Below are 106,227 nucleotides of genomic sequence, written 5' to 3'. Positions count from 1 at the left end.
CTTAAGTTGTCAAAACCAGACCGCTCCCGGCCCCCGGCTTTCAACATCAAACCCCCCCCGGGGGGGGGCGGCCGCGGGGCCCGTCGAACCCAGTTTATTTCTGCAACTCGGTCCAGATCTTGGTGTAAATTTCCTGGGTCTCCGGCGAGCACATCTGCTGCAGCTCGCCGCGTGGCTTGTCCGCGGCCGGAATGATGACTTCGGGCGCGTCCTTCATGTCGGCCGGCATGTACTTGTCCGAGCCGGTGATGGCATTGGCGTAGCGATGGAAGGCCGAGAGACCTGCCGCGTTTTCCGGATCCATGATGAAGTTCTGGAAAAGCTTGGCGTTCTCGACGTTCTTGGCTTCCTTCAGAACGACGACGTTGTCGCTCCACAGGCCGAAGCCTTCTTTCGGATAGTTGTAGTGGATGGCCGGGTTGGCCAGCCGCTGGCGCAGCGCCGAGCCGTTCCAGTCGCTGGTCGCCTTGAAGTCGCCGGCGCCCATCTTCTCGATGGTGTTGTATTCCATCGCGATCCAGTTCGGCTTGGCCGCCACCAGCAGGTCGCGCACCTTCTTCAGCACCGCCTTGTCGTCGGTGCATTGCTGGCCGCCGACATACTTGATCGCGGCGAACATCACATCGCCCATCTCCGGAACGACATTGACCTTCCCCTTGAGCTCGTCAGGCGTGTTGAAGATGATACCCCAGCTATCGGCCGGCCCCTTGTAGGCATCGGTGTTGACGACCACGCCGATCGTGCCCCACGCCCATGGAACACTGTATTTGCGACCCGGATCGAAATCGGGATTGGCCCATTCCGGCGCCACGTTCTTGAAGTTTTCCATCTTGCCAGGATCGGTCTCCTGGATGAGGTCTTCCTTGATCCAGATCGGCACGTAGGTCTGCGACGGCACCGCAATGTCGAAGCCGGTGCCTCCCTGGCGAACCTTGGCCAGCGCGGTGTCGTTGGAATCGTAGTCGGTGATGGTCACTTTGACGTTGTATTTGGCCTCGAACTTCTTGATCACGTCGGGGCTGGTGTAGTTGCCCCAATTGTAGATGTTGAGCACGCCGTCGGCGCGGGCCAGGCCCGTCGAGGCGAGCAACGCCAACCCCATGGCGGTTGCTGTTGTCTTCCAGTTCATGGTTTTAACTCCCATTTTTCGGTTCAGTCTCGTTTCCTGCTGACGAAGAAAAACAACGTGACGATCGCGACCGAAAGCAGCAGGAAGGCGGTCGATATCGCGTTGATCTCGGGTGTGATGCCGCGGCGGATCTGGCCGAGCATGTAGGTGGGCAGCGTGTCCTGGCCGCCTGATTTGACGAACTCGGTGATGACGACGTCGTCGAGCGAGATGACGAAGGCCAGCATCAGCCCGGCCAGGATGCCAGGCCACAGAAGCGGCAGCGTGATGCACCGGAAAGCCTTCCAGGGCGTCGCGTAGAGGTCGGCTGCGGCACGCTCCAGCGTCAGGTCCATATTCTCAAGCCGCGCCCGGATCGGCAAATAGGCAAAGGGAATGCAGAACGCCGTGTGCGCGGCGACCAGATAGCCGAGGCCGGAATAGCCGGTGAAGATCTTGATGCGCGAGAAGAAGATCAGCAGCGCCACGCCGGTGACGATCTCGGGCACCATCAGCGGCTGGTTGATCGCCGCATATTTGAAGGTGAGGCCGGGATAGGGCGCGGTGCGGGTGGTGGCGAGCGCCGCCATAGTGGCAAAGATCGTGGAGAGCACCGCCGCGATGGAGCCAATTTGGAAGGAACGCAGCGTGGCATCGACGACCTGCGTGTTCTGCCATGCCGACTGGAACCATTTCAGCGAAAAGCCGCCCCATTCGGAGGTCGAGCTCGCCGCGTTGAAGGCATAGATGACCAGCACGATGATCGGCAGATACAGCACGATAAAGCAGGTCGCGGCGATCGCGGTGAATCCTGGCTGGTGCTTGATGGAAAAGTTCTTAGCCATGACGTACCCCCGACTTGCCGGCATTGCGCACATAGGCAAGCAGCGCCACCATGACGATGATCATGACGGCGATCGACAGCGCCGAGCCGAGTGGCCAGTTGCGGCCCTGCCCGAACTGCAATTCGATCAGGTTGGACAGCATCATGTTCTTGCCGCCGCCAAGAACGCTCGGTGTCACATAGGCGCCAAGCGCTGGAATGAAGACCAGTATGGAGCCGGCGATGACGCCCGGCTTGACCAGCGGAAAGATGATCCGCCGCAGCACCTGGAAGCGCGACGCGTAAAGGTCGTACCCCGCCTCGACCAACCGGAAATCGAGCTTTTCCATGCTGGCATAGATCGGCAGCACCATCAGTGGCAGGTAGACATAGGCCATGCCGATCAGGATCGCCGTGTCGGTGTAGAGTATCTGGATGGGCGCCGAGATGATGCCGAGCTTGAGCAGGATCGTGTTGACGATGCCTTCGTTGCGGATGATCTGCAGCACCGCGAAGGTGCGGATCAAAAGGTTGGTCCAGAACGGAATGGTAATCAGGAACAGCCAGAGATCGCGGGTCTTTTCGCTGCGCGTCGCCATGAAATAGGCGGTCGGGAAACCAAGCACCAAAGTGGCGATCGTCGTCACCACCGAGAGCTTGATCGAGCGCAGGAAGATGGTGACGTGGGCGGCGGCGATCGAAAACGTGTCGTCGAAGATATCGCGTTCCAGAAACACCGATGTCCAGGCTTCCGGCGAGAACTGCCACTTCACGTCGCCATAGGAGCCTGGCGTCAGGAACGAGTAGACGAGCACGATCAGCAAGGGGCCGGTCGCGGCCAGGAAAATGACCAGCAGCGCTGGCGCTGACAAAAGCCAGCGGTCACGGACATCGCGCCGCTCCGCTGCCTTGGCGACTTCTTCCGCGGTCGCCATCGTCAGTCCTTCAGGACCTGAGCGGCATCGCTGCCGATGAGGATGCCGACTGCGTCGCCCTTCTCGAAACCGCAGCCCGCGCTGCGCGTGTTCTGCTGGCGTACGGTGAAGAGTTCGCCACTGTCGAGATGAACATGGATGTGGGTGTCGGTGCCGAAATAGACGATGTTTTCGACCGTCCCCGACAGTTCGCCCTTGGCCTTGGTCAGCTTGGCGTGTTCGGGCCGAACCACCACCGTGGCGTTGGATTTGGGCTGGAAACCCTGGGCCACGGTCGCCTCGATGGTCGCACCGGATTTGAGCGTGGCGCGCGCCTTGCCGTTGGCCATCTCGCTGATGGCGGCGGTGAGGAAGTTGGTTTCACCGATGAAGTCGGCGACGAAGCGCTCCGCCGGCTTGTCGTAGATATCCCAGGGCGAACCGACCTGCAGGATCTTGCCCGATGACATCACCGCGATGCGGTCTGACATGGTCAGCGCTTCTTCCTGGTCGTGGGTGACGAAGATGAAGGTGATACCGGTCTCGTGCTGCAGCCGTTTCAACTCGATCTGCATCTCCTTGCGCAGCTTGTAGTCAAGCGCCGACAGCGGCTCATCGAGCAAAAGCACCTTCGGCTGCGGCGCCAAAGCGCGGGCCAAAGCCACGCGCTGCTGCTGGCCGCCGGAGATCTGGCTGGTGCGACGACCAGCGAGTGCCTCCATCTTGACCAGCTTCAGCATCTCGGCGACGCGCGCCTTGATCTCCGCCTTCGGCTTGCCCAGCATTTCCAGGCCAAAGCCGATATTGTCGGCGACCGTCATGTGCGGGAACAGCGCATAGGACTGGAAAACGGTGTTAACCGGCCGCTTGAAGGGCGGCAGCGGCGCGATGTCCTGGCCGTAGAGCAGGATTTCACCGGCGGTTGGAAAGTCGAAGCCGGCGATCAGCCTGAGCAACGTCGTCTTGCCGCAGCCGGATGGCCCCAGCAACGTGAAGAATTCGTTCTCCCGGATAGATACCGAGACCGTGTCGAGGGCAGCTACCTGCCCCTCACCTGATCCGAAAATTTTGCTGACGTTTACTACTTCAATCGCATTCCGATCCGGTTTGTCCGGCACGATTACGCCTCACTGTTGACCCCGCTCTTGCTGGCGGAGCTCTTCCCCTGTTCGATGTGACCACATGGCCGGTGGGTTGGCAAGCCCGGCATTGGGTCACAGTTCAATCAGTCATTGAGGCCTGCAAGCCCCATGCCATAGTCAGGCCTGATAGGTGACCTTGCCGCCGCAAATCGTCGTCACCGGCCGCACCTTGTGCAGGTCGGCCGGGGCGGTGTTCTCGATATCCATCGACAAAACCACCAGATCGGCCATGTAGCCTGATTTCAGCGTGCCCTTGCGGTGCTCGGCGAATTCGGCGTAGGCGCCCTCGATCGTGTAACCGGCGATCGCTTCATGCAGTGAGAAACTCTGGTCCGGGTCGCTTTCTGCCCACGGTTTGCGCAACACTGCCGCCTGAATGCCCAGGATCGGATCGATCGGCGACACCGGCCAATCGGATGCGAAGACGACATGCGCGCCGGCATCCTTCAAGGTCCGCCAGGCATAGCTCAGCGGCCAGCGCGCCGGCCCGATGCGAGACACTGTCGGCTCCAACGGAAAATCCATGGCGCCGGGCGGATGCGGCGGTTGCATGGAGGCAATGACGCCGAGTTCGGCGAAACGCGGCACATCAGCCGTGGTGGTGACCTCGATGTGCTCGACACGGTGACGGCTGTCGCGCTTGCCGTTCGCCTTCTGCGCCGCCTCATAACCGTCGAGCACCGCGCGCACCGCGCCGTCGCCGATCGAGTGCACGGCGATCTGCAACCCGCGTCTGTCGACCGCGACGGCCAGATCGATGAATTGTTGCGGCGTGAACAGCGGCTCGCCCACCCAGTCGAGCCGATCGGCGTATGGCTCGACCATGACAGCTGTCCAGGAATCGAGAACGCCGTCGTAGAACACCTTGACCATGCCCGACGACAGCCATTCGCTGTTGTAGCGTTCGGCCATATCGGACGCCTTGTCGAGCATGTCGAGCGTCATGAAATTCTTGTAGTGGAACGGGATCTTGACGCGGCAGGGCAAGCCTTCCTCGGCGTCGATCTCGGCCAGCAGCTCAAGCTGATAGAGATTGCCGTCCATGTTCTGGATCGAGGTGATGCCGTGGCGGGCGCACCAGGCGAGCCCGCGCCGCATGATGTCGCGGTCGGCGTCCCGCTCCGCCGCCGTCGGCATCGGGTCCGGCTCGCCGCCGGTCGACAGCCCCAGCCGAACCCGGCCTTCGCCGGCAAGATCGAGCACCGGACCAAAGGCCTCGCCTTCGCGCAATTCGCCGGCGGCCAGTCCATCGTCGCCCATGACGATCTCATTGCCAGGGCCGAGCGTGCGCCCCTGCAGGATGCCGGCCATTTCCAGCGCCTTGGTGTTGGCCCACATGGTGTGATGGTCGGGCGCCGCCATGCAGAACGGGCGATCGGGCAAAATGGCGTCGAGGTGATGGCGCGTCACGCGCTCGCTGCCGAGCACGGTGTAGTCGACGCCTTGGCCGACCAGCATCTTCGCGTCGGGCCGGGTCGGCGCATAGTCGCGGATCGCCTTCTGCAGCGCCTTGAGGCCATGAATACCGGTGAGTTGAAGGTGGGCAAGTTCAGCCCCGCCCGAAAACAAATGCATATGGGCTTCGATGAACCCCGGGACCACCGAACCGCCCTTGGCGTCGATCACCTTGGTGGTCGGTCCCTTGAACTCTTCGATGGAGGCGCGGCTGCCGATGGCGATGATGGCGCCGTCCTTGACGGCGACGGCTTCGGCGGCGGGATTGTCGTCGTCCATGGTCCGTACACGACCGTTGATGACGATCAGATCCGCATTGTGACCCGCACCTGTGACAGACATCGCGACTCCGCGCTTTTGACGACTGACTGGGACCGACAACCCCTCATGTCCAACGACCTGCCACTCCACCGGAGCGGCGCCATGGGACGAAAAAGAATGCCAGCGCGCTGTCTTGGAAATTCCCCTTGTCATCCCAAGAGGCAGCGTGGATAAAGAATGCGACTGATTATTCGCGTTTGTCAACATACCGAATCTGGAATGTATTGTGGACAGCAAGCTCCCACCATGTTGAGACCAGGCGGGGAACGAGGACATCAAGCCGTGAAGCGCAGTCTCGACCGCAAAACCAGGATAGCGCTCGAACCGCGCAAACAGCCGCGGCAACAACGCTCCAGCAAGGTGGTCGACCGGATTCTCGACGCAGCGCTGGTCTTGACGCGCGAGCAAGGAACCAAGACGCCGACGACGCTCGCCATTGCGCAGCGCGCAGGCTTGTCGGTTGGTTCGATCTACCAATACTTTCCCAACAAGGAAGCCATTCTTCTGGACCTCGCCCGGCGCTGGCTGTCATCCTTTCCCGAGGTGATCGCCAAGCGTATCAAGGTCGCCCCGCCCACCAACCGTGAAGAGTTTCGGCGCGAAGTGCGCAGGCTCTTCACCGACACGTCCAGGCTCTACCTGGAAAACGCCAGCCTGATGCCGGTGATCGAGGCCATTTCAGGCAACGCCGACCTCAGGCCGATCCAGAACGAATATGACGACCAGATCATCGCCCTCTACGCCGCATGGCTGCAGCATGTGAACCCGGCACTTGAAGACAAGATCGCCAGCCGGCTCGGTGTGCTGATGATGGAGGTCGGACACGTTTGCCGGCTTGTGGGGCTGAAAAAGGATCGCAGGACGTTCGACCTCATCGAGGACGATGTGGAAACCATGTGGCTCGCTCTGGTGAGCCCTTATCTCAATCTTGAATCTTGACTGATTTCACACTTCGAGAGGAATTTATGAAGACTGTTTTCTCCCCCCTGCACGCCGGCCATGCCGGCCAAATGGAACTGGTCACATCGGCCATCGTGCCGGGCTTCGAAAAGCCATCGAGGGCCGAATTCATCAAGGCACGGGTCGAAAGCGAGAAACTGGGTCCCATCATCGCGCCGCACGAACATGACCTCGCCGCCGCCAAGCGCATCCACAAATCAGACTATATCGACTTTCTCCCGACGGTCTGGCCGCAATGGCTGGAAGCAGGCCTCACGGGCACGGCGATGCCCTTCACCTGGCCGACGCGCGGGTTGCGCGGCGACGTGCCGCCAAAGCGCGTCGACGCGCTGCTCGGCTATTATTCCTTCGATGCCGGCGCCACCTTCGTCGAAGGTACCTGGACCGCGATCAAGTCTTCGTACGATGTGGCGCTGACCGCCGCCGGCCTGGTCAAGCATGGCGAGGCTTCCGCCTTCGCGCTCTGCCGTCCGCCCGGCCACCATGCCGGGGCTGGCTTCATGGGCGGCTATTGCTACATCAACAACGCCGCCGTCGCCGCGCAATGGTTCCGCGACCGGGGCGCCAAACGCATCTCGATCCTCGATGTCGACTATCACCACGGCAACGGCACGCAGGAAATCTTCTACGACCGTGCTGACGTCCAGGTGCTCAATCTGCATGGCGATCCGATGATCGAGTACCCGTTCTTCCTCGGCCATGCCGACGAACGCGGAGAAGGCGAAGGCGAAGGCTTCAACATCAACTATCCAATGCCCTTCGGCACCGACTGGGATGCGTGGAACGCGTCGCTCGAGGATGCCTGCGCCAGGCTCACCGCTTATGCACCGGATGTCGTCATCGTCTCGCTGGGTGTCGATACGTTCGAGAAGGACCCGATCAGCCAGTTCAAGCTGAAGACATCGGATTATCCCAAGATCGGCCGCCGCATCGCCAGGCTCGGCCTACCGACGCTGTTCGTCATGGAAGGCGGCTATGCCGTCGAGGAGATCGGCATCAACGCGGTCGGCGTGCTGACCGGGTTCGAGGATCGGTAAATGCCTATCGTCCAGGAGCATCTAGCGATTTTGGGACAACGACAGGCATAGCAAAGGACCACCGGGACCGGGCGGCAACATCGCCCGGTTCCCACTATCGGGCCAAGGCACCAGCCTTCGGCACAGCAACCGGCGCGCCCATCTGTTCAATGCTCCCGAGCCTGGCGAAATCGACCAGCCGCCGAGAGGACCGGCGAAGACTTTCGCGTCCCGGTCTTCTGTCCAAGGCGCGAAAACCGACCTCTGAGTCGCACCTGAGTCCATCGGATTCGATTTTGTCAAATCGCGTTTGATGTCAGATTCAACTGCGGGTAGATTAGACCCGAATCAGCCGGTCCTCGGGGGGCGCGGCGACCACCCAAAGTCTCTTGTTCCGGAGCTTTTCCGGCACCAGACGCGGACGGCTTCGCGTTCCCTGAATGGATTCGGGATTTGGTTCGGCGCAGCCCTGCGCCACGCGTGTGTCTTCGTCAAAGTAATGCGTATTCGGGTTCGGCGGCTTCCAGCATCCGGACAGCAGAAACGATTCCGGCCAAAAGCAACAAGAATGAGCAGTCCCGCCGCACTTCTTCAATCCGACACATTGGGCTCGCGCCTGACGTCGCGCGGCGATCTCACCAGTTTTTTCATGCAACTGACCGCCGAGAGCGGCGCCGACAGCTACATGTTGGTCGCCATCGTCCACGACCAGGACCGCAACGATGCGCGCATCGTCTCCTCCAACTGGATTTTCGATGCCATCGAGCTGATCGGCAAGCGGCTGATCGCCGGGCTCGCGCAAGGCGCGCTCACCGTCGCGCCAGGTATCCGTCCACAGCCGCTGGTGGCATCCCGGGCACCAGAAACAGACGGATTGATCACCGGCGAGGAAGCCCGCCTTCTCGACGTGCTCGGCCATGCCGAAATCTATTCGCTGCGCCTCAATGTCGGTCGCCAGCGCCTGTTCGCCCTGTTCTCTGCGGCGACCGCCGGCAGCATCGACCAGCCGGCGCTGATGCGGGCGCAGCTGAAATGCTGCTACGCGCTCTCGCACATCCCGCAACTCATTGCCGCTGCCGCCATGCAGGATCCGTTGTCGGATCGCGAGCGCGAATGCCTGTTCTGGGTTTCCGAAGGCAAGACCACCGACGAGGTCGCCGTCATCCTTGGCGTCTCCTCCAACACCGTCAACAGCTACATCACCCACGCCATCCAGAAATTCGCGGCCAGCAACCGCGCGATGGCCATCGCCACGGCGATCAGGAGCGGCATCATTTGAAACACGCCGATATCAAGGAAACGGCCGAAGCCCTTTTCAACGAGCAGCGCAACCCGTTCGGAGCCTTCACCCTTGGCTCCGAAACCCATCACGCGGTCACCATTCCCGATGCCGTGCGCCGCTGCCGCTGGATCGCCGTTGACATGAATGCCTCGGCTTTCGGCCTCTTCTTCGTAAGCCCCTCGCCCGAGCGGGCGCGGCTAGTCCCATGCTTTGATTCCGACTATCCCGGCATTGCCGTGGCGACCAAGTTCATCTCAGGCGCCAACGGCGAGGAGATCGTGCGCCACACCCGCATCTCGACCGAACCGCGCTGGTGGACGGATGACGGCGTCCCTGCCATGGCGGAGCTGTTTGGCGATCTCACCTGGACCGAGCAGATGGCGGCGCTGGTGCCCGGAACCAGCGGCATCGCTTTTCCCGTTCACGCCGACCGCGGCCAATGCGGCCTTGTCGTGTTCCTCGGCTCGGAGATGACCATGCAGCAGGATGCGCTCTACGAAATACACGCCCGCTGCTTTTCGCTGTTCGCCGCCGTCGCCCGCATCCGTCCGGGCGATACCGGCCGCATGCGCGCAATCTCCAAGCGCGAACTCGAATGCCTGAAGCTGACCGCCAACGGCAACACCAGCGAGGAGATCGCGCGGCTCCTGAAACTGTCGGTGCACACCGCCAACCAGTATCTGACCCAGTCGACCCAGAAGCTCAACGCCGTCAATCGCAACCAGGCCGTTGCCAAGGCGCTGCGGCTGGGCTTGATCGAATAGGGGAATTCGACAGCGCTTCGAAAGGCGACCGACGGTCAGCGATAGGCGAGCGGCTCGACCTTGCGGATACGCGCCTCTTCGATCACCGCCTCGAGCAGCGCCGTATTGTGCTCCGGGTCTTCGCCCGGCTTCTCGAACGACACGTAGTTGACCGCCACCGATGCGCCGAGCTCGCTCAGCGTCAACTGGAAATAGACGGTGACGCCGGGCGGCCTCAGTTCCAGATCGAGCACGATGCGCGGGCTGCCGCTCCAGTCGACATGCGCCTCACCACCATGGCCGAGCCGTAGAGTGCCCGGCATGAAGAACAACTCAACCGCTGAATCGACCAGGTCCGACAGGCACGCGAAATGCTCCAGCCGGATAAAGGCGATGTAGTCGGCGACATCGATCAGCCTGAGTTCCCCCACCACCTGCTCGATGGCGCTGGCGACGATGATCTCGCGGGATTTTGCGTGCGGTTGCCGGTTCATGAAATCTGTCTGCGCTCAGCCTTTTTCGAGTAGACGATCCGCACCAGTTCGGCGACGGCCTGGTAGAATTGTGATGGGATTACACTATCGACCGAAACTTGCTTGTACATGGAGCGGGCGAGCGCCACGTCCTCGAAGACCGGGATGTTGTGTTCCCGCGCGATCTCTCGGATTTTCAGCGCCACCAGATCCTGGCCCTTGGCCAGCACCATGGGTGCCGAGTCCTCGTCGCGCACATATTTCAGCGCGATCGAGAAGTGCGTTGGGTTGGCGATGATCAGCGTCGCGCGCGGCACCGCCGTCATCATCCGCTTGCGCGCCCGGTCGCGCGCCAGCGAGCGCAGCCGCGACTTGACGATCGGGTCGCCCTCGGACTGTTTGAACTCGTCCTTGACCTCCTGCTTGCTCATGCGCAGATCCTGCTTCCAGTGGAAGCGCGACCAGACGATGTCGATTGCCGCGATCAGCCCCATGACGAAGACGATCGCCACCAGGATGTCGACGGCGATGCCGCGGATGACGAGACCGAAGGCGACCGGATTGGTGATCATCCCGGCGAGCAGCTTTCGGTGGTCTTCCGACAGCGTGAAGCTCAGCACGACGATGGCAAACCCGACCTTGCCGAGTGACTTCAGGAACTCGACCCAACCCTGGATGCCGAACAGCCTGTTCCACCCCTTGGCGATCGAAATGCGCGAGAGTTGCGGCCGGACCCGCTCGCCTACGAATTGCGGCATGTTCTGGAACACCGAGGCGCCGACGCCGGCGACGGTCAGCAGCACCATCAGGCTCAGGACGGCGCGGCCAACCTCGAGGAGGACGATTTTGTAGAGCGCGATGACGTCGGTCTCCGTGTCCATCGGCCAGGCTTCCGGCTTCTCCAGGAACATCGACAGGAACATGCCGAGATCAATGATCGCATCCTTGGCGTAGAAGACGGTGAACACCAGTATGGCAACGAACGAGGCAAAGAGCGCTGTCTCCCGCGAATGGGGCAGTTTGCCCTGTTCGATGGTGTCGCGGATCTTCTTTTCCGTCGCCTCTTCGGTTTTCGAATCCTTGTCGACCGCGTCAGCCATGGCGCGGTCTTAGGCGGCGTCTTGGGTCGAGGGTAGTTCGAAGGCACCTTCGCGCGACAGCCGGATCGTCGTCGTAACGATCGTCTTGCGCGCCGCCGTGATGTCGGCGAGAGGGACCCCGTCCGAGCCCTGTCCGAGTTCGGCTTCGATCATGCGCCGCGAGCGGGCGCCGATGGCTGACAGCACCGATTCTGCGAGTGCGGCCGAAGTGCCGCGCAGGGCCAGCGTGACCAACTCCGTCGACAGCCCGTCGAACAGCAGCACCCGCGCTTTCTGGGTGAGCAGCGGCAAATCGTCGAAAGCAAACAGGCGGGCCCTCACACCGTCGAGATCAGGCGTGCCGGCGGCTTCCAGATCCTGCATGACCTCCTCGAGCAGCGGCTTGTCGAGTTCGTTGAGAACGCTGGCGACACGCGCCTGCCCGGCCGAGGTGTCCTTGGTCGAGGTTTCCGCCAGCACGCTGGTACGCAGCCGGTTTTCGACGATCCTGGCGGCAGCGTCGGGAACATTGGCCATCGTCACCATGCGCTTGATGATTTCTCCACGCATCGGCTTGGTCAGTGTCAGCAGCACGTTGGCCGCCACCTGCGGTGCCAGCTTCGACAACACCATGGCCGCCGTCTGCGGATGCTCACCGGCCAGGAAGGCACCAAGCCGCGCCGGCTCGAGCTTTTCGAGCTCGGGCCAGATCGGCGGCGGGCCTTCCGGTGCGACCTCGAATTTCTTGTCGCCCATGATCGCGCTCATCTCTTCGGGCGAGAGCGATTCGTTGAGGATGGTGTCCATCCTGTCGGCGGAATCGAGCAACCCCGCCCCTTCCGTGAACTCGGCTTCGAACTCGGCGACGATGCGCTCAAGATCGCTTTGCGGAATCGTCCGCAGCAGGCGGGCGCCCTCGATCAGGGCCTTCAGTTCTTCCTGCTTGAAGAATTTCAGCAGGCGGCTGGCCGACGGCTTGCCCATCGCCACAAGTATGGCGGCCGCCTTCTGCGCGCGGGTCAAGGTCACCGGCGTCGTCATGCCACTCGCCTCCGCCGCCACCGGCAAGCCCCGCAAACCATGTCTAGGCGCCCTTCGTGCCGGCGATGATTTCGGTCAGCCTGATGCCGAAACGCGACGGATCGCTTTCCAGCACGGTGATCTCGCCGCGCGCGATCTTGCGGCCGTTGACCACGACGTCGACGGGTTCCCCGATGCGGCGATTGAGCGCCACGGTCGACCCTTTTTGCAGCGCCATCAGATCGGAGACCGGCATCTCCGTGCTGCCGAGGATGATCTGGACATCGACGGGGATGTTCATGATCACGCTCGAATTGGCTGATGAGGCCGCCCTGAACGCCGCATCGGGGCGCTGCTCCTCTTCATGCAGGACACCGCGCAACTCTTCGATGGCACGGTCGAGTTGCTCGTCCGGCTGGTCGAGGTCGGCTTCCGCCTTGGTTTTGGCCATGATCGTCTCCAAATTCTCAGGCGCGTCCGGCGGCTGCCGGCATCAGCCCGTCGATAAAGTCCTGTCCGGCGTCGTAAGGATGCCTGATCCGGACGGTGTAGCTCTGTCCCAGTTTGCCGAACTCGCATACGAACAGCGTCTTGCCCCGTGCGCTGAGACGCGCCTGGGACTGGGCCGTTTCCTCGAATTCGATGACGTCGCCGATTTGGAAACCGGCGAGCTCGCCGAGCGTCAGCCGCGTCAGCGGCATCGTGGCCTCGAGCGCCACGGTGGAGCGCATCACCTCTTCCGAAAAGCGGGCGCGCCAGCTGGGGCCGTGATCGTCGTCGCTGACAGAAACGGCTCCGTCGCGGCTGGCCAGCACGACGCGCTGCGGCATCGTCACCGTGACGGTGCCACTATCGGCCGGCGTCGAGATGCCAAGCACGATACGGATTGCCGCGCCATCGCGCAGCACATACCGCTTCGCCTCGGTGCCGGACATTGCTCGCGGCGCGGGCAGGCGCAGGTCGAGCGAGCGCTTTCCCGATCCGTTGAGGGCCTGCGCGACCTGCTGGAACACCATGGTCGAAACATCGATTTCGATCTGCGACAGATCGCGTTCGATCGGCGATGCCGGCAGATCCGGATCGCCGCCGAACAGCGTGCAGACCATGATCGCGATCGCCGGAGCATCGATCACCAAGGTCATCGCATCGGAGGACGCCGACGAGCCGATCACGGTCATGGCAAACGTGTCGCCGGCACGCGAACGCGCCTCGGGAACGCGGCTGACCTCGATCGCTTTGAGTTCGACGACAACCGGAACGCCAAGCTCGCTGGTCAGGCTTTTCTGCAACAGCGGTACGGCGCGTTCGGCCATGGCGCGGCCTGCGTCGATGACCTGCGTGGCCTCGCCGCTGTCGCCGACCAGACGCTCGATGATCAGCGAGCGCGCTTCCGCTGGACTGCCCAGGCTGGTCATGACAGTGCCGGGACCGATCTGTCGCGCATCGTTCAGGCGGCCTTCTTTTCGACGGTGCCGGTATTCATCGTGCTCTGCTCGACGGCGTCGATCGTCGGCCGTTCATAGGACGAGATGGTCTTGCGGCCGAACTCGATCGCCACCTGCGGCAGCGCACCGTTCATGTAGGCCAGCAGCGTCTGCTTGACGATGATATAGAGGCGGTTCTTCTTCTCGCGCACTGTCTTGATCTTGGTGGCGACCGGCCCGACCACCGAATAGGACAGGAAGATGCCGAGGAACGTTCCGACAAGTGCGGCACCAATCAAACCGCCGAGGATTTCAGGCGACTGGTCGAGCGCGCCCATCGCCTTGACCACGCCGAGCACGGCGGCGACGATGCCGAGCGCCGGCAAGCCGTCGCCCACCGCCACCAGCGCGTGATAGGCCTTCATCTTGTCGGACTTAATGGTCTGGATTTCTTCGTCCATCAGCGCCTCGATCTCGTGCGAGCGGGCATTGCCGATGATGATGATACGGCAGTAGTCGCAGATGAAATGCGTCAGGTCGTGGTTATGCAGCACGGTTGGGAACGCCTGGAAAATCGCCGACTCTTCCGGATTGTCGATATGCGCCTCGACTTCGCTGCGGGATTTCGAGCGCAGCTCGCGCATCAGCGAGTGCAGCACGCCGAGCGTCTCGAGATAGTCCTGTTCCTTCGGCACCGCCTGCTTGAAGGCTTCGAGGATGCCCTTGCCGGTGTCCTTGACCGTCTTCATCGGATTGGCGACGAGGAAGGTGCCAAAAGCCGCACCACAGATGATCACGGCTTCCCATGGCTGAATCAGCACATGAAGATGGCCGCCCATGGCCATGAAGCCGCCAAGGACGCAGCCGAGCGTTACCACCAGTCCAATCAGAATGCCCACGATAGGTCCTTCCGCATTTCACATCAGGAGCTAGGGATAGTCCCCGTGCCTTGTGTGAGGCTTGAATCGAGGGCTTGGAAGCGATTCAGTTTCGCGCAAGGAAGTAGGGGTATTGTGCCGGCATAGCTTCGGCCGGAGGCACGTCTTTGCTCAATACCTTTACCAGCTACCAGCTCATCACCAAGGACATTTCAAAATCGATCGACAGGATCGAGCAGCAGCCCGTGGTTGATCGCGACACCAAATATTATCTCGCGAATATCACCAAGGTGAAATCGATCGACGATTTCGTCAAAAACGACCGTTTGTTCAAGTATGCCATGAAGGCCTACGGGCTGGAGGACATGGACTACGCCAAGGCCTTCATGGTCAAGGCACTCAAGGAAGGCGTCTCCGATCCCGACAGCTTCGCCAACAAGCTGACCGACAAGCGCTACGCCGAATTCGTCAGCGCCTTCAACTTCGCCGCCAACGGCGCCGATGCGACCATCTACAACAAGACACAGCAGTTGGTGACCAAGAACTATGCCACCCAGGCGCAGATCGCCGGCCTCGATCCCAATTCGGCCTATGTGAAGGGCGAGACGACATACTATCTTGCCAACATCACCAAGGTGAAGTCGATCGACGATCTGATGTCGAACAACCGGCTCTACACATACGCGCTGGCGTCATTCGGTCTCGATTCGGCGACGGAGGACAAGGATCTCATCAAGCGGGTTCTGCAGGGCGGCGTCCGCGACCCCGACAGTGTCGCCAACAAGATGACGGACAAGACCTATGCCGCGCTTGCCTCCGCCTTCAACTTCGAAGCCTATGGCGAAAACACCACCACCATCAATCCGGCGCAGCAGCCGACCGTCGACAAATACATGCGCCAGACCCTCGAGGAGGATGCCGGTCAGACGAACCAGGGCGTGCGGCTGGCGCTTTACTTCGATCGCAAGGCCCCGACCATCACCAGCTGGTATGACGTGCTGGCCGACACCGCGCTTGCCAGTGTCGTGCGCACCGTGCTCGGCCTGCCCGATTCCTTCGCCACCGCCGACGTCGACAAGCAGGCGCAGCTGTTCGAGCAAAAACTCGACATCTCGGATTTCTCCGACCCCGAAAAACTCGGCAAGTTCCTGACGCGCTTCACCAGCATGTACGAGATCAACCACCCGACTTCATCGGCCGTCGCCTCGGTCAGCGTGCTGTTTGCCCAGCCACTCACCGTCGGCATCTCCACCGACCTGATGATGGCCATGCAGAAACTGAGGTTCTGAGACCATCATGCGGGACAGCCTGTACGTCGCCCTTTCGTCGCAGATCGCGCTCGAGCGGCGCCTCGACACCATCGCCGACAACGTCGCCAACGCCTCGACGATCGGCTTTCGCGCCACCGGCGTGAAGTTCGAGGACGTCGTCTCCGGCACCGGGCAGAAATCGGTATCCTTCGCCTCCCCGGGCAAGACCTACCTTTCCGGCGCCCACGGTGCCTTGAGCGAGACCGGAAATCCCTTCGATTTCGCCATCCAGGGCGATGCCTGGTTCGCCATAGAGACGCCGGTCGGCACCGTCATGACCCGCGACGGCCGCTTTTCAATGAACGAGAACGGCGAGCTGATGTCGATCGAGGGCCACCCGGTGCTCGATGCCGGCGGCTCGCCGATCCAGCTTGACCCCCGCAACGGCCCGCCCAAGGCCGGGGCCGATGGTTCGTTGCGCCAGAACGATCAGCTTGTCGGCTCGATCGGTCTCTACAATTTCGATCCAGGCGCGAACTTCGTCCGCTACGGCAATTCCGGCATCGTTCCGGCACGCACCCCGGAGCCTGTCACCGATCGCTCGGATATCGGCGTTGCCCAGGGCTTTCTCGAAGAGTCCAATGTCAATCCGGTCCTGGAGATCACCAGGCTGATCATGGTCCAGCGCGCCTTCGAGAACACCGCCGCCCTGATGCGGCAGACCGACTCGTCCACCGACGAGGCGATCAAGACGCTCGGCTCGAAATAATCCATGTCGCTCGACCAGCCATCCCTGCGCGCACCCGAAAGACAACTCCAGCCGGCGCCGGAAGACCGGCTTGCCGCGCTGGAAAGGGTCTGGCGGCGTTTCGCCGACGCCGAGGCGCTGCTCAAGCGCGGCGGCCGCGTCATCGAAGTCACGCCCACGCACTACAAGGTGCACGGCCTTTCCGGCTTCGCCAGACTGGGCGACATCGTCGAGCAGCGCGGCCATGCCGGTGCGCGCCGCGGCGAGATCGTCAAGATCGGCCGCGACGAGGCCGTCGTGGCGCCCTTCGAACGCAGCGCCGATTCCGGCATCGGTGATGCCGTGTTCCGCCGCGGTCCGCTCGTGGTGGCGCCGCATGCCTCGTGGCGCGGCCGCACCATCGACGCACTCACCAGGGCGATCGATGGCGGCCCGCCACTCGCCCGGGGAGACGACACGACGCGCGGCGCCCAGACGACGCCGGGGGCCATGGCGCGGCAACGCGTCGGCACTGCCTTCATGACCGGCGTCAAGGTCATCGACATCTTCACGCCGCTCTGCTTCGGCCAGCGCCTCGGCATCTTTGCCGGCTCCGGCGTCGGCAAGTCGACGCTGCTCGCCATGCTCGCCGGCGCCGACGCATTCGATACCGTCGTGGTGGCGCTCATCGGCGAACGCGGCCGCGAAGTCCGTGAATTCCTCGAGGACACGATCGGCGACAGCATGGCCAAGACCGTCGCCGTCGTCGCCACCAGCGACGAAAGCGCCATGATGCGCCGGCGTGCGCCGGACACCGCCATGCGCGTCGCCGAGCATTTTCGCGACCAGGGGCATCGCGTTTTGCTGGTGCTGGATTCGATCACCCGCTTCGCTCACGCCCTGCGTGAGGTGGCGACGGGGACCGGCGAGCCGCCGGTCGCGCGCGGCTACCCGGCCTCGGTGTTCACCGAACTGCCCAAGCTGCTCGAACGCGCCGGGCCGGGCGGGGAAGGCAAAGGATCCATCACCGCCATCATTTCCGTGCTGGTCGACGGTGACGACCACAACGACCCGGTAGCCGATTCCGTGCGCGGCATCCTCGACGGCCATGTCGTGCTCGATCGCACGATCGCCGAACAGGGTCGCTATCCCCCCGTCAACCCGCTGTCGTCCATATCGCGGTTGGCCGGAAAGGCCTGGAGCGTCGAACAGCGCGCGCTGGTGACAAGGCTGAAGTCGATGATCTCGCGCTTCGAGGACACGCGCGATATCCGGTTGCTTGGGGCCTATCAGGGGGGCGTCGATGCCGAACTCGACATCGCCGTGCGCCAGGTGCCGCTGATCTATGAGGCGCTGACGCAAGCGCCGAAGGATCGCCCGTCGGCCGACCCTTTCTCCGATCTCGCCCGCCACCTCAAGAGCAAGCTGAACGCCGATGCCGGAGACTGAACGCGAATATACCGAGCGCATCCTGCGCGACATGATCGCCGAGGCCAATGCCGTGGAGCAAGCCGAGGCTGACGAAGCGAGAACCGCCAAGGCAAAGGCTGCCCGTATCATCGCAGCCAAAGCCGAGGCCGTTCTGGCCAGAGCCGTCAAGCCAATCCTGCCACGGGCTGGCAGAGCCGATCCTGATCTTCTGGCCAGGCCCGTCGAACCCGCTCTGCCCCGGGCTGTCCAGGCGGTGGCTGCCGAGATGACGCAGGCGAGCCGCGACTCGCTGATCAACGGGCTGTTCCCGCGCACCGAATGGCCGCAGCCGCCAAAGGCACCGTTTCCCCGACTGAGGAAGAAGTCCGACCGACGCAGCGATTTCGTCATAGCCGCGCTCGGCATCACGCTCGGCCTGATCTGCGCCCTGTTTCCCTGGTACATCTTCTTTAACCAGGACCAGTTTGGCGTCCAGGCGATGAAGTTCGGCGGCACCGGCTCCAATTCCGGGCGAGCGGGCGGCGGCGTGGTCGCCGAACGCAGCGCGCCGCTGACGGCAAAGGATATTCCCGCGGCCAATCTCGATCTTCTTGCCACCGGAACGGTGCGGGATGATGCCAATCCCGCAGCCGCACCCGACGAGCAACCGTTTCCGGCCGACGCGGCGAAATTCCGCATGGTTCATGTCGCCAACGGCCGTGCCATGATCCAGGACGACGCTGGCCTCTGGATCGTCCAGCGCGGCTCGATACTGCCTGACTCCAGTCAGGTGTCCTCCATCGAGCAGCGCAACGGCAAATGGGTCATGGTCACCAGTGCCGACCGGGTAATCGAACTCTCCAGATAAACGATCTCCGGCTTCCGGCCATCCGCAAGGCCCGCGCAAGACTGGCGGCCTAGTCTCTGGGTACCTGCTCGGAGATTCCCATGGAGCCCGTTTCCCTTTTCGATCTCGCCGCCAAGCAAGCGCAATGGCTGGCCGTGCGCCAGTCGGCAGTCGCCGGCAACATCGCCAATGCCAACACGCCGGGTTATACGGCAAACGACGTCGAGCCATTCGAAAAGGTGCTCGACCGCGCCGCCGTATCGCTGCAGGCCACCCAGGCCGGCCATCTCGGCAATGCAGCGAGCAATGCCGGCTTCACCATCAAGCCGCAGGAGGATGACGGCGTCGTCATGCCGTCCAAGAACTCCGTCGTTCTGGAAGACCAGTTGCTGAAAGCCGGCGAGGTGCGCCGCTCCTTCGAACTCAACACGGCGATCGTCAAGGCGTTTCATACGATGATGATGATGGCGGTGAAGAGCTGACCATGGACGCACTGACCGCAGCCCTCAAAGTCGCAGCATCCGGCCTCGGCGCCCAGTCGGAGCGCCTGCGCGTGGTTTCCGAAAACCTCGCCAACGCCCAGTCGACCGGCACCGCGCCCGGCTCCGATCCTTATCGCCGCAAGACCATCAGCTTCGTCTCCGAGCTTGACCGGGCCTCCGGCAGTTCAACGGTTGCAGTGAACTCGATCGATCGAGATCCCAGTGACTTTCCAGTCGAGTTCCAGCCCGGCAACGAGGCAGCCGACGAGAAGGGCTACGTCAAGATGCCCAACGTCAACGTGCTGATCGAAATGGCCGACATGACCGAGGCCAACCGCTCCTACGAGGCCAACCTTCAGGTCGTCAAGCAGGCCCGTGACCTGATTTCCATGACCATCGACCTGATGAGGAACCAGTAATGATCAGCGGTATCGGAGCCCTTCAGTTCAAGCCGTCGATCGGCGGCGATGACACGGCGACAAGCCTGCTCCAGGGCGGCGCAACACCCTCGGCCGGCGGCAATGTCGGCACCTCCTTTGCCGAGGCGCTGAGCCAGGCAGCCTCCAAGACCGTCGACACGATGCAGAATGCCGAGCAGGTATCGATGCAGGCGCTCAAGGGCGACGCCGACACCCGTCAGGTGGTCGACGCCGTGATGAGCGCGCAGCAGGCGCTTCAGACCGCCGTCGCCATCCGCGACAAGGTGGTTTCCGCGTATCTCGAAGTCAGTCGAATGGGCATCTGAGGAATTCCGCCATGAAAGCACTTGCCATCGCCGCCACCGGCATGAATGCCCAGCAGACAAATCTGGAAGTCATCGCCAACAACATCGCCAACATCAACACCACCGGCTACAAGCGCGCCCGTGCCGAATTCTCCGACCTGCTCTATCAGGTCGACCGCACGCAAGGCGTGCCCAACCGCTCCAACGCCTCGCTGGTGCCGGAGGGCGTCTCGATCGGCCTCGGCGTCAAGACGACGGCCGTGCGCAACGTGCACACACAGGGCGAACTGACCAGCACCGGCAACAGTTTCGACCTGGCGCTGACCGGCAGGGGCTGGTTTCAGATCGAGGGTGCCGACGGCGGCACGCTCTACAGCCGCGCCGGCGCTCTCAACACCAACGCCACCGGCCAGCTGGTGACGGTCGACGGCGCTGCCGTCATTCCGGCAATCAACGTCCCCGTGGATGCCGTCGAGGTCATCGTCAACAAGACCGGCCAGGTCTTCGCCCGCATCGACGGCCAGACCGACCTGCAGAACCTCGGTCAGCTTCAGATCGCCAATTTCGCCAACGAGGCCGGCCTGGCGCCGCTCGGCGACAATCTGTTCCAGGAAACCACGGCTTCGGGGCCAGCCAATGTCGGCGTGCCTGGCGATCCAGGCTTCGCCACCATCCAGCAGGGCTATCTCGAAGCCTCCAACGTCGACCCGGTCAAGGAAATCACCGAGCTGATCTCGGCGCAGCGCGCCTATGAGATGAACTCCAAGGTCATCCAGGCCGCCGACGACATGGCCTCCGTGGTCTCCAAGAACATCAGGTAACGCATGATGTCGACGCCCGGCCTCCTGTCCGCATTCCGCCGCAGCGCGCTCGTCCTTGCGCTGGTGACCGGCACGATGCCGGCTTTTGCCCAGGAATCGGCCAACCAGTCGGCCACCCGGATCGCCAGCAATCAAGCTGTCGGCGAGGTGGTGCTTATTCCGAGCCGGGTTATCTATCCCGGCGAGACCATCAACCTGGCTGCCCTGAAACAGGTCACCCTTATCGTCGGCAAGCACAAGCCAGAGGCGGTCGCCACACGGGTCGAGGAACTGGATGGCAAGGTCGCCAAGCGCACGTTGCTGCCCGGCCGCTACATTCCCTCCACCGCCATCCGCGAGGCCTGGCTGGTCGAACAGGGTGCTTCCGTGCAGATCTTCTTCATCGCCGGCGGGCTGACGATCTCGGCCACCGCCGTGACGCTGCAGCCGGGAGCCGCGGGCGACCTCGTCAAGGTTCGCAACATCGACAGCGGCAAAGTCCTGTCCGGCACGGTGATGGCGGATGGAACCATCCAGGTCAGCGCTTCATGATGCGCGGGCTTACCCTGATACTGGCAGCCGTGCTTGGCCTGCAGCCGGCGCTGGCCGACGGCCTGACGCCGAAGGCCAAGCGCGAGCTCGCCGCCAAGAATGGCGGCGTCTACAACGATCCCGAATATGATCCGGCCACCACCAGCCGCATGTTCCGGGTGTCGACCGGGCCGAGTTCGCTGCCGCCGGGCCAGGTCGCCTCGCGCATCAAGGACATCGCCCAGCTGCAGAGCTCGCGCGACAATCAGCTCGTCGGCTACGGCCTGGTGATCGGCCTTGCCGGATCGGGCGACAGCCTGCGCAACTCGCCATTCACCGAACAGTCTATCCGCGCGATGCTCGAAAACCTCGGCATCGCCACCGAAGGCGGCAGTGCACGCGCCAAGAATGTCGCCGCCGTCATCGTCACCGCCAACATGCCGCCCTACGTGCAGTCGGGCGCCCGCATCGACATCGACGTCTCCTCGATGGGCGACGCGACCTCGCTTTCCGGCGGCACGCTGATCATGACGCCGCTGAAGGCAGCGGACGGCGAGATCTATGCCGTCGGCCAGGGCTCGGTCATCGTGTCCGGCTTTACCGCCCAGGGACAGGCCGAGCAACTGACGCAAGGCGTGCCGACCTCCGGCCGCGTGCCGAACGGCGCCATCGTGGAGCGCGCTGTCCAGGCCGAGTTCGACGATCAGGCGATCCTGACGCTGCAACTGCGCAATCCCGATTTCTCGACCGCTATCCGCATCGCGGACGCCATCAACGATTACACCGGCCAGCGCTTCGGCATGCGGGTGGCGGCGGAGCGCGATTCGCGCACCGTGCAGATCAGAAGGCCGAAAGGTGTCTCGGCGGCGCGCTTCTATGCCGAAATCGAGAATTTGGTGGTCGAATCCGACACGCCGGCCCGTGTCGTCATCGACGAGCGCACCGGCACCATCGTCATCGGCAATGACGTCAAGATCTCGCGGGTCGCCATCAGCCACGGCACGCTCACCGTGCGCATCACCGAAGCGCCGCGCGTGGTCCAGCCCGAGCCCTTCTCCAAGGGCGAGACCGCCATCGAACCGTTCACCGCCATCGACGCCAGCCGGCCCGACGCCCGCGTTGCCGTGCTTGACGGACCCGATCTCCAAACCCTCGTTTCCGGCCTCAACCGCCTCGGGGTCAAGCCGGACGGCATCATCGCCATTTTGCAGGGCATCAAGTCGGCCGGGGCCCTGCAGGCCGACCTGGTTCTGCAATAGGCGATGCCGATGACGCGCTCCTTCCCACGCCATGACGGCAGACACCGCAAAGCCGCGATCCTGCTTGCGACCGCTATTCTCGCGGCGCTGCCCTTTGCCGGCGACACCGCACGCGGCGAGGAGACGGTCCGCCAGGTTCTGCCGGGAGCACCGGTGGCAGCGGCGCCGCAGCAATTGACACGGGAAAAGGCGCCGGACCAAAGCGAGATCGAGCGCTTCTGCTCAAACATCGCCGACGCCGCCCGCGACCGCCGCTATGTCCTGCAGGCGGAGGAGCTGAAGCAGCTCCAGGCCGGCATTGACGAGCGCATGAAAGCTCTCGATGCAAAGAAAGCTGAATACGAGACCTGGCTGAAGCGGCGCGAGGTTTTCCTGGCCCGGGCCGAGGACGGCGTCGTCCAGATCTACGCCGGCATGAAACCCGACGCCGCCGCCGAGCGGCTGGCCATCGTCAACGCCGATCTGGCTGCGGCCATATTGATGAAGCTCGATTCACGCAAGGCGAGCGTCATCCTCAACGAAATGGACCAGAAGGCGGCGGCGACGCTCACCGGCATTATGGCCAGCGCAGCCCGAAGGGTAGATCCGTCATGATCCGGAAAATGCTTGTCCTGTGCGCGGTCACCGTGCTGTCGGGTTGCGGAACCAACCTCAAGGAGGTCGGCAGGGAGCCGGCCCTGTCCCCGGTCGGCTCCGGCATCGATGGCGGCAGCACTGGCTCCCTCTATCGCTATCCGCAAACGCCGCCCGCGCCGGTCAAGAAATTCTCGTTGTGGGACGACCGCCAGAGCCGGCTGTTCACCGACCCGCGGGCGCTGTCCCAGGGCGACATCCTGACGGTCAAGATCAAGATCAACGATCGAGCCAACTTCAAGAACCAGAACGACAGGAGCCGCACCGCCAATCGCAAGCTCGGTTACGACCTCAGCGCGCAGTGGGACAAGTGGAGCACCGCCGGCAAGGGCGCTGGGGCTCTCAGCTCCACCACGGACACGACCGCCGACGGCGAGATCAAGCGCTCGGAGACGCTTGAGCTCAATGTCGCGGCGATCGTCACCGATGTGCTGCCCAACGGCAATCTGATGATCACCGGATCGCAGGAAGTGCGCGTCAACGCCGAGCTCAGGGTGCTGACGCTCGCCGGCATCGTGCGGCCGGCCGATATCGGCGCCGAAAACACCATCCCCTACGAACGCATCGCCGAGGCCCGCATCTCCTACGGCGGACGCGGTCGCATCACCGAGGTCCAGCAGCCTGCCTACGGCCAGCAGATTCTCGACCAGGTTCTTCCGTTCTAGGATCGGAGCAGGGCGCCGTGGCAAATATCGAACAGGTTCAGCCACGCAAGGGTCCCTCCCCTGCCATCCAGGCCGGCCTGCTGCTGCTTGTGACGGCGGCCGCCATTGGCATGGGCTGGATGTCCGGCGGTTATCTCAAAGGCGTTGGCGCACCGGCTTCGGTACCGGTCGCGCCTGAGAACGAAGGCAAGATCATGCAGCCCGCCGCGGCCGAGCAGCCAGGCCTGGGCCCGATGCTTGTCGTGCTGGCGCCGATCACCACCAACATCGCCTCGCCTGCCGGCACCTGGATCAGGATGGAGGTGTCCATCGTCTATGACGCGCCGCAGCCACAGGCAATGTCGGATGACATCCACCAGGACCTTCTGGCCCTGGTGCGCACGTTGAAGATGCATCAGATCGAGGGCGCCAGCGGCTACCAGCACCTGAAGGCCGACCTCGAAGACCGCGCCGCGATCCGCAGCCAGGGTCACGCCAAACAGGTACTCATCAGGACATTGCTGCTCGAATGAGAAAACTCCTTCTCGCCACGGCCATGATCGCCGCCGCCACCTCCATCGCGGCGGCCCAGCAACTCGATCTCGGCGGCATCGGCAAGGCTGACGGCACCACCGTCGGCTACATCATCCAGATGTTCGGCCTGCTGACCGTTCTGTCGGTGGCGCCAGGCCTGCTGATCATGGTGACCAGCTTCACCCGTTTCGTCATCGCCTTCTCGATCCTGCGCGCCGGCATCGGCCTGCAGTCGACACCGGCAAACCTCATCCTGATTTCGCTGTCGCTGTTCATGACCTTCTATGTCATGGCGCCGACCTTCGATCAGGCCTGGAACACCGGCGTCAAGCCGCTGATGGACAACCAGATCACCCAGACCGAAGCCTTCGACAAGATTTCGGACCCGTTCCGCACCTTCATGCTGCACAATGTGCGTGACAAAGATTTCGACCTCTTCGCCGACCTCGCCCGCGAGCGCGGCCAGACCGTTTCGCGTGACACCGTCGACCTGCGCATCCTGGTGCCGGCCTTCATGATCTCGGAGATCCGGCGCGGTTTCGAGATCGGCTTCCTGATCGTGCTGCCATTCCTGGTCATCGACCTGATCGTCGCCACGATCACCATGGCGATGGGCATGATGATGCTGCCGCCGACAGTGGTGTCGCTGCCGTTCAAGATCCTGTTCTTCGTCCTGATCGACGGCTGGAACCTGCTTGTCGGCAGCCTGGTGCGCTCCTTCAACTGATCCTGCCGCGCCGGCTCGAAATCCCAGCAATATATTTTCGATTAACCGTCCGGTTTAGCCCTTTGGTAGGGACTTGCCCGCATATTCGCTCGCAGATGGCGGGTGATCGATTTTGAGAGATCATGGGCATGATGCCGCACCGTCATACCGGTAGAGCCGGTATGTAAAAAATACCTGTAAAATCAAGGTACGAGTACCATGTCCAGCATCATGACGAACAGCGCCGCATTGACGGCCCTGCAGAGCCTCAACGCCACCAGCAAATCCCTCACCGACACCCAGGCCCGCATCTCGACCGGCTACAAGGTCTCGCAGGCTTCGGACAACGCCGCCTACTGGTCGATCGCCACCACGATGCGCTCCGACAACCAGGCAATGTCCACCGTTTCGGACGCTCTCGGCCTCGGCGCCTCCAAGGTCGACACAGCCTATACCGGCATGAGTAGCGCGATCGATACCATCAACCAGATCAAGACCAAGCTGGTCGCGTCCTACGGCCAGACGGACGCCTCCAAGGAAAAGACCCAGGTCGAAATCGCCGCCCTTCAGAACCAGTTGAAGGCCTACGCCGATGGCGCCACCTTCTCCGGCACCAACATGCTTTCGGTGTCCACTGCGACAGGCACCGCGGCCGACGTGAAGATTGTTTCGGCCTTCAACCGCGACGCGACCGGCGCGGCTTCGATCTCGACGATCGATGTCAATGTGGAAAGCATCAAGCTGTACGATGCCGGCGCGGCACCAACCGCCAAGGGTATTCTCGACACGGCTCGCCTCGGCACCACGGGCGCTGCTGTTGCCACGGCCTCGAACCCCACCCTGGGTGCTGCAGCAGCGGCAACCGACACCTATTCGGTTGCCTCGCTCACTATCTTTTCGGGTGGCACGGCTGCCAGCGATAGCCAGATCGCGCAGCAGATGAACGTCGTCGACGCCGCGCTCAAGGCCATGACCAACGCCGCCACCACGCTCGGCGCCGCCAAGAGCAGTATCGACCTGCAGAAGACCTTCACCTCGAACCTGATGGACTCCATCGATCGCGGTGTCGGCCAGCTCGTCGATGCGGACATGAACAAGGAATCGACCCGTCTGCAGGCCCTGCAGGTCCAGCAGCAGCTCGGCATCCAGGCGCTGTCGATCGCCAACGGTTCGTCGCAGTCGATCCTGTCGCTCTTCCGCGGCTAATCGCCTTCGCTCAACCACAGTTCGCACTAAAAATCGGGCCGCCCAAAAAGCGCGGCCCGATTTGCGTTTTGCTCCAGCCCCACGCAACCCTCGATGCTTAACTCTCAAAAGCCAGCTTTTAACAGGCTGTTAACCATGCCGCGCTAGTTATGGTTAACCAATAGCTTACGACAGTTGGCGAATCGGTCCGACCGGCACGATGCCACCCGTTGAACAGGCCCATCCGGCATGTCTGAGCATGTCGGCTTTTGAGAAGGAGCGACTTTCTTGGCGAGCATCATGACCAACGCTTCGGCGTTAACCGCACTTCAAAGCCTCAGCGCCACCAACAAGTCGCTTGAACAGACGCAGGCCCGCATATCGACCGGTTACCGGGTCTCGCAGGCCTCGGACAACGCCGCCTACTGGTCGATCGCCACCACGATGCGCTCCGACAACGCGGCCCTGTCGACCGTGCAGGATGCACTCGGCCTCGGCGCCTCGAAGGTCGACGCCGCTTACACCGGCATGAACAATGTGCTGACAACGATCGGGCAGATCAAGACCAAGGTGCTGTCCATGGTCGGTCAGACGGATGCCGCCAAGGCAAAAACCCAGACCGAGATCAAGGCGCTTCAGACGCAGATGAAGTCGTTTGCCGATGCGGCGACCTTCTCCGGCTCGAATTTCCTGGCGGTGACCTCCAAGCAGACTGCCGCCCCCAATGATGGCGTTCAGCCCGACTCGCAGATCGTGTCCTCATTCAATCGCTCCTCATCCGGCGCAGTGTCGATCGGAACGATCAACATCGATGTCGAGGGCACCAAGCTTTTCGACTACGGCCTCGCCGCCGAGGTCAAGAATTCCGGAACCCTCGATCGCAAAACCTCCATCTATTCCACGGGCGCCGCCCAGACCCTGTACGATAACGCCTATGCTGGCGTGATCGCGGGCGGAGGAACGGATATCGCCGCGAACACCGCCGGCCAGACGGCGGCGGGAGCGGTCGCCAAGGTCGACAATATTTCCGCCTATAACCTCGACATCACGGCCCCAGGGGTAACCGACGACATCATCACGCAGATGGTAACCAGGATGGACAAGGTCATGGCTCAACTGACCGACTCCGCCACCATCCTCGGCTCGGCCAAGAGCAGCATCGACCTGCAGAAGACCTTTACCCAGAGCTTGATGGACTCCATCGACCGCGGCGTCGGCCAGCTCGTCGATGCCGACATGAACAAGGAATCGACCCGCCTCCAGGCCCTGCAGGTGCAGCAGCAGCTCGGCATCCAGGCATTGTCGATCGCCAACGCCGCCTCGCAGTCGATCCTGTCACTGTTCAAGAGCTGATCACGGGCGCCCACCTTCCCATCAGATAATCGGGCCGCGCCGCAAGCGCGGCCCGATTTCATTTTCGCACAAGCTTCGAAGACTAGAGTTCCAGCGGACAATCATGCTGGGAGTCGTTGAACCGTGCCGGAACAGATCCAGAGCATCATCTCGAATCTCCGCGGGTTTGGCGTGAAGCGCCTCGCCATGCTGGCGGGCATCGCCATTCTGGTGATGGGCGTAATCGGCATCGCCTCGGTCTATCTCAACCGCCCCGCCTACGACACGCTCTATGTGGGACTAGACCGTGCCGACGTGAACCAGATCGGCCTGGTGCTGGGCGAAGCCGGTATCGGTTTCGATGTCGGCGCCGATGGGACCTCGGTTCTGGTGCCGGCCGGCACCACCGCTCAAGCCCGCATGCTGCTTGCCGAAAAGGGCCTGCCGACCAGCGCCAATGCCGGCTACGAATTGTTCGACAATGTCGGCTCGCTCGGCCTCACCTCCTTCATGCAGCAGATCACCCGCGTGCGCGCGCTTGAAGGCGAGATCGCCCGCACCATCCAGTCGATATCGGGCATCAAGGCTGCGCGGGTCCACATCGTCATGTCCGAACGCGCCAATTTTCGCCGCGACGAGCAGCAGCCCTCCGCTTCCGTGGTCATCCGCTACGCCGGCATCGACGCCGAGAAGAGCGCCATGTCGATCCGCCATCTCGTCGCCGCCGCCGTTCCCGGCCTGTCGGCCGACAAGGTGACCGTTCTCGATTCCAGCGGCAATCTGCTGGCCGCGGGCGACGACCCTTCCAACACCAGCGCCGCCCGCACGCTCGGCGTCGAGCAGACCGTCGAGGCGCAGATCGGAGACAACATCCGCCGTGCGCTGACGGCCTATCTCGGCCCCGACAATTTCCGCGCCAGCGTCAAGGCCGAGGTCAACACCGACACCCGCCAGACGGAAGAGACCATCTTCGATCCGAATTCCCGCGTCGAACGCTCGGTGCAGTCGGTGCGGGCCAACGAGAACAACAACCAGAAGCAGGCTTCCACTCCGGCCAGCGTCGAGCAGAACCTGCCCGAGACCCAGGCAACCGCCACCGATGGTCCGCAATCCTCCTCGCAGAACGACCGCAGGGAAGAGATCACCAACTACGAGATCAATTCCAAGAAGATCGCCACGGTCTCCAACGGTTACACCGTCACCAAGATGTCGATTGCCGTGGTTGTCAACCAGCAGCGGCTGACGGCCATCCTCGGCAAGGACGCCACGCCGGAGCAGATCGCCAAGCGCGTCGCCGAGATCCAGAAGATGGTCACGTCCGCCACCGGCCTGGACGAAAAGCGCGGCGACATCATCGACGTCTCGGCGGTCGAGTTCATCGACGGCCTGGATGGCGAGGCGATCCCGCAGGCGGGAATGCTCGATTCTATCGGCCAGCATGCCGGCACGATGATCAATGCCGGTGCCTTCATCGTCGTGGTGTTCCTGGTCGCCTTCTTCGGCCTGAGGCCGATGGCCGCGGCGCTGACGGCAAAGGCTACTCCGGCCCTGGCAGGTCCCAGCTTCGACGACGTCCAGCGCTCGCTGCCGACGCCGGAGGCAATGGCGGCCACCGACAGTGCCGCGATCGGGACCTTGCCAGGCACACGCCCAGGCCCCACGCCGCTCGACGATCTTCGCCAGAAGATCCGGCCGGCGCCGCAGGACAGGCTTGCCAGGATGGTCGATCTCAACGAGGAGCGCACCGCGCAGATCCTGCGCAAATGGGCTGCCCAGGAAGTGGCGGTGTAAACCATGCCCTCCGTAGCCCTCTTCGACCTTCTGCCCGATTTCGGGACGCGCGCGCAACGCGCCGGCCAGCCCCGGGCAGCAGTCGATCCCGACCACAAGCCCGAGACGCCGGCGCCACAAGCCGATATCGGCACGCTGATCGCCGAGGCGGTTGCCCAGGCGGAGGCAGCGCTGGAGGTCCGCCTGTCGGCTGCGCATGACGCCGCGCTCGAAGCCGAACGCCAGGCCAGTGCCGAGGAAGCAAGGATATTTCTCGAAAGCCTCGGCGACGATGTCGGCAAGGCTGTCTCGTTGCGCATCGATGCGATGGAGGCGCGCGTGACCGGACTTGTCGCCGCCACGGTCGCCCGCATCATCGGCGGCATCGTCAGCGACGATCTGCAGAAACGTTCGATCGATGCGTTGGCCGGCGCCGTTCGCGAAGCGGTTGGCGATGCCGAAGCGGTGCGCATCGTCGTGCGCGGCCCGCTCTCGATGTTCGAAACACTGAAGGCGTCGCTCGGACCCCGCGCCGCCAATCTCGATTTTGTCGAGGCGCCAGGCTTCGACCTGACCGTCGCCATCGACGAGGCGGTGTTCGAGACGCGCATGGCCGAATGGTCGACGACCCTCTCGGAGGTCCTGGCATGAGCGTCGCCGACGCCGATCACGGCCGCCACGAGATCATCATCGTGCGGCGCAGTCATGACGACCATGACGAAGCCCACCATGGCGGCGTCTGGAAGATCGCCTTCGCCGACTTCATGACGGCCATGATGTGCTTCTTCCTGGTCATGTGGCTGATCAACGCCGCCAACGAGCAGACCAAGGCAGCCGTCGCCAGCTACTTCAACCCGGTCAAGCTGGTCGACCGCAATTCGAGCCGCAAGGGCCTGGAGGATCTCGGCGACGGCCCGCGCGCCATGGGGCTGACGGCCGACGATCCGCAAGAGGCGACCAGCAAAGCCGGACAGAACGGCAATGCCGGCGCGGGCGCGTCGGACCGCAAGCAGGACAAGCAGGAGCCGCAGCAGGCGGAACGCACCGACGATCATCTCTTCGCCGACCCCTACGCGGTGCTTTCGGAAATCGCCGCGGATACCGGCGTCATGCAGAATGTCAGCCAGAAAGGCGACGGCGGCGTGCAGGCTGCCGGACCGGCTACCGGCGCCTCCGGTGGCGCCTCCTACCGCGATCCCTTCGAGCCGGATTTCTGGTCGCAGCAGGTCGCGGCGCCCGGCGCCGAGGCCAGCGCCGAGCGCACCAAGATCGAGGGCGATCCGGCCAAGCCCGGCGACAAGACCGCCGAAACGCAAGTGCTCAAAGTCAAAGCCGTGCCGCCTGTCGCGGCACCGCTCGAGCCGCTGGCTAAGGACGCGACCGGCAAGCAGGCCGCGAACCCTGCCACGGCAATGGCCGGCGAGACCAAACCGGACGGCACCACGGTCGCGGGCGGAGCGAAAGCCGCGACGCAAAACGCCACCAAGCCTGACGTCGGCGAGAAGGCGCCAACCGCGGCTGCCGTCAAGGCAGCGGCCGACGTCAAGCGGCAACTGGCCGATGCCTTCAAGCCCGGCGACAAGCTGCACGACGGCGTCTCGGTCGAAGCCACCGACAAGGGGGTCGTCATCTCGATCACCGACCAGCTCGACTTCGGCATGTTCGAGGTCGGCTCGGCATTGCCGAGACGCGAACTGGTGCTGGCGATGGAGAAGATCGGCCGCATCGTCAACAGCCAGAAGGGCACCATCAGCATCAACGGCCACACCGACGCCCGGCCGTTCCGCGGCGACAGCTACGACAATTGGCGCCTGTCGACGGCGCGCGCGCATTCCGCCTACTACATGCTCGTGCGCGGCGGCGTCGACGAACGCCGCATCACCGAGGTCGCCGGCTTCGCCGACCGCCAGCCGAAAATAGCAGCCGATCCATTGGCGGCCGCGAACCGCCGCATCGAGATCCTGATGGCGACCGGCGGATGAAGCGAGCGGCCGTCACCCGCCGGTTGATTGGCCTGTTGCTGCTGGCCGGCGGACACCCGTCGACCGGTTTCGCCCAGGATACGCTGCAGCCGTATCAGTTGGTGCGCTCGCTGCAACTCATCCAGGACCGCATAGCCGCCGGCGATCATGCCGCCCTGCCGATGCAAGCCAAGCTGCTGGAGATGGCAGATGCGCGCCTGCGGGCGGCGAATGCCGAGGACTACAAGGATCCCAAGAACTTTCGAGCTCTGCTTGTCTATGGCATGAGCGGCGGCAACCCGGTGACCGTCGAAGCGGCCACGTCGCGCGCTACGACGGACCCGCAAAGCCTTGCCATCGCCAAAGGCGTGATTGATTACCTCAACGGCCGGCCCGGCGAGGCTATCGAAGCCTTGAGGCCGATCGATCCCATGGCGCTGCCTCCGGATCTCGGCGCCTTCCTCGCCCTGGTCAAAGGCTCACTGCTTGCCGGCGATCAACCGGCGACCGCACTCCGTCTGCTCGACGAGGCAAGATTGCTCAGCCCCGGCACGCTGGTCGAGGAAGCGGCACTTCGCCGTTCGGTTGGCCTTGCAGTCGCGCAAGGCGACGCGGCACGCTTCGCCCTTGCTTCCACCCAATATGTCGAGCGCTATCTCTATTCGCCCTATGCCAGCCAGTTCGCCGACTCCTTCGTCTCCGGCGTCATCGCGCTGCACATGTCGATCAGCCAGGACAAGCTGGGCGACATCACCTCGATGATGGATCCCGAGCGCGAGAAGGTGATCTATCTGCGCATCGCCCGCCGGGCCGCGATAGACGGCCTGAACGACTTGTCGGCCTTCGCTTCGGCGCGGGCGGAACAGGGCCGCGACGGCAACACCAATCAGGACGATCCACGCGCCCTGCTCTATGCCAGCCTTTCCACCGTCACCTCGGGTACAATCGAGGACGTTCGCGCCAAGCTCGGCAAGATCGACCGCAGCCGGCTGTCGGAGGGCGACCGCGCTTTGCTCGACGCCGCGCAGGCCATTGCCGGCGAGGTCGTCGCGCCGCCCACCGCCCTTCCGGCGGAAAAGCCTGCCCCAGTTCCTGCCGCCGCGGCACAGCCGGTGCCCGAGATCGCCACGGCGCAAGGCGCCGATGACAGTGGCCTGCCACCGGTCGAAGGCGCCATCTCGGAGCAACCCGCCGTCACCGCGGCCTCCGGCGGACCAGCCGCCAATGCCCCGGACATGGCAGCAGCGGCATCCGCCGAGCCTGCGACTGTCATGCCGGCGTCGGCACTGTCGCCCGCAGCCGGTCCAGAGCCCGCCGATCCGACCGACGCCGCCATGACCAGAACACGTCGACAGCTCGACCTGATCGACCAGATGCTTGGAGCCGCCCCAAAATGACCACCAGCCTCGGCTCGGCCTTGCCAGGATTTGCCTCCACGCGCGCGACGTCGGAGCAGCCTGCCGCGAACGGCAGGAACGATGACGCCGGCTTCGGCAAGATGCTGCGCGACGATGCCCGCCCGGAACGGCAGCCGTCGACAGAGGCGGGATCGCGCGACCAGCGCTGGAGCAAGCTCGCTGCCGGCCTTGCCGGGCATGACGCCAAGGCCGAACCGGCAACGGCCGAGCCCGGAAGGACCATCTCGGCCAAAGTGGCAAACGTGAAAACCGGCAAGGACGATTTGGAAGAAAACGCGAAGGCCGACGCTGAAGATACGGCGCCGGATGCCGGGCCGCTTCAGGACGACCTGCCGCTGCTGATCGCGTTTCATGACCTGCGGCATTTCGCGACAACGGCCAAGGCAGCCGGGGGCAATACGGCCACCGGCGAGAATCCGTCGGACCCGGCGCTCGATGGGCAGGCTTCACTGCCAAAGACCTACCGGCCAAAAGCCGCGGGCGGACGCGAAGCACTCGAAACCATGTCGAAGCCGGAGCAGGCGTCGATCGTCGACGGACCTTTGACGGCGCTTGACGGTCAGTCGCCGAGCGCTGCCTCCAGCGCGCCAAAACGCGACGCCGCTGCGGCGGCCCAGAAGCTGTCGGACGCACCGGCCGCCGATGTGCCCGGCGTGCGGTCGAAGCACACCGCGAATGCGATGAAGAGCATCGAGGATGTCCAGTCCTCGATGCGTCCAGAAGCGGGAAAACAGTCCCTGTCCACTGCGCGCATCGACGTGGTGTCGGAACGGAGTTTCCCCGCACCGCCGCAAAGTCCCATCAGCCAGGCAGCCCTCAATGTGATCAACGCCATAGCCGCCGACGCCGGGCCGCAAAAGGCGCTTTCAGCCTCACCCACGACCACCCATCTGGCCAGCTCTGTTGCCGTTCCGACACATGTGTTGAAGATCGAACTCCACCCAGCCGAACTCGGCATGGTGACGGCCAATCTTCGCCTCTCCGGGGAACAACTTTCGATTGAGCTGAAGCCTGAAACGCACGACGCTTATCGTCGGCTGTCCGCCGACAGCGAGGCCATCGTCAAGTCACTGCGGGGGCTCGGCTTTGAGGTTGACAAGGTCACGATACTGCAACCTTCGGTAGCAGCTCCCGCTACAACCCGGACGGATGCAACCGCTCCTATGGCGGCGGCGACAGGCCGCGATCCAGCATCCTTTCAACCGGGGAATTCGGGCAGCGGCAATGGTGGAGCCGGCGGCCAGCAACCGGGCCAGCAATCCTCAGGGAAACGCAACGATGACGCGCAGGACTACGGCCGCGGCACTTCGCCTGCTCGCGAGCGCGCTGGCGGCGATATCTTTATCTAGCGCGGCAAACGCCGCCGCAGCCGCGGCCAACCCCTGCGAGCCGGAGATCCTGCGCGCCGCCGATCGTTATGGCGTGCCCGCCGGCATCCTCTATGCTGTTGGCCTGACGGAGACCGGAAACAAGGGCAGCCTTCAACCCAATGCCTTGAATATAGAAGGAAAAGCAGTCTTTCCGAGGAGCCGGACCGAGGCCCTTGCCGCCTTCGCCAATGCCCGGCGCGAGGGCAAGACCCTGATCGATCTGGGCTGCATGCAGATCAATCACCACTATCACGCATCGCATTTTCGCAGCGTCGAGGACATGCTCGACCCACGCCAGAACGTCGACTATGCGGCGCGCTTCCTGGCCAGCCTTCATGCCCGTCACGAGACCTGGTCGATGGCCGTTGCCCGCTATCATGCCGGTCCCGACAACGACCCGGCGCAGAAGATCTATGTCTGCCGCGTCATTGCCAACATGGTCGCCACCGGCTTTGGAAAATGGACCGCGAACGCCCGCGGCTTCTGCAACCCGTAAGCGCATTTCCCGTTACTAATAGACCAACCGTACAACCCGAATTGTTGGTTTGACTTGATCATACCTTGCCGCCGAAAGCACATCTGGCCGCCCGCTAATGCAACCGATACGATTCCAGACTCCCAAGAAACTAGCTACAAGAAATGACGGTTGTTCAGGATTCCCGCCAGCGGATACGCCTCTCTTCACGGGGCAAATGATTTGATTCGGAAGGCGGGGCCGATGATTGTGATCGTTGACGAGCGCGAGCTCGTAACAGAGGGATACAATTCACTTTTCGATCGTGAGGGCATCGCCTGTGCAGGCTTTGCGTCCGGCGAATTCGGTGAGTGGGTGAACTCGGCCGCGGACACCGATCTGCGCTCGGTCAGGGCCTTCCTCATCGGCGACTGCCGCGAGGGTTCCATCTCTCCGCGCCAGATCCGCGACCGCACCGGCGCCCCGGTGATTGCGCTCAGCGAACAGCATTCGCTGGAGAACACGCTGCGGTTGTTCGAGAGCGGCGTCGACGACGTCATTCGCAAGCCCGTCCATATCCGCGAGATCCTGGCCCGCATCACCGCCATCCGCCGCCGCGCCCAGGAAGACGTCGCCTATACTGAGATCGGCGCCATGCGCATCTTCATGGACGGCCGCGACCCCGAGATCGACGGTCAGCCCCTCCCCCTGCCGCGCCGTGAACGCCGCATCCTCGAATATCTGGCGAGCAATCGCGGGCGCCGCGTCACCAAGACCCAGGTTTTCAACGCCATCTACGGCATCTTCGACGAAGAGGTCGAAGAGAACGTGGTGGAAAGCCACATCAGCAAACTGCGCAAGAAGCTGCGCGAGAAGCTGGGCACCGACCCGATCGATTCCAAGCGTTTCCTCGGCTACCGGCTCGTCTTCTGATGCAGCGCCGCGCCAGCCTCGCGCAAGAAAACATGCGTAGCCTCGTAGCCAGCAGCATGGACACAGCGGAGACGTTTCGATGAGCCTCTACGGAATGATGCGGACCGGCGTTTCCGGCATGAACGCCCAGGCAAACCGCCTATCGACGGTCGCCGACAACATCGCCAATTCCGACACCACCGGCTACAAGCGCTCCTCCGCCGAATTCTCGACGCTGGTCATGCCGTCGACCGGCGGTGCCTACAATTCCGGCGGCGTCACCACGACGATCCGCCAGGCGGTCAGCGATCCGGGTGTGCTTCAATACACGACCTCGGTTTCCGACCTTGCCGTCAGCGGCGATGGCTTCTTTGTCGTTCAGGATCCGAGCGGCACCCCCTACCTGACCCGGGCCGGCGCTTTCGTTCCCGACGGTCAAGGCAGACTGGTCAACTCGGCCGGCTTCCAGCTGATGGCGTACAGCTACGACAACGGCGTACCGGCAGCGACGGTCAATGGCTTCGAGGGGTTGGTCCCGGTTGTCATCTCAGACCAGGGAATGACTGCAACACCGAGCACTGAGGGCAGCTATGCCGGCAACCTGCCGGCCGGCGCGACCCCGATCGCCGCCGGCAATCTGCCCACCACCAATGCTGTCGGCGCGCAGTACACCTCAAAATCCTCCATGGTTGCCTACGACAATCTCGGCAACAAGAAGCTGCTCGACGTCTATTTCACCAACACCGGCGCCGGCACCTGGCAGGTCTCGGTCTTCGATCAGTCTCAGGCCACGGCCGGGACAGCATTCCCCTATACCGGCGGCGCGCTGGGCTCGGCCAACCTGACGTTCGACGCCACCACTGGCAAGCTCACCGGCGCCGTTGACAGCGTCTCCCTCACCGTGCCCAACGGCGCCGCCTTTTCGCTCGATCTGTCTGCGCTGACCCAGCTTGGCGCCGGCTTCACGGTTTCCGACGCCCAGGTCAACGGCAACGCGCCGAGCACCATCGACAAGGTTCAGATCAGCAAGGACGGCACCATCTACGCGCAGTACAAGGACGGCTCCACCAAGCCGCTCTACAAGATCCCGCTGGCTGACGTACAGAGCCCGGATCAGCTCACCGCGCTGCCTGGCAACGTCTATTCGCAGGGCACCGAGTCCGGCGCGGTTCGTGTCGGCTTTGCCAATGAAGGCAAGCTCGGCTCCATCATCTCCGGCGCGCTCGAGAATTCCAACGTCGACATCGCCGAAGAGCTGACCAACATGATCGCGGCGCAGCGCAGCTACACCGCCAATTCGAAAGTCTTCCAGACCGGTTCCGATCTGATGGACGTCCTTGTCAACCTGAAGAGATAAGACGGGCGTCGCCCGCGAAAGACCCGCATGTCACTGTCTACCGCATTGAGTATCGCCCAGTCGGCGCTTATGAACACCGCGCGACAGACCAGCGTTGTCTCGCGCAACGTGGCCGACGCCTCCAACCCGGACTATTCACGGCGTCAGGCCGTCGTCACCAGCACGGCGCCGGGCGCGCGTTCGGTCGATATCCAGCGCGCAGCCAACGAGCTTTTGTTTCGCCAGAATCTCGGCGCGCTGTCGGCCTGGAGCGGGCAGAACGCGCTCTACAGCGGCATGGATCAGCTGGGCGTTGCGGTCAATGGCGTCGACAATGCGTCCTCGCCCTCGACCGCGATCGCCAACCTGCAGCAGGCGCTGCAGCTCTACGCCACCTCGCCGTCGAACCAGAACCTCGGCGCCTCGGTCATCGACGCCGCCAAGCAGGTCGTGCGCTCGCTCAATGAGGGCTCCAAGGCAGTCCAGGATTTCCGCACCCAGACCGACGGCCAGATCGCCACGGCCGTCGATGACCTGAACTCGCTGCTCGGCCAATTCCAGGATGCCAACACGGCCGTCATGTCCGGAACCCGTTCCGGCACCGACGTTTCCGATGCGCTCGACCAGCGCGACGCGCTTTTGAAGAAGATTTCGAACTATGTCCCGGTGTCGACCTTCACGCGAGGCGACAATGACATGGTCATCACCACCGGTGACGGCACGACTTTGTTCGAGACGATACCGCGCACGGTCACCTTCGCGGCGTCGGCAGGCTATACCGCGGGTGCCGCCGGCAATGCCGTTTACATCGACAACGTGCCGATCTCGGCGGGAGCCGGCGGCAACACCAGCGCCAGCGGCACGCTTGCCGGCCTGCTGCAATTGCGCGACGGCGTCGCCTCGACCATGCAGAGCCAGCTCGATGAGACCGCGCGTGGCCTGATCACCGCTTTTGCCGAGACCGCACCCTCGATGGCCAATGCCGCCGGCCTGTTCACCTGGTCGGGAGCGCCGGCCGTGCCGGCCGCCGGCACGCTGGTCACCGGCCTTGCCGCGTCCATCAGCGTCAATGCAGCGATGGACCCGAGCACCGGCGGCAACCCGACGCTGCTGCGCGACGGCGGCGCCAATGGTGCTGCCTATGTCGCCAACACGGGCGGCGGCGCGTCCTATTCCACCCTTCTGGTTGCCTATGGTGACCGGCTCGACCAGCCGATGACTTTCGACCCCGCCGCCGGCGTTTCGGCAACCTCCAGCGTATCCGACTACGCCGCCAGTTCGATCGGTTGGTTCGAGAGCGTGCGCCAGCAGGCTTCGACCGCCTCCGACGCCAAGGAAGCACTGGCATCGCGCAGCGCCGAGGCGCTGTCCAACGCGACCGGGGTCAATGTCGACCAGGAAATGTCGCTGCTGCTCGACCTCGAACACACCTACCAGGCATCAGCCCGGATGATGAAAACCGTCGACGACATGTTGACGGCCTTGCTCAACGCGGTGGGATAATTCCATGACTTCAGTCTCCTCGGCCGCAATCTCCAATGCCATGCGCTCCCAGCAGATGCGCATGCAGGCCGAACTCGTCAAAGCCACCAAAGAATCCTCGACGGGCCGGGTCGCCGACGTCGGCCTGGCTCTCGGTGGGCGCACCACCCAGGCCGTCACCTTCCAGCGCGATCTTGACCGGCTCAACGTCATCATCGATTCCAACGGCCTTGTCGGCGCCCGGCTTTCCTCGACGCAGACCTCGCTTGGACAGCTCTCCACCGCCGCGCAGACCTTTCTGTCCGCCCTGACCACCGCTTCCTCGAGCGACTCGTCCAACAGCCTCACCCGGGACTCCGGCAAGGCGACCATCCAGCAGCTGACCTCGATCCTCAACACCAGCGTCAATGGTGAATATCTGTTTGCCGGCACCAACACAGACGTCAAGCCGATCAACGATTTCACCGCTGCCGGCTCTCCTGCCAAGGCTGCATTCGATACCGCTTTCCTCACCAATTTCGGTTTCACCCAGGACGACCCGGCAGCGGCCAACATCACGGCTGCCCAGATGGACGATTTCATCACCAATGATGTCGCGCCGCAGTTCACGGGTGCGGGTTGGCAAGGCAACTGGTCGAACGCCACCGACCAGCAGATCGTCAGCCGCATCGCACTCAACGAAACCACACCGACTTCGACCAGCGCCAACAGCGATGGCATTCAAAAACTCGCCATGGCGGCAGCCATGGTCAGCAGCCTGATGTCCAGCAACATCAGCCAGGCGGCGAAGAATACGGTTGTCAGCCGCTCCACCACATTGGTTGGCGAAGCGCTGAGCGGCATTGGTCAGCTTCAATCCGAGACCGGCATCGTCCAGAAGCGGGTTTCCGATGCCAACGATCGGATGAAAACGCAGGTCGACCTTTTCGAACGGCACATTCTCGATCTGGAAGCCGTCGATCCGGCGGCAGCCGCGACACGGGTCGCGGACCTGACACAGCACATCGAAACGTCTTTCGCGTTGACCGCACGCCTGCAGCAGCTCAGCCTGTTGAATTACCTGACCTGACAACGCTTAACGGAACGGTAGAGCCCCAACGATGTACCAATTCTCCTACGCCGACATCCAGAGCAACTCCGTTGCCGACGCGAAGGACCGCGAGCGGGAGCTTCTGACCCGCTCGATCGACATGCTGGCGGCGGCAGCAGCGGCCGGCCACGATTCGATGGAGGCGATCGAGGCGCTTCACTTCACCAACCGCGTCTGGACCGCCTTCGTCGAGGATCTTGGCTCCAGCGACAACGCCCTGCCCAAGGAGCTGCGCGCCAATCTCATTTCCATCGGCCTGTGGCTGCTGCGCGAGGCGGAGGACATCCGGCAGGGCCGCACCAACAATTTCGAAGGGTTGATCGAGGTGTCCCAGATCATCAGGGACGGCATTCAATGACCAACACGCTGAAGATATCGCTGAAGCCGAACGAAAAGATCTACATCAACGGCGCCGTCATCCGGGTCGACCGCAAGGTCACCGTCGAATTGATGAACGACGTCCAGTTCCTGCTCGAAAGCCACGTGATTCAGGCTGACGATGCCTCGACGCCGCTCAAGCAGCTCTATTTCATCCTGCAGGTCATGCTGATGAACCCGGCGGGCGCCGCCGCCGCGCGCGACATGTTCCGCCGTTCGCTGCCGCTGCTTCTGGCAAGCTTCGAGGACACCCAGATCTGCAGCGCGCTGAAACAGATCGACCGCATGGTCGGCGAGGATCATATCTACGAGGCGCTGAAGGCGATCCGCGCGCTTTATCCGCTCGAACGCCGCGCGCTGGGTGGTAATGACGATATTTCGGGTGCCGAGCGCCCGCTGGCCGTGGGAGCACGATACTGATGAACGTGGACATGACGACGACGATTCCGACCGGCGCCAATCAGGCCACGGCGTCGACCTCGAAGACAGCGGTCGACTACCAGTCGTTCCTGAAGCTTCTGATCGCCGAGATGAAGAACCAGGATCCAACCAAGCCGATGGATTCGACGCAATATGTCGCCCAGCTCGCCACCTTCTCTCAGGTCGAGCAATCGGTGCAGACCAACACCAAGCTCAATCAGATCATGCAGTCCTCGGCGCTGTCGCAGGCCGACGCACTGATCGGGCGCTCGATAACCTCCGCCGACGGCCTGACGACGGGCACCGTGGCTTCGGTGCGCCTCGCCAGCAACGGTCTCATCGCCGTGCTGCAGAACGGCACCGAAGTCGCGGTCGGTCCGGGAGTTTCGGTCAAGGCAGCAAGCTGACGCTTTCGGCAGAGAGCCAGTCCCATGAATGAGGCCGACGCTCTCGACATCGTCCAGTATGCGGTGTGGACGGTGCTCGTCGCGTCGGCTCCGGTGGTGCTGGTCGCCATGGTGGTCGGCATCGGCATCGCCCTCATCCAGGCGCTGACGCAGGTGCAGGAGATCACCTTGACCTTTGTGCCGAAAATCGTCGCCATCATGCTGGTGGTGGCGCTGACCGGCCCCTTCATCGGCAGCCAGATATCGGCCTTCACCAACGTCATCTTCGAGCGCATCCAGAACGGATTCTGAACCTGTTCCAGGATGGTGTGCCGCGGCATGCCGTTCGCAATTGTCTGAAGACAGAGCCGCCGATCCCCGCGGCACCTCCGGACTCACGGCGGACAAGGCCTGGACCGCCTCTATCCCATTGTTGGACCATGAGCTTTTTTGCCCTTTGCGGCGCCATGCCCTACTTTCGGCAAACGGTCTGCGCAAACGGATTGTCTGACGAGCAGGCACGACATGGCAGGAACCCCAAATGATTGACGAAAAGCCGGACAGCGAGAGCGTCTCGGCGCTGGCGCCCTTCCGTCACGGCATTTTCCGCGCCGTATGGGGCGCAAGTCTCGTCTCGAATTTCGGTGGCCTGATCCAGGGTGTCGGCGCCGCCTGGATGATGACCACGATCGCCACCTCGCCCTATCAGGTGGCCCTGGTCCAGGCTTCGACCACCTTGCCGATCATGCTGTTTGCACTCGTAGCCGGCGCCATCGCCGACAGTTTCGACCGGCGCAAGGTGATGCTGGTCGCCCAGACCTTCATGCTGGTGGTGTCGGTGCTCCTGACCGTGTTCACTTATTCCGGCCTGATCACGCCATGGACGCTGCTTGCCTTCACCTTCCTGATCGACAGCGGCACCGCGCTCAACAGCCCGTCATGGCAAGCCTCCGTCGGCGATATCGTACCCCGCAACAAGGTGCCGGCGGCCGTCGCCCTCAATTCGATGGGCTTTAACCTGACGCGCAGCGTCGGTCCGGCGATCGGCGGCATCATTGTCGCCGCGGCCGGTGCGGCGGCCGCCTTCGCGGCGAACGCGGTGAGCTATATCGGCCTGATCGTCGTGCTGGCGCGCTGGAAGCCGGACGTGCCCATGTCGACCTTGCCGCGCGAGTCGCTGGGGGCCGCCATGGGCGCCGGCCTGCGCTATGTCGCCATGTCGCCCAACATCGGCAAGGTGCTGGTCAGGGGAGCTGCGTTCGGCTTCAGTGCAGGCGCTGTGCTTGCGTTGCTGCCTCTGGTGGCGCGCGATGTCGTCAAGGGCGATGCGCTGACCTATGGCATCATGCTCGGCGCCTTCGGCATCGGCGCGGTCGGCGGCGCCTTGATCAGCGTCAGGCTGCGGCAGCTGCTCTCCAGCGAGACGATGGTGCGCTGTGCCTTCGCCGGCTTCGCCGTCTGCGCCTTCAATGCCGCCGTCAGCCAGCATGCCTGGCAGACGTCGCTCGGCCTGCTTGTCGGCGGCGCCTGCTGGGTGATCGCGCTTTCGCATTTCAACGTCACGGTGCAGATGGCGACGCCGCGCTGGGTGGTCGGCCGGGTGCTGTCGGTCTACCAGACCGCGACTTTCGGCGGCATCGCGCTCGGCAGCTGGATCTGGGGTGTCGTCGCCGATGCGCACGGCGCTGAAACCGCGCTGATCGCAGCCAGCGTCGCCATGCTGGCCGGCGGCGCCATCGGCCTTTTGCTCCCGCTGCCGCAACAGCAGGTGCTCAACCTCGACCCGCTCAATCGCTTCAAGGAACCGCACCTTGCGCTTGACCTGAAGCCGCGCAGTGGTCCCATCGCCATCATGATCGAGTATGTGATCCGGCACGAGGACGAACCGGAGTTCCTCGCCATCATGGCCGAACGCGGCCGCATCCGCCGTCGTGACGGCGCCCGCAACTGGACGCTGGCACGCGATCTCGAGAATCCCACCGTATGGATCGAGCATTATCACACGCCGACCTGGATCGAATATATCAGGCACAATGGACGCATCACCCATGCTGATGCCGTCATCGGCGAACGCGTGCGGCCCTGCACAGCGGCGACGAACCGCCGCGCGTGCGACGCATGATCGAACGCCCGACCACTGCGGGCACAGCGCTTGTGATGGCCAAGGGACCTATCGAGCATTAGGGCTCCGCAACCGCGCCCCCTGTCGCAGGCACCCCGCTTGGCCCTCCCGTCACCCCTCGCCCGACAGGTCCCGGCGCGCCTTGTCGAGCTCCTCGGCATAGCGCCGCATCAAATGGCCTTCGGTCAACAGCCCCAGCACGATGTGGTCGGTGAAATCCTCGACGACAGCGAGTTCTTCGGCGCCCGCCCGCTGGAATGTTTCCGCGGCGGCCTGCACGTTCATGCTCGGCACCAGCACCGCGTCCTTGTATTTGGCAAGATCGCGCACCGGGACCTCGCCGCCGGAAGGATCGCTGTGCAGTTCGGCTACGATCAGCACGCCGACATAGTGGTCGCCCGCGTCGACGGCGATGACGCGCTGGGCAGAGCCGAGCGGCACTTGCTTGCGGAAGGCTGCCAGCGTCGTCGAGGCATAGATGGTCTTGATGTCCTTGCGCATCATCGAGCCGACTGTGAGGCTGCGCATCCAGCCGACATCGTGGGCGCTGCGGATGGTCTCGCCGCGCAGATGGAAGCGCCATGTCGAGAACGAGTAACCGAAGGTTTCGCGCACCAGGATCGCCGACATGATCGAGGCGGCCAGTACGACGCCGGTCAGCGTCAGGTCGCGGGTCGATTCCAGCGCCAGGAAGGTCATCGTCAGCGGACCGCCGACGACACCGACTGCGAGCGACGTCATGCCGACGACGGCGGCAACGGCAGGGTCGATGCCGGTTGCCGGCGAGACGACGATCATCACATCCGCGAATGCCTTGCCGAGCAGCGCGCCGAGGAACAGCGAGGCGAAGAACAATCCGCCGCGAAAACCCGACCCCAGCGACACCGCCGACGCCGTCAGCTTGAGCACGAAGACGCTGGCCACCACGGCCAGCCCGTAATTCATCGAGAATTCGCGATGCAGCGCGCCATGGCCGCTTGACAGCACTTGCGGGGTGATAAGACCCAGCAGCCCGACGATGACGCCGCCGATGACGGGGCGCAGCGCCGCATCGATCGACAGTCTGGCAAAACCACGTTCGATCAACGTCACCAGATGCATGATGGCGATCGAGGCGGCACCGCCGAGCAGGCCGAGCAGCAGGAACGGCACATACTGGCTGGCGGTGAGCGCAGGCAGGCCCGAAAGCTCGAGCGGAAACGGCACGCCGCCGAACATTTCGGCGGTCAGCGAGGCGCAGATCGCGGCTGTCAAGACCGGTGCGACATTGGCGACAGAGTAGATGCCGATGACCAATTCGAAGCCGTAGAAGGCGCCGGTCAGCGGTGCATCGAAGGCGGCGGCGATGGCGCCGGCCGCACCACAGCCGACCAGGATGCGGACATCGTTGCGGCGCAGCCTGAAGATGCCCGCCAGCCGCGATGCCAGCCCGGAGCCAACCTGCGTATAGCCGGCTTCCAGCCCGACCGAGGCGCCAAAACCGCTGGAGATCATCGTCTGGCCGGCGATGATGAAGGTGTCGGTCAGCGACATGCGCCCGCCATAGAGCGCATTGGCTTCGATCGGGTCGATCGGCGTGCGGAATTTCCGTATCCTGAGCCAGACCACCGTCAGCCCCAGCAGCATGCCGCCGATCGCCGGTATCAGCGCCTGCATCGGATTGGCGAGCGAGAACATGCCGGAAAGCCGGCCGCCTGGCTGAACGCCGAACAGCAGCCCGTGCAGGTCCTGCACGATCTGGCTCATCGCCGTGACCAATATGCCAGCCATCACGCCTACGACACCTGCGAGGATGACCACCACGATGCCGCGTGCCTCAAGCAGAGGCAACGACCTGATCAGCACCGCGCGCAGCCGGCGGGCGTAGACTTCGCTGTGGTTTCTGGAAAGCACCGGGGCGGCTCGCCGATATCGAAAGGCAGTGGAAAGCCAGCCTGATACGCCCGGCGGCACGGCATGGCAACCACAATGCCGACAGACACCACATTGGCGACAGCGGGCGCGATATCGATCGGCCGATGGACCGTTCAGGTCGGCATAGGCACGCCGGCTTCATAGAGCACGAGGTTGCGCTCGCCTATGCCAAGCGCCGGCCAGCTCGCACGCCAGTCCGCAATGTGCGCCGAGCGGAAATGCGCATCGAGCGCTGTCCTGTCGCTCCAGACTTCCGTGACCCGGATGAGCCCGGCATCGAAAACATCCTGCGCATAGGAATATTCGACACAGCCGGGCTCGGCGCGGCTGCCGGAAACCATGCGTTCCATAGCGGGCCTGGCTTCCTCCAATTTGTTAGGCGGCAAGCGGATGGTGCCGATGATCAGAAGCATGGGTTTTCCCTTCTTTGCGAGCCGGCCGACCGGCGACCTGCGCATGATCGTTCGAACTAGCCAGTCTCCCACCCTCGCGCAAGCTTGGCGGGCTACCCTCACAGGGCTGTCGCGCGCTCGGCAGTCTATGGGGTTTGAGGACGATATGGCGATCAGCGAAAGCATTCAGCCCGGCGCGGTGGCCAAGAACGGCCGCGACGTCTTCTTCGCCATCGGCATCGTCATCATCCTGGCCGTGCTGTTCCTGCCGATTCCGGCCTTTCTCATCGACATCGGCCTCGCCTTCTCGATCGCACTTTCGGTGCTGATCCTGATGGTGGCGCTGTGGATCCAGCGGCCGCTCGATTTCTCGTCGTTCCCGACCGTGCTGCTCATCGCCACCATGCTGCGGCTGTCGCTCAACATCGCCACCACGCGCATGATCCTGTCGCATGGCAATGAGGGCACGCATGCCGCCGGCTATGTCATCGCCGGCTTCTCCAAGCTGGTGATGGCCAGCGACTTCGTCATCGGCCTGATCGTCTTCATGATCCTGATCGTGGTGAACTTCATCGTCATCACCAAGGGCGCCACCCGTATCGCCGAAGTCGGCGCCCGCTTCACCCTCGACGCCATCCCAGGCAAGCAGATGTCGATCGACGCCGACCTGTCGGCCGGCATGATCGACGACAAGACAGCGCAGCTGCGCCGCCGTGAACTGGAAGAAGAATCTTCTTTCTTCGGCTCGATGGACGGCGCCTCGAAGTTCGTGCGCGGCGATGCCATCGCCGGCCTCATCATCACCGCCATCAACATCGTCGGCGGCATCGCCATCGGCTACATCAGGCACGGTATGGGCATGGGCGAAGCCGCCGACGTGTTCATCAAGCTGTCGGTCGGCGACGGCCTCGTCACCCAGATCCCGGCCCTGATCGTGTCGCTCGCCGCCGGCCTGCTCGTCTCCAAGGGCGGCACGCGCGGCTCGACCAACCAGGCGGTGTTCGGCCAGCTCGGCGCCCACCCGCGCGCCCTCTATGTCGCGGCATCGCTGCTGGTGCTGCTCGGCCTGATGCCCGGCCTGCCGCTGTTCCCGTTCTTTGCGCTGGCCGCCGGCATGGCCGGCCTCGGCTACGTCATCCCGATGCGCGCCAACCGCGCCGTCGCCGAAGCCGAGGCGATCAAGGACCAGGAAAAGGCGACTAAGGTCGAGGAGGAGAAGAACTCGGTCAAGGCCTCGCTCGCCACCGCCGAGATCGAGCTTTTGATAGGCAAGCAGCTGTCGACAAGGCTGCTGACGTCGCATCAGGAACTGGTTTTCCGCATGGGCAAGATGCGCAAGAAATTCGCCACCCAATATGGCTTCGTGGTGCCGGAGGTGCGCGTCGCCGACGATTTCGCCATCCCGCCGAAGAGCTACCAGATCAAGGTGCACGGCACCGTGGTGGCCGAGTATCAGATGCGCGTCGGCGAGATCATGGTGCTGCTCGGCAACCGCGACATACCCGAGATACCGGGCGAGGAAATCCGCGAGCCGGCCTTCGGCATGCGCGCCTATTCCGTGGTCGAAGCCTTCGCCGAGGATCTGAAGCGCGAGAACTACACCTTCGCCGACAACATGTCGGTGCTGCTCACCCATCTCTCCGAGGTCATCCGCAACAACCTGCCGCAGCTTCTGTCCTACAAGGACATGAAGGCGCTGCTCGAACGCCAGGACCAGGAGTACCGCAAGCTCGCCGACGAGATCTGCACCACGCACATCTCCTATCCCGGCCTGCAGGCGGTGCTGAAGCTGCTGCTGGCCGAACGCGTCTCGATCCGCAATCTGCACCTGATCATCGAGGCGATCGCCGAGATCGCGCCGCATGTGCGCCGCACCGAGCAGATCGTCGAGCATGTCCGCATCCGCATGGCCCAGCAGATCTGCGGCGACCTGTCCGAGGGCGGCGTGCTGAAGGTGCTGCGCCTCGGCAACCGCTGGGACCTCGCCTTCCACCAGAGCCTCAAGCGCGACGCCAAGGGCGAGGTGCGCGAATTCGACATCGACCCGCGCCAGCTCGAGGAGTTCGGCCAGGACGCGACCAAGGCGATCAAGAAATATCTGGAAGCCGGCGAGCGTTTCGTCCTCGTCACCGCGCCCGACGCCCGCCCCTATGTGCGCATGATCATCGAGCGCCTGTTCACCACGCTGCCGGTGCTCAGCCATGTTGAAATCGCCAAGGGCGTCGAGATCAAGGTGCTCGGAACCATATCGTGAGCGTGCTGTCGCAAGGCGTCGTCATCGCGGCATTCCTGGCTTTCTGCCGCATCGGCGCCTGTTTCATGCTGATGCCGGGCCTCTCCAGCGCCCGCGTCCCGGTCCAGGTCAGGCTGTTCGTGGCGGTCGCCGCCACCGGCGGCCTGCTCGCCTTCCTGTGGGACAAGATCTTTCCTTTCGTCGACCCGCGCCCCCAGATCCTGGTGCCGATGATCATCTCGGAACTTCTGGTCGGCGGCCTGATCGGCGCCATGACCAGGCTCTACATGGAAGCCCTGCGCTTCATGGGCTCGGCCATCGCCATGCTGGTGGGCTATGGCGGCAGCGGCGGACCGGCGATCGAGGAGCCCGAACCCCAGGCAGCCCTTGCCGCCATCATCTCGTTCTCGGCGCTTTTGATGCTGTTCGTCTTCGATTTCGACCACGAAATAATACGCGCGCTGGTTTCCTCCTACACGGTCGCGCCGGTCAACATCTTCTTCAACCCGCAGGCAGCCCTTGTCGATGTCACCGACACGGTGTCGGACACCTTCTTCCTGGTCATCCGCCTCGGCAGCCCGTTCGTCGCCTATGCCATTCTCGTCAATCTGACGATCGGCTTCGTCAACAAGCTGACCCCGCAGATCCCCATCTATTTCATCTCCCAGCCCTTCATCATCGCCGGCGGCATGATCATCTTCTATTTCGCCGTCGGCACCATGCTGTCGCTGTTCGTCGACGGCTTCGTCGACCTGACATTGGCGAGGTAGAAATGAGCACGCGCAAGGACCGCCTCAAGAAGCTGGTCAAGGTGCAGGAACAGCTGAAGGCGCTGCACGAAACCCGCCACGCCACCTTCCTTGCGGCGGCCAGTACCGCCGAGGCCGAGGCCAAGGAACTGGTCGGCCATTTCGACCAGGCCGATTCGCTCTCCGCCCTGTTTCCCGATCTCTACCATCGCCGCATTGCCCAGGCGGTGGTGCGCCAGGAGGCGAACCTGGCGAGCGCCAGGCAGGAAGCCAACCTCATCGCCGCGGCGACCGCCCGCACCAACATGGTCGAGCGCGCCTACAAGGACGTACGCAACCGCGACGAACGCGAACGCTCCGACCGCGAGCGGCTCGATATCATCGCGCAGAAGCAGGGCGAGGAGTAGCTGGGAGGATTGTGTGGCGCGAAGCGGACCCTCCAAGGTTCGGCCTTCCCGTAAACGCTTTACAGCCCGGTTTGGTAGCGCTACCGTTTGGCCTAGCGTGAGCCTGGGAGGAGCCAGGGCTGTCGCTGGCGGAAGCGTTTGTTCCTTCGACGACGTCGCAGGAATTGTTGGGAGGACCGATGGCGTCTGTCGCAATTGGCGAAGTCTATAAATCATTCGGCGCTGTCGAGATCCTGCACGGGGTCAGCGTGAACATCGAGGACGGCGAGTTCGTCACTCTGGTCGGACCGTCGGGCTGCGGAAAATCAACCCTTCTCAGAATGATCGCCGGCCTGGAAAAGATTTCACGCGGCCAGATCGCGATTGGCGAACGTGTCGTCAACAACGTTGCGCCCAAGGAGCGCGACGTCGCCATGGTCTTCCAGAACTATGCGCTCTATCCACACATGACCGTCGCCGAGAACATGGCGTTCTCGCTGATGCTCAAAGGAGTTTCCAAGCCGGAGAGCGATGCCGGCGTGCGCCGCGCAGCCGAAATCCTTGGGCTGGTGCCGTTGCTGGCGCGCTATCCTCGGCAGCTTTCCGGCGGCCAGCGCCAGCGCGTCGCAATGGGCCGCGCGATCGTGCGTGATCCGGCGGTGTTTCTCTTCGACGAACCGCTGTCCAATCTCGACGCCAAACTCAGGGTGCAGATGCGCGCCGAGATCAAGGAACTGCACCAGCGCCTCAAGACCACGACAGTCTACGTCACTCACGATCAGATCGAAGCCATGACTATGGCTGACAAGATCGTGGTCATGCATGACGGCATCGTCGAGCAGATAGGGCCGCCGCTGGAACTTTATGACCGGCCGAACAATCTTTTTGTCGCCAGCTTTATCGGCTCGCCGGCCATGAATTTGCTGAGGGGCGAGATCGCTTCCGACGGCTCACCCTCGTTCCGCGGCGCCGGGGGGATTTCAGTGCCGTTGGCCTCGGCACTTTCCATCCGCAACGGCGAGCCTGTGGTGCTGGGAATAAGGCCCGAGCATTTGCGGCTGTCCGACGAGCAGGGCATTCCGGTCACCGTCGCGGTGGTTGAACCAACCGGGTCCGAAGTGCAGCTCATCGGCAGGACAGCCGGCGGCGAAGAGATCGTCGCGAATTTCCGGGAACGACATTCCTTCACGCCGGGCGAAACCATCCGGCTTACGGCCGAGCCCAGCCTCATTCATCTCTTTCACGCAGAAACCGGACAGAGATTCCAAACACGTACCGATCAGTAGGACCATAGGCAAGGACAACAAACAGGAGGAAACGAGCATGAAGTTCACCAGACGCGACGTGATCCGCACCACCGCCGGCGCGGCGGCGGGTGCCTTGGGAAGTCGGTTCATCAGCTCTCCGGCCCTTGCCCAGGACGGACTGAAATACAAACCCGAGGATGGCGCCAAGCTTAGACTGCTGCGCTGGTCGCCTTTCGTCCACGGCGACGAGGACCAATGGCTGGCCAACACCAAGCGCTTCATCGAAGCGACCGGTGTCGAGGTTCGCGTCGACAAGGAAAGCTGGGAGGACATTCGTCCCAAGGCGGCGGTCGCCGCCAATGTCGGGTCCGGCCCCGACCTGATGTTCGTCTGGTTCGATGACCCGCACCAATATCCCGACAAGCTGCACGACGTGAGCGAACTGGGTGAGTATCTAGGCGCGAAATACGGTGGCTGGCACGAGGGACCTAAGCAATATGCGACACGCGCCGGGAAGTTCGTCGGCCTGCCCCTGGCCACGATCGGCAATGCCATCGTCTATCGGGAAAGCTGGGTGAAAGAGGCCGGCTTTTCGGAGTTTCCCAAGGATACGAAAGGCTTCCTGGAACTTTGCAAGGCCTTGCAAGCGAAGGGACATCCGGCCGGCTTCACGCATGGCCATGGCGTCGGCGACGGCAACAACTATGCTCATTGGCTGCTGTGGAGCCATGGCGGCCAGATGGTCGACGAGAGTGGCAAGGTAACGATCAACAGCCCCGAGACCCTCAAGGCGATCGAATACGCGCAGGAGCTCTACAAGACCTTCATTCCAGGCACCGAAAGCTGGCTCGACGTCAACAACAACCGCGCCTTCCTGGCCGGCGAACTGGGGGTGATCGCCAATGGAATTTCCGCCTACAACACGGCCAAGATCAACAAGGACAAAGATCCAAAGCTGGCTGAAATCGCCAAGGACATACGCACGACCAACCTGCCCATCGGTCCTGTCGGCAAATCCGTCGAATTGTTCCAGGTGACCACGGCTGTCATCTTCAATTACACGCCCTACCCCAACGCGGCTAAGGCGTATTTGCAGTTCATGTTCGAGGAACCGCAAATGAAGGACTGGATCACCTCCTCGGCCGGATATTGCTGCCAGACACTGAAGGCATTCGACAACAACCCCGTATGGACCGCCGATCCCAACAACGCCGCTTACGCCAAGGCTTCGGCTACTCTGCGGCCTAACGGCTATGCCGGGCCGCTCGGCTATGCCTCGGCGGCAACCATGGCCGACTACGTGCTGGTCGACATGTTCGCCAAAGCGGTGACCGGCCAGGCGACGCCGCAAGAGGCAATGGAAGAGGCCGAGAAGCGGGCAAATCGCTATTATCGCGTTTGAGCCGGCTCAGCCGGGCAGCGCGGCTGCCCGGCTGGCTTCGGATTGCGTCGCGGCCGATCCGGCCTATCAATGAGACCTCAGCAGGAGCCAACCCATGGCCGTGCCGTCAGCTGCCATCCAGCCGCGACCTTCGATCTTCTCACGGATTCTGTCGCGCTGGAGCGAAAGCCGGAACGCACTTGGCTTCGGCTTCATGCTTCCGGCGGCTGCACTGCTGCTTGTCTTCCTGACCTATCCGCTGGGGCTCGGCGTCTGGCTCGGCTTCACCGATGCCCGCATCGGCCGCCCCGGCATCTTCATCGGCATCGAAAACTATGAATATCTGTGGAGCGACGCCGTCTTCTGGCTCTCCGTCTTCAACACCTTGCTCTATACGATCAGCGCTTCGATCCTGAAATTCGCGCTCGGCCTCTGGCTAGCGCTCCTCCTCAACCAGAACCTTCCCTTCAAATCGTTCTTCCGCGCGATTGTCCTGCTGCCGTGGGTGGTGCCGACGGTGCTCTCGGCCATCGCCTTCTGGTGGATCTACGATTCGCAGTTCTCCATCCTGTCGTGGGCGCTTATGGAAATGGGACTGATCGATCACCGCATCAATTTCCTTGGCGATCCGGAGAACGCACGCGCCTCGGTGATCGCTGCCAATGTCTGGCGCGGCATTCCTTTCGTGGCCATCACGCTGCTGGCCGGCCTGCAGACGATTCCCCAATCGCTTTACGAGGCCGCGACGCTCGACGGCGCCAGCCGTTGGCAGTTGTTCCGCTATGTGACGCTGCCGCTGCTGACGCCGATCATCGCCATCACCATGACCTTTTCGGTCCTGTTCACCTTCACCGATTTCCAGCTGATCTATGTGCTGACTCGCGGCGGGCCGGTGAATGCCACCCATCTGATGGCGACGCTCTCGTTCCAGCGCGGCATTTCCGGCGGCCAGCTTGGCGAGGGAGCCGCAATCGCGGTGGCGATGATCCCATTCCTGCTAGCGGCGATCCTTTTCAGCTATTTCGGCTTGCAACGTCGTAAATGGCAGCAGGGCGGTGGAGACTGACATGGCCGCGATCGAAACGAACAATCGTCCGAACACGGATGAAGGCGGCATGGGCTATCTCCAGAGCCTGCCCCGGCGCGTGGTGACCGTTTATCTGCCGCTCCTGATCTTCGTCATCGTGCTGCTGTTCCCGTTCTACTGGATGACGATCACGGCGGTGAAACCCAATCTCGAGATGACGGATTATGCCAATTTCAATCCGTTCTGGGTCGTCCATCCGACACTCGAGCATATTCGGTATCTGCTCTTCGACACATCCTATCCGGGCTGGCTTCTCAACACGATCATCATCTCGACCGCCGCAACTTTCCTGTCGCTGCTGGCGGCGGTTTTCGCTGCCTATGCGATCGAACGCTTGAGGTTTTCCGGGGCGCGGCAGGTCGGCTTGGCGATCTTCCTGGCCTATCTCGTGCCGCCCTCGATTCTGTTCATTCCCCTGTCGGTGATGGTTTTCAACCTCGGCCTTTACGATACGCCGTTCGCGCTGATCCTCACCTATCCGACGTTCCTCATTCCATTCTGCACGTGGCTCTTGATGGGCTACTTCCGCTCGATCCCTTTCGAACTGGAAGAATGCGCGCTGATCGACGGCGCCAGCCGCTGGCAAATCCTGACCAAGATAGTTCTGCCGCTGTCGGTGCCTGGCCTGATTTCCGCCGGCATCTTCGCTTTCACCCTGTCATGGAACGAATTCATCTACGCTTTGACTTTTATCCAGTCGTCCGAAAACAAGACCGTGCCGGTCGGCGTGCTTACCGAGCTCGTACGTTCGGACGTCTATGAATGGGGAGCCCTGATGGCAGGCGCGCTGATCGGCTCCCTGCCGGTGGTGGTGCTCTATTCATTCTTTGTCGAGCACTACGTCTCCTCGATGACGGGCGCGGTCAAGGAGTGAAGCTGAGGCGGAAATCGACGATGGAAAAAACTGCCCGACAACGCATGGCGCCAAGCCGGCAGCTTCGATCCGATCCCCGCACTTCCGCTCCCTCTCCTTCCCGCAAGCCTGCCACAAGCTTGTTGAGGCATGGTCTGGCTAAGGAAAACCGGTAAAAGGCGGACTTTCTTGGCGATTTCTCCACCCAGCGACATCGTTATGGATGTGGCCCGAGCCGTCGACCCGGCGGATATCGAGACCGCCCGCGCCGCGCTGGCAAAGCGGGCCGGCGGCGCTGCGGGCACGTTTTCACTCGACACCGCCGCTTCGGTCGATGCCGGCTCGATCCTGTCGCGCGCCACCGCCGACAAGGCCGCCGCTGCAACCGACCCGGCCAACAAATTCAAGAAGTTCGAGGCGATGGTGCTGCAGACCTTCATCCAGAACATGCTGCCAAAGGATACCGAGGGCGTCTACGGCAAGGGCCTGGCCGGCGACATGTGGAAATCGCAGCTTGCCGAGCGGGTCGCGGACGTGATGGCCGAACGCGGTGGCATCGGCATCGCCAAGTCGATGCTTGCCGACCACTATCTCGAAGGCAAGCGCGTGGTTCCGGTCGGTCCGGTTTCGGGCGGGTTGGAAAAGACCGAGATCGACCAGCAAAACAGCCTGTCGACCTCGCTGGTCCACCAATTGCAGCGCAAGGCTGCGGGGTCGATGACCGGTGACGAGACGACCATAAAAACAAATATCAAGATCTAAACGGGAAACGCCATGGCCGACTTTTCGGAATCCACCTCCAACCTGCCAGCACGCACGACCGCGTCGGAAGCGCCGATCCCGTTCGCGCGGCCTGGCAACCTCGCCGCCATCATCGGTCGCATCGAGGAAGTGGTCGAGGAAGAGACCGCCGGCATCCGCAACGCGACCAACTATGATCTCAAGGCATCGAACGCCCGCAAGAGCCGCTACCTCTACGAGTTGACCCGCGCCATGAAGGGCGGCAGCGAAGCCGAATTCCTCGAACAGCACCGCGAGGGCCTGACCCGGCTGCGCCAGAAGCTGGCGAAGAACGAAGCGGCGATCCTCGCGCATCTCAGCGCGGTCAACGAAGTCGCCAGCCTGCTGCGGCATGCCATCCAGCGCGCCGAGACCGACGGCACCTACTCCGCCGGCGAGTTCGGCTGGATGAAGGCATGATGCCGAACACGAGCGACACTTCGGAGATCCTGCCGAAGCAACGGCGCAGTGCCGCGTCGCCTTCGCAAGGGACTGATCAAGGGACTGACAAGAGTCGATGATCAAGGTCATCGCCATCGCCGTCTGGATTTGCGCCGCAACCCTCGGCGCCGTGTTCTATTCGTTTCAGGCGGCCGGCGAGCGCGGTGTCGGCGAAACGCCGAAGCCGATGCTGGGCGGTCTCGACTACGTCAAGACCGACATCATTTCGGTGCCGCTGATCCGCGATTCTGAGATCGGCGGCTATTTCCTGACCAAGCTCGTCTACACCGTCGAACCCGAGCAGATAAAGAAGCTGTCCATTCCGGCCGAAGCGCTGATCACCGACCAGGTCTATTCCTACCTCTATTCCAATCCGCAGATCGACTTCACCAACAAGGCGACCATCGATCTCGATGCCTTCCGCGCCGCAATCCGCGATACCGTCAACGCGCGTGTCGGCGCGCCTTTGGTGCATGAAGTTCTGATCGACCAGGTCAATTTCCTGTCGAAGGACGAAATCCGCGACAACTGGCTGCGCCGCAAGAAAAGCGAAACGGCGACCGAAATGACCAAGGCGTTCAAGGAACACTGAGTTGCCCTGCTCACAGGCCCGGTCACATCGAGCCTCGCCTGCCGCAAGGGCAGGAACCAGCCACCCGAATCCGCGTTGACGTAAACGTCAACCCAAAGCTATATGCGGCAGCGACCGTGATCGCGAAACCGCGGCATGGGCTTCGGCTGGATCGAAGCGCCGTTGCGGGACAGATGCAACCAGACAAGGAGAACAGCGTGAGCGTTCAGGAGATTGCCGAGAAGATCAAGTCGCGGGTGGCCAGTAGCGGGTTCGATCGTTCCGTGAAATTCGACACCGGCAGCGACGGCGTCATCGTCATCGACGGCGCGACTGTTTCGAACACCGATGCACCCACCGACTGCACCATCAAGCTCTCGCTCGACGATCTGGATTCGCTGATCGCTGGCGACCTGAACCCGACAATGGCGTTCATGACCGGCAAGATAAAGGTCGAAGGCGACATGACCGTCGCTATGGCGCTCAGCCAGCTGATCGGCTGAAGGCATCCAGCCGCCCAGGCGGCGGCACCCACCAATTGCGAAAAAACGCCGCCTTTTTCGGGCGGCGTTTTTGCATGAAATGCTGGCGGCTTCGTGTCAGGCCGCCGATATCAATTCCTGCGCCTTCAGCTTGCGACCGGCCGCCTTCAGCGTGCCGTGCACGCCGTCAAGCGCGCCTTCCACCAGTTCCAGCGCCAGCAGGCGGTGCCGCTCATAGGGTCCTGGCATGGCAAGTGAACCGGTCTTCTCGGCCGAGAAGCCGAAGCGCGCGTAATAGGGCGCATCGCCGACCAAAAGGATAGCGGCATGGCCGAGACGCGCCGCTTCGGCGATGGCATGGCGCATCAGCGCCGAGCCGATGCCGGCATTCTTGAGCGACGGGTCGACGGCAAGCGGGCCAAGCAGCAGCGCGGCCGCACCGCCCTCGCCCAGCCTGACATCCCACAGCCGCACGGTGCCGGCCACGCCGCCCGAAGCATCGCGGGCGACGAAGGCCAGCCCTTCCGAGGGCCGCCGGCCACGCCGCAACTTCTCCGACGACTTTTTCCTGCGCTTCGGCCCCATGGCCCGATCGAGCAACGCCTCGCGCGCCGCAACATCGGCGGCGGTTTCGGCGACCATCCCAAAGGCCGGTGCGTGGCCCCCAATTTCAACTGGCATTTCCATTTCAAATGACATTTCCATTTCCGCAATCCCTGGCGAGCGGAGATCTGTTCCACAGGCGAGCCCGGGTGGACGACAGGCGCCCACCTGGGATGATCTGATCGGCTCTCTCAGCGCATTTTCAGGCGAAGTTGTGTCCGGTTCGCCGTCCGAAAATGCGCTGAGGAAGCGCCGTCAGATCACGTAGGATCGGAGAGGCTCGAAGCCGTTGAAGGCGACCGCCGAGTAGGTGGTCGTGTAGGCGCCGGTGCCTTCGATCAGCACCTCGTCGCCGATCGTCAGCGACAAAGGCAGCGGATAGGGCGTCTTCTCGTACATCACGTCGGCCGAATCGCAGGTCGGGCCGGCGAGCACGCAAGGTGCTGTCTCCGTGCCGTCATGCGCGGTGACGATCGGGTAGCGGATCGCCTCGTCCATCGTCTCGGCCAGGCCGCCGAACTTGCCGATGTCGAGGAACACCCAGCGCACATTGTCGTTGGCCGCTTTCTTCGAGATCAGCACGACTTCCGACTTGATGACGCCGGCATTGCCGACCATGCCACGGCCCGGCTCGATGATGGTCTCGGGAAGCGCGTTGCCGAAATGCTTGCGCAGCGCCGAGAAGATCGCCTGGCCATAGGCCTGGGCGGCCGGCACGTCACGCAGATAGCGCGTCGGGAAACCACCACCCATATTGACCATCTTCAAGACGATGCCTTCTTCGGCGAGCGTCGCGAACACCACCTTGGCGTCGGCCAGCGCACGGTCCCAGGCGGTCAGGTCGGTCTGCTGCGAGCCGACATGGAACGATACGCCATAGGCGTCGAGGCCGAGCCCCTTGGCATGGCGCAGCACGTCGACGGCCATCGCCGGCACGCAGCCGAACTTGCGCGACAGCGGCCATTCGGCGCCCTCGCCATCGGTCAGCACGCGGCAGAACACGCGCGCGCCTGGAGCGACGCGGGCGATCTTCTCGACCTCTTCGACGCAGTCGACCGCGAACAGGCGGATGCCGAGCTGGTAGGCGCGTGCGATGTCACGCTCCTTCTTGATGGTGTTGCCGAAGGAGATGCGGTCCGCCGGCGCACCAGCGTCCATCGCCATCTCGACTTCGGCAACGGAAGCGGTGTCGAAGGACGAGCCCATCGCAGCAAGCAGGCGCAGGATTTCCGGCGCCGGGTTTGCTTTCACAGCATAGTAGATCTTGGAATCAGGCAGCGCCTTCTCGAAGGCGCGGAAATTGTCGCGCACGACATCGAGGTCGACGACGAGGCAGGGGCCGGTCGGACGTCGGGTGGCGAGAAAGTCAAGAATGCGCTGGGTGGCCATCGGGGTCTCTCCATCAGCGCCTTTCGGCGCGCAATAAGGCTGCGGGACGCGGGCTGTCGGCCTCGCGAACTCGCGGTGGACAAAGGCGGGACGGAAATTCATGGAACCAGCCGGTGGAGACCCCGGAACCATGAAGCGCCGTCTCGCGGCGGTGAACCTTGGCCTTGCCCGGCCTCGGTTCGCTTTGTCTGCCTTGGCTTGGATGGGAGACCCGTCCGCACTGCCGGCAATGAAGGTGTGCCTCTTCAGTAACCCCGGTTTTTGGACAACCGGCAGAACACCAGAAAGGCCCGCACCGTCGTTGCTTCAAGGTGTCCTCGGGCTGGCGGTTGGCCGCTAGACCGACTGGAGGGGTTAGCTCCAGTTACCTTACCGATTTCCCTCACCATTCGAGGATCGGCGGACACCCACAGGCACGTGCGACTTTGGGCAAGCGCGATATAAGGGCGAAGACTTTCACAATCAATAAAAATCGTATCGCAGGTTGTAAAATTTCTGGCGTCGAACAATGTTGCGGCAACCGTATCCGGATATCGAACGATGACAGGCACGCACGGCCCTCTCAACGCCTTTCTCGATCTTCGCCAGATGCCAGTGGCACATGCCCAGCTAGGCCCGCTGGCCGGCCTGCGGCTGGCCGTCAAGGACATCTACGACGTCGCCGGCTACCGCACCGGTTGCGGCAATTTGCAAAAATTCGCCGAAAGCCACGCAGCCTCGCGCACCGCACCCGCCGTGCAGATGATCCTCGATGCCGGCGCACGCTTCGTCGGCAAGACGCAGACCGACGAGCTTGCCTTCGCGCTGTTCGGCCAGAATGCGCATTTCTCGTTTCCGGTGAACCCGGCGGCACCCGACCGCGTCACAGGCGGCTCCTCATCGGGATCGGCGGCGGCGGTGGCGGGCAGGCTGGCCGATATCGCCACCGGCTCCGACACCGGCGGCTCGATCCGCGCCCCGGCGAGCTTTTGCGGACTGATCGGGCTGCGCACCACGCATGGCCGCATTCCGCTCGACGGCACGATGAAGCTGGCGCCGAGCCTCGACACGTTCGGCTGGTTCGCCGATGACATCGAGACCTACGAAACCGTCGGCAAGCTGCTGCTCGGCCGCGATCCGCACCAGCATGTGTTGGACCGGCCGCTGGCACTGGATTGGCTGGATGGATTGGTCGCCCGCCCGGCGCTTGCCGAATATGGTGAAATGAAGGGGCTGGCGGGCAAGGTCTTCGGCGCGCCGATGACGCCGGGAGTGCGCTTCTCCTCATCTCCCGATGAACTCTACTGGTGCTTTCGCCGGCTGCAGGCCAGGGAGGCCTGGGCGGTGCATGGCGAATGGATCACCAGCGGCGAGCGCGGCCTTGGCCCCGGCGTCGAGGAGCGTTTCGGCTTTGGCCGCGCCGTCGACGACAAGACAGCCCAGGCCGAGAAGGTGCGACGTCTGACCTTTCGCGGCGAACTGAGCGCCCTGCTCGGCAAGAACGGCTTCCTTGTCCTGCCGACGGTGCCTGGTCCGGCACCTTACGTGGACAGCACGCCGGAGCAGTTCCAGGCCTATCGCGAACGGGCGCTCCAACTTCTGTGCCTGGCCGGCCTGTCCGGTTTTCCACAGATCACACTGCCCGTCGGCTCGGTCGCCGGCGCCCCGTTCGGCCTGTCGCTGCTTGGCCCTTCCGGCAGCGACATTGCCCTGATACGGCTCGGCCGGAAACTTCTCGACGCGGCACGAAAGGCCTGACCATGGACACACTGACGCGCATGCGTGCCTTCATCGACGTGGTCGAGGCCGAGGGCTTTTCGGCGGCGGCGCGCAAGATCGGCCGCTCCAAGGCCCTGCTGTCGAAATATGTGCGCGAGCTGGAGGACGAACTCGGCGCTTTGCTGCTCAACCGCACCACGCGCCAGTTCTCGATGACAGAGGCCGGCCACACCTATTACCGGCGCGCCTCGGAGATCGTGCGCGAGGTCGACAGCCTGGCCGACGCGGTGCGTGAATCCTCCGGTGACGTGCGCGGCCGGATCAAGCTGTCGGCGCCGCGCACCTTCGCCGATGCGCCGATCGGCCAGTCGCTGATCGACTTCGCCAAGCAGCATCCCGACATCGTCCTCGACATCCAGCTCGACGACCGCTTCGTCGATCTGGTCGAGGAGGGCTTCGACCTTGCGGTGCGCATCTCGCGGCTGGAGAACTCGTCGCTGATCGCCAGGCGGCTGGCGCCGTTTTCGATAAAGCTCTGCGCCTCCCCCGAACTGATCGCCAAGCATGGCATGCCGACACGGCCGCAGGATCTCAGCCGCATGCCTTGCATCGTCGACACCAATGGCCGCGGACTGAACAACTGGCCGTTCAAGGGCGACAATGGCGATCCGGTGAGCGTTTCGGTGTCCGGTCCGGTCGAGGTCAACAGCCCGATGACGGCGAGAGCCGCGGCCGTGGCGGGTCTCGGATTTACCGTCCTGCCGGATTTCATCGCCGCGCCCGACCTCGCGAGCGGCCGGCTGGTGGCGGTGATGGATGACCGTATCCTGTCGGGCGGCGGCATCTTCGCCGTCTACCCGCACCGTCGCTATCTGCCGGCGAAAGTCCGCGTCTTCGTCGACTTTTTGGTGCAGTGGTTCAGGACGCGCGAGGCTGGCTGACCGGCGTCAATAGTCTCGTGGTCCCAATTTCGCCCCCTTTCTGGTAACTCTCGGCAACTCTTCCGAGGCCTATGGACCGAGAATGAATCTGAAACGGCACGCAATCATGCTGGCTTCGGCCTTGGCGGCTACTTTTGCCGCCACTGGACCCGCTTACGTGCATCCGCATGTCTTCGCCGAGGCCCGCCTCGATGTGATCCTCTCCCCGGATCACCAAAGCGTGAAGGCTCTGCGTCATCTCTGGCGCTTCGACGATCTGTTTTCCTCGACCGTGATGATGGAGTTCGACAAGAACTCCGACCTGAAGCTCGACGACAAGGAGCTGAAGGAAGTCGCCGACACCGTTCATGCCTCGCTGGCCGAGTTCAATTACTTCCAGCTCGTCACCGTCGACGGCAAGGATGTGGCGATGACGCCGCCGCCGCATCTGATGGCCAATTTCGACAACGATCAGCTGATCATCCTTTTCGAGTCCGAACCTAAGGTGCCGATCAAGCTCCACGGCAAGATCGATATCGGCGTCTACGATCCGACATTCTACACGGCGATCGACTTCACCGAGGACTCCAACATCACGGTTGAAGGCCTGCCCTCGAACTGCACCAGCAAGGTGGTCCGTCCAGACCCGGACGAGGCCATCAAGGAAAACCAGAAGACCCTCACCGATGCCTTTTTCAATGACCCGACCGGCACCGATATGAGCAAGATCTTCGCCACCAAGCTCGAACTGACCTGTCAGCCAGAAGGATGAAGCCGGTGACGAAACCGTCCCTGCGTTTGGCATTCGGCCTGTTGGCCCTCACTGTCGCCATGATGCATTTCGCCGACGCCGCTCATGCCCAGAGTTCGCTCGGCATCGGCGTCAATGACGGCATGGCGCCCACCACCGGCCCGTTCGCCCATATCCTGATGTGGATCAATCTCAGGCAGCAGGAATTCTACCGCGCGCTGGCGACGGCGATGAAGGCGATGCGCCAGGACGGCAGCAAGATCTGGGTACTCGTCGGCCTGTCCTTCGCCTACGGTATTTTCCATGCCGCCGGCCCCGGCCACGGCAAGGCGGTGATCTCGTCCTACATGGTGGCCAATGAGGTGGCGTTGCGGCGCGGCATCCTCTTGTCCTTCGTCTCGGCGCTGCTGCAGGGCCTGACCGCGGTCGCGGTGATGGGAGTCGCCTACTTCGTCCTGCGCGGCACCTCCGTCTCGATGACGGACGCAGCCTGGTTCATGGAGATCATGAGCTTTGTCTTCGTCACCCTGTTCGGCGCCTGGCTGCTGTGGCGCAAGCTCGGCCCTTCCATCCTCCGTCTGTTCGGAAGAGGCCCGGCCTACAGCCTGTCGGCGGCTCACGCCGGTCATTCTCACGCCGATCATTCTCATGGGGGTCATTCGCACGGCGCGCATTCGCAGGCCGGTCACTCCCATGCAGCTCACAGCAATTCGGCGCATGCTCATTCGCACGCGCTACACGCGCATGACCATGTGCACGGCCCTTCGCACGATCATCACGATCATGCCGAACACGATCATGCTCATCACGATCACGCGGCGGGCGAAGTCTGCGACACCTGCGGCCATTCGCATGCACCAGATCCGGCGCTGCTGTCGGGCGACCGCTTCGACTGGCGCACGGCCTGGACGGCGGTGGCGGCGGTCGGCATCCGCCCCTGCTCCGGCGCGCTGATCGTGCTCAGCTTCGCCCTGCTCAACGGGCTCTGGCTCGGCGGCCTGCTGTCGGTGCTGGCGATGTCGCTGGGAACGGCGATCACCGTATCGGCACTGGCGACACTGGCGGTGACCGCCAAGAACTGGGCGGTGTATTTCGCCGGCGACGGCCGCATGGGCAACCGCATCCACTCGATCGTCGAGATCGGCGGCGCAGCCTTCGTGTTCCTGTTCGGATTGTTGTTGCTGTCGGCGAGCTTGGCGAGCGGCGGATGATGCCCGGCGCCGCGAGGCTCGGGGTTTAACCCGCGATCTTGCCGCCGAGTTCGTCCTCGATATGCGCGCGGATGATTTCGTCAAAACTGTTCTCGGCGCTGAAGCCCAGTTCCCTTGACCGCCGCGCCTCGAACCGTGTTGGCCAGCCCTTGACGATCGCCCAGATCGTGTCATCCGGCTCCTCGCGGATCAGGCTTACCGCCTTCGGCCCGGCGATGCGTTCCAGCGCCTCGATCTGTTCGCCGACGGTGACGGCGACGCCAGGCATCGTCAGGTTGCGGCGTGGCCCGACGGCGCTGCTGTCGATCCCTGCCGCATGGATCAGGAAGTTGACCGCCGAGCGCGGGCTGGCATGCGTGTGCACGACCGAGCGCGGCACCGGCAGGATCGCCTCCTGGCCGCTCAACGGCTCGCGGATGATGCCGGAGAAGAAGCCGGACGCCGCCTTGTTCGGCTTGCCCGGCCGCACGCAGATCGTCGGCAGCCTGATGCCGATGCCGTCGAAGAAACCGCGCCTGGAATAGTCGGCCAGCAGCGCTTCGCTCATCTGCTTCTGGGTGCCGTAGGAGGTCAGCGGCGTCGGATGGAAGTCATCGGGAATGACATCCGGGAACGGCGCGCCGAACACCGCGATCGACGAGGTGAAGACGACGCGCGGCGCAAAGCCCGCCAGCCGGATGGCATCGAACAGGGCCCGCGTGCCATCGAGATTGACGCGGTAGCCGAGATCGAAATTGGCTTCCGCCTCGCCCGATACGATGCCCGCGAGATGAAAGACGACATCGGGACGCGATGCGACCAGGCGCTCAGCGGCACCCGCTTCGGCGAGATCGCCGGTGTGCAGCGTGACGCTGACGCCATCCAGGCTCGGTGCCTGCGGCGGCACGATATCGTGTAAATCGAGCGCGGTGATCTTGCCGCCGCGCAGCGTGCCGTCCTTGGCCAGCCGGGCGATGAGCTTGCGGCCGACCATACCCGCGGCGCCAGTGATCAGAATGCGCATATCGAAAATCCCTTGCCTATTTACCCTGGTTTTTGCGCTGGTTGCGGGCCCGCAGCCAGAACACCGAGAAGAACGCCAGCACGAAGACGACGCCGAAGGCGCCGGCCAGCACGGTCGAAAGGCTGCCGAGTGCCAGCATCACGGTCGGCAGATAGTAGGCGCCGATACCGAACAGAAGCATGATCCACACTGCGGCGATAAGAGCATTCCTGGTGTCGCGATCCATCACGCCGCACCAGGGCAGCGGGTGTTCATCAAGCTGGTTTTCAAGGTTTTGCAACTCCCGAGGCAGGACCAATCGACGTCGATCGATCGGTCCTAATGATGGTGGTCGTGATAGGCTGCCGCTTCATGCTCGTGCCCATGCCCGTGCTCGTCGCCATCGTCGGCGCACTGGCCGAATTCCGGTTCCACGGTGGCATGGCTGATGCCGTGCTCGCTGGCAAGCCGCTTCTTGACGGCACTCACCGCCTGATGCGCATCGACGCCCTCGTCGAGACAGGCATGCAGCGTCGCCATGTTGCTGGTCCCGTCGAGCGACCAGACATGCATGTGGTGCACTTCGCGCACGCCCTGGATCGTCGCCTCGATATCCCTGGCGATCAGATCGCGGTCGAGGCTTGGCGGCACGCCCTCGAGCAGGACATGAGCGGCTTCTCGCATCAGCGACCACGCCGTGTACAGGATCAGCAGCGAGACCAGGACCGACAGGATCGGGTCGATCGGCGTCCAGCCCGTCGCCAGGATGACCAGCGCCGCCGCTATGGCCGCAGCCGAGCCGAGCAGGTCGCCAAGCACATGCAGGATGGCGCCGCGCATGTTCAGGCTCTCGCGGTCGCCGCCATGCAGCACGAAGAACGAGCCGATGTTGACCAGCAGGCCGAGGATCGCCACCGCCAGCATTGGCCCGCCAAGCACTGGTGCCGGCGCCTGCAGGCGCCCCCACGCCTCATAGACGATCCACAGCGCGATGACGAAGATGGCGATGCCGTTGGTATAGGCCACCAGCGTCTTCACCCGGCCGAAGCCGTAGGTGAGGCGAACGGTCGCCGGGCGGCCGGCTAGATGGAAAGCATACCAGGCCAAGCCGAGCGCGATCGAGTCGGCGAGCATGTGGCCGGCATCGGCCAGCAGCGCCAGCGATCCGGTGAGGATGCCGCCAAGCGCTTCGGCGACCATGAAGCCGCCGGTCAGGCAGGCTGCGATCAGAACGCGTTTCTTGTCGGTCGAGCCATGCACATGGCCAGGCCCATGATCGTGCCCAGTGTGATCATGCCCGCGGTGATCGTTTGTATGTGCCAATGGCGAACTCCTAAGCGCCGAATTCCGCGCGACAATCCTCAAGCCGTCGCTTCTGCTGGCCGTCGCCATCGAAATTGGCCGGATCGAGCCACGCCTCATAGGCACTGCGCAGAGCCGGCCACTCCTTGTCGATGATCGAATACCACGCGGTGTCGCGGTTTTCACCCTTGACGATCAGATGCTGGCGGAAAATGCCTTCGAACTTGAAGCCGAACCGTTCGGCCGCCCGCTTCGACGGCTCGTTGCGGTTGTTGCACTTCCATTCGTAGCGGCGGTAGCCGAGTTCGTCGAAGATGTATTTCATGAACAGGAACTGCGCTTCGGTTGCTCCCGGCTTGCGCGAGATGAGCGGTCCCCAATAGATGTTGCCGATCTCGATGACGCCGTAAGCCGGATCGATGCGCATCAGCGTCTGGCGTCCGGCGACCTTGCCGCTGGCTTTGTCGATGACGGTGAAGAACAGCGGATCCTCGCTGGCCTCGACCTTGTCCAGCCATGGCTGGAAGGCGGCGCGGGTCTCCGGCGGGAAGTCCGGCAGCCAGGCGAAGCGGCCGTCGATGTCGGACACGGAGGATGCTTCATAGAGGCCATCGCCGTGTTTTGCAGCACTCAGCGGCTCAAGCCGGACAGTGCTTCCGTCGATGGTCTTGCGTTCAGGCCGCGGGCGCGGTTGCCAATCCCTGAGATTTTCCGACACCGAAAGCTCCAATCCGTTTGACTTTTGCCAGCCGAAGCTCACAAAAACGCGACCCAACAGCAAGAACCACACGGACGGGAAAAATGCTCCACACGATTTCGGCCTTCGACCGTCTCGGCGAGGAAAATGCATTCGCGGTGCTGGCGCGGGCGACAGCCCTTGCAAGCCAAGGTCGGGACATCGTCAATCTCGGCATCGGCCAGCCGGACTTCAAGACGCCGCAGCACATCGTCGAGGCGGCGATCAAGGCGTTGCGCGACGGTCACCACGGCTACACGCCGGCCAACGGCTTGCTGGCGACGCGCGAGGCGGTGGTGCGGCGCACGCTGACCACCACCGGTGTCGAAGTATCGCCCGAAACGGTGATGATCCTGCCCGGCGGCAAGCCGACCATGTTCGCGGCGATCCTGATGTTCGGCGAACCTGGCGCCGAAATCCTCTATCCCGATCCGGGCTTCCCCATCTATCGCTCGATGATCGAGTTCACCGGTGCGGCGCCTATTCCGGTGCCGATGCGCGAGGAGAACGGCTTTGCCTTCTCCGCCGAGGAGACGCTGGCCTTGATCACCTCGAAGACCAGGCTGCTGATCCTCAACTCACCCGCAAATCCGACCGGCGGCGTCACGCCGCGTGCCGAGATCGAGAAACTGGTCAAGGGGTTGGAGGCGCATCCGCACGTCGCCATCCTCTCCGACGAGATCTACGACGTCATGACCTATGATGGCGAGACGCATTGCTCGCTGCTCGGCTTTCCCGAGATCCGCGACCGGCTGATCGTGCTCAATGGCTGGTCGAAAACCTGGGCGATGACCGGCTGGCGCATGGGTTGGTCGATCTGGCCGAATGGCGACAAGGGCGCCCATCTCTACGACAAGGTGCGCAAGCTGGCTGTCAACTGCTGGTCCTGCGTCAACGCGCCGAGCCAATTCGCCGGCATCGCGGCAATCGACGGCCCGCAGGACGATGTCGCCAATATGATGCGCGCCTTCGACCGCCGCCGGAAGATCGTCGTCGAGGGACTGAACGCCCTGCCTGACATCTCCTGCATCACGCCCAAGGGCGCGTTCTACGCTTTCCCCAACGTCTCGAAGACCGGCTGGAAGGCCAAGAAGCTGGCCTCGGCGCTGCTCGACGATGCCGGTGTGGCGCTGATCGGCGGTCCCGATTTCGGCATTCTCGGCGAAGGCTATATCAGGCTCTCCTACGCCAATTCCGAGGAGAACATCTTGCGGGCGCTGGAACGGATCGGGGCCTTCCTGGCGAAGTAAGCTTGAAAGCGGCCCGCTGTCCTCTTCCGGACAATTGCGGCTGTGGCATCACGGTGTCATGAGCCGTCCGGAGGCGCGCGGCCAAGACTGGGCGTGCATGTCGAGAACGGCTACGGTCCTCGGATCAGGATCGAAGTGGGGTGACATCGGATGTTCTATGCAATCCTTGCCTATCATGTGGAAGACGCAATCAAAGCGCTGACGCCGCAGGAAGATACGGCGCTGATGGCTGACTTGCTCAAGATCCATCAAGGGCTCTATGCCGACGGCAGCCTTGGGCCGTCGGCGCGGCTTGACGCGACACAATCGGCCTGCACCTTGCGCGACGGCATGATCGTCGACGGCCCCTTCGCCGAAACCAAGGAACAGCTTCTCGGCCTCTATGTCGTCGACTGCCCGACGCGGGACGATGCCATCGCTATCGCGCGCGAGTTTCGTCGCGTCAATCCGACCGCCGTGTACGAGATCCGTCCTATCGCGCTCTATCTACCCGGCGCAGAGCTACCGGGAGAATAACTACCCACGCCCGACAAACGGCATCTTGGTCGCCATGACGGTCATGAACAGCACGTTGGCCTCGAGCGGCAGGCTGGCCATATGGACGACGGCGTCGGCGACGCGCTGAACATCCATCACCGCTTCGGCTGATATCGAGCCGTTGGCCTGCGGCACGCCGACCGTCATCGGCTGCGCCATATCGGTCAGCGCATTGCCGATGTCGATCTGGCCGCAGGCGATGTCATAGGGCCGGCCGTCGAGCGCCAGCGTCTTGGTCAGCCCGGTGATGGCATGCTTGGTCGCCGTGTAGGGCACCGAGCCCGGGCGCGGCGTATAGGCAGACACCGAACCGTTGTTGATGATGCGGCCACCCATCGGCTTCTGCTTGCGCATGGCGCCAAAGGCGGCACGGGCACACAGGAACGAACCGGTGAGATTGACGCCGACGATATCGTTCCACACTTCGACCGGTATCTCGTCGATCGGCGCCGATTTGTAGCCCATGCCGGCATTGTTGAAGAGCAGGTCGACACGGCCGAAGGCCGCCGCCACGGTCTCGAACAGATCGTCGACCTCGCCTGCCTTGCTGATATCGCAGGCTACCGCCAAGGCCTTGGCGTCGGTGCGGCCGGCCTCGGCGACCGCAGCGTCCAGCACCGACTTGCGGCGCCCGCAAAATACCGTGTTCCAGCCGTTCTTGAGCAGCGCCGTGGCGACGCTCTTGCCGATGCCCGTGCCGGCCCCGGTGACGATGGCGGTTCTTTGCTCGGTCATGGCTGTTGTCCTCCGGCAGAGCTGCGCTTGCTCGACTGATTTTCGGGTTTTGGCTCGAAAAAGGAAGGCATCGCAAATGACGGCGGCGATGGCAAGCGTGTCCATCCGATCGGGGCCGACAAAAAGGGCGGCCATTGGCGACCGCCCCTGATCTGAACCGGGCTTGGGAGGAGGAAAAGCCGATCCGACTGTGTTGAATGATGCGCTTGCTGGGTTAACGAGAGGTTAACCCGGAAAGTGCCTCCTGTGCCGTTTTGGCCTACCAGCGCGGATTGGGTGACGTCCCTGCCTTGGCCGGCACCTTGGCCGCCGAAACCGTTGCCTCGACATGGTCGACCAGCGCGTCCGGCAGGCCGAGCCGGCCTGCAAGCAGGTCGAGATAGCCACGCTCGGCGCGGGTGTCGGGATCGATGGTCAGGCGCGATGCCGTGTAGAGTTCGAGCTTCTGCGCGTCGGTCTTGGCGCCGGCCACCAGCGTGTCGAGGTCGAGCGGGCTTGCCAGCTCCGCCATCAGGAACTTTTCGGCATCGGAGTCTATGCCGGCCAGGCTGAGCTTGCCGGCGATCTTCTGGCGCTCTTCATCGTCGATATGGCCATCGGCCTTCGCCGCCGAGATCATCGCCCGTATCAGGGTCAGCGTGAATTCGTCCTCGCCTTGCGGCGCCTGCGACGGGTGGAAGGCGGTGTCCTTGGGCGGCGGCAGCAATTCCGGCTCGCCGGCCGCCGGTGCTTCGGCGGGTGCGTTGCCGGCCTTGTAGTTCTGGTAGGCCTTGTAGGCGAGGCCGCCGATGGCAGCAAGTCCGCCAAGCTTCACCGCGGCGCCCGTCACGTTACGACCGGCACCAGTTCCAAGCAGCACGGCGGCCAGTGCGCCGGCGGCCAGCGGATTGTCCTTGGCCATCTGCACGGCCTGCCCCGCCTTGTCGCGAACGGTGCCGCTGGTGCCGGGGATTTGCGAGCCGAGCAGATCGTCGAGAAGCTTCTTGGGATCGAACATTCAGTGCCTCCAGGCTTTGCCCGGCCGAACGGGCAGGTTTCGGACGTCGAAGACGTAGGTCCCGAAACTTGACATTGCAATGACAGCGGCCGCTTTGCAGCAGCTCGATGCCTGGATCAGGAGCCGATATGCGGCTCTCTGCCCCGCGCCTGCGCAAGCTCGACCTGGCGCTGGCGCTCGGCATAACGCTGGCGGTCCTCGTCCGAACGCGCATCGAAGCAATGCGGGCAGGAAATACCGGCGGCGAATTTGGGCGACGTCAGGTCGCCCGGCGTCAGCGGGCGGCGGCAGGCGCGGCACAGTTCCGCTTTGCCCTCGGCGAGGCCGTGCGACACCGAAACGCGCTCGTCGAAGACGAAGCATTCGCCTTGCCAGAGGCTCTGTTCGGCCGGAACCTCTTCGAGGTATTTGAGGATGCCGCCCTTGAGATGAAAGACGTCCTCGAAGCCGAGCGATTTGACATAGGCGGTTGCCTTTTCGCAGCGTATGCCGCCGGTGCAGAACATCGCCACCTTGCGGCCTTCGAACTCCCCCCGGTGCGCCTCCACCCAGGCCGGGAACTCGCGAAAGCTTGCGGTGGCCGGGTCGATCGCACCCCTGAATGTGCCAATCGACACCTCGTAGGCGTTGCGCGTGTCGATGATGACAGTGTCAGGCTGCGAAATCAGCGCGTTCCAGTCGGCCGGCGCGACATAGGTGCCGGCACTTTTCGAAGGATCGATGTCATCGACACCCATGGTAACGATCTCGCGCTTCAGCCGCACCTTCATGCGGTGGAACGGCATGTCCGCGGCTGCGCTGTACTTGACCTCGAGGCCAGCCAGCCCTTCGATGGCTTCAAGGTACAGGATCAGTTCGGCAATTGCCGTCTCGCTGCCGGCGACGGTGCCGTTGATGCCTTCATGCGCCAGAAGCAGCGTGCCCTTGATGCCGCGCCCACAGCAGAAGGCGGCGAGCGGCGCGCGCAGTTCCTCGAAAGCGTCGAGCCGGGCAAACCGGTAGAGCGCTGCGACGCGGAAGGGCGGAAGGGATGTCATTGCCGAAGCCACTAAACGCTCACGAAAGCCGATTCAAGGCAGAGCAAGCATCCTGTTCGGAGGTCACTGGCGCAAATCTGCACCATGGGCGAATTTGTACCATAGCTGAGGTCAGGGAGTCAAGAAAAAATTCCTATCCTGAAACAAAACTGCCGACACCGCCGAGCTGACAGCCGCCTTTGTGAGCTAAGCCTGGCGAGCATGGGCGACGCGTGACATCGCGACACGGCCGGTTTCGTGGACAGGAAAACGGCCTTCTGCTAATCGGTTGAATTGTCCCACGCCACGGAGAGACACATGCCCAGCAAGACCGAAAAACTCCTGTCGCTCCTCAACGGCCAGCCGGTCATCCCGGTGCTGAAGATCTCTGATGTCGCCAATGCCGTGCCGCTGGCGCGCGCGCTGGCGCGCGGCGGCCTGCCGGCAATCGAGATCACGCTGAGGACCGCCGATGCGCTGGAAGCGATCCGGCGGGTCGCTGGTGAAGTCGAGGACGCCATCGTCGGCGCCGGCACCATTCTCGATGCCAGGCAGTTCGAAGAGGCGGCTGCCGCGGGCTCGCGCTTCATCGTCAGCCCCGGCATCACCCGCGAGCTTCTGTCGGCAGCCGCCGGCAGCGATGTTCCGTTGCTGCCCGGCGCCATCACACCCGGCGAGATCATGGCCGCGCGGGAAGCCGGCTTGCGCTTCCTGAAATTCTTCCCGGCCGAGCAGTCGGGCGGCATCGCTTCGCTGAAGGCCTTCGCCTCACCGCTCGCCGATGTGAAATTCTGCCCGACCGGCGGCATCTCGGCCAAGAACGCGGCTGACTATCTAAGCCTGCCCAACGTGGTCTGCGTCGGCGGTTCCTGGGTGGCGCCCGACGACCTCGTCAAGGCCGGCAAGTGGGACGAGATCGAAGCCCTGGCGCGCGCGGCGAGCAAGCTTGCGAAATAAGGCTTCGGCCACGGCACGAAAAAACCCGGCCGACTCGCGTCGACCGGGTTTGCCAAATCGGCTCCGAACCGGATCAGCTACAGACCCGAACCTTTTCAACCACCCTGTGGTGATGCTTCCAGCTTGTGACCACCTTGGTCCGGCAATGCTTCTTCATGTGCATACGGTCATGAGTCTTGACGACAATGGTCTCGGCCTGCGTAGGGGCGATGGCCGCCGAAGCGGTTGCCAATGCGATGACCGATGCCAATAGGATGTTCTTCATGGATCTCCCCGGGTTTGAACGAACCTACATTAACCCGGGGAATAGGCCGACCGTTCCGGCTTCACGAGAAGTTCAGCCGCGCGTGACCGTGCGGGCTGGCCCGGTTCGCTGAACAACAAAAAGCCGCGCTGGTTGCCCGGCGCGGCTTTGTCGATTGATTTGCCGTCACTTGGTCTGGAAGCGGGCCACCGACATGAACTTGACGGCGTTGCCGGTGAAGCGATTGGCATCGGCCACCTGGCTGCTCGGCTGGAAGCCGGCCGTGTAGACCTCGCTCGGCGGCGTGTGCACGATGCTGTAGGCGTAGCCCGGCGCCGTCGTCGCGCTTGAAACGGTGGCGACATGCTCGCCGCTGGTCAATGCCCAGCGGGCGGCCTGCGGTGCGGCTGCAACCACCGTGGCCTTGGGGCCTGGCTTCAGGTCGCGGGCGGTGGCTCTCGATTCCTTGCGGGTCGTCTTGACGCCGGCGCCGATCGCGGCGGCCGGATCGGAACCGGCCGGACGGGCAACGACAGCATCGCGCGGCGATGCGGCGTTGGTGCCCGGATCGTTGAACGCCGAACGCGGCTCGGATCCGGACAAGGAAGCAAGCTGGTAATCGGCCGCACCGACCTGTGCATTGGCCTCGTCGAGCACGGCCTTGACCGCATCCGGCCTGGCCATCTCGGGCCGCGCCGTCGGCAGCACCGAGAACGCATCGGTCGCGGTCTTGCCTTGATCAGCCGTCTCGGCCAGCGCCATCAGCACATCCTTGCTGGGCGGCGCAGCCAGAGCGGCCGGCAGCGAATTGTCGGGACGCCATGTCGGCAACGGTATGTTGTTGACCGCGATCTGGGCCGGATTAGCCGAAGCCGTTGCATCGGCCAAGCCGAAAGGAACGCTCGCCGGCGCATGCGCGGTCGCCACGGCCTGCTCGGTGGTGGCTGTCGCCTCCGCCATCGCAAAAGGAACGTTCTCAGGCTGCTGAGCGCCGACATCGGCTTTCGGCCGCGGTGCGAAATCCGGCAGCGGAATGCTTCGGGCCGGCAATGCCGCGATGATCGTCTCCGGCGTGTCCTCTTCCGGCTCCGGAGCCTGCTGCTCGGTCACCTGCGGAATCTCGGCGCGCCGCGCATTCTCCGGCGCCACGATGGCAATGCCCGGGAGGTTGCTGGTCTTGGCTGCTGCTGCCGGCTTCAGGTTTCTCGCCTTGGGCGGGGGGGCGGCCGAAGCGGTCTGGACATCGGCGCTGTCGTCGGCCTCGTCGTCGCCGCCGCCGCCAAAGAAAGCCGACAGGAAGCCACCTGACTTCTTGCTGCTGCCGCCAGCACTGGCCATCTCGATGGCCGGCGAGCCTGAACCCTTGCGCGCCTTGTAGGAGGCGAGCGCCTGCTCAAAGCCGGGCAGCGGCCTGCCGTCGCTCGGCACATGCAGCGTCTTGCCATTGGGGAACAGGCTGACCAGTTCCTGCCGGCTGATACCCGGCCAATGGCGCACATTGCCGACATCCATGTGGACGAACGGCGAACCGGATGACGGATAGTAGCCGACGCCGCCGCCCTGCATCTTGAGACCGATGTTACGCAGCTTCTTCAGCGGCACGCCGGGGATGTAAAAATCCATCGCCTTGCCGAGCATGTGCTGGCTCTTCTCGGCGACGCCCCTGCTGCGGCCGCGCAGCATCGAGTTCGTCGACGGCGAACGATAGCCGCAGACGACCTGGATGTAGTCCGTGGCACCTGCTTCCCGATATGCCTCCCAGACCAGATCCAGCAGACGCGGATCCATCTTGGTCGGCTCGTTGCGACGCCAGTCGCGCAAAATGATGTTGATCTTCCTGAGACCCTCGGGAACGTAGCGGCCGTTGCGCTTGTAGACGATCTCGGCCTTCTCATGGGTGTGGAGATGATAAAGCTTCAGCGACCGTGTTTCGGCGCTGGCTCCGCTCGCAGCCGCGGCAACAAAACCAAAAGCGACAACCAACACTGCCAGCCACTTCGGCCAGACGCTCAAATGATGGTGCCGCCTGTTTGTGTGTCGTTCGATTCTGTTCAAATCAAAAGGCCTTGCAGGCTGCCGTTTGTCCCCGGATTTGTCCAAACGGATGTGGCATTAGCACACCCGAATATCGATCCTAATGGTTAATCATCGCTTATTGAAGCCGAAATGCGGTAACACCGTGGCGATATCCCGTCAAAAATTGTTCACAAGGTTTCTTGGTAAACCGCTGGTTTAGATCAGATTTTCGCCTTCGGCCCGAACACGATCTGTTACCGTTAGCCTTAATGCGTGAACAGAGCTGTCCATGACACAGCCACAATGCCGCTGAAACGGCGATACAAGGGCTGTTATGGCATTGCAAGCTGGCGCCGGCCTTGTGGCAAAGCCGGATTCCGGGCCGAAGCTCAGCCTGGCATCGCCCTAGGAGGCGAGGCGGTCCACGCGGCCTGTCTCCGGATCGATGCCGTGTTCCTTGAGCTTGCGATAGAGCGTCGAGCGGCCGATGCCGAGTCGGCGGGCGACTTCGCTCATCTGTCCGTTGTAGTGATCGATGGCAAGCTTGATCATCTCGAGTTCGACATCGGCAAGTGCCCGCACATTGCCGCGCTCGTCGAGCGCCCGCAACGTGCCGAAGCGAGGCTGCAGCCTTGCCGGCGGATCGAACGCGATTGCTGGGCCGCCCTCGCCGGGCAAGGCTTCGTCATCGCGCTCCTGCAAAGACTGGGAGGGCGCCGGCGCATCGCCGTCCATATCCAGGTTGACGGTGCCTTCCACTTGCGCCCGTATCTGCGGGAAGTCCTCGGCGGAAAGCACATCGCCTTCGCAAAGCACCGAGGCCCTGAAGACGGCATTTTCGAGCTGCCGGATGTTTCCAGGCCAGTCATAGGCCTGCAGCACGGCGAGCGCTGCCGCCGAAATACCCTGCAGGCGACGGTGCGGGTCGGCCGGCGCCACCTTCTCCATGAAATGGGTGACCAAATAGGGGATGTCGTCGCGGCGGTCGCGCAGCGGCGGCACGAAGATCGGGTAGACGTTCAGCCGATAGAACAGATCCTCGCGGAACTTGCCGTCCTTGACCTGCTGCAGGAGGTTGCGGTGCGTCGCCGAAATCAGCCTGATGTCGACCCTGACGGTCGAGCGTCCGCCGACCGGGTCGACCTCGCCGTCCTGGACCGCGCGCAACAGCTTGACCTGCACGTCGAGCGGCAGGTCGCCGATCTCGTCGAGGAACAGTGTGCCCGAATGCGCTTCGACGAACTTGCCCGTGTGCTTGTCGGTGGCGCCGGTGAACGAGCCCTTCTCATGGCCGAACAGGATCGATTCGACCAGATTGTCGGGGATGGCGCCGCAATTGACCGTGACGAAGGGTTTCGAACGGCGGTCGCCACTGCCCTGGATGGCGCGCGCCACCAGTTCCTTGCCGACGCCGGACTCGCCCTCGATCAGGATCGGGATGTTGGATGCCGCCGCTTTCTGGCCAAGGCGGATCACCCTGTCCATGGCCGGGCTGTGCGTGATCATGTCCTTGAAGGTCAGGAGGCCGCCGCGCCGGCGCGACGTGCGCTTGACCTCGCCCTCGACGGCCTCGACCTTGAGCGCATTGCCGATCGACGCCTGCAGCCTGTCGGGAGACGCCGGCTTGACGACGAAATCGAAGGCGCCATGACGCATCGCCGAAACCACGGTCTCGATGCCGCCCTGCGCGGTCTGCACGATGGTCGGCACGTTGATGTCGCGTTCGCGCATCGCCTTCAGCACGCCGATACCGTCGAGACCGGGCATGACCAGATCGAGGATGACCACCGACACCTCGCGGGCGCCGGGTCCATCGAGGATATCGAGAGCGGCCGCGCCGCCGTCGACGACGATTGCGCTGTAGCCGAACCGCGTCACCGCCGCTTCGAGCAGCCGGCGTTGCACCGGATCGTCATCGACTATGAGTATGGAACCTGTCATGACTGGTATGACTGCCCGCCCGAGGAATTCTGCCCTGTGGACCATCTTGGCATAGGGTTCTAAATAAGGTTTCAAAAAACCCGGTGAATGAATTCCTTAGGATTTGACCGGCTTCTCGTTTCCCCTCGAACCTTGGCCACGGAAGGTGTCGGCAATGCATAAGGATTCTGGGCACATGGTTTCCGCACGGCGGCTGACGGCGCCGGCGTCCGGTCAGGGCGCGGCCGAGCTGGGCGACCTGCCGGAATGGAACCTTGCCGACCTCTATGCCGGCATGGACGCGCCAGAACTGAAGCGCGACATCGCCAAGGCCGCGACTGATGCGACCACCTTCGAGAACCGCTGGAAGGGCACACTGGCCGCCGAGGCCGGGCGCGGCAGCGCCGGCAGGCTGGGCGAGGCGCTTGTCGCCTACGAGGCGCTGGAGGAACTGATCGGCCGCATCGTCTCCTATGCGGGACTGGTTTATGCCGGAAACACCGCTGATCCCCAGCGCGCCAAGCTCTATGGCGACGTCCAGGAGAAGATGACCGACGCCAGCGCGCACCTTCTGTTCTTCGCGCTCGAACTCAACCTGATCGACGATGCGTCGATCGAAGGCGCGCTCGTCGGCGATCCCGCCTTCGGTCACTACCGGCCGTGGGTGCTCGATCTGCGCAAGGACAAGCCCTACCAGCTCGAGGACCGCGTCGAGCAGCTCTTCCACGAAAAGTCGATCACCGGACGCGGCGCCTGGAACCGCCTGTTCGACGAGACGATGACCGACCTTCGCTTCGACATCGACGGCGAGGAACTGACGCTGGAGCCGGCGCTGAACCGTTTGCAGGACGCCGACGGCGGGGTGCGCCGCCGGGCGTCCGAGGCGCTGGCCACGACCTTCCGCAAAAATTTGCGCACCTTCACGCTGATCACCAACACGCTGGCCAAGGACAAGGAAATATCCGACCGCTGGCGCGGCTTCGAGGACATCGCCGATTCACGCCATCTCGCAAACCGGGTCGAGCGCAGCGTGGTGGACGCCCTTGCTTCCGCCGTTCGCGATGCCTATCCGCGCCTGTCGCACCGCTATTACGCGATGAAGGCGCGCTGGCTGGGCATGGAGGTGATGAACCACTGGGACCGCAACGCGCCGTTGCCGGATACGCCCCAGGCGATCATCGGCTGGGACGAGGCCAGGAACACGGTGCTGTCCGCCTATCAGCGCTTTTCGCCCGACATGGCCGAGATCGCGCGAACCTTCTTCGACCGCAACTGGATCGACGCGCCGGTGCGGCCCGGCAAGTCGCCTGGCGCCTTCGCGCATCCGACCGTGCCGTCGGCGCATCCCTATGTCCTGCTCAACTACATGGGCAAGCCGCGCGATGTGATGACGCTGGCGCACGAGCTTGGCCATGGGGTGCATCAGGTGCTGGCCGGCGGCCAGGGCGCACTGATGGCCTCGACGCCGCTGACGCTGGCCGAGACGGCATCGGTCTTCGGCGAGATGCTGACCTTCCGCTCGCTGCTCGACCAGACCACCGACCGGCGCGAGCGCAAGGCCATGCTCGCCCAGAAGGTCGAGGACATGATCAACACGGTCGTGCGCCAGATCGCCTTCTATGAATTCGAGCGCAAGGTGCATGCCGAACGCAAGAACGGCGAACTGACCTCCGACAGGCTCGGTCAGTTCTGGCTCGAAGTGCAGGCCGAAAGTCTGGGTCCCGCTATCAAACTGCGCGAAGGCTACGAGGTGTTCTGGACCTACATCCCGCACTTCATCCATTCGCCCTTCTATGTCTATGCCTATGCTTTCGGTGACTGCCTGGTGAACTCGCTCTACGCGGTTTACCAGAACGCCGAGCGCGGCTTTCAGGACAAGTATTTCGAAATGCTGCGCGCCGGGGGCACCAAGCATCATTCCGAGCTTCTGGCGCCCTTCGGGCTCGACGCCACCGATCCCGCCTTCTGGCAGATCGGACTTGGCGTCATCAGTGGCCTGATCGACGAGCTGGAAGCGCTCGACACCTGAGATGCGTCCCTCAGGCGTCGCTCTAACAGTTTAGCCGGAATGCATGTTGGGACAGCTCTACTATCGCCCTAAATATCTGTTCTTGAAGTACTCTCCACCGAAGTTTTCCGATAGCTTTCCACAAGCTCTATGATAGCCTTCGCTCCAAGCTCAGCCGGAGCGCATGCGGATCGGCGAGGAGAAATCTCAGCCGGCCGTGGCGCTCAGGCGAACGCGACAACGGCCGTTGGCCATGGGCAAGCAAAGCCGATCGCCGCAGCTCGAACCGAAGCCGGCTGTTCTGCTTACCGCGGAACCACCAAGAGTAGTCCTTCGCCGAAGGTCATGACCCACGGCAGACGGATCTGACTGGAGAGAGACAATGGGCACTTTTTTCTACGTGGTCCTGGCGTTCCTGATAGGCGTGTTGGTCGGTTGGTTCCTTTGGGGGCGCCTGCGCGGTGAACTCGACAGCTTGCGCGGCGACCTCGACCGTACACGCAGCGAACGCGACAGGCTGCGCACCGACAGCGACCGCCTGACCGGCGAACTCGATGCATGCGGCAAGACCCGCGCCGACCTCGAGCGCCGGCTGCGCGACGCGCCGGCCGCACCTGCCGCCGGAAGCAGCGCGGCAAAGCCGGCAAGCCAGGCGCCGGCGGCCCTGATGTCGACCCTCGCGCCGGCCAAATCCGCCGCCACAAAGCCCGCGCCGGCTAAACCGGCCGCCGCTGCGAAAGCGGTCTCTGCCAAGCCGGTCTCTGCCAAGGCGGTCTCTGCCAAGCCGGCGGCGAAACCCGCCGCCACCAAAGCCTCGGCTCCAGCCAAATCCGCGACGAGCAAGCCTGCAACAACAGCCAAGCCAGCAGCCGGCCCAGCATCCGGCAAGCCCGACAATCTGCGCCGGCTGATCGGTATCGGTCCGGTCAACGAGAAGCTGCTCAAGGCGCAAGGCGTCACCAACTTCGCCCAGATCGCGTCCTGGACCGCGGCCGATATCAAACGGATCGAGGACGTCATGAATTTCGACGGCCGTATCGCGCGCGAACGCTGGATCGAGCAGGCCAAGCTGCTCGCCTCCGGCAACGAGAAGGAATTCGCCAAGCAGTTTCCAACAGCCGGAACCACCGGCAACAGCTGATCGCTGGCGAATATTGAAGATTGCAAGCGGCGGCGCCATATCGGCGCCGCCGTTTGCTCTTGGTTCCTGAGTTGGCCCTAAGGTCGGCTTTAAGAGGCAGCGTGCCGTTCCCTCGATTGCGCGCGGGCGGCACCCCATATAGAGCGGTTGATGGCTTCATTGACCGCAGCATTCGGTGCCCATGTCCCTGCCCGCCGCAATTTTTCGCAATGACAAAAGCGCGCGCCAGCTCGTTTTCGACCGGCCGGCCGATATTATCGTGGCGCACGAAGCAGGGGATTTCGGGCCGGCTCTGGAAGCAGCACAAGCCGCGCATGATGCAGGCAAATGGCTTGCCGGCTATTTCTCGTATGAGGCGGGCTACCTGCTCGAACCCAAGCTCGTTCCCCTGCTGCCTAACGGACGCCGCTCCCCACTCGTGTGCCTTGGGGTTTTCGATGCCCCGGTCGAAGAGGCGGTGCCGCCGCGCGACACCACGGCGACCAACGGCCCGATCTTCGACGCCCGTGCGACGTGGTCGCCCGAGGATTATGAAAAACGCTTCTCGCGGCTGCACCAGCACATCCGGCAAGGTGATTGCTACCAGGGCAATTTGACCTTTCCCGTGCATGCGCAGTGGTCGGGCGAGCCGCTGGCCGCCTTCAATGCATTGACTGAACGTCAGCCGGTGAAATACGGCGCGCTGATCGCGCTCGGTGAACCCATCGTGCTGTCGCGCTCGCCTGAACTGTTCTTCGAGATCGACGCCGAGGGCATGATCGAGACGCATCCGATGAAGGGAACGGCGCCGCGCGGCGCCACCAAAGCCGAGGACGAACGGCAGAAGATCTTCCTGCGCAATGACGAGAAGAACCAGGCCGAAAACCGGATGATCGTCGATCTCCTGCGCAACGATATCTCGCTGATCAGCGAGGTGGGCACGCTGGACGTGCCGGCGCTGTTCCGCATCGAGACCTACCCGACCGTGCACCAGATGGTAAGCGACGTCAGGGCCAGACTGCTGCCGGGTCTCTCTATCCGCCAGATCTTCGCGGCGCTGTTTCCTTGCGGTTCGATTACCGGCGCGCCTAAGATCCGTGCCATGGAGATCCTGCGCGATCTGGAAGGCACGCCCCGCGATGCCTATTGCGGCGCCATAGGCTGGATCGCGCCCGGCGGCCCGATGCGCTTTTCCGTGGCGATCCGCACCATCTCGCTCTTTTCGGGCGGCGAGGCCGTCTACAATGTCGGAGGCGGCGTCGTCTTCGATTCGACGGCGCAGGAGGAGTATCAGGAGTGTCTGCTGAAAGCGCGCTTCGCGACGGGAACACCGCCGACTTTCAGTTGATCGAGACCATGCGCTGGGAACCCCGCCCGGGCTTCCTGCGCTTCGATCGCCATCTTGCGCGCCTCTACGGCTCGGCGGCTGAGCTCGGCTTCCGCTGTGATCCAGGCACGGTCGGCGAGGCGCTGAGCAGCGCGGTCAGCGGTTCCGGCGTTGCCATGCGCACGCGGCTCGTCCTGTCGCATGATGGTAAGGTGGCGGCCTCGGCGCAGCCTTATGAACCGCTCGCCGCCGACAAGGTCTGGACGCTGCGGCTGGCGCGGACGAGGCTCGATTCGCACGACACGCTGCTGCGCCACAAGACCAGCCGACGACAGCTCTACACGCATGCCCGCGCCGAATATCTCGTCACCCAGACCGACGAGGTGCTTATGGCCAACGAGCGCGGCGAGATCTGTGAAGGCACGATCACCAATGTCTTTGCCGATCTCGGCGACGGCGTGCTGGCCACACCCCGGCTCGACTGCGGCCTGCTGCCTGGTGTATTGCGCGCGCAGCTTCTGGATGAAGGCCGCGCCCGTGAAGCCGTCTACAGCTACAGCGACCTGAAGTCGGCCAAAGCACTTTTTGTCGGCAATTCGCTGCGCGGACTAATCCCTGCGAGACTGATCTGAAGCATGACCTCTTTGCCCACCCACACGCCCTATGACGGCTCGTCGAAACTCTTCAGCATCGGGCTGAAGCCGCTCGATCCGGCGGACTGGATCGAGATCGACGACCATCTGCTGCCGTATCTCGCCGAGAAGTACCGGCTCTATGCCGAAATCCCCGAGCGGGTTTTTGTCGAGGAGGACGGCACGCGGGACGCTCAGCAGGAGGTGCTCGACTTGCTCGCTGCGCATCTCTTGGAGAGGTTCCCCGAAACCCATCGGCTCGGCGGATCAGGCGTCGAGGTGGCGGGCGCGGCGAACCGTCTGCCTGCTTCCCTTGCCGATGCGCCGCTGGCCAAGGCCTCACAGCTCGTCCAGGAAGACCTCATCCTGATGCGCAGCAGTGACAGCGGCTGGCGGCTGGTTGCCGGCTCGCTTTGCTTTCCCTCGTCCTGGTCGCTCCTGGAAAAATTTGGCAAGCCGCTGCAGGACATCCACGCGCCGGTGCCGGGTTTCGGCCCGGGCACGCGTCCGGCGGAACTCATCAACCGGATGTTCGATGGCCTCCAGGGGCAGGCCGTCGAGCGCTACAACTGGTCGATCCAGTCCGATAACGCGCTCTACCATCCGCTTTCCGACCTGCAGCGCATCGACCGCGCTACAAATCGGCCGTCGCGCTTTCCCGATGGCGACATCGACGCCCATGCCTTCATCCGCGTCGAGCGGCAAACCCTGCGCAAACTGCCTGTTTCACGCGATATCCTGTTCACCATCCGCATCCATCTCGACCCGCTCGCCGTGCTGGCCAGGCACCCTGATCGGGCGAAGCTCGCGGCGTCTTTCGCCGCCCAGCTCAAGGCGCTCGATCTCGCGCAGCTCGACTACAAGGGCCTGACATCAGACCGCGATCGGCTAGTCGACCGGCTCGGGGCGCTGGCGCTGTCCTAAATCGCGGCTAGGCCCAGCAGCAGGATCGCGGACATCGCGCTAAAGACGGTGACGTTGACATCCCACCGCCAACCCGCCGGTCCGAACGGCGGTCGGAATGGCAGATAGCCGTTCTCGTCGTAGAGCACGCCGCCATAAATCGGTCGTGAGACCATTGCCACGAAGAACGCTCCGTACATAGCGACGCCCAATCCCCCTGCGAGATAGAGCCGCTCGGCTTCGAGTGGCCCCTCGATCCAGATAAGCCCCAGCGCAATCAGCGCAACTCCGGTGTAGCTCAGCACCTGCCAAACGACGTGAAACCGGGCGTGCGGGGTCCACAGCGGATTGGTGGCGTGGGTGGCGTTGAGGTCGGCTTTGATCGTCACCACACCGTAGCCCACGGTCGCGACGCTCAACAGAATTCGGGCAAGCAGATGACTGTCGTAAGCGAGTTCCATCGCACTTTCCTCCTCCATTAGGGAAATCGATGACAGGCACTTCAGCAGATCGGAGTCCGGCCGCACGCGGTCGGCCGGGCCAAGACGCGGCAGTGTCACGCCACCGCAACGGATTGAATGGCACCTTGGGCACAGAAGAGCTGCCCATCGGCCAGACGCGCATAATTATGGACGATCCCGTTTTCATGATCCTGCAACTGCACGATGAAGTTGCCGCTCTGCTCCGTCCAGCTCATGAGAACGAGGTTCGGGCGTACGCTGGTCATGTCGATCTTGACCATCTCGTCAATTTCGGTGGCACCGATCGACGCCTGCACATGCAATTCCTCCGGCGAGAAAAACGTCAGCCGGGGTACGAACGGGCCGAAAACGCAGTCGAAAGACTTACCGACAAGCGAGGCTGGAAAAACATTGGTTTCTGCCATGACTCTCTCCTTGGGCATGGCCGCCGCTGTGACCAAGCCTTTTGACAATCTCCGTTGTTTCAGACGCGAAATATACCAGATATGTTTACTTGGAGCGCTCCAAGTGATACGATCCGCCTTTTTCACTTTCGAGTCAACGAAATTCTTGGAGCGCTCCAAAAAAATGGTCTAACTGAAGGGAAATGGGTGAATCACAATGCCAACGCTAGCCGATGTGGGCAAGGCTGCCGGTGTCTCCCGGGGCACTGTTTCCAACGTCTTCAACCGGCCGGAACTGGTCAGGCCTGAATTGCGCCAACGTGTTGAAGCGGCCGCGAGAGCGCTCGGATTTGGCGGCCCCGACCCGAAAGGACGATTGCTGCGGGATGGCAAGTTCAATGCCATCGGGTTCATGCCACCTGGCGCCTACGCCATCGCCGAGGTGATGAGAAGCCCCTATGGCCGCGAGTTGGTGCTGGGCGTTTCGCTCGCCTGCGACGAGGCCGGAACGACGCTCAGCCTTGTAAACGGCACCGACAATACCCGCTTCGCCAGCATCCGCGAGGCCCTCGTTGACGGCTTCATCCTTGGTCACAGCGGGGACATCGGTCTCATAACATCGGCACAACGACGGCGCCTGCCCTTCGTCATTCTCGAAAATGACGCAGGTCCCGACATCAATTCGATAAAGATCGACGGCAGAAGTGGCGCGGTCGCCGCCGTCCGGCATCTGACCGGGTTAGGGCACCGGCATTTTGCCATCCTTTCCATACGGAGGACTCCAGGCCCTCCGATCGTGCACATGCCCGGACAGGCAGAGCGCCCGCTTCTAGCCGGCTTCTCACTCGACGACGAAAGGCTCGACGGTTTCAAACAGGGTTTGGCGGAGGCGAACTTGTCGATCGACGATGTTCCGATCATCGAGACGACGCCGGGCGATCCATCTGCTGGGGCGGTGGTATTCGACAATGTGCCCGAAGCAACCGCAATCCTGACCATGTCGGATTGGCAAGCGATCACAATACTCGACGAGGCGGTTCGTCGTGGCATAGAGGTGCCGCGCCATGTGTCGGTTATCGGCTTCGATGGCACTGCCGAATCCGCACGCACCACGCCTCCGTTGACGACTGTCGCGCAAGACGTGATCGGAAAAGGCAGGCTCGCCGCCCGCATGGTTCTTGACAATCAACCGCCCCGCCAAGTCGTTCTGCCCGTGGAACTGGTGGTTCGGGCGTCCACAGCCGCGCCGAGGGCAAAAATCCGTTAAACCGGTGCGCTTGGCGAATGGGCAAGCTCAGGCTCGGATAGAGCCACTCATCCACGGTTTCGGCCTTAACCACGTAGCCAACGCAGCGTAGCCGCTGGTTGGCGCTTTTCGCTGGTTTGTGACAATGATCTATGATGTAGCGCATGGCCGCCGGGCAGAAATTCCCGGTTTTGCGCGTGTTTTCCCAGTTTCCTGGGTTTTGAAGGAGTGCTCGATAAAATGGCGAATGAAAACTGGCCCGTTTACGGTGAGATCAGCGGCCCCGTCGTGATGATCGGCTTCGGCTCGATCGGCCGGGGAACGCTGCCGCTGATCGAACGCCATTTCAAGTTCGACAAGTCGCGCATGACGGTCATCGACCCGCGCGACACCGACCGCAAGCTGCTCGACGAGCGCGGCATCGCCTTCGTCCAGGAAGCGGTGACCGAGAAGAACTACAAAAAGCTCTTGACCCCGCTTCTGACCAATGGCGGCGGCCAGGGCTTTTGCATCAACCTGTCGGTCGATACCGGCTCGGTGGATCTGATGCGGCTCTGCCGCAAGCTCGGTGTGCTCTACATCGACACCGTCGTCGAGCCGTGGCTCGGCTTCTATTTCGACGCCAAGGCGGACAACGCCAGCCGCACCAATTACACGCTGCGCGAGTCGCTGCTCAAGGAAAAGCACGACAAGCCCGGCGGCGCCACGGCGGTCTCCACCTGCGGCGCCAATCCAGGCATGGTCTCGTGGTTCGTCAAGCAGGCGTTGGTCAATCTCGCCACCGATCTTGGCCTGGAATTCTCGGAGCCCGCGCAGGACGACCGCGAGGGCTGGGCCAAGCTGATGAAGAAGGCCGGCGTCAAGGGCATCCACATCGCCGAACGCGACACCCAGCGCACCAAGAAGCCGAAGCCGATGAATGTGTTCTGGAACACCTGGTCGGTCGAAGGCTTCATCTCCGAGGGCCTGCAGCCCGCGGAACTTGGCTGGGGCACACATGAGACATGGATGCCGAAGAACGCCAAGAAGCACAAGCACGGCTCGAAGGCAGCTATCTATCTGGAGCAGCCGGGCGCCAACACGCGCGTGCGCTCGTGGTGCCCGACGCCCGGCGCGCAATACGGCCTGCTGGTGACGCACAATGAGGCGATCTCGATCGCCGATTTCTTCACCGTGCGTTCCAAGAAGGGCAAGGTGCATTACCGCCCGACCTGCCACTATGCCTACCATCCCTGCAACGACGCGATGCTGTCGCTTGACGAGATGTTCGGCGCCGCCGGCAAGCCTCAGCCGGTGCATCATGTGCTCGACGAGAACGAGTTGATCGACGGCGTCGACGAACTCGGCGTGCTGCTCTACGGCCACGACAAGAATGCCTACTGGTACGGCTCGCAGCTGTCGCTCGCCGAGGCCCGCAAGCTGGCGCCCTATCAGAACGCCACCGGCATGCAGGTCACCTCGGCGGTGCTCTCGGGCATGGTCTGGGCGCTGGAAAACCCCGAGGCCGGCATCGTCGAAGCCGACGAGATGGACTACAGGCGGTGCCTGGAAGTGCAGTCCCAGTATCTCGGACCGGTCAAGGGCTACTACACCGACTGGACGCCGCTCGATAACCGTCCCGGCCTGTTCCCGGAAGACCTCGACCGGAACGACCCGTGGCAGTTCCGCAACATCCTTGTGCGATAGCAGCACCGCCTACCTGCCTCACTGCCTTGCAATCGCCCGGAAATCGGGCGATTGAAGGGATGCGGACCACAGCGATACGTGTTCATCTGGACGCACGTCGCTCTGGAAACTTGGATGCACGCCTCGTGCCTGTCGAAAATCGATTCCGATTTTCGGGCCGATGCGAGAGGAGAGGATTTTCACATGATCATTGCGCGCAAAATTCTTTCGATGAGCGTGGCGGGTGCCATTGCGACGATGCTCGCCGCCTGTGCGACCAGCGGCCCCGATGAACCGCCGATGGCAGCGGCGCCGAAAGGCGTCGAGGGCTCGTGGATCGACGCCAAGGGCACCGGCCTGTCGACCTTTGCCGGCGGTACCTTCACGACCGTGGCCACCGACACCGGCCAGAAGCTTGCCGACGGCAGCTACACGATGACCGGCGCCACGTCGGTGCAGATCAACGGCACCTCGCTGATCCGCCAGACCGCGGTCAGCTTCAACTGCCTGATGGTGTCGACAAGCCAGCTCAACTGCACCAGCTCCAGCGGTCAGAATTTCGTGCTGACAAGGCGCGTCTGAACCCACGACCATTCGTTTTCCAAGGACGGCGGCCGGTTGGCCGCCGTCCTTTTTTATGCCGGCAAAGGGTCCCGGATTCCGCTTGCGTCATCCGGAACGCGATGGGAACATGGCCGAAGTGCCGGCTGTTATGTTCCAGTCAAGCAACGGCGCTAATGGCCTCTGATCAGCTTTCCGGGAGACGAAGATGAAGAAGCTTGCCGCCATTGCAGCCCTGTCAGCCTCAGTACTCGGCCTGTCGGCCGGCGCGTCCTTTGCCGACTACACGCTGAACATCCTGCATATCAACGACTGGCACAGCCGCATCGAAGGCAACAACAAATATGAATCGACCTGCTCGGCGGACGAGGAGACCAAGGGCGAGTGCATCGGTGGCGCGGGCCGGCTGATCACCGCGATCGCCCAGGAGCGCAAGAAGCTGGAAGGCCAGAACGTGCTGCTGCTCAGCGCCGGCGACAATTTCCAGGGATCGCTGTTCTACACGACCTACAAGGGCAAGGTCGAAGGCGAATTCCTCAACGGCATGAAGTTCGATGCCATGGCCCTCGGCAACCATGAATTCGACGACGGCGAAGTGGCCCTGGCGCCGTTCCTCGACATGATCAAGTTCCCGGTGCTCGGCGCCAATGTGAAGGCCAACGCGCAATCCAAGCTCGGCGACCGCATCAAGCCGTCTGTGGTCGTCGAGGTCGGCGGCCAGAAGATCGGCATCATCGGCGCGATCACCAACGACACGCCGGACCTCGCTTCCCCCGGACCCAACGTCACTATAGAGGACGACGTCAGGTCGATCACCGCCGAGGTCGAGAAGCTCAAGGGCGAAGGCGTCAACAAGATCATCGCCGTGACCCATATCGGCTACAGGCGCGAACGCGACGTCATTGCCAAGATCCCGGGCATCGATGTCGTCGTCGGCGGCCACAGCCATTCCCTGCTGTCGAACACCGATCCGAAGGCCGAAGGCCCCTACCCGACGATGGTCGACAATCCGGACGGCTACAAGGTGCCGGTGGTGCAGGCGGCGTCCTACTCGAAATATCTCGGCGAGTTCAAGGTGGTGTTCGACGACAATGGCGTCGTCAAATCGGCCAGCGGCGACCCGATCTATCTCGACAAGTCGATCACCCCCGACCCGGCCGTGCTCGCCCGCATCAAGGAGCTTGGGGCCCCGATCGAGGCGCTGAAGAACAAGGAAGTGGCGGAAACCACCGACGTCATCGACGGCAGTCGTGAGAGCTGCCGCACCCGAGAATGCGCGATGGGCAACCTCGTTTCCGACGCCGTCCTCGACCGCGTCAAGGGACAGGGCGTCGAAATCGTCATCTCCAATGGCGGCGGCCTGCGCGCCTCGATCGACAAGGGCACCGTCACCATGGGCGAGGTGCTGGCCGTGCTGCCGTTCCAGAACACGCTGGCGACCTTCCAGATTTCGGGCAAGGATCTGGTGGCCGGCCTCGAGGGCGGCCTCAGCCAGGTCGAGGACGGCGCCGGGCGCTTCCCCCAGGTCGCCGGCCTGAAATATTCCTTCGATAAATCCGTCGCGCCCAATGCCGGCCGCGTCAAGTCGGTGGAAGTCATGGAAGGCGGCGCCTGGACGCCGATCAAGCCGGACAAGGACTATCTGGTCGCAACCAACAACTATGTCCGCCAGGGCGGCGACGGCTACAAGATCTTCGCCGACAAGGCCAAGAATGCCTACGATTACGGCCCCGGCCTCGAACAGGTGGTTGCCGACTATCTCGGTGCCCACCGACCCTACACGCCAAAGCTCGACGGCCGCATCACCGAAATGGCCGCGACCGTCGCCGCGGCGCCTGCGGCCCCGGCAACCGATCCGGCTGAAGCCGCCAAGCCTGCTGAAGCGGCACCTGCAATGCCTGAGTTGCCGGCCAACTCGGGCGATATCGCCAACACACCACCGGCCATATCGACGGAAGGAGCACCTCCCCCGCCAGCGCCACCAGCCGCGCCGGCACCGGCCGAGCCGGCAAAGCCAGCGGAGGCGGCGCCGGCCGAAGCCAACCATGTCATCGTTGCCGGCGACACCTATTGGGATCTGGCCAAGAAGGCCTATGGCGACGGCGCCAAATGGAAGGTTATTTCGGGTGCCAACAAGGGCTATGAGCCGCGCCGGCTTCCTGTCGGCGCAACGCTGACCATCCCGCCGAAATAGCCTCGCTTATATGCCTGAATGACACCGTCCGTCCGAAAACCGGACGGGCGTCCTGTTTTCGGGCTAATGCATATCGCCCAAAAGTGAACTCGGTTTTGGGAGAACGACATGCATAAAAACAAAGACTTAAAGCGGGTCGTCTGAATCCATTCAGACAATCCGCTTTAAGGTGCGGCCAGACGCTGCATTGAATGCGCGCGCAAGATGGTTAGGTTCGCGTCTTCCGGAGAACCCTTATGACGCTTCCCACCCCTGCCGAACCCAAGGCCGCAAAGGCGCTCGGCCCGTTGCCCGCTGGGCATCCGCCGGTCAAGGCGGGCAGGATAGGCGTCATGCTGGTCAATCTGGGTACGCCCGACGGCACCGATTTCAAGCCGATGTGGCGGTATCTCCGTGAATTCCTGTCCGACCCGCGCGTCATCGAGCTCAACAGGGCAATCTGGTATCCGATCCTCTATGGCCTTGTGCTCACCACGCGGCCCAAGAAGTCGGGCGCCAACTACGCACGGATCTGGAACCGGGAAAAGAACGAGTCGCCGCTGCGCACCTATACCCGCGCCCAGGCCGAAAAGCTGGCCGAAGCGCTGAGCGACCTGCCTGATGTCGTCGTCGACTGGGCGATGCGCTACGGCAACCCTTCAACCGCCAGCATTGCCCAGCGTCTGGTCGACCAGGGCTGCGACCGCATTCTTTCCTTCCCGCTCTATCCGCAATATTCAGCGACGACCACGGCAACAGCCAACGACCAGCTGTTTCGCGCGCTGATGAAAATGCGCCGCGCACCGGCCGTCCGCAGCGTGCCGCCCTACTATGACGAACCGGTCTACATCGAAGCGCTGGCGCGCTCGATTGAACGGCATCTGGCGACGCTGGACTTCGAGCCGGAGGTGGTCATCACCTCCTATCACGGCATTCCAAAACCCTATTTCGAGAAGGGCGACCCCTATCATTGCCATTGCCAGAAGACGACGCGGCTGCTGCGCGAACGGCTTGGCTGGGATGACAAGAAACTGATCATCACCTTCCAGTCGCGCTTCGGGGCGCAGGAATGGCTGCAGCCCTATACCGACAAGACGGTCGAGAAACTCGCGCAGGACGGCGTCAAGTCGATCGCCATCGTCAATCCCGGCTTTTCCGTCGACTGCATCGAGACGCTGGACGAGATCGGCCGCGAGGCGGCCGAAACCTTCCACCATGCCGGCGGCAAGAATTTCGCCCATATCCCTTGCCTCAACGATAGCGCGGAAGGGATGGCGGTGATCGAGGCGATGGTGCGGCGCGAACTGTCCGGCTGGGTCTGAACCGGAACAACGCCTGCTCCGAGGCGTTAAGGCGCGCCCTCCGGAGAATTCGATGTCCCGCAAACTCGACCTCAGTAGTGGCCGGCCCGTCTGGTCCGCCTATCGGGCGCCTGCGGTGCCGACGGACAGTCTGACCCGAGATGTCAAGACGGATGTGCTGATCGTCGGCATGGGCATCAGCGGCGCCATGATGGCCGAGGCGCTGACGGCCGATGGCCATCGGGTGATCTGCATCGACCGGCGCGGCCCGCTGAAGGGCTCGACGGCCGCAACCACCGCACTGGTGGCATTCGAAATAGACCAGCCTCTCTCCACGCTCGCGAAGATGGTTGGCAGAGCCTCGGCCCAGCAGGCCTGGCGACGCTCGCGGCTCGCCGTTTCCAATCTCGCCGGACGGATTGCCGAACTCGGCATCAACTGTGGCCTGAGCCGCATGCCATCACTCTATCTGGCCGGCACGATGCTTGGTCCGTCGGAACTGCGCGACGAGGCCGAGGCACGTCGGCTAGCCGGCATCGGCGCCATCTGCTTAACCCGACAACAGCTAGCCGAGAAATTCGGCATCGACCGCGAAGGCGCCATTCTCGGCCACGGCAACATCGCGCTCGACCCGCGCAAGCTGACGGCTGGGCTGCTGCTGAAATCCCTGGAGCGCAAGGCACGCTTCTATGCCCCCGTCGAAGCCACAATGATCGAGGACAGCGCCGAAGCTGTTGTCGTCGCGACCAGGGATGGCCCGACCATAACCGCACGACATGTTGTTCTGGCCACCGGCTACGAACTTGTAGACATCGTGCCGGCCGCGGCCCACCGGATCATCTCGACATGGGCGATTGCGACACGCCCGCAACCGCGAAAGCTCTGGCCGGACGCAGCGTTCATCTGGGAAGCGTCGGAGCCGTATCTGTATATGCGCACGACGGTCGACGGCCGGGTCATATGCGGCGGCGAGGACGAGGATTTTATCGACGAAGCGCGGCGCGACGAGCTGATCGCCGACAAGAGCACACGCATCGCCGAGAAGCTCGGCCTGATATTTCCGCATCTCGACACCAGACCCGATTTTGCCTGGACCGGCTCGTTCGGCACCACGACCACCGGCCTGCCTTATATCGGCGCCATTCCCCGCCACCCGCGCATCCATGCGGTGCTGGGCTACGGCGGCAACGGCATCACCTTCTCGCAGATCGCTTCCGAGATTGTCCCGGCTTCGATCAACGGGCTGGATGACACGGATGCAAGGTTGTTTGCCTTCAACCGCTGAGTGCAACCCTATAAACAATCCATCATCACCTGATTGTAACGCATCTGAAATACACTTAAGTCTTTGGTGAAGTCGGCTGCGCGAGAATGGCTTGAGCGGCCTTCGTCTGAGGGAGAGCCAAATGGATTTCAGTGGTTTCGATATTGCGGTTGGTGCACTTGCACTTCTGGTATTGGTGCTGCTGATCAAAGGCATCAGGACAATCCCGCAAGGCTACAACTATACGGTGGAGCGTTTTGGCCGTTACACCAAGACACTGAGCCCGGGTCTCAATTTCATTTACCCGTTCATCGACCGCATCGGCGCCAAGATGAACATGATGGAGCAGGTGCTCGACGTCCCGAGCCAGGAAATCATCACCCGGGACAACGCCATCGTCGGTGTCGACGGCATTGCCTTTTTCCAGATCCTCAACGCAGCGCAGGCCGCCTACCAGGTTGCCGGCCTGCAGAACGCTATCCTCAACCTGACGATGACCAACATCCGTACCGTCATGGGTTCGATGGACCTCGATGAACTCCTGTCGAACCGCGACGCCATCAACGAGCGCCTGCTGCGCGTCGTCGATGAAGCGGCCCATCCGTGGGGCATCAAGATCACCCGCGTCGAAATCAAGGACATCAACCCGCCGGCCAACCTTATCGAATCGATGGGCCGGCAAATGACGGCGGAACGCAACAAGCGCGCGCAGATCCTTGCCGCCGAAGGTCTCAAGCAGTCGCAGATCCTCGAGGCCGAGGGCCGCAAGGAAGCCGCCTTCCGCGATGCCGAGGCGCGCGAACGTTCGGCCGAGGCGGAAGCCCGCGCCACCCAGGTGGTGTCGGAAGCGATCTCCAAAGGCGATGTGCAGGCGCTGAACTATTTCGTAGCGCTGAAATACACTGAAGCGCTTGGCAGGATCGGCACGGCCACCAACAGCAAGATCGTGCTGATGCCCTTCGAGGCATCGTCGCTGATCGGTTCGCTCGGCGGTATTGGCGAGATCGCCAAGGAAGTCTTCCGCAGCGAAGGCACGACCGGCTCGCAGAGGCAGGCCGCGCGCCCGCCGGTCGTTCGCCCAACCGACAACTGAGGTCGAAACCAATGATCGACCGCATCGTTTCCGAACTCGGCCCGTGGAACTGGATGGTACTCGGTTTCGTCCTGCTGGTGATGGAAATCATCGCACCGGGTATCTTCATGCTGTGGATCGGCATCGCCGCGCTGATCATCGGCGCCGTGTCGCTGCTGATCTGGGACGCCGGCTTCTGGACCTGGCAGGTTCAGGTCCTCGCCTTCCTGGCGCTGTCGCTGGTCTCGGCCTATGTCGGCAAAAAGCTGGTCGGCAGCCGCAACGACCCGACCGACCAGCCGCTGCTCAACCGGCGCGGCGCGCAAATGGTCGGCAGGATGGCGACACTTGCCGAGCCGATCCGGGACGGACGCGGCCGCATCAAGCTGGGCGATACGCTGTGGCGTGTCTCCGGCCCGGATTTGCCGGCCGGCACGCAAGTGCGCGTGACGGGCGCGGCCGATACGGATCTGGAACTGACCGTCGAGGCGGTCTGAACGAGCGGCGTTAAGAGTGTGTCGAGATCCGGGTCAGGCCGGCATCACCAAATATCAGCGCTCTTAGGCGGCGCCGATACGCAGCAGGTCATGCAGGTGGATGAGGCCGACTGGTTTCCGGCCCTCCACCACCATCAGGCTGGTGATGGCTGAATTGTTGATCGTTTGCAGCGCCGTTGCCACCAGCGTGTCCGGCGTCGCGGTCTTCGGGCCTTTTGTCATCACCTGATCCACCGTCATCGCCAGCAGATTGCTGCCGATGTGACGGCGGATGTCGCCATCGGTGATGATGCCGACCAGCGCACCGTCTGCGTCGCTGATCGCGACGCAGCCAAATCCCTTGCGCGACAATTCCAGGATCGCGTCATGCATGCCGGTGCCCGCAACCACCAGCGGCAGCCTGTCGCCGACATGCATGATCTCGCGGATCTGCGTCAGGTTGGCGCCGAGCTGGCCGCCCGGGTGAAAGGTGCGGAAATGATCCGGCGTGAAGCCGCGTGCTTCGAGCAGCGCGATCGCCAGCGCGTCGCCCATCACCAGTTGCAGCAGCGTCGATGTCGTTGGCGCCAGGCCGTGCGGGCAGGCTTCCGGAGCGCGCGGCAAAAGCAGCACCACGTCCGCCGCCCGCGCCAGCGCCGATGTCTCTCCGGCGGTGATGGCGATCAGCGGAATGGAAAAGCGCCTGGAATAGGCAACGATGCCCATCAGTTCCTTGCTCTCGCCCGACCACGACATGGCGATGATGGCGTCGTCCCTGGCGATCATGCCGAGATCGCCGTGGTTGGCTTCTGCGGGATGGACAAAGAAAGCCGGCGTGCCGGTGGAGGCCAGCGTCGCCGCGATCTTCGAACCGATATGGCCGCTTTTGCCGACACCGGTGACGATGAGCCGGCCTTCAATCCCCGAGATCATCTCGACGGCCTGGGCGAAAGGCCCGGCCAGCCCATTCTCCAGCGCCTCGGCAAGGGCTGCTACACCAGCCTGTTCTGTCGCCACCGTCCTCAGCGCCGAAGCGATCGAGGCTTGCCTGTCCGAAGGTTTCTTATCCATGGATCCCGCATGCATGGCTGATGCGATTAGCGCTTTGCCGGCGCGCTGTCCAACAGAAATGGCCCAAGGCGTGTTGCCCGAACGTGTGCGGTGGTTTTTGACGACGGCAGGGGCGAAAACCAAAAGCTTGACGCACGCGGTATGAATGCCTTTGGAAATCAGCGCTTCAGGCGGCTGACGGGCCGCCGCCTCAACCCTCCGTTAACCATCCCCATTTACGGTTCGGTAAGTATGGCGCGCGTGCGCCGCGCAAGCAGTGGTGGCGATGTCCGGGGCCCAGCCAGAAAATTCGACAGGACGAAAGGGCAAGGCGGTCTGCGCCTTGCTGCTGGCAACCAGCATGTTTGCCTTGCTGCGCCCGACTGCGCTCCATGCCCAGGAAACCGAACTGCGCGGAGAGGTTTCGGAATCGGCGATCCTGTCCGACCAGCAGCGCAAGGCGAGACAGCTGGCCCTGGCAGCGCAGGGTCAACAGCCGGCCAATGCAGCGCAGGACAATGCGCCGGCCCGCACCTATCTGCCGGCCAGCGCCGGTGCCGTGCCTGACGACGCCGACACTGGCGACGCCACCGCGACCGGCAGCCTCTTCGACCCGCCGGCAGCCACTGACGACACGTCCGCCGACACTGCGGCGCCGCCCAAGCCTCGCCGCCGCTCATCGACCGCCAGGCAGAATGCGGCTGACCAGGCCAAGGACAAGGCTGCCGACAAATCGAAAAAGAAGAAGAAATCGACGGCCGGCGCCTCCGACATCACCGCTTCCACGACGGCCTCCACGACGGACGCTGCCGATGGTGCAGAGACCGATGCGGACACGGCCAACCGCCGCGCCCTCACCATCGACAGTGCCGACAGGCAGAAGCTTGACCCAGGAGCGGAGCGCACGGACGCCATCGAAGGCCAGAAGAAGAAACCGGAGGATGATCCATTCGCCGCCACCGGCGTCAAATGGGGTTCCTTCGTCATCCGGCCGACGATCGAACAGGGCCTGACCGCCACATCGAACGGCGATTCGAGCAGTGCCGGCACGTCGGCGCTGCTGTCCGAGACGGCGCTGCGCTTTTCCGCCGCCTCCGACTGGGGCGAGAACTCAGCCACGATCGACGGCTATGGCCTTTTTCGCGAGACCGTCTCGGGTTACCCGGTTCACGACGAGCAAGGGCGCATCGAAGGCCAGCTCAATGTCGACCTCGACAATGAGTTGCGCGCCATCGCCAAGCTCGGCTACGAGGCCGTGCCGGAATCGGCATCATCGCCGGACGCCATCGCGGGCGTCAGCAAGCAGCCGCTGCGGCAGACCATCGATGGCAGCCTCGCCGTCGAAAAGCATCTCGGCAAGATGCAGTACACGTTGACCGGCGCGGTCTCGCACGACTTCTACGGCGACGCCAAGCTCTCGGACGGCACCTCGCTGTCGCAGAAGGATCAGGACTCCACGCTCTACACGGCGACGTTGCGCACCGGCTACGAGATCTCCCCTGCCCTGACCCCTTTCACCGAAATCGAGGTCGGCCGCCGGACCTATGATCAACGCATCGATAATGAAGGCTTCGAGCGCTCGTCGACGCGGCTCGGCGCCCGCGCTGGCCTTGCACTCGATATGGGTGAGAAGCTGTCGGGCGAATTCTCGGCCGGCTGGCTCAGGGAAGCGATCGACGACAAAAATCTTGATGCGATCTCCGGTGCCACCGTCAACGCCGACCTCAAATGGTCACCCGAGCGCGGCACAACGATCGGCCTGACCGGGCGGACTACCGTCGAGCCCACGACCACATCGGGCGAAAGCGGCGACATCCTCTATTCCGGTCGCCTGACAGGCGAACGCCAGATTCGCGCCAACCTCACCGCCAACGCGGCTCTGGGCCTCGACTGGCGTGATTACATCGGCATCGACGGCCATGACAGGGTATTGAGCGCCGAGGCCGGACTGACCTGGTGGCTGAACCGCTACGCCGGCCTGACCACAAGAGTGAGGACCGAGAAGCTGACCAGCAATCTGCCGGGCCGGGACTACACCGCCAACAGCATCTTCCTCGGCGTCAAGGTGCAGCGCTGAACGGCCGCACCAACGACATCCGGCCGCTCGCTAGAATACCTTAAAACGCAGCGCCGCGGCGCTCAGACGGCTTCAGCTCGTCGAGAAGCGTGCGGATGACGCCGGCCATGTTCTCGTTCATGTCGCTGCGCCACAGCGCGAAGGCGACGTTGGCCTCGACGAAGCCTTCCGGCGATCCGCAGTCGAACGTGCGGCCTCGATAGTGGTAGCCGTAGAAAGGCTGCTGCTTTTCCAGCTTCAGCATGGCGTCGGTGAGCTGGATCTCGTTGCCGGCGCCTTTTTCCTGGCCTTCGAGGATCTTGAATATCTCCGGCTGCAGGATGTAGCGGCCGTTGATGTAAAGATTGGACGGCGCGGTGCCGGCCTTCGGCTTTTCCACCATCTCGGTGATGCGGAAACCGTGATGCGTGTCCTCGCCGCGGCCGACGATGCCGTATTTGTGGGTTTCGGCGGGAGCGCATTCCTGCACCGCGATGATGTTGTTGCCGGTCTCCTCGTAGAGCTCGACCATTGCCTTCGTGCAGCTCTTCTCCGACTGCATGATCATGTCGGGCAGCAAAAGCGCGAAGGGCTCGTCGCCGACGAGCTCGCGGGCGCACCAGACGGCGTGACCAAGTCCCATCGGTACCTGCTGGCGTGTGAAACTGGTCTGCCCCGGCGCCGGCTGCAGCCGTTGCAGGCGGGCGAGCTGGTCGTCTTTGCCGCGCTGGGCCAGCGTGTCATAGAGTTCGAACTGGATGTCGAAATGGTCCTCGATGACGGCCTTGTTGCGGCCGGTGACGAAGATGAAATGCTCGATGCCGGCCTCGCGCGCTTCATCCACCACATACTGGATCACCGGCCGGTCGACGACGGTCAGCATTTCCTTGGGGACAGCCTTGGTGGCCGGGAGAAACCGTGTGCCGAGACCAGCGACCGGGAAGACTGCCTTGCGAACTCTCTTCATGCTTTCAATTATCCGTTTGAGGGCCAGCTCCGCAATCCCCGTTCCAAGACATTTTCACGCCGGAATTGGGGACTACTGGGCAACTGAGAGGAATGTCCACCGGTAAAGCTTCGAAGCGTCTTTTCGTTCCCGGTGGCGCCTATGGTAAACTAATTCCTAACCTGGTTCGGCGATGAATGGTCTTTCCTGAGACAGAGAAGGAGGAAAAGGTGTCCGTTCGCAATGCCGCAAAACGTTTTACCAGCGTCATAGCGGCAGCCAGCCTATCGCTCGCTCTGCTGATGCCTGGCCCCGCTTTCGCCGATGCCGGTTTCCGGCAGTGGGTCGCCGGCTTCCGCGCCACCGCCGTGCAGAGCGGCGTTTCCGGCGCCCTCTACGACCAGGCCTTCAGGAACATCAGGGATATAGATCCGGTGGTGCTGGAAAAGGCGCGTACGCAGCCTGAATTCACGGCCCCTGCCTGGGACTATTTCGACAACCGCGTCCATGACCAGTCGGTCGCCGTCGGCCAGCAGATGGCCAGGAAATGGAAGCCGTGGCTGGACCGGATCGAGGCCAGGTTCGGCGTCGACCGATACATCCTGCTGGCCATCTGGTCTATGGAATCGAACTATGGCGAGATCCTCAAGCGCGACGACGTCATGCGCAATGTCGTGCGCTCGCTGGCGACCTTAGCCTATGCCGATCCGAAGCGGGCGAAATTCGCCCGCACCCAGCTGATCGCCGCGCTGAAGATCCTGCAGACCGGCGATATCGACGAAAGCCATCTGAGCGGATCCTGGGCCGGCGCCATGGGCCATACCCAGTTCATCCCGACCAGCTATCTCCACTATGCCGTCGACATGGACGGCAACGGCAAACGCGACATCTGGAATTCGATTCCCGATGCGCTGGCGACCTCCGCCAATCTGTTGAAGAAGAATGGCTGGCAGGCCGGCAAGACCTGGGGCTATGAGGTCGCCCTGCCGGCTGGCAAACTTCCCGGCGGTTCCAAGACGCTGTCGCAGTGGCAGGCGCTCGGCGTGGTCAGGGCCAACGGCAAGCCGTTCAAGAACGGCTCCGACAAGGCGACGCTGAAGGTGCCGGACGGCCGCAACGGGCCGGCCTTCCTGATGATCAAGAATTTCACGGTCATCAAAGCCTACAATAACGCCGACAAATATGCGCTGGCCGTCGGCCTTCTTGCCGACGAAATCGCCGGCTCCAGCGGTCTCGTGCAGGACTGGAAGCGGCCTTTCACCAAGCTCACTTTCGAGGAAAGGCAGGAGCTGCAGCAGCGGCTTTCCCAACATGGCCTTTATGACGGCAAGTTCGACGGCAAGATCGGCGACGGCTCGAAATCAGCCATCTTGGCTTTCCAGGCCAAGGCCGGCTTGACCCAGGACGGTTACCCGAGCATGGAAGTGCTGAAGTGGCTCCGGCAGAAATAGAGCCGCCTGCGGTGCCGCGCGGCCTTTCGGCCGCGCAAAGGACGCTGTAGCAATCTGGTTGGCGCAAAGTCCGTTTGAAAAGTACGACTTTTCAAAAAAAGGACCGCGCCAAGGGATGGAGGAAACGATTGGCTTCGGCTGCGCGCATCGCAGGGCTTGTTCGTCGCATGCCGGTGCTCATCCTGGCCGCGATCGTGCTCACCGTCGGTGTGGCTGGCGCCTTTCATGCGCCCGCCATGGCGCAGGAGCAGCAAAACCGCGGCTGGTCGCTGCGCGACCTTCTGTTCCCGCGCCGCAGCGAGCGCATCGAGCCGCCGCAGGACATCCAGAAAGCAAGGCCCGGGCCCAAGGCAAAAAAACCCCGCGCCCCTCGCCCGCCCGCGGAACCGGAAATCCCGGTGGTCGACAAGGCACCGGACGCCCGCACCGTCCTGGTAGTCGGCGACTTCATGGCGGCCGGCCTCGCCGAAGGCCTCGACACCGCCTTTGCCGAGAATACCGGCGTCAGGATCGTCGTTCGCAGCAATGGCTCGTCCGGCTTCGTACGCGACGACTTCTACAACTGGCCCGAACAGATCAAATCGCTGATCGAGACCGAAAAACCCGCCGCCGTGATCGTCATGCTGGGTTCCAACGACCGCCAGCAGATGAAGGTGGGTGACGTGCGCGAACAGCCCCGCTCTGAAACCTGGACCAAGGAATATGAGCGCCGGACCGAGGCGTTCGGCAAAGCTATCGCGGAGGCAAAGGTACCTTTCCTATGGGTCGGCATGCCGGCGTTCCGGGTGCCGAAGATGACCTCCGACATGCTGGCCTTCAACGACATCTACCATCAGGCCGCTGAAAGCCATGGCGGTGAATTCGTCGACGTCTGGGACGGCTTCGTCGATGAGAACGGTGCTTTCGTCACCAGCGGCCCCGACATCAACGGCCAGCCGGTGCGGCTGCGCGCCGATGACGGCATCAACGTCTCGAGGGCGGGCAAGCGCAAGCTCGCCTTCTATACCGAAAAACCGCTGCTGAAGATCCTCGGCCTGACCGCGCCGGGAAGCGTGGTTACGCCGTCCGCTCCGGCGGGCGCCCCTGTCGAGGCGCCGGCGCCGGCCGCGGCACCCATCGTCATCGACCGCACCGCGCCGATGCTGCTCAGCGATCCGGCACTCGATGGCGGCTCCGAGCTGCTTGGCGCGGCCCCGCCGGCGAAGGCAAGTCCGGACCTGCCCGGTGAAAAGCTTGTGGTCGAGGGCAAGGCACCGATTGCATCGCCCGGCCGCGCCGACGATTTCTCCTGGCCGCCGAAGGCTGCAGCCGCAACCGACACCACGACCGCGATCAATCGTTAGTATCGCTTCGCACCGGCTCCGAGGCCGTTTCGAAACTCGCTCCTGCGAGTCATATGATGGTGTTTTCGAGAACCGGAGCGGAGCGTACATTTGAGTACGCGAGCACCGGAAGCGCAGAAAACGCCTTCAGATGGCCGCAGGAGTAGAGTTTCCAAACGGGCTCAGCGCGGGAGGACGCTCGACCCCACCAACGCCTCGTCGATCGAGCGTGCCGCCTGGCGGCCCTCGCGGATCGCCCAGACGACCAGCGACTGGCCACGACGCACGTCGCCGGCCGCATAGAGCCTGTCCACGCTGGTCCTGTAGTCGCGGTCATTGGCCTCGACATTCCTGGAACGGCGGCTGTCGGTGGCGATCTTCATCTGCCCGTCCAATTCTCTCGCCACACCGGCCGCGGCCGGCCCGGCAAAGCCGATGGCGATGAAAGCGAGATCGGCACGAATGACGAATTCGGTACCGGCGATCGGCTTGCGCTTGTCATCGACCTCGCAGCACTTGACGCCGGTCAGTTGGCCTTCCTCGCCGATGAATTCGAGCGTCGCCACCTGGAATTCGCGCTCCGCGCCTTCGGCCTGCGAGGACGAGGTGCGCATCTTGGTCGCCCAGTAGGGCCAGACCGAAAGTTTGTCTTCCTTCTCCGGCGGCTGCGGGCGGATGTCGAGTTGGGTGACACGCACGGCGCCCTGGCGGAAGGCCGTGCCGACACAGTCGGACGCTGTATCGCCGCCGCCGACGACGACCACATGCTGGCCGCCGGCGATGATCGGATGCGACGGCCACGCCACCGACTGGATCGGTTCGCCGCCGACTCGCCTGTTCTGCTGCACCAGATAGGGCATCGCGTCATGCACGCCGCCGAGATCGTCGCCGGGAATGCCGGCCGCGCGCGGCGTTTCCGAGCCGCCGCAATAGAGCACGGCATCATGTTCGGCGAGCAGCTCGGCAACCGGCTTGTCGACGCCGACATTGACGCCGCAATGGAATGTCACGCCCTCACCCTGCATCTGCTCGATGCGCCGGTCGATATAGTGCTTCTCGATCTTGAAGTCGGGAATGCCGTAGCGCATCAGCCCGCCGGGCCGGCTTTCGCGCTCGTAGACATGGACATCGTGTCCGGCGCGGCCAAGCTGCTGGGCGGCCGCCATGCCGGCAGGGCCGGAGCCGATGACGGCGACGCGCTTGCCGGTTTTCTTCTCCGGTGGATAGGGCCTGATATGGCCGGTTTCATAGGCCTTGTCGGCGATCGCCTGCTCGACCGTCTTGATGGCGACGGGAATGTCCTCCAGGTTCAGCGTGCAGGCTTCCTCGCAGGGCGCGGGGCAGATGCGGCCGGTGAACTCCGGGAAATTGTTGGTCGAATGCAGGTTGCGGATCGCGTTGTCCCAATCGCCATTGTAGACGAGATCGTTCCAGTCCGGAATCTGGTTGTGGATCGGGCAGCCGGTCGGCCCGTGGCAGAACGGAATGCCACAATCCATGCAGCGCGCGGCCTGTTTCTCGACCTCCTTGTCCGACATCGGCAGCGTGAATTCGCGGAAATGCCGGATGCGATCGGAGGCCGGCTGGTACTTGTGCACCTGCCGGTCGATTTCGAGAAAGCCTGTTACCTTGCCCATAGTCCAGTTCCTGCTGTCCAGATGGTACGGTTTTCGCCGCACCCGTTAACCCCTTGAGGCAGCCATGGCAACCTTGCGCCGGAGGTCAAACTGTCGATGAAGATGGGCCGGGAAGCCTGGGCTCCCCGGCAATTGCAAGCCTATTCCGCCGCGACGCCCATGCGCATGCGTTCCATCTCGATCAGGGCACGGCGATATTCGACCGGCATGATCTTGCGGAACTTCGGCCGGAAAGTCGTCCAGTCGTCGAGGATCTCGCGGCCACGCACCGACCCGGTGTAATGCACATGGTTGGAAATCAGCTGGTAAAGCCGCTCCTCGTCATGGCTGGTCATGTCGCCGGACACGTCGACGCGGCCCTTGTGGTCGAGGTCGCCGCCATGGTGCAGCAGCCTCTCCATCAAATCGTCTTCTTCGGGAACCGGCTCCAGCTCGACCATCGCCATGTTGCAGCGCTCGGCGAAGTCGCCTGCCTCATCGAGCACATAGGCGACGCCGCCCGACATGCCGGCGGCGAAGTTGCGGCCGGTCTTGCCTATGACGACGACGATGCCGCCGGTCATGTACTCGCAGCCATGGTCGCCAACGCCTTCGACGACGGCGGCGACGCCCGAATTGCGCACGGCGAAACGCTCGCCTGCGACGCCGGCGAAGTAGGCCTCGCCCTCGGTTGCGCCATAGAGCACCGTATTGCCGACGATGATGGACTCAGCCGCGACGATCTTGGCCCCTTCCGGCGGCCGGATGACGATGCGGCCGCCCGACAGGCCCTTGCCGACATAGTCGTTGCCGGCGCCGACAAGCTCGAACGAGATGCCGCGCGCCAGGAAGGCGCCGAAGGACTGGCCGGCAGTGCCGGTCAGCTTCACCTGGATCGTGTCCTCGCGCAGGCCCTTGTGCTTGAAGCGCTTGGCCACTTCACCCGACAGCATGGCGCCCGTCGAGCGGTCGACATTGCGGATGTCGACCTCGATCTTGACCGGCAGCTTGCTCTCAAGCGCCGGCTTGGCCAACTCGATCAGCTTGCGGTCGAGCACGTCGTCGATCGGGTGCTTCTGCCGCTCGGTCCAGTGCACCGCCTCATGCGGCGCATCCGGCTTGAAGAACATCTTCGAGAAATCGAGCCCGCGTGCCTTCCAGTGCACGATCAGGTCGCGCTTCTCCAGAAGATCGGTGTCGCCGATGATCTGGTCGAGATGGGTGTAGCCCATCTCGGCGAGCAGCTCCCTCACCTCTTCCGCGACATAGAAGAAGAAGTTGATGACATGCTCGGGCGTGCCCTTGAAGCGCTTGCGCAGCACCGGATCCTGCGTCGCGACGCCGACCGGGCAGGTGTTGAGATGGCACTTGCGCATCATGATGCAGCCGGCCGCGATCAACGGCGCGGTCGAGAAGCCGAATTCATCGGCGCCGAGCAGCGCGCCGATGATCACGTCGCGCCCGGTGCGCAAGCCGCCGTCGACCTGCAGCGCGACGCGCGACCGCAAGCCGTTCAGCACCAGCGTCTGGTGCGTCTCGGCAAGGCCCATTTCCCAAGGGCTGCCGGCATGCTTGAGCGAGGTCAGCGGCGAGGCGCCCGTGCCGCCGTCATAGCCCGAAATGGTGATGTGGTCGGCGCGTGCCTTGGCAACGCCCGCCGCAACCGTGCCGACGCCGACTTCCGACACCAGCTTGACCGACACGTCGGCCGCCGGATTGACGTTCTTCAGATCGTAGATCAGCTGTGCCAGATCCTCGATCGAATAAATGTCGTGATGCGGCGGCGGCGAGATCAGGCCGACGCCCGGCGTCGAATGCCGGACCTTGGCGATGGTCGCGTCGACCTTGTGGCCGGGCAACTGGCCGCCCTCGCCGGGCTTGGCGCCCTGCGCCACCTTGATCTGCATCATGTCGGAATTGACGAGGTATTCGGCCGTGACGCCGAAACGCCCCGAGGCGATCTGCTTGATCGCCGAGCGTTCGGGGTTCTTGCCGCCGCCGGGCAGCGGCAGATAGCGGTCGGCCTCTTCGCCGCCCTCGCCGGTGTTCGACTTGCCGCCGATCTGGTTCATCGCGCGCGCCAGCGTCGTGTGCGCTTCGCGCGAGATCGAACCGAACGACATCGCCCCGGTCGAGAACCGCTTGACGATGTCGGCCGCTGACATGACGTCGTCGAGCGCCGCTTTCTTGCGGCCGGTTTCTCCGGCCAGCTTGATCTTGAACAGGCCGCGAATGGTCTGGGCGCGGGCCGTCTCGCTGTCGATCTGGGCGGAATAGTCCTTGAACGTTTCCCACGATCCCTGGCGCACGGCGTGCTGCAAGGTGGCGACAGCGTCGGGCGACCAGATATGGGCCTCGCCGCGCATGCGGTACATGTACTCGCCGCCGACCTCGAGGCTGTTGCGCAGCACGGGGTCGTTGCCGAAACCGTCATTGTGGCGGCTTAGCGTCTCGGCCGCGATCTCGTCCAGCCCGACGCCTTCGATCAGCGTCGCGGTGCCGGTGAAATATTGCTGCACGAAATCGGTCTTCAGGCCGATGGCGTCGAAAATCTGCGCGCCGCAATAGGACTGATAGGTCGAGATGCCCATCTTGGACATCACCTTGAGGATGCCCTTGCCGATCGACTTGATGTAGCGCGTGACGACTTCGTAGGCGTCCACCTCCTTCGGCAGTTCCCCGCGCTTGTGCATGTCGAGCAGCGTGTCGAAGGCAAGGTAAGGGTTGATCGCCTCGGCGCCATAGCCGGCAAGGCAGCAGAAATGATGCACTTCGCGCGGCTCGCCGGATTCGACGACGAGCCCGACCGAGGTGCGCAGCCCCTTGCGGATGAGGTGATGATGGACCGCAGCCGTAGCCAGCAGCGCCGGTATGGCGATGCGGTCCGGCCCGACCTGGCGGTCGGACAGGATGATGATGTTGTAGCCGCCGGCGACCGCCGCCTCCGCCCGCTCGCACAACCGGTCGATGGCGCCCTGCATGCCCGCGGCCCCTTCGGCCGAGCCATAGGTGATGTCGATCGTCTTGGTGTCGAAGCGGTCCTCGGTGTGGCCGATGGAACGGATTTTTTCGAGATCGCCATTGGTCAGGATCGGCTGGCGCACCTCAAGCCGCTTGCGGCGCGAATTGCCGACCAGGTCGAAGATGTTGGGCCGTGGCCCGATGAAGGACACCAGGCTCATCACCAGCTCCTCGCGGATCGGGTCGATCGGCGGATTGGTGACCTGGGCGAAATTCTGCTTGAAATAGGTGTAGAGCAGCTTCGACTTGTCCGACATCGCCGAGATCGGCGTGTCGGTGCCCATCGAGCCCACCGCCTCCTGGCCTGTTGTCGCCATCGGCGACATCAAAAGCTTGGTGTCTTCCTGGCTGTAGCCGAACGCCTGCTGGCGATCGAGCAGGCTGACATCCTTGCGCAGCGCGCGCGGCTCGACCGGCTTCAAATCTTCGAGGATGAGCTGTGTGTTGGCGAGCCAGGTCTTGTAGGGATGCTTGGTCGCGATCTCCGACTTGAGCTCCTCGTCGGAGACGATACGCCCCTTCTCCAGGTCGATCAGCAGCATCCGGCCTGGCTGCAGCCGCCACTTCTTGACGATCTTCTCCTCGGGCACCGGCAGCACGCCGGCTTCCGAGGCCATGATGACGCGGTCGTCGTCGGTGACGATGTAGCGTGCCGGGCGCAGGCCATTGCGGTCGAGCGTGGCGCCGATCTGGCGTCCATCGGTGAAAACCACCGCCGCCGGCCCGTCCCACGGCTCCATCAGTGCCGCATGGTATTCGTAGAAGGCCTTGCGATCGGCATCCATGAGCTTGTTGCCGGCCCAGGCTTCCGGGATCAGCATCATCATGGCGTGGCTGAGCCTGTACCCGCCCTGGAACAGGAACTCGAGCGCATTGTCGAAGCAGGCGGTGTCGGACTGGCCGTCATAGGAAATCGGCCACAGCTTCGAGATGTTGTTGCCGAACAGTTCGGAATCGACCGACGCCTGGCGCGCAGCCATCCAGTTGTTGTTGCCGCGCACGGTGTTGATCTCGCCATTGTGGGCGACCATGCGGTAGGGATGCGCCAGCTTCCAAGACGGGAAGGTGTTGGTCGAGAAGCGCTGGTGGACGAGGATCAGCGCGGTCTCGAAGCGCGGATCGATCAGGTCCTTGTAATAGGCGCCGACCTGGTAGGCCAGGAACATGCCCTTGTAGACGATGGTGCGCGCCGACAGCGACACGCAATAGGCGCCGATGTCCTTGTTGTCGTTCTCGGCGTAGATGCGGCCCGATATCACCTTGCGCAGCAGATAGAGCCTGGCCTCGTATTCCTCGTCATCGGTAATGTCTGGCGTGCGGCCGATGAATATCTGCCGATGGAACGGCTCGGATGCCACGATGTCAGGCGCCTTCGACAGCGACGAATTGTCGACGGGCACGTCACGGAAACCGATGAGCGGAAGCCCCTCGGATTGCGCCGATTCGGCAATGATGTCCTCGATATGGGCGCGAAGGGCCGCGTCCTGCGGCATGAACCAGTGTCCAACGCCGTACTGGCCGGCCGGCGGCAGGTCGATGCCCTGGGCCGCCATCTCCTCACGGAAGAATTGGTCGGGAAGCTGCACCAGCACGCCGGCGCCATCGCCGACCAGCGGATCGGCGCCAACGGCGCCGCGATGCGTCAGGTTTTCGAGCACAGCCAGCCCGTCCTTGACGATCTGATGCGACTTCACGCCCTTCATATTGACGATGAAGCCGACGCCGCAGGCGTCATGCTCGTTGCGAGGATCGTAAAGGCCCTGGGCGGAAAGGCCGTTGGCGGTTCGGCCAATATCGGTCCGGGACATGGTTTTGACGGTTGCCGCTTTCGTCTGCGCGGCCTGGCCGTTCGTCGCAGAGTGCGTCATGTCCGTCATCTCCTGTCCTCCATTCCCAGCCATTCAGGCGCTGGTTTGCCTCGGCAAGCGCTTGGCTCACCCTGATCCTTGTGGCACGTCTTGCGAAATCCTTGCCGAACCAGGCGGCTTTCCGCATGGATCGCATCTGGTAATCGTACAGGCCAGAGTCTGGCTGTCCACCTGTCGCTCGCGGCAACAGCCGGAGAGGCCCAAATGATACGCCAATCCAGCTCGTTTTGTGCGACAAAATAAGACAGCACTACTGTCCTAAATTTTTATTGCAGAAATCTGGGACGCACACAAGACCGATTCACAAAAAACTTGGGCTTTCCGCGACAGAAAATGTCGTGAAGTTGAGGAAAAACGTAAGCTTCAGTCTTCGACCCGGGCTTTGTCGGTTGGCTGGCTTTACCATTTTTCCGGCGCCTGGCCCCTTGCGGTCCGCTCGCGAAACCGGTCAACTTCAGGCTGATTTCCCCAAAGCCCCGATCTCCCAAGACATAGGCAGATGCATGTTCTTCGCTTCCGACAATTGGGCAGGCGCCCATCCCAATATTGCCGCCGGCCTGTCGGCCAATGCCGGCGGCTTTTCCACCGCCTATGGCGACGGTGCGCTCGACCGGGCAGTCTACCAGCGCTTCAGTGAGATTTTCGAACGCGAGGTCGCGGTGTTCTTCGTCGCCACCGGCACGGCCGCCAACTCGCTGGCGCTCACCGCTTACAACAAGCCGGGCGGCATTTCCTTTGCTCATCGCGAATCGCATGTCATCGAGGACGAATGCGGCGCGCCGGTGTATTTTTCCGGCGGCTCTCGCCTGCATGACATCGATGGCGCGCTGGGCAAGATCGATCCGCACAATCTGGAAAGGACCATCGGCCGTTTCGCACCGGAAATCGTCCATTGGGGACGACCGATGGCCGTTTCGATCACCCAGTCGACCGAGGTCGGCACCATCTACGGCCTGGATGAGATCGAGACGATCTCCGCGATCGCCAAACAATATTCGGTGCCCCTGCACATGGACGGCGCCCGCTTTGCCAATGCGCTGGTCGCACTCGACACGACACCGGCCGAAATGACCTGGAAACGCGGCGTCGACATCCTCTCCTTCGGCGGCACCAAGAACGGCTGCTGGTGCGCCGAGGCGGTCGTGCTGTTCGATCTTGATCGTGCCAGGGAATTGGCCTTCCTGCGCAAGCGCGCCGCCCAGCTGTTTTCGAAATCGCGCTTCGTCGCGGCGCAGTTCGAGGCCTATTTCAAGGATGGACTGTGGCTGGACACCGCCCGCCACGCCAACGCTATGGCCGCACGCCTTGCCGCCGCGATCGAGGATTCGGCCGCGGCCAAGCTGGCATGGCTGCCGCAGGCGAACGAGGTTTTCGCGGTGATCAAGAAAGCCGAGGCCGAGGGGCTGCAGGCCGCGGGGGCCGCCTTCTACGACTGGCACAAGCCGCATGGCTTTGACGGCCACATCGGCGAGGACGAGTTGCTCTACCGCTTCGTCACCAGCTTTGCGACGACAGCCGATGAAGTCGACCGTTTTGGCCAGCTGATCGCCTGATAACGGATATCCCGGACAACAAAAAAGCGGGGGGCGGTGGGGGCCCGGACAGCGGGGGGGGGGGCGGTGTAAGTTTTGGGGGCGGGTTGGGGGGGGCGGGGTGGGGGTGGGGGCAGGCCGCCGCAATGGGAGAGTGGGGGGGGGGTGCTG

The 106,227-nt window shown here is 63.2% G+C and carries 100 protein-coding genes and 1 pseudogene; 70 read left to right on the top strand and 31 right to left on the bottom strand.

Annotation, left to right across the window (positions count from 1 at the left end; genetic code table 11):
• Positions 1 to 94 precede the first annotated feature (94 nt).
• The 5 genes from NKJ37_RS22850 to NKJ37_RS22830 all read right to left on the bottom strand — a co-directional run bounded on the left by NKJ37_RS22850 (position 95) and on the right by NKJ37_RS22830 (position 5,784).
• Positions 95 to 1,129: an extracellular solute-binding protein gene (locus NKJ37_RS22850; protein ID WP_352775105.1), complete on the bottom strand. Its 1,035-nt coding sequence runs from the start codon at positions 1,127 to 1,129 to the stop codon at positions 95 to 97.
• Positions 1,130 to 1,152: 23 nt separating this feature from the next.
• Complete coding sequence (locus tag NKJ37_RS22845; RefSeq protein WP_352775103.1) at positions 1,153 to 1,953, bottom strand: ABC transporter permease; 801 nt, start codon at positions 1,951 to 1,953, stop codon at positions 1,153 to 1,155.
• Positions 1,946 to 2,866: an ABC transporter permease gene (locus tag NKJ37_RS22840; protein ID WP_352775100.1), complete on the bottom strand. Its 921-nt coding sequence runs from the start codon at positions 2,864 to 2,866 to the stop codon at positions 1,946 to 1,948. Before NKJ37_RS22840 ends, NKJ37_RS22845 begins: the two co-directional genes overlap by 8 nt.
• Positions 2,867 to 2,868: 2 nt before the next feature.
• The gene (locus NKJ37_RS22835; RefSeq protein WP_352441909.1) at positions 2,869 to 3,963 is read right to left on the bottom strand and encodes an ABC transporter ATP-binding protein; all 1,095 of its coding nucleotides are present in this window, start codon (positions 3,961 to 3,963) and stop codon (positions 2,869 to 2,871) included.
• 141 nt (positions 3,964 to 4,104) lie between these two features.
• A complete protein-coding gene (locus NKJ37_RS22830) occupies positions 4,105 to 5,784 on the bottom strand; it encodes an amidohydrolase (RefSeq protein ID WP_352775097.1) in 1,680 nt (559 codons plus the stop codon).
• Between the two features lie 156 nt (positions 5,785 to 5,940).
• Here NKJ37_RS22830 and NKJ37_RS22825 point away from each other — a divergent pair, with 156 nt between their 5' ends.
• The 4 genes from NKJ37_RS22825 to NKJ37_RS22810 all read left to right on the top strand — a co-directional run bounded on the left by NKJ37_RS22825 (position 5,941) and on the right by NKJ37_RS22810 (position 9,785).
• Positions 5,941 to 6,702: a TetR/AcrR family transcriptional regulator gene (locus NKJ37_RS22825; protein WP_352441907.1), complete on the top strand. Its 762-nt coding sequence runs from the start codon at positions 5,941 to 5,943 to the stop codon at positions 6,700 to 6,702.
• 26 nt (positions 6,703 to 6,728) lie between these two features.
• Positions 6,729 to 7,760 (top strand): histone deacetylase family protein, encoded by a 1,032-nt coding sequence (locus NKJ37_RS22820; RefSeq protein ID WP_352441906.1) that lies wholly within the window; start codon positions 6,729 to 6,731, stop codon positions 7,758 to 7,760.
• 547 nt (positions 7,761 to 8,307) lie between these two features.
• Positions 8,308 to 9,018, top strand: a complete 711-nt coding sequence (locus tag NKJ37_RS22815) for a helix-turn-helix transcriptional regulator (RefSeq protein ID WP_352775093.1) — start codon at positions 8,308 to 8,310, stop codon at positions 9,016 to 9,018.
• Complete coding sequence (locus tag NKJ37_RS22810; RefSeq protein ID WP_128304927.1) at positions 9,015 to 9,785, top strand: helix-turn-helix transcriptional regulator; 771 nt, start codon at positions 9,015 to 9,017, stop codon at positions 9,783 to 9,785. Before NKJ37_RS22815 ends, NKJ37_RS22810 begins: the two co-directional genes overlap by 4 nt.
• A 35-nt stretch (positions 9,786 to 9,820) precedes the next feature.
• Here the strand turns inward: NKJ37_RS22810 and NKJ37_RS22805 are convergent, their stop codons facing one another.
• From NKJ37_RS22805 to motA, 6 genes are read right to left on the bottom strand one after another with little or no spacing between them, the layout of a single operon-like run.
• Complete coding sequence (locus NKJ37_RS22805) at positions 9,821 to 10,258, bottom strand: BspJ family T4SS effector nucleomodulin (protein ID WP_023809991.1); 438 nt, start codon at positions 10,256 to 10,258, stop codon at positions 9,821 to 9,823.
• Positions 10,255 to 11,337, bottom strand: a complete 1,083-nt coding sequence (gene flhB, locus NKJ37_RS22800; protein WP_127290384.1) for a flagellar biosynthesis protein FlhB — start codon at positions 11,335 to 11,337, stop codon at positions 10,255 to 10,257. The genes NKJ37_RS22805 and flhB overlap by 4 nt, the downstream gene beginning before the upstream one ends.
• A gap of 9 nt (positions 11,338 to 11,346) precedes the next feature.
• Positions 11,347 to 12,357, bottom strand: a complete 1,011-nt coding sequence (locus NKJ37_RS22795) for a flagellar motor switch protein FliG (protein WP_027038262.1) — start codon at positions 12,355 to 12,357, stop codon at positions 11,347 to 11,349.
• A gap of 43 nt (positions 12,358 to 12,400) precedes the next feature.
• Positions 12,401 to 12,787 (bottom strand): flagellar motor switch protein FliN, encoded by a 387-nt coding sequence (gene fliN, locus NKJ37_RS22790; RefSeq protein ID WP_023809994.1) that lies wholly within the window; start codon positions 12,785 to 12,787, stop codon positions 12,401 to 12,403.
• 16 nt (positions 12,788 to 12,803) lie between these two features.
• Positions 12,804 to 13,751, bottom strand: coding sequence for a FliM/FliN family flagellar motor switch protein (locus NKJ37_RS22785; RefSeq protein WP_352775089.1), 948 nt, complete (start codon positions 13,749 to 13,751; stop codon positions 12,804 to 12,806).
• A 32-nt stretch (positions 13,752 to 13,783) separates the two neighbouring features.
• Positions 13,784 to 14,659, bottom strand: a complete 876-nt coding sequence (motA, locus tag NKJ37_RS22780) for a flagellar motor stator protein MotA (RefSeq protein WP_023809996.1) — start codon at positions 14,657 to 14,659, stop codon at positions 13,784 to 13,786.
• Between the two features lie 146 nt (positions 14,660 to 14,805).
• Here motA and NKJ37_RS22775 point away from each other — a divergent pair, with 146 nt between their 5' ends.
• The 31 genes and pseudogenes from NKJ37_RS22775 to NKJ37_RS22625 all read left to right on the top strand — a co-directional run bounded on the left by NKJ37_RS22775 (position 14,806) and on the right by NKJ37_RS22625 (position 42,863).
• Entirely contained in the window at positions 14,806 to 15,927 is a 1,122-nt protein-coding gene (locus NKJ37_RS22775) for a DUF1217 domain-containing protein (RefSeq protein WP_023809997.1), read from the top strand.
• Positions 15,928 to 15,934: 7 nt separating this feature from the next.
• Positions 15,935 to 16,657, top strand: coding sequence for a flagellar basal-body rod protein FlgF (gene flgF, locus NKJ37_RS22770; RefSeq protein ID WP_013529801.1), 723 nt, complete (start codon positions 15,935 to 15,937; stop codon positions 16,655 to 16,657).
• Between the two features lie 3 nt (positions 16,658 to 16,660).
• Positions 16,661 to 18,064, top strand: coding sequence for a flagellar protein export ATPase FliI (fliI, locus tag NKJ37_RS22765; protein ID WP_352775084.1), 1,404 nt, complete (start codon positions 16,661 to 16,663; stop codon positions 18,062 to 18,064).
• Positions 18,051 to 18,893 carry a hypothetical protein gene (locus NKJ37_RS22760; protein ID WP_023810000.1) on the top strand — a complete coding sequence of 281 codons (843 nt, stop codon included), beginning with the start codon at positions 18,051 to 18,053 and terminating at the stop codon, positions 18,891 to 18,893. The genes fliI and NKJ37_RS22760 overlap by 14 nt, the downstream gene beginning before the upstream one ends.
• Positions 18,894 to 18,973: 80 nt before the next feature.
• Positions 18,974 to 19,354, top strand: a complete 381-nt coding sequence (gene flgB / locus NKJ37_RS22755; RefSeq protein ID WP_352775081.1) for a flagellar basal body rod protein FlgB — start codon at positions 18,974 to 18,976, stop codon at positions 19,352 to 19,354.
• Positions 19,355 to 19,356: 2 nt separating this feature from the next.
• Positions 19,357 to 19,773: a flagellar basal body rod protein FlgC gene (gene flgC / locus NKJ37_RS22750; RefSeq protein ID WP_013529797.1), complete on the top strand. Its 417-nt coding sequence runs from the start codon at positions 19,357 to 19,359 to the stop codon at positions 19,771 to 19,773.
• Positions 19,773 to 20,099 carry a flagellar hook-basal body complex protein FliE gene (gene fliE / locus NKJ37_RS22745; protein WP_023810002.1) on the top strand — a complete coding sequence of 109 codons (327 nt, stop codon included), beginning with the start codon at positions 19,773 to 19,775 and terminating at the stop codon, positions 20,097 to 20,099. Before flgC ends, fliE begins: the two co-directional genes overlap by 1 nt.
• Positions 20,100 to 20,110: 11 nt before the next feature.
• Positions 20,111 to 20,899: a flagellar basal-body rod protein FlgG gene (flgG, locus tag NKJ37_RS22740; RefSeq protein ID WP_013529795.1), complete on the top strand. Its 789-nt coding sequence runs from the start codon at positions 20,111 to 20,113 to the stop codon at positions 20,897 to 20,899.
• A gap of 3 nt (positions 20,900 to 20,902) precedes the next feature.
• A complete protein-coding gene (flgA, locus tag NKJ37_RS22735; RefSeq protein ID WP_031212802.1) occupies positions 20,903 to 21,430 on the top strand; it encodes a flagellar basal body P-ring formation chaperone FlgA in 528 nt (175 codons plus the stop codon).
• Positions 21,427 to 22,668, top strand: coding sequence for a flagellar basal body P-ring protein FlgI (locus NKJ37_RS22730; protein ID WP_023810004.1), 1,242 nt, complete (start codon positions 21,427 to 21,429; stop codon positions 22,666 to 22,668). The genes flgA and NKJ37_RS22730 overlap by 4 nt, the downstream gene beginning before the upstream one ends.
• 9 nt (positions 22,669 to 22,677) lie before the next feature.
• A complete protein-coding gene (locus NKJ37_RS22725; RefSeq protein WP_027038251.1) occupies positions 22,678 to 23,262 on the top strand; it encodes a MotE family protein in 585 nt (194 codons plus the stop codon).
• The gene (flgH, locus tag NKJ37_RS22720) at positions 23,259 to 23,966 is read left to right on the top strand and encodes a flagellar basal body L-ring protein FlgH (protein WP_127290408.1); all 708 of its coding nucleotides are present in this window, start codon (positions 23,259 to 23,261) and stop codon (positions 23,964 to 23,966) included. Before NKJ37_RS22725 ends, flgH begins: the two co-directional genes overlap by 4 nt.
• Before the next feature lie 17 nt (positions 23,967 to 23,983).
• Positions 23,984 to 24,478, top strand: a complete 495-nt coding sequence (locus NKJ37_RS22715; protein ID WP_352733656.1) for a flagellar basal body-associated FliL family protein — start codon at positions 23,984 to 23,986, stop codon at positions 24,476 to 24,478.
• Positions 24,475 to 25,206, top strand: coding sequence for a flagellar type III secretion system pore protein FliP (gene fliP / locus NKJ37_RS22710; protein ID WP_128304917.1), 732 nt, complete (start codon positions 24,475 to 24,477; stop codon positions 25,204 to 25,206). The genes NKJ37_RS22715 and fliP overlap by 4 nt, the downstream gene beginning before the upstream one ends.
• 198 nt (positions 25,207 to 25,404) lie before the next feature.
• A complete protein-coding gene (locus NKJ37_RS22705) occupies positions 25,405 to 26,391 on the top strand; it encodes a flagellin N-terminal helical domain-containing protein (protein ID WP_023810008.1) in 987 nt (328 codons plus the stop codon).
• A 267-nt stretch (positions 26,392 to 26,658) separates the two neighbouring features.
• Complete coding sequence (locus NKJ37_RS22700; RefSeq protein ID WP_127290416.1) at positions 26,659 to 27,723, top strand: flagellin N-terminal helical domain-containing protein; 1,065 nt, start codon at positions 26,659 to 26,661, stop codon at positions 27,721 to 27,723.
• 123 nt (positions 27,724 to 27,846) lie between these two features.
• Positions 27,847 to 29,493, top strand: a complete 1,647-nt coding sequence (fliF, locus tag NKJ37_RS22695) for a flagellar basal-body MS-ring/collar protein FliF (RefSeq protein ID WP_352775076.1) — start codon at positions 27,847 to 27,849, stop codon at positions 29,491 to 29,493.
• A gap of 3 nt (positions 29,494 to 29,496) precedes the next feature.
• A complete protein-coding gene (locus NKJ37_RS22690) occupies positions 29,497 to 30,123 on the top strand; it encodes a hypothetical protein (protein ID WP_023810011.1) in 627 nt (208 codons plus the stop codon).
• Positions 30,120 to 31,454 (top strand): MotB family protein, encoded by a 1,335-nt coding sequence (locus NKJ37_RS22685; protein WP_023810012.1) that lies wholly within the window; start codon positions 30,120 to 30,122, stop codon positions 31,452 to 31,454. Before NKJ37_RS22690 ends, NKJ37_RS22685 begins: the two co-directional genes overlap by 4 nt.
• Positions 31,451 to 32,830: a MotC family chemotaxis protein gene (locus NKJ37_RS22680; RefSeq protein ID WP_352441897.1), complete on the top strand. Its 1,380-nt coding sequence runs from the start codon at positions 31,451 to 31,453 to the stop codon at positions 32,828 to 32,830. Before NKJ37_RS22685 ends, NKJ37_RS22680 begins: the two co-directional genes overlap by 4 nt.
• 263 nt (positions 32,831 to 33,093) lie before the next feature.
• Positions 33,094 to 34,200 carry a flagellar hook-length control protein FliK gene (gene fliK / locus NKJ37_RS22675; RefSeq protein ID WP_352775073.1) on the top strand — a complete coding sequence of 369 codons (1,107 nt, stop codon included), beginning with the start codon at positions 33,094 to 33,096 and terminating at the stop codon, positions 34,198 to 34,200.
• Positions 34,130 to 34,717: a transglycosylase SLT domain-containing protein gene (locus NKJ37_RS22670; RefSeq protein WP_050592657.1), complete on the top strand. Its 588-nt coding sequence runs from the start codon at positions 34,130 to 34,132 to the stop codon at positions 34,715 to 34,717. Before fliK ends, NKJ37_RS22670 begins: the two co-directional genes overlap by 71 nt.
• A 222-nt stretch (positions 34,718 to 34,939) precedes the next feature.
• Positions 34,940 to 35,608, top strand: coding sequence for a response regulator transcription factor (locus tag NKJ37_RS22665; protein WP_013529780.1), 669 nt, complete (start codon positions 34,940 to 34,942; stop codon positions 35,606 to 35,608).
• Between the two features lie 79 nt (positions 35,609 to 35,687).
• On the top strand, positions 35,688 to 36,944 hold the full coding sequence (locus NKJ37_RS22660) for a flagellar hook protein FlgE (protein ID WP_256745508.1): 1,257 nt from the start codon (positions 35,688 to 35,690) through the stop codon (positions 36,942 to 36,944).
• 27 nt (positions 36,945 to 36,971) lie between these two features.
• The gene (gene flgK / locus NKJ37_RS22655; RefSeq protein WP_352441894.1) at positions 36,972 to 38,426 is read left to right on the top strand and encodes a flagellar hook-associated protein FlgK; all 1,455 of its coding nucleotides are present in this window, start codon (positions 36,972 to 36,974) and stop codon (positions 38,424 to 38,426) included.
• A gap of 4 nt (positions 38,427 to 38,430) precedes the next feature.
• The gene (locus NKJ37_RS22650; protein WP_352775069.1) at positions 38,431 to 39,474 is read left to right on the top strand and encodes a flagellar hook-associated family protein; all 1,044 of its coding nucleotides are present in this window, start codon (positions 38,431 to 38,433) and stop codon (positions 39,472 to 39,474) included.
• A 31-nt stretch (positions 39,475 to 39,505) separates the two neighbouring features.
• Positions 39,506 to 39,853, top strand: coding sequence for a flagellar biosynthesis regulator FlaF (flaF, locus tag NKJ37_RS22645; RefSeq protein ID WP_023810018.1), 348 nt, complete (start codon positions 39,506 to 39,508; stop codon positions 39,851 to 39,853).
• A complete protein-coding gene (gene flbT / locus NKJ37_RS22640; protein WP_352775067.1) occupies positions 39,850 to 40,293 on the top strand; it encodes a flagellar biosynthesis repressor FlbT in 444 nt (147 codons plus the stop codon). The genes flaF and flbT overlap by 4 nt, the downstream gene beginning before the upstream one ends.
• Positions 40,293 to 40,700: a flagellar hook assembly protein FlgD gene (gene flgD, locus NKJ37_RS22635; RefSeq protein WP_013529774.1), complete on the top strand. Its 408-nt coding sequence runs from the start codon at positions 40,293 to 40,295 to the stop codon at positions 40,698 to 40,700. Before flbT ends, flgD begins: the two co-directional genes overlap by 1 nt.
• 24 nt (positions 40,701 to 40,724) lie before the next feature.
• The gene (gene fliQ, locus NKJ37_RS22630; protein WP_013529773.1) at positions 40,725 to 40,991 is read left to right on the top strand and encodes a flagellar biosynthesis protein FliQ; all 267 of its coding nucleotides are present in this window, start codon (positions 40,725 to 40,727) and stop codon (positions 40,989 to 40,991) included.
• Between the two features lie 229 nt (positions 40,992 to 41,220).
• A pseudogene (locus NKJ37_RS22625) lies at positions 41,221 to 42,863 on the top strand (MFS transporter).
• A 49-nt stretch (positions 42,864 to 42,912) separates the two neighbouring features.
• On the opposite strand, the gene NKJ37_RS22620 reads toward NKJ37_RS22625, so the two are convergent.
• Together NKJ37_RS22620 and NKJ37_RS22615 are read right to left on the bottom strand one after the other, a co-directional pair.
• On the bottom strand, positions 42,913 to 44,694 hold the full coding sequence (locus NKJ37_RS22620) for a chloride channel protein (RefSeq protein WP_352775064.1): 1,782 nt from the start codon (positions 44,692 to 44,694) through the stop codon (positions 42,913 to 42,915).
• A 134-nt stretch (positions 44,695 to 44,828) separates the two neighbouring features.
• The gene (locus tag NKJ37_RS22615; protein ID WP_352775061.1) at positions 44,829 to 45,128 is read right to left on the bottom strand and encodes a putative quinol monooxygenase; all 300 of its coding nucleotides are present in this window, start codon (positions 45,126 to 45,128) and stop codon (positions 44,829 to 44,831) included.
• A 145-nt stretch (positions 45,129 to 45,273) separates the two neighbouring features.
• On the opposite strand from NKJ37_RS22615, the gene flhA reads away from it, so the two are divergent.
• From flhA to NKJ37_RS22560, 11 genes are all read left to right on the top strand, one after another.
• On the top strand, positions 45,274 to 47,361 hold the full coding sequence (flhA, locus tag NKJ37_RS22610; protein ID WP_127326668.1) for a flagellar biosynthesis protein FlhA: 2,088 nt from the start codon (positions 45,274 to 45,276) through the stop codon (positions 47,359 to 47,361).
• Positions 47,358 to 48,110 carry a flagellar biosynthetic protein FliR gene (fliR, locus tag NKJ37_RS22605; protein WP_127290444.1) on the top strand — a complete coding sequence of 251 codons (753 nt, stop codon included), beginning with the start codon at positions 47,358 to 47,360 and terminating at the stop codon, positions 48,108 to 48,110. Before flhA ends, fliR begins: the two co-directional genes overlap by 4 nt.
• Positions 48,111 to 48,112: 2 nt before the next feature.
• The gene (locus NKJ37_RS22600; RefSeq protein ID WP_352722610.1) at positions 48,113 to 48,496 is read left to right on the top strand and encodes a hypothetical protein; all 384 of its coding nucleotides are present in this window, start codon (positions 48,113 to 48,115) and stop codon (positions 48,494 to 48,496) included.
• A gap of 179 nt (positions 48,497 to 48,675) precedes the next feature.
• A complete protein-coding gene (locus NKJ37_RS22595; protein ID WP_352722611.1) occupies positions 48,676 to 49,761 on the top strand; it encodes an ABC transporter ATP-binding protein in 1,086 nt (361 codons plus the stop codon).
• A gap of 37 nt (positions 49,762 to 49,798) precedes the next feature.
• Positions 49,799 to 51,124, top strand: a complete 1,326-nt coding sequence (locus NKJ37_RS22590; protein ID WP_352775058.1) for an ABC transporter substrate-binding protein — start codon at positions 49,799 to 49,801, stop codon at positions 51,122 to 51,124.
• 193 nt (positions 51,125 to 51,317) lie between these two features.
• Entirely contained in the window at positions 51,318 to 52,169 is an 852-nt protein-coding gene (locus NKJ37_RS22585) for a carbohydrate ABC transporter permease (protein ID WP_372337954.1), read from the top strand.
• A 1-nt stretch (position 52,170) separates the two neighbouring features.
• Positions 52,171 to 53,064, top strand: a complete 894-nt coding sequence (locus NKJ37_RS22580; RefSeq protein WP_023810030.1) for a carbohydrate ABC transporter permease — start codon at positions 52,171 to 52,173, stop codon at positions 53,062 to 53,064.
• A 129-nt stretch (positions 53,065 to 53,193) separates the two neighbouring features.
• Positions 53,194 to 53,805, top strand: a complete 612-nt coding sequence (locus NKJ37_RS22575; protein ID WP_352441887.1) for a rod-binding protein — start codon at positions 53,194 to 53,196, stop codon at positions 53,803 to 53,805.
• A 12-nt stretch (positions 53,806 to 53,817) separates the two neighbouring features.
• Complete coding sequence (locus NKJ37_RS22570; protein WP_127290460.1) at positions 53,818 to 54,243, top strand: hypothetical protein; 426 nt, start codon at positions 53,818 to 53,820, stop codon at positions 54,241 to 54,243.
• Between the two features lie 97 nt (positions 54,244 to 54,340).
• On the top strand, positions 54,341 to 54,856 hold the full coding sequence (locus NKJ37_RS22565) for a hypothetical protein (protein WP_023810033.1): 516 nt from the start codon (positions 54,341 to 54,343) through the stop codon (positions 54,854 to 54,856).
• Between the two features lie 197 nt (positions 54,857 to 55,053).
• Positions 55,054 to 55,338, top strand: a complete 285-nt coding sequence (locus NKJ37_RS22560; RefSeq protein ID WP_013529756.1) for an SCP2 sterol-binding domain-containing protein — start codon at positions 55,054 to 55,056, stop codon at positions 55,336 to 55,338.
• Between the two features lie 96 nt (positions 55,339 to 55,434).
• Here NKJ37_RS22560 and NKJ37_RS22555 read toward each other — a convergent pair whose 3' ends face one another.
• Positions 55,435 to 56,004 (bottom strand): GNAT family N-acetyltransferase, encoded by a 570-nt coding sequence (locus tag NKJ37_RS22555; RefSeq protein ID WP_352554065.1) that lies wholly within the window; start codon positions 56,002 to 56,004, stop codon positions 55,435 to 55,437.
• 171 nt (positions 56,005 to 56,175) lie between these two features.
• A complete protein-coding gene (odc2, locus tag NKJ37_RS22550; RefSeq protein ID WP_023810036.1) occupies positions 56,176 to 57,309 on the bottom strand; it encodes an ornithine/lysine decarboxylase in 1,134 nt (377 codons plus the stop codon).
• Between the two features lie 540 nt (positions 57,310 to 57,849).
• Between odc2 and NKJ37_RS22545 the strand changes: the two genes are divergently transcribed.
• The 4 genes from NKJ37_RS22545 to NKJ37_RS22530 all read left to right on the top strand — a co-directional run bounded on the left by NKJ37_RS22545 (position 57,850) and on the right by NKJ37_RS22530 (position 61,889).
• Positions 57,850 to 59,046, top strand: coding sequence for an amidase (locus tag NKJ37_RS22545; protein WP_023810037.1), 1,197 nt, complete (start codon positions 57,850 to 57,852; stop codon positions 59,044 to 59,046).
• 2 nt (positions 59,047 to 59,048) lie between these two features.
• Complete coding sequence (locus NKJ37_RS22540) at positions 59,049 to 59,948, top strand: LysR family transcriptional regulator (protein ID WP_023810038.1); 900 nt, start codon at positions 59,049 to 59,051, stop codon at positions 59,946 to 59,948.
• A gap of 82 nt (positions 59,949 to 60,030) precedes the next feature.
• Positions 60,031 to 60,699 carry a DUF1007 family protein gene (locus NKJ37_RS22535; RefSeq protein WP_023810039.1) on the top strand — a complete coding sequence of 223 codons (669 nt, stop codon included), beginning with the start codon at positions 60,031 to 60,033 and terminating at the stop codon, positions 60,697 to 60,699.
• Complete coding sequence (locus NKJ37_RS22530) at positions 60,696 to 61,889, top strand: nickel/cobalt transporter (protein ID WP_023810040.1); 1,194 nt, start codon at positions 60,696 to 60,698, stop codon at positions 61,887 to 61,889. Before NKJ37_RS22535 ends, NKJ37_RS22530 begins: the two co-directional genes overlap by 4 nt.
• Before the next feature lie 25 nt (positions 61,890 to 61,914).
• On the opposite strand, the gene denD is transcribed toward NKJ37_RS22530, so the two are convergent.
• From denD to NKJ37_RS22510, 4 genes are all read right to left on the bottom strand, one after another.
• Positions 61,915 to 62,892: a D-erythronate dehydrogenase gene (gene denD / locus NKJ37_RS22525; RefSeq protein WP_023810041.1), complete on the bottom strand. Its 978-nt coding sequence runs from the start codon at positions 62,890 to 62,892 to the stop codon at positions 61,915 to 61,917.
• A 16-nt stretch (positions 62,893 to 62,908) separates the two neighbouring features.
• Positions 62,909 to 63,121 carry a hypothetical protein gene (locus tag NKJ37_RS22520; RefSeq protein ID WP_023810042.1) on the bottom strand — a complete coding sequence of 71 codons (213 nt, stop codon included), beginning with the start codon at positions 63,119 to 63,121 and terminating at the stop codon, positions 62,909 to 62,911.
• An 89-nt stretch (positions 63,122 to 63,210) separates the two neighbouring features.
• On the bottom strand, positions 63,211 to 64,194 hold the full coding sequence (locus tag NKJ37_RS22515) for a cation diffusion facilitator family transporter (RefSeq protein WP_352677081.1): 984 nt from the start codon (positions 64,192 to 64,194) through the stop codon (positions 63,211 to 63,213).
• A 10-nt stretch (positions 64,195 to 64,204) separates the two neighbouring features.
• Complete coding sequence (locus NKJ37_RS22510; RefSeq protein ID WP_023810043.1) at positions 64,205 to 64,891, bottom strand: GNAT family N-acetyltransferase; 687 nt, start codon at positions 64,889 to 64,891, stop codon at positions 64,205 to 64,207.
• 83 nt (positions 64,892 to 64,974) lie between these two features.
• On the opposite strand from NKJ37_RS22510, the gene NKJ37_RS22505 reads away from it, so the two are divergent.
• Together NKJ37_RS22505 and NKJ37_RS22500 are read left to right on the top strand one after the other, a co-directional pair.
• Positions 64,975 to 66,159, top strand: a complete 1,185-nt coding sequence (locus NKJ37_RS22505) for a pyridoxal phosphate-dependent aminotransferase (RefSeq protein ID WP_023810044.1) — start codon at positions 64,975 to 64,977, stop codon at positions 66,157 to 66,159.
• A 150-nt stretch (positions 66,160 to 66,309) separates the two neighbouring features.
• A complete protein-coding gene (locus NKJ37_RS22500; protein WP_023810045.1) occupies positions 66,310 to 66,675 on the top strand; it encodes a YciI family protein in 366 nt (121 codons plus the stop codon).
• Here the strand turns inward: NKJ37_RS22500 and NKJ37_RS22495 are convergent, their stop codons facing one another.
• The 3 genes from NKJ37_RS22495 to trhO form a co-directional block, all read right to left on the bottom strand.
• Positions 66,676 to 67,431, bottom strand: coding sequence for an SDR family oxidoreductase (locus NKJ37_RS22495; RefSeq protein ID WP_352775052.1), 756 nt, complete (start codon positions 67,429 to 67,431; stop codon positions 66,676 to 66,678).
• A gap of 259 nt (positions 67,432 to 67,690) precedes the next feature.
• Complete coding sequence (locus tag NKJ37_RS22490; RefSeq protein WP_127809400.1) at positions 67,691 to 68,428, bottom strand: tellurite resistance TerB family protein; 738 nt, start codon at positions 68,426 to 68,428, stop codon at positions 67,691 to 67,693.
• A 116-nt stretch (positions 68,429 to 68,544) separates the two neighbouring features.
• Positions 68,545 to 69,465, bottom strand: a complete 921-nt coding sequence (gene trhO / locus NKJ37_RS22485) for an oxygen-dependent tRNA uridine(34) hydroxylase TrhO (RefSeq protein WP_023810048.1) — start codon at positions 69,463 to 69,465, stop codon at positions 68,545 to 68,547.
• A gap of 297 nt (positions 69,466 to 69,762) precedes the next feature.
• On the opposite strand from trhO, the gene NKJ37_RS22480 reads away from it, so the two are divergent.
• Positions 69,763 to 70,401: a 2-dehydro-3-deoxy-phosphogluconate aldolase gene (locus NKJ37_RS22480; protein WP_023810049.1), complete on the top strand. Its 639-nt coding sequence runs from the start codon at positions 69,763 to 69,765 to the stop codon at positions 70,399 to 70,401.
• Between the two features lie 73 nt (positions 70,402 to 70,474).
• Here the strand turns inward: NKJ37_RS22480 and NKJ37_RS22475 are convergent, their stop codons facing one another.
• The 3 genes from NKJ37_RS22475 to NKJ37_RS22465 form a co-directional block, all read right to left on the bottom strand.
• Complete coding sequence (locus tag NKJ37_RS22475) at positions 70,475 to 70,666, bottom strand: hypothetical protein (protein WP_023810050.1); 192 nt, start codon at positions 70,664 to 70,666, stop codon at positions 70,475 to 70,477.
• Between the two features lie 165 nt (positions 70,667 to 70,831).
• Entirely contained in the window at positions 70,832 to 72,658 is a 1,827-nt protein-coding gene (locus NKJ37_RS22470; protein ID WP_352775050.1) for a peptidoglycan L,D-endopeptidase MepK, read from the bottom strand.
• A 408-nt stretch (positions 72,659 to 73,066) separates the two neighbouring features.
• A complete protein-coding gene (locus NKJ37_RS22465; RefSeq protein WP_352775047.1) occupies positions 73,067 to 74,602 on the bottom strand; it encodes a sigma-54-dependent transcriptional regulator in 1,536 nt (511 codons plus the stop codon).
• Positions 74,603 to 74,777: 175 nt separating this feature from the next.
• Here NKJ37_RS22465 and NKJ37_RS22460 point away from each other — a divergent pair, with 175 nt between their 5' ends.
• The 5 genes from NKJ37_RS22460 (at position 74,778) to NKJ37_RS22440 (ending at position 80,592) form a co-directional block, all read left to right on the top strand.
• Positions 74,778 to 76,610 (top strand): M3 family oligoendopeptidase, encoded by a 1,833-nt coding sequence (locus NKJ37_RS22460; RefSeq protein ID WP_352775044.1) that lies wholly within the window; start codon positions 74,778 to 74,780, stop codon positions 76,608 to 76,610.
• Positions 76,611 to 76,971: 361 nt separating this feature from the next.
• Positions 76,972 to 77,730 (top strand): helix-hairpin-helix domain-containing protein, encoded by a 759-nt coding sequence (locus tag NKJ37_RS22455; RefSeq protein WP_352775041.1) that lies wholly within the window; start codon positions 76,972 to 76,974, stop codon positions 77,728 to 77,730.
• Positions 77,731 to 77,911: 181 nt separating this feature from the next.
• Positions 77,912 to 79,057, top strand: coding sequence for an aminodeoxychorismate synthase component I (locus tag NKJ37_RS22450; protein WP_352441868.1), 1,146 nt, complete (start codon positions 77,912 to 77,914; stop codon positions 79,055 to 79,057).
• A complete protein-coding gene (locus tag NKJ37_RS22445) occupies positions 79,006 to 79,668 on the top strand; it encodes an aminotransferase class IV family protein (RefSeq protein WP_023810056.1) in 663 nt (220 codons plus the stop codon). The genes NKJ37_RS22450 and NKJ37_RS22445 overlap by 52 nt, the downstream gene beginning before the upstream one ends.
• A gap of 3 nt (positions 79,669 to 79,671) precedes the next feature.
• Positions 79,672 to 80,592: a heme-dependent oxidative N-demethylase family protein gene (locus tag NKJ37_RS22440; protein ID WP_352775038.1), complete on the top strand. Its 921-nt coding sequence runs from the start codon at positions 79,672 to 79,674 to the stop codon at positions 80,590 to 80,592.
• Here the strand turns inward: NKJ37_RS22440 and NKJ37_RS22435 are convergent.
• Entirely contained in the window at positions 80,589 to 81,032 is a 444-nt protein-coding gene (locus NKJ37_RS22435; RefSeq protein WP_128303114.1) for a hypothetical protein, read from the bottom strand. The genes NKJ37_RS22440 and NKJ37_RS22435 overlap by 4 nt on opposite strands.
• 95 nt (positions 81,033 to 81,127) lie before the next feature.
• Positions 81,128 to 81,457 carry a MoaF-related domain-containing protein gene (locus NKJ37_RS22430; protein ID WP_023810059.1) on the bottom strand — a complete coding sequence of 110 codons (330 nt, stop codon included), beginning with the start codon at positions 81,455 to 81,457 and terminating at the stop codon, positions 81,128 to 81,130.
• Positions 81,458 to 81,671: 214 nt separating this feature from the next.
• Here NKJ37_RS22430 and NKJ37_RS22425 point away from each other — a divergent pair, with 214 nt between their 5' ends.
• From NKJ37_RS22425 to NKJ37_RS22390, 8 genes are all read left to right on the top strand, one after another.
• Positions 81,672 to 82,703: a LacI family DNA-binding transcriptional regulator gene (locus NKJ37_RS22425; RefSeq protein ID WP_164892874.1), complete on the top strand. Its 1,032-nt coding sequence runs from the start codon at positions 81,672 to 81,674 to the stop codon at positions 82,701 to 82,703.
• A gap of 219 nt (positions 82,704 to 82,922) precedes the next feature.
• Positions 82,923 to 84,368, top strand: a complete 1,446-nt coding sequence (locus tag NKJ37_RS22420) for a homospermidine synthase (RefSeq protein ID WP_128303116.1) — start codon at positions 82,923 to 82,925, stop codon at positions 84,366 to 84,368.
• A 183-nt stretch (positions 84,369 to 84,551) separates the two neighbouring features.
• Positions 84,552 to 84,929, top strand: a complete 378-nt coding sequence (gene omp10, locus NKJ37_RS22415) for an outer membrane lipoprotein Omp10 (RefSeq protein ID WP_127259982.1) — start codon at positions 84,552 to 84,554, stop codon at positions 84,927 to 84,929.
• 187 nt (positions 84,930 to 85,116) lie between these two features.
• A complete protein-coding gene (locus tag NKJ37_RS22410) occupies positions 85,117 to 87,102 on the top strand; it encodes a 5'-nucleotidase C-terminal domain-containing protein (protein WP_352775033.1) in 1,986 nt (661 codons plus the stop codon).
• 236 nt (positions 87,103 to 87,338) lie between these two features.
• Entirely contained in the window at positions 87,339 to 88,403 is a 1,065-nt protein-coding gene (gene hemH, locus NKJ37_RS22405) for a ferrochelatase (protein WP_023810064.1), read from the top strand.
• Between the two features lie 52 nt (positions 88,404 to 88,455).
• Positions 88,456 to 89,667 (top strand): NAD(P)/FAD-dependent oxidoreductase, encoded by a 1,212-nt coding sequence (locus NKJ37_RS22400; protein WP_128303118.1) that lies wholly within the window; start codon positions 88,456 to 88,458, stop codon positions 89,665 to 89,667.
• Positions 89,668 to 89,788: 121 nt separating this feature from the next.
• Positions 89,789 to 90,739: an SPFH domain-containing protein gene (locus tag NKJ37_RS22395; RefSeq protein ID WP_128303119.1), complete on the top strand. Its 951-nt coding sequence runs from the start codon at positions 89,789 to 89,791 to the stop codon at positions 90,737 to 90,739.
• Between the two features lie 11 nt (positions 90,740 to 90,750).
• Positions 90,751 to 91,215, top strand: a complete 465-nt coding sequence (locus NKJ37_RS22390) for an NfeD family protein (RefSeq protein ID WP_023810067.1) — start codon at positions 90,751 to 90,753, stop codon at positions 91,213 to 91,215.
• A gap of 63 nt (positions 91,216 to 91,278) precedes the next feature.
• Here the strand turns inward: NKJ37_RS22390 and NKJ37_RS22385 are convergent, their stop codons facing one another.
• A complete protein-coding gene (locus NKJ37_RS22385; protein WP_352775029.1) occupies positions 91,279 to 92,280 on the bottom strand; it encodes a KpsF/GutQ family sugar-phosphate isomerase in 1,002 nt (333 codons plus the stop codon).
• Positions 92,281 to 92,530: 250 nt separating this feature from the next.
• Here NKJ37_RS22385 and NKJ37_RS22380 point away from each other — a divergent pair, with 250 nt between their 5' ends.
• A complete protein-coding gene (locus tag NKJ37_RS22380) occupies positions 92,531 to 94,321 on the top strand; it encodes an outer membrane beta-barrel protein (RefSeq protein ID WP_352775026.1) in 1,791 nt (596 codons plus the stop codon).
• A 40-nt stretch (positions 94,322 to 94,361) separates the two neighbouring features.
• Here the strand turns inward: NKJ37_RS22380 and galU are convergent, their stop codons facing one another.
• Positions 94,362 to 95,267 (bottom strand): UTP--glucose-1-phosphate uridylyltransferase GalU, encoded by a 906-nt coding sequence (galU, locus tag NKJ37_RS22375; RefSeq protein WP_352610320.1) that lies wholly within the window; start codon positions 95,265 to 95,267, stop codon positions 94,362 to 94,364.
• A gap of 209 nt (positions 95,268 to 95,476) precedes the next feature.
• Here galU and NKJ37_RS22370 point away from each other — a divergent pair, with 209 nt between their 5' ends.
• Positions 95,477 to 96,697 carry a lytic murein transglycosylase gene (locus NKJ37_RS22370; protein ID WP_352751630.1) on the top strand — a complete coding sequence of 407 codons (1,221 nt, stop codon included), beginning with the start codon at positions 95,477 to 95,479 and terminating at the stop codon, positions 96,695 to 96,697.
• 128 nt (positions 96,698 to 96,825) lie between these two features.
• On the top strand, positions 96,826 to 98,040 hold the full coding sequence (locus NKJ37_RS22365; protein WP_352775023.1) for an SGNH/GDSL hydrolase family protein: 1,215 nt from the start codon (positions 96,826 to 96,828) through the stop codon (positions 98,038 to 98,040).
• Positions 98,041 to 98,201: 161 nt separating this feature from the next.
• Here the strand turns inward: NKJ37_RS22365 and NKJ37_RS22360 are convergent, their stop codons facing one another.
• Both NKJ37_RS22360 and gltB read right to left on the bottom strand, forming a co-directional pair.
• A complete protein-coding gene (locus NKJ37_RS22360) occupies positions 98,202 to 99,656 on the bottom strand; it encodes a glutamate synthase subunit beta (RefSeq protein WP_128303125.1) in 1,455 nt (484 codons plus the stop codon).
• Between the two features lie 140 nt (positions 99,657 to 99,796).
• Positions 99,797 to 104,533 carry a glutamate synthase large subunit gene (gene gltB / locus NKJ37_RS22355; RefSeq protein ID WP_352775020.1) on the bottom strand — a complete coding sequence of 1,579 codons (4,737 nt, stop codon included), beginning with the start codon at positions 104,531 to 104,533 and terminating at the stop codon, positions 99,797 to 99,799.
• Positions 104,534 to 105,027: 494 nt separating this feature from the next.
• On the opposite strand from gltB, the gene NKJ37_RS22350 reads away from it, so the two are divergent.
• The gene (locus NKJ37_RS22350; protein ID WP_352775017.1) at positions 105,028 to 106,077 is read left to right on the top strand and encodes a threonine aldolase family protein; all 1,050 of its coding nucleotides are present in this window, start codon (positions 105,028 to 105,030) and stop codon (positions 106,075 to 106,077) included.
• Positions 106,078 to 106,227: the final 150 nt, after the last annotated feature.

It is taken from the genome of Mesorhizobium sp. M0140 (genome assembly GCF_040322475.1).
Classification (GTDB): Bacteria; Pseudomonadota; Alphaproteobacteria; order Rhizobiales; family Rhizobiaceae; genus Mesorhizobium.
Note: the sequence above shows the minus strand (reverse complement) of the source record. Positions and strands in the feature narration are given on the sequence as shown.

Coding starts and splice junctions, on each gene's coding strand:
- NKJ37_RS22850 (WP_352775105.1), bottom strand. CDS start 1,129: ATGAACTGGAAGACAACAGCAACCGCCATGGGGTTGGCGTTGCTCGCC.
- NKJ37_RS22845 (WP_352775103.1), bottom strand. CDS start 1,953: ATGGCTAAGAACTTTTCCATCAAGCACCAGCCAGGATTCACCGCGATC.
- NKJ37_RS22840 (WP_352775100.1), bottom strand. CDS start 2,866: ATGGCGACCGCGGAAGAAGTCGCCAAGGCAGCGGAGCGGCGCGATGTC.
- NKJ37_RS22830 (WP_352775097.1), bottom strand. CDS start 5,784: ATGTCTGTCACAGGTGCGGGTCACAATGCGGATCTGATCGTCATCAAC.
- NKJ37_RS22825 (WP_352441907.1), top strand. CDS start 5,941: ATGCGACTGATTATTCGCGTTTGTCAACATACCGAATCTGGAATGTAT.
- NKJ37_RS22820 (WP_352441906.1), top strand. CDS start 6,729: ATGAAGACTGTTTTCTCCCCCCTGCACGCCGGCCATGCCGGCCAAATG.
- NKJ37_RS22815 (WP_352775093.1), top strand. CDS start 8,308: ATGAGCAGTCCCGCCGCACTTCTTCAATCCGACACATTGGGCTCGCGC.
- NKJ37_RS22805 (WP_023809991.1), bottom strand. CDS start 10,258: ATGAACCGGCAACCGCACGCAAAATCCCGCGAGATCATCGTCGCCAGC.
- flhB (WP_127290384.1), bottom strand. CDS start 11,337: ATGGCTGACGCGGTCGACAAGGATTCGAAAACCGAAGAGGCGACGGAA.
- NKJ37_RS22795 (WP_027038262.1), bottom strand. CDS start 12,357: ATGACGACGCCGGTGACCTTGACCCGCGCGCAGAAGGCGGCCGCCATA.
- fliN (WP_023809994.1), bottom strand. CDS start 12,787: ATGGCCAAAACCAAGGCGGAAGCCGACCTCGACCAGCCGGACGAGCAA.
- NKJ37_RS22785 (WP_352775089.1), bottom strand. CDS start 13,751: ATGACCAGCCTGGGCAGTCCAGCGGAAGCGCGCTCGCTGATCATCGAG.
- flgF (WP_013529801.1), top strand. CDS start 15,935: ATGCGGGACAGCCTGTACGTCGCCCTTTCGTCGCAGATCGCGCTCGAG.
- fliI (WP_352775084.1), top strand. CDS start 16,661: ATGTCGCTCGACCAGCCATCCCTGCGCGCACCCGAAAGACAACTCCAG.
- NKJ37_RS22760 (WP_023810000.1), top strand. CDS start 18,051: ATGCCGGAGACTGAACGCGAATATACCGAGCGCATCCTGCGCGACATG.
- flgB (WP_352775081.1), top strand. CDS start 18,974: ATGGAGCCCGTTTCCCTTTTCGATCTCGCCGCCAAGCAAGCGCAATGG.
- flgC (WP_013529797.1), top strand. CDS start 19,357: ATGGACGCACTGACCGCAGCCCTCAAAGTCGCAGCATCCGGCCTCGGC.
- fliE (WP_023810002.1), top strand. CDS start 19,773: ATGATCAGCGGTATCGGAGCCCTTCAGTTCAAGCCGTCGATCGGCGGC.
- flgG (WP_013529795.1), top strand. CDS start 20,111: ATGAAAGCACTTGCCATCGCCGCCACCGGCATGAATGCCCAGCAGACA.
- flgA (WP_031212802.1), top strand. CDS start 20,903: ATGATGTCGACGCCCGGCCTCCTGTCCGCATTCCGCCGCAGCGCGCTC.
- NKJ37_RS22730 (WP_023810004.1), top strand. CDS start 21,427: ATGATGCGCGGGCTTACCCTGATACTGGCAGCCGTGCTTGGCCTGCAG.
- NKJ37_RS22725 (WP_027038251.1), top strand. CDS start 22,678: ATGACGCGCTCCTTCCCACGCCATGACGGCAGACACCGCAAAGCCGCG.
- flgH (WP_127290408.1), top strand. CDS start 23,259: ATGATCCGGAAAATGCTTGTCCTGTGCGCGGTCACCGTGCTGTCGGGT.
- fliP (WP_128304917.1), top strand. CDS start 24,475: ATGAGAAAACTCCTTCTCGCCACGGCCATGATCGCCGCCGCCACCTCC.
- NKJ37_RS22705 (WP_023810008.1), top strand. CDS start 25,405: ATGTCCAGCATCATGACGAACAGCGCCGCATTGACGGCCCTGCAGAGC.
- NKJ37_RS22690 (WP_023810011.1), top strand. CDS start 29,497: ATGCCCTCCGTAGCCCTCTTCGACCTTCTGCCCGATTTCGGGACGCGC.
- NKJ37_RS22685 (WP_023810012.1), top strand. CDS start 30,120: ATGAGCGTCGCCGACGCCGATCACGGCCGCCACGAGATCATCATCGTG.
- NKJ37_RS22680 (WP_352441897.1), top strand. CDS start 31,451: ATGAAGCGAGCGGCCGTCACCCGCCGGTTGATTGGCCTGTTGCTGCTG.
- NKJ37_RS22670 (WP_050592657.1), top strand. CDS start 34,130: ATGACGCGCAGGACTACGGCCGCGGCACTTCGCCTGCTCGCGAGCGCG.
- NKJ37_RS22665 (WP_013529780.1), top strand. CDS start 34,940: ATGATTGTGATCGTTGACGAGCGCGAGCTCGTAACAGAGGGATACAAT.
- NKJ37_RS22660 (WP_256745508.1), top strand. CDS start 35,688: ATGAGCCTCTACGGAATGATGCGGACCGGCGTTTCCGGCATGAACGCC.
- flgK (WP_352441894.1), top strand. CDS start 36,972: ATGTCACTGTCTACCGCATTGAGTATCGCCCAGTCGGCGCTTATGAAC.
- NKJ37_RS22650 (WP_352775069.1), top strand. CDS start 38,431: ATGACTTCAGTCTCCTCGGCCGCAATCTCCAATGCCATGCGCTCCCAG.
- flaF (WP_023810018.1), top strand. CDS start 39,506: ATGTACCAATTCTCCTACGCCGACATCCAGAGCAACTCCGTTGCCGAC.
- flbT (WP_352775067.1), top strand. CDS start 39,850: ATGACCAACACGCTGAAGATATCGCTGAAGCCGAACGAAAAGATCTAC.
- flgD (WP_013529774.1), top strand. CDS start 40,293: ATGAACGTGGACATGACGACGACGATTCCGACCGGCGCCAATCAGGCC.
- fliQ (WP_013529773.1), top strand. CDS start 40,725: ATGAATGAGGCCGACGCTCTCGACATCGTCCAGTATGCGGTGTGGACG.
- NKJ37_RS22615 (WP_352775061.1), bottom strand. CDS start 45,128: ATGCTTCTGATCATCGGCACCATCCGCTTGCCGCCTAACAAATTGGAG.
- flhA (WP_127326668.1), top strand. CDS start 45,274: ATGGCGATCAGCGAAAGCATTCAGCCCGGCGCGGTGGCCAAGAACGGC.
- NKJ37_RS22600 (WP_352722610.1), top strand. CDS start 48,113: ATGAGCACGCGCAAGGACCGCCTCAAGAAGCTGGTCAAGGTGCAGGAA.
- NKJ37_RS22595 (WP_352722611.1), top strand. CDS start 48,676: ATGGCGTCTGTCGCAATTGGCGAAGTCTATAAATCATTCGGCGCTGTC.
- NKJ37_RS22590 (WP_352775058.1), top strand. CDS start 49,799: ATGAAGTTCACCAGACGCGACGTGATCCGCACCACCGCCGGCGCGGCG.
- NKJ37_RS22585 (WP_372337954.1), top strand. CDS start 51,318: ATGCTTCCGGCGGCTGCACTGCTGCTTGTCTTCCTGACCTATCCGCTG.
- NKJ37_RS22580 (WP_023810030.1), top strand. CDS start 52,171: ATGGCCGCGATCGAAACGAACAATCGTCCGAACACGGATGAAGGCGGC.
- NKJ37_RS22575 (WP_352441887.1), top strand. CDS start 53,194: ATGGTCTGGCTAAGGAAAACCGGTAAAAGGCGGACTTTCTTGGCGATT.
- NKJ37_RS22570 (WP_127290460.1), top strand. CDS start 53,818: ATGGCCGACTTTTCGGAATCCACCTCCAACCTGCCAGCACGCACGACC.
- NKJ37_RS22565 (WP_023810033.1), top strand. CDS start 54,341: ATGATCAAGGTCATCGCCATCGCCGTCTGGATTTGCGCCGCAACCCTC.
- NKJ37_RS22555 (WP_352554065.1), bottom strand. CDS start 56,004: ATGGAAATGCCAGTTGAAATTGGGGGCCACGCACCGGCCTTTGGGATG.
- odc2 (WP_023810036.1), bottom strand. CDS start 57,309: ATGGCCACCCAGCGCATTCTTGACTTTCTCGCCACCCGACGTCCGACC.
- NKJ37_RS22545 (WP_023810037.1), top strand. CDS start 57,850: ATGACAGGCACGCACGGCCCTCTCAACGCCTTTCTCGATCTTCGCCAG.
- NKJ37_RS22540 (WP_023810038.1), top strand. CDS start 59,049: ATGGACACACTGACGCGCATGCGTGCCTTCATCGACGTGGTCGAGGCC.
- NKJ37_RS22535 (WP_023810039.1), top strand. CDS start 60,031: ATGAATCTGAAACGGCACGCAATCATGCTGGCTTCGGCCTTGGCGGCT.
- NKJ37_RS22530 (WP_023810040.1), top strand. CDS start 60,696: ATGAAGCCGGTGACGAAACCGTCCCTGCGTTTGGCATTCGGCCTGTTG.
- denD (WP_023810041.1), bottom strand. CDS start 62,892: ATGCGCATTCTGATCACTGGCGCCGCGGGTATGGTCGGCCGCAAGCTC.
- NKJ37_RS22505 (WP_023810044.1), top strand. CDS start 64,975: ATGCTCCACACGATTTCGGCCTTCGACCGTCTCGGCGAGGAAAATGCA.
- NKJ37_RS22500 (WP_023810045.1), top strand. CDS start 66,310: ATGTTCTATGCAATCCTTGCCTATCATGTGGAAGACGCAATCAAAGCG.
- NKJ37_RS22495 (WP_352775052.1), bottom strand. CDS start 67,431: ATGACCGAGCAAAGAACCGCCATCGTCACCGGGGCCGGCACGGGCATC.
- NKJ37_RS22490 (WP_127809400.1), bottom strand. CDS start 68,428: ATGTTCGATCCCAAGAAGCTTCTCGACGATCTGCTCGGCTCGCAAATC.
- trhO (WP_023810048.1), bottom strand. CDS start 69,465: ATGACATCCCTTCCGCCCTTCCGCGTCGCAGCGCTCTACCGGTTTGCC.
- NKJ37_RS22480 (WP_023810049.1), top strand. CDS start 69,763: ATGCCCAGCAAGACCGAAAAACTCCTGTCGCTCCTCAACGGCCAGCCG.
- NKJ37_RS22475 (WP_023810050.1), bottom strand. CDS start 70,666: ATGAAGAACATCCTATTGGCATCGGTCATCGCATTGGCAACCGCTTCG.
- NKJ37_RS22465 (WP_352775047.1), bottom strand. CDS start 74,602: ATGACAGGTTCCATACTCATAGTCGATGACGATCCGGTGCAACGCCGG.
- NKJ37_RS22460 (WP_352775044.1), top strand. CDS start 74,778: ATGGTTTCCGCACGGCGGCTGACGGCGCCGGCGTCCGGTCAGGGCGCG.
- NKJ37_RS22455 (WP_352775041.1), top strand. CDS start 76,972: ATGGGCACTTTTTTCTACGTGGTCCTGGCGTTCCTGATAGGCGTGTTG.
- NKJ37_RS22450 (WP_352441868.1), top strand. CDS start 77,912: ATGTCCCTGCCCGCCGCAATTTTTCGCAATGACAAAAGCGCGCGCCAG.
- NKJ37_RS22440 (WP_352775038.1), top strand. CDS start 79,672: ATGACCTCTTTGCCCACCCACACGCCCTATGACGGCTCGTCGAAACTC.
- NKJ37_RS22435 (WP_128303114.1), bottom strand. CDS start 81,032: ATGGAACTCGCTTACGACAGTCATCTGCTTGCCCGAATTCTGTTGAGC.
- NKJ37_RS22430 (WP_023810059.1), bottom strand. CDS start 81,457: ATGGCAGAAACCAATGTTTTTCCAGCCTCGCTTGTCGGTAAGTCTTTC.
- NKJ37_RS22420 (WP_128303116.1), top strand. CDS start 82,923: ATGGCGAATGAAAACTGGCCCGTTTACGGTGAGATCAGCGGCCCCGTC.
- omp10 (WP_127259982.1), top strand. CDS start 84,552: ATGATCATTGCGCGCAAAATTCTTTCGATGAGCGTGGCGGGTGCCATT.
- NKJ37_RS22410 (WP_352775033.1), top strand. CDS start 85,117: ATGAAGAAGCTTGCCGCCATTGCAGCCCTGTCAGCCTCAGTACTCGGC.
- hemH (WP_023810064.1), top strand. CDS start 87,339: ATGACGCTTCCCACCCCTGCCGAACCCAAGGCCGCAAAGGCGCTCGGC.
- NKJ37_RS22400 (WP_128303118.1), top strand. CDS start 88,456: ATGTCCCGCAAACTCGACCTCAGTAGTGGCCGGCCCGTCTGGTCCGCC.
- NKJ37_RS22395 (WP_128303119.1), top strand. CDS start 89,789: ATGGATTTCAGTGGTTTCGATATTGCGGTTGGTGCACTTGCACTTCTG.
- NKJ37_RS22390 (WP_023810067.1), top strand. CDS start 90,751: ATGATCGACCGCATCGTTTCCGAACTCGGCCCGTGGAACTGGATGGTA.
- NKJ37_RS22385 (WP_352775029.1), bottom strand. CDS start 92,280: ATGCATGCGGGATCCATGGATAAGAAACCTTCGGACAGGCAAGCCTCG.
- NKJ37_RS22380 (WP_352775026.1), top strand. CDS start 92,531: ATGTCCGGGGCCCAGCCAGAAAATTCGACAGGACGAAAGGGCAAGGCG.
- galU (WP_352610320.1), bottom strand. CDS start 95,267: ATGAAGAGAGTTCGCAAGGCAGTCTTCCCGGTCGCTGGTCTCGGCACA.
- NKJ37_RS22360 (WP_128303125.1), bottom strand. CDS start 99,656: ATGGGCAAGGTAACAGGCTTTCTCGAAATCGACCGGCAGGTGCACAAG.
- gltB (WP_352775020.1), bottom strand. CDS start 104,533: ATGACGGACATGACGCACTCTGCGACGAACGGCCAGGCCGCGCAGACG.
- NKJ37_RS22350 (WP_352775017.1), top strand. CDS start 105,028: ATGTTCTTCGCTTCCGACAATTGGGCAGGCGCCCATCCCAATATTGCC.